This is a genomic window from Buchnera aphidicola (Acyrthosiphon lactucae) (assembly GCF_005083565.1).
Taxonomy (GTDB): Bacteria; Pseudomonadota; Gammaproteobacteria; order Enterobacterales; family Enterobacteriaceae; genus Buchnera; species Buchnera aphidicola_AH.
The window spans coordinates 461,372-576,714 of the sequence record NZ_CP034891.1 but is presented as its reverse complement, the minus strand read 5'-3'; the positions used below and the strand labels follow the sequence as shown (position 1 = coordinate 576,714).

Here is a 115,343-nt window from a genome sequence, read left to right as displayed (position 1 = left end):
ATTCGAAAGTAAATCGAATAAGATTTAATAATCATGATTTTTCTGCTATTGCAGATTTTGATATGATTTATAAAACAGTTTTAATTGCAAAAAAAATGAAAATTAAAGTATCTGTCGGTAATTTTTTTACGACAGATTCTTTTTATAATGATGATAAAAAAATGATAAATATTTTGAAAAGATATAATATTATTGGAGTTGATATGGAGACTGCAGGAATATATGGTGTAGCTTCTGAATTAAAAGCTCAAGCATTATCAGTATGTACAGTATCTGATCATATTATAAAAAAAGAGTCTCTTTCATCAATAGAAAGAGAGGCAAGTTTTAACGATATGATTGAACTAGCTTTAGAGTCTATTTTATAAGAAATATTTTATTTTTTAAGTATAATATATAATTTTTTTTTGGTGAGAAAGGGATTCGAACCCTTGATACGTTTCCATATACACGCTTTCCAGGCGTGCTCCTTAAGCCTCTCGGACACCTCACCATTTATTAAGAAAATACTGAAAAGTTATTTTTTTATTTTAATATAAAAAAATAAATTACGTCAAGTTTTTACTTATTTAGATTTTATTTTAATTAAATTAAATTTAATATTTTATTTTATAAATAGAAAAGATTGTTTTTTAAAAATAAAAATAGAAAAAATTATGCTGATTCTGATAGAATATATTTATATTTTTTTAAAAAAATAGTTATTTTATGTTTTTTTATATTAATTAAAAGGATGCAATTGATTAATGAACAAATAATACAAATATTTTTAAAATATTTATTGATCCTGAATGTAGAATAATTTCATTAAGATTTTTATAAATATCATTTTATAGAAATTTATAAAATATTTCTACATTTAAAAAATATTCATAATTTATTTTAAAATAATTAATTTTTATTCTATTTTCAATGTTTGTTTATGTCCTGCCAGCAAAATATGCTGAGCATTGGTATTATTAACTAATTATCTTAGTAATAAAAACATGGCAGAAAAACGAAATATTTTTCTAATTGGACCTATGGGTGCTGGAAAAAGTACTATTGGTCGTCAATTGTCTCAACAACTTAACATGGAATTTTTTGATTCTGATCAAGAAATTGAAAAACGTACTGGTGCTGATATAAGTTGGGTTTTTGATGTAGAGGGTGAAAGTGGTTTTCGTTTGAGAGAACGAAAAATCATTGAAGAATTAACTATTAAACAAGGTATTATTCTTGCTACAGGTGGAGGTTCAGTTAAGTTTAAAGAAACTCGCAATTTTCTATCATCTCGAGGTATTGTTATTTATTTAGAAACAACAATTGAAAAACAATTAGCACGTACCAAAAGAGATAAAAAAAGACCATTATTACAATCCGTCACTTCAAATCGTATTATATTAGAAAATCTAGCTTATGAAAGAAATCCTTTATATGAAGAAATTGCAGATATAAAAGTTCAAACTGATGATAAAAGTGCTAAATCTGTAGCTTTTAATATAATTAGTTTATTAGAAGAAATATAATAAAGATTGATAATAAATAATTTATGGAGTGTGAAAAATTGTGGAACGATTAAAAGTTGTTCTAGGAAAACGCAGTTATCCTATCACTATAGGATCTAATATTATTCAAGAAGATAATATTTTTTGGCCTTTACAACCAGGTGATCAAGCAATGCTTGTAACCAATAAAACATTAGCTAATCTTTTAAAAGATAAAATTTTTTATCATTTAAGGAAATCTGGAATTAAAATAGATCAAGTAATTTTATCAGATGGTGAACAGTATAAAACATTAAATGAAATGGAATTAATTATTTCTGCTTTATTAGAAAAAAAACATGGTCGGGATACAACTTTAATTGCATTAGGTGGAGGTGTAATAGGTGATTTAGCCGGTTTTGCTGCTTCTGTTTATCAGAGAGGTGTACGTTTTATTCAAATCCCAACCACGCTTTTATCTCAAGTTGATGCTTCTGTAGGTGGAAAAACAGCCGTTAATCATTTACTTGGTAAAAATATGATTGGTTCTTTTTGGCAACCGTCCTCTGTAATTATTGATATTAATTGTTTAAAGACACTTCCGTATACTGAATTAGTATCTGGTATGGCAGAAGTAATTAAATATGCTATTATTTTTGATGAAACATTTTTTTCTTGGTTAGAAGAAAACATTGAAGCTATTTTATCTCTTAATAATACAGCAATGTCTTATTGTATAAAAAAATGTTGTGAACTAAAATCACAATTAATTTCCTTAGATGAAAGAGAAAATAATTTTAGAGCACTATTAAATCTAGGCCATACATATGGTCATGCTATTGAAGTTCATGCAGGTTATGGAAATTGGCTTCATGGTGAAGCAATATCAGTAGGTATGGTAATGGCTGCACGTACTGCTGAATTACTAGGATATTTAAAAACAACAGATTTTAAAAGAATTATTTTATTGTTAAAAAGAACTGGTTTACCTATAAAAGGACCAAAAAATATGTCTGCTGCTTCATATATTCCGTATATGATGAGAGATAAAAAAGTAATTTCAGGAGAGATTAGATTAGTTTTACCACTATCTATTGGAAAAGCAGAAATTTATAGTAATATAGATAAAAATATTATTTTAACTGCTATTAAAAATTCTCAATAAATTTTTTATTATCTAAAATATTAAAATTATTTATATTATAATATAGTTTTTACTATTTTTTGCTCTTATAGTTTTATTCTTTAAAAAGAAACTATATTCTATATTTTTAATGTAAAAGTTATATTGATCATTAAAAAATATTTTTTTAAAATCTATGTATTCTAATAAAAATTTTAAAAAATATTCCATAATTAATATATTTTAAATTATAAAAATAAAACTATAGAGAGTAAAAATGATATTTTAAAAAAATATTATCGCATCAAAATAATTAATTAAAAGTACAGATTTTTTTGAAAAATTCTGTTTTTTAAAGTTATTAAGATCAATGTATTAAATATCAAATTATTTTCTTAAGATTTTCTGAGAAAATGTTTAATTAAATTTTTTCAGGTAACAGATCAGTTTCTTAATACTAACCATTATAATTATATTTTAGTAGATATCAATTGTGATTTTATTAATTTATTAATTTTTTGAAAAAAAATTATTTTTTAAATTTTATTGATTATACATAATTTTTTTAATCCTTGTACTAATAAATTACATTTTTATTCTATATATTTTATTATATATAATAAAATTTCTAATCACTATTAAAAATTAATAATTTTCTATATTTTAATAGACATTTCTACAATAAATTATGTTGATATGATTTCAAAGATAAATTTAATTTTATTTTATTTTTTATAAAAAATTATTTTTTTCTATAAGATAAATTTATCAATTTTTTAACATACTTAAAAAGAATTTTTTTATCTGTTTTTCTTATAATATTATATGATTTACTTTATTTTTTTAAAAATGCGAATTTTACCAAAAATTACATTAATGATTTTGATTTATATTAAAATAGAAAATTAGTATATCTTATATAATATGTTTTAAAAAATTTATTCCTTTTCCAGTATCAAATTAAGATCATTTTTAACATACTTATTGTATAAAAAATATTTTTTTATATTTCATGAGATCTAAATGTTCTGTTATTTATACTATAAAAGTTGTAAAAATTTAAAAAATTATTAGCATAATATAATTAATGTTATAATAATCTAATTTAATTAAAGATAGGGAAATTAAGATGAAAAAGTTTTTTTTAGCTCCATCAATTTTATCTGCTGATTTTGCACGTTTAGGAGAAGATACAAAAAAAGTAATAGATGCAGGAAGTGATTTAATACATTTTGATGTTATGGATAATCATTATGTTCCTAATTTAAGTATGGGACCTATGATATTAGAATCATTGCGTAATTATAATATTAAAGCGCCAATTGATGTTCATTTGATGGTAAAACCAGTAGATAATTTAATTCCTCAGTTTGCTAAAGCAGGCGCAACTTTTATTACTTTTCATCCAGAAGCAACGCTTCATATTGAACGAACATTAAATTTAATTAAAGAACATGGATGTAAAGTAGGACTAGCTTTTAATCCTGCAACACCACTTAATTTTCTTGATTATATATTAGAAAAATTAGATTTAATCTTATTAATGTCAGTAAATCCAGGATTTGGAAATCAGTCTTTTTTACCATCTACATTAAATAAATTACGTGCAGTAAGAAAAATTATTGATAGTAATTTTCCTGATATTCTTTTAGAAGTTGATGGGGGAGTAAAATTAGATAATATTGCTGAGATTGCATTTTCTGGAGCCAATGTTTTTGTAATTGGATCAGGATTATTTAAATATTCTAATTATGAATTTATCATCGAAAAGATTCGAAAAGAATTACAACATGCTTATTCTAGATCTATTCATTAATATTTCATTTGGAATTTAAAATGATTTCTTCTAAACCTATTTTATTTAGTGCAATACAGCCTTCTGGAAATTTAACTCTTGGTAATTATATAGGAACAATGCGTCATTGGTCAGACATGCAAAATAATTATGATTGTCTCTATTGTATTGCTGATTTACATGCGTTAACTATACAAGAAAAAAAAATTAATTTAAAAAAATCTATATTAGATACACTGTCTTTTTATTTAGCTTGTGGTGTGGATCCTAATAAAAGTACTATTTTTATTCAATCTCATGTTTATCAACATGGCCAATTAAATTGGATCTTGAATTGTTTTAGTCAATTTTCAGAATTACTTCGTATGACTCAATTTAAGATTAAAAGAAAAATAGAAAAAAAATGCGCAAAAAAAACAAACGTAGCTTTATTTAATTATCCAATTTTAATGGCAGCAGATATTTTATTATATCAAACTAATTTTGTTCCAGTAGGACGAGATCAAAAGCAGCATGTAGAATTAACACGAAATATAGCTAATCGTTTTAACTCTTTATATGGAAATATTTTTACATTACCTGAACCATTAATTACTCAATATGGTTCTAAAATTATGTCATTATTAGAGCCAAATAAAAAAATGTCTAAATCTGATTTTAATAAAAATAATGTAATTTTTTTATTAGATGACATCCCAACTGCTATATTAAAAATAAAACATGCCATTACTGATTCAGAAATGCCATCTAAAATATATTACAATATAGAAAAAAAACCAGGAATTTCAAATTTGTTGGAAATTCTTTCTGCTATTACTAATAAAAATATTAATGTTTTAATAAAAGAACTAGAAGGTATAATGTATTCAGAATTTAAAAACATTGTTGCAGATTATTTGTCTAAATTTTTATCTAAACTACAAAAATCTTATCATAATTATCGTTATGATGAATCTTATTTAAAGAAAATAGTTTATGAAGGAGCAATTCAATCTCAATTAAAATCTGAAAAAACCTTAAAAAATATATATGATAAATTAGGATTAATTCCACTATTTTAAATAAACCAGAATTATTTTTTCTAGTTTATTTTAAAAAAAAATTTTTATTATAAAATTTTATTTAATTCTTATTTTTTTTGTATTTAAATAAATTAAAATAGATAGAAAAAATACTATAGCATATAATATATTTGAACTAATTAAAGTCATATATAATCCCTTTCTTTCTACTATAGGACTAGTTACAATAAATGTAAGTAAAGTTCCAATTGTGCCAGATAGTAAAATTAAATTAATTAATTTTGGAGAAGGTTTTTTTGTTTGTAACGATGCTAATGTTATAATTATAGTATAAATAGCACTAGAGAAAAAACCTAGACCAATAATTATATACTGTTGATTTAGAAAATTTTCACTATGAATAAAAAAATACATAAGTATTGTAGAAATGCTTGTAAGAAACATAAATATACGATATAAATTAAAAAATTTAATTATAAAACTAAAAAACCACATTCCAAGCATATAAGACATCCAGAAACCACTTATTAAACTACCAGTTTTTTTTATATTAATATTCATGATTTCAGTAGCGTATTGTGGCACCCAGGAAATAAATCCTAATTGTCCCAGGATATATAGTAATGCTGCAATTGATAATAAAAATACATTAAAATTCCATTTTTCTTTTATTTCTTTAATATTTTTAATATCAGTTTTAAATTTGATAAAATTTAAATTAATTGTTAGTAAAAAAATGAATAAATAGATTACTCCTATGCATACATAAGTCCAATACCAAATAATTTTTTTTTCTAAAAGATAAGCTGTAATAATTGGAAATATCATACCAGACATACTAAAAAAAGAGTCAGTTAATAATAACTGAGAGCCTCTTTTTGATCCTGAATATAGATGAGTAATAATAAATGTACCGATTGACATAGTAATCCCGCTCACTAATCCAAGTATAAATATGTTTATTGAAAATAAAAATATACTATTACTAAGAACTATACCGATAGTAGCCATAATAGTAAGTATAAATCCAAATACCAGTTGCTTTTTTAATGATATAATTTCTATTAACCAAGAATTTATAAAAATTGATATTAATATTCCTGCATTTAAAAAAGTAAATATATTACTCATCTGAGATATGGATAAATGAAAATAGTCGGAAATATTCCCCATAATCATACCAGTAACTACAACTAGCGCACCGGTAAATGCATATGATAAAAAACTAATCCATGTAAGTCCTACTCGATTAATATTTTTCATTTTTTATTACCTTTTCATCGATTTTTTACAAAAATATAATTAAATACATTTTATTTTTTAATTTTTAATAAAAAAATTAATTAATTTTTTTAATATGTTATTAACAAATTAAGTTTAATTTTAATAAAATATAATGTATATTTTATTGTGAAAGTTTTACATATTTTTTTCTTTTTTTATCAAAATAATTCTCTACAATTTTTTTTTAATAAATATATTTTAGAAAATTTAATGATATCAAAAAAAATGTTAATTACACGAGATACTTTCCATAAGTTGATTTTATCTTTTTATAATCCAGTTTCTTTTATTCCTGTAAAAGGAAAAGAATATATTCATTTTTCTGGAGTATCGTAGTTACATCATTAAGATAATTAAAATATTGTCATCTTTTATTAAATAAAATATTAAAAAATAAAAGTAAAATTTTATAGGATATTAGTAATGTTTTTACTGAATCAGCTATTAGATTAGCTAAGAAATTAGTTTCTTTTAGCTTTGTATTACAAGTATTTTTTCAAATTCTGGCGTAGAAACTAATAAAGCTGCTTTTAAATTAGCACGTTATTACTCATCTAAAATATATAATATTAGAAAAAATAGAATTATTTCGTTTTATAACTTATTTTATAGATGTATATTTTTTACTTTTTCTGTTGGTAGATAATCAAAATATTCTGATAATTTTAGTCTAAAAGCCTTAGGAATAATACATTCTTCATTTAATGATATTAATACTGTAAAAAACATCATTAATAATACATGTGCAATAGTTATGGAATTAATTCAAGGTGAAGGTAGAATAATATCAGCAAGTGTTGCGTTTATGAAAGAATTAAGAGAATTATGTAATCAATATAATCTACTATTAATTTTTGATTAAATCTAAAATGGAATGGGTAGAAATGACAAATTATTTTGTTATGAATATTATAGAATAATTCCAGATATTTTAACTCTTGCAAAATCTTTAGGTAGAGGATTTCCAATAAGTACAATGTTAACGATGAATAAAGTTGCATCTGTAATAAAGCCTCTAATACATGGTATTAGATATGGTAAGAATACTCTTTCTTATTCAGTAGCCGAATCTGTTATCGATATTATTAATACTAAAAAATTTTTCTTCGGAGTTATAAAAAAGTCTAAAAAAATCATATTTAAATTAAATATTATTAATCAATATTTTAAATTATTTAAAAAAATACGAGTCAAGAACTATTAATTGATATAGTATTTCAAATATTTTTTATGAAGAGGATATTTTATTTTTATATAATATGTAATACAAAAAAACTATTTTTCTAAAAATTTTATTTATTTAAAAAATAAAATTTTTTATAAAAAATAATATTATTTTTCCATAATTAGACCGCAATATGATTACACTTCTAAAAATAATTAATATATTTTTGCATTGTTTAGTAAAATTAAATTATTTTTAATTTCTAGATTATTTTGAATATATTTTATCATTTACTTATACTTGTAATAATAGATAAAATATTTTTTTATCGTTTTAGTTAAAAAATTTTTAAAAAATTGTTTTAAATATATTTAAAAAAAATATACTGCAGAAAAAAATATATTGATAATAAAACATATAATATTTTATATGTTTTTTTGGAGTCACGAATGATTTATTTTCTTCTAAAAAGAATAATATTCTTATTTATAATATTATATGTACCAAAATCGTTTTCACTAACAAAATCTTTATCTGATGTTCATTTACAATCTTATTCAAAAAACGATCATGTATTTCAAAATCATAATGAAAAAATAGGTTATGCTTTAGGTGTTTCATTAGGTCATTATGTCAATCAATCTTTTGAAAATCAAAAAAAAATAGGAATTAAATTAGATAAGAAAAGTCTTCTAAAAGGAATAGAAGATGCAGTTTCTGGTAATTTAAAGCTTTCACATCAAGAAATTTCTTTAATTCTTGAAGAATTAGAAGAAAAATTAAAAAATGCAACTAAAATTCAAATTGAAAAAAAAGAAAAAGAAAATTTTATTCAAGGAGAATCATATATGAAAAATTTTTCTAAAGTAAATGGTGTCAAGAAAACATCTAGTGGTCTTCTATATCTTCTAGAAAGAGAAGGAGAAGGTGAAGCATTAACCAATGATACAAAAATTACTGTACATTATAAAGGTACATTTGTTAATGGTATAGAATTTGATAATTCTTACAAACGAGATAAGCCTGTATCATTGATTTTGAAAGATGTTATATTAGGTTGGCAAGAAGGTTTAAAATATATAAAAAAAGGTGGTAAAATCAAGTTAGTAATACCGCCTAATTTAGCATATGGAGAAAAAGAAGTTAATGGTATTCCAGGGAATTCTACTTTAATTTTTGATATAGAATTATTAGATGTAGTTAATAAATCATAATATACTTATCTTTATCATCAGTTTTTAAAATATGATATAATTAAAGATTATTGTAATAATATTTGGTGCAAAATTTTAAAAAATGAATTATACGATATTAGTAACTGGAGCAGCTTATGGAACACAAAATTCAAGTACTGCTTTTTTATTTTGTAAAGCGTTATTAAAAACTAAACACATATTACACAGTGTTTTTTTTTATTGTGATGGTGTTCTTAATGCTAATAGTATGACCACGCCAGCAATTGATGAATTCAACTTAATTAAAGCATGGCAAGAATTAAATAAAAAATATCAAGTTAAATTATATGTTTGCAATAGTGCGGCTTTAAGAAGAGGTATTATAGAAGATGAAAAAGAATTTAATATGAATATAAAAAAAGGTAATCTAGCATTTTTTTTTGAATTAAGTGGTTTAATAGAATTAGCTAATTCTATAAAAATATGTGATCGTATAATACAATTTTAATTTGGTATTTTTATTATAATGAAGATAGTTGCTTTTGTTTTTTCTCATTCTCCACATGGAACTAGTTTTGGTAGAGAAGGATTAGATGCTATTTTTAGCCTTTCATCAGTTTTTAAAAAAATCAGTTTGTTTTTTATTGGTGACGGTATTTTGCAATTAATTAAAAGTCATCAAACAGAAAATATTTTAGCTCGTAATTATATATCTTCTTTTTCTATATTATCTTTTTATAATATAAAAGATTTTTATTGTTGTAAAAAATCATTAATTGAACGAGGATTTAATAGTAAAAAAAATAATTTTATATTAAATGTAGATATATTAGATTCATATATTATGCGTTTAAAATTAGATAATTATGATGCAATTATTAATTTTTAAGGTTTATAAATATGTTACATACTTTAATGAAATCTCCTTTTGAGACTAATATTTCTCTTATTATAAGTATGTTAAAAAAATCAGATGATTTTTTAGCACTTCAAGATGGTGTGCTTATTGCATTAAAAGATAATATTTTTTTAAAAAAAATAATCATGTCTTCAGTGAAATTATATCTTATAAAAGAAGATGTTTATGCACGAGGGATTCATAAAAATATCTCTAACAAGTTTATTTTGATAAGTTATATTCATTTCGTTTCATTAACACTTAAACATAAAAAACAAATGACTTGGTAAAAAATACTAAGTGATATTTAATTTAAATACCCAATCCTAAAATTCTTCATGATAATAGAAAATATTTTTTTTATTTATATTATGTTGATATTTTTCAGAAAATTAATTGAAATGATAGGAGTTTTTTTATGGCCACAGTAAATCAATTGGTCCGTAAACCTCGTGTACGAAAAGTTGTTAAGAGTAATGTTCCTGCATTAGGAAAAAGTCCTCAAAAAAGAGGTGTTTGTACTAGAGTTTATACTACTACACCTAAAAAACCAAATTCAGCATTACGTAAAGTATGTCGTGTAAGATTGACTAATGGTTTTGAAGTAACTGCCTATATTGGAGGCGAAGGTCATAATTTACAAGAACATTCTGTTATTTTAATACGAGGTGGTCGTGTTAAAGACTTGCCTGGAGTTCGGTATCATGTTGTTAGAGGTTCATTAGATTGTGCTGGTGTTAAAGAACGAAAACAGGGTCGTTCTAAATATGGTGTTAAAAAATCAAAAACATAAAAAAGGTATGATTTATATATTTTTTATTAAATGGAGTCACTTATGCCACGTCGTCGTATTATCAGTACTCGAAAAATTTTACCAGATCCAAAGTTTTCTTCAGAATTATTAGCTAAATTTATTAATATTCTTATGATAGATGGTAAAAAATCTATTGCGGAAGTTATTGTATATACTGCTTTAAAAAATTTATCTAAACGTACAGATAAAAAAGAACTAGAAGCATTTGAAATAGCTTTAGAACATGTACGTCCAACGGTCGAGGTTAAATCTCGTCGAGTTGGTGGATCAACATATCAAGTACCTGTAGAAGTTCGTCCAGTAAGACGTAATGCTTTAGCTATGCGTTGGATTGTAGAATCTGCTCGTAAACGTCCTGATAAATCTATGTCTTTACGATTATCTAATGAGCTTTATGACGCTTTAGAAAATAAAGGTACAGCGGTTAAAAAAAGAGAAGAAGTACATCGGATGGCAGAAGCTAATAAAGCTTTTGCTCATTATCGTTGGTAGTATTATTAGAGTGATATTTTTTTGTGTTACTTATAAAGTATATTGAGGCAATTATATCAATTCAACTTATGAGGTGTAACTTTTTAAAACCTAAAAAATGAGAGAAAGATAATGTCTCGTACAACACCTATTTCTCGATATCGTAATATTGGAATTAGTGCACATATAGATGCAGGTAAAACAACTACTACTGAAAGAATTTTGTTTTATACAGGAATTAATCATAAAATTGGTGAAGTTCATGATGGTGCGGCTACCATGGATTGGATGGAACAAGAACAAGAAAGAGGAATTACTATTACATCAGCAGCTACTACCACTTTTTGGAGTGGAATGGCTAAACAATTTAAACCACATAGAATTAATATTATTGATACACCTGGACATGTTGATTTTACTATTGAAGTAGAACGTTCAATGCGTGTTTTAGATGGTGCTGTTATGGTTTATTGTGCAGTGGGAGGAGTACAACCTCAATCAGAAACTGTGTGGCGTCAAGCAAATAAATATAATGTTCCTCGTATAGCATTTATAAATAAAATGGATCGTATGGGAGCTAACTTTTTAAAAGTAGTCAAACAAATTAAAACACGTTTAGGTGCTAATCCAGTTCCTTTGCAGTTAGCTATTGGATCAGAAGATACTTTTGTTGGTATTATTGATTTAATTAAAATGAAAGCTGTTCATTGGAAAGAATCTGATCAAGGTTTAACATTTATTTATCATGAAATTCCTACAGAAATGGTTGAATTAGCACGAAAATGGAATCAAAATTTAATTGAGTCTGCAGTAGAGTCTAACGAAGATCTTTTGGAAAAATATTTAAATGGAATTGAATTATCTGAACATGAAATTAAATCTGCTTTACGAAAACGTGCTTTAAATAGTGAAATTGTGCTTATTACCTGCGGATCAGCTTTTAAAAATAAAGGAGTTCAAGCTTTATTAGATGCGATAATTGAATATTTACCTGCTCCTGATGATGTTCAAGATATTAAAGGTGTCTTAAATGATAGTAAACACACTCCAGCCATTAGAAATTCAAATGATAAAGCGCCATTTTCTGCTTTAGCTTTTAAAATTGCTAACGATCCATTTGTAGGAAATTTAACGTTTTTTCGTGTTTATTCAGGAGTAGTGAAATCTGGAGATACTGTATTTAATTCTGTTAAGTCTCAACGAGAAAGATTTGGTAGAATTGTTCAAATGCATGCTAATAAAAGAGAAGAGATAAAAGAAGTACATGCAGGTGATATAGCTGCTGCTATTGGTTTAAAAGATGTTACTACTGGTGATACTTTGTGTGATTTAAATCAGCCGATTATATTAGAACGTATGGAATTTCCTGAACCAGTAATATCTATTTCTGTAGAACCTAAAACTAAAGCTGATCAAGAAAAAATGGGTTTAGCATTAGGACGATTAGCGAAAGAAGATCCTTCATTTCGAGTACAAACCGATCAAGAATCCAATCAGACTATAATTTCTGGAATGGGTGAATTGCATTTAGAAATTATCGTTGATCGTATGAAACGAGAATTTAGCGTTGATGCTAATATTGGAAAGCCTCAAGTAGCATATCGTGAAACTATTCTTAATAAAGTTGAAGATGTTGAAGGGAAGCATATCAAACAATCGGGTGGAAGAGGTCAATATGGTCATGTTGTTATAGAATTATTTCCATTGGATCCTGGAGGAAAAGGATATTTATTTATTAATGATATTAAAGGAGGCGTTATACCAAATGAATATATTTCAGCAGTTGATAAAGGAATTCAAGAACAATTAAAATGTGGTCCTTTATCTGGTTATCCTGTAGTTGATATTGGAATTCGTCTTTATTTTGGTTCTTATCATGATGTTGACTCATCTGAATTAGCTTTTAAGTTAGCTGCTTCTGCGGCTTTTAAAACTGGTTTTAAAAAAGCCAAACCAGTTTTATTAGAACCAATTATGAAAGTTGAAGTAGAAACACCAGATGATTATATGGGAGATGTTATAGGCGATTTGAATCGTCGAAGAGGTATTATTGAAGGTATGCAAGATTTATCTGTTAGTAAAATTATTAATGCATGCGTTCCTTTATCTGAAATGTTTGGTTATGCTACTGACTTACGTTCTCAAACTCAAGGAAGAGCATCTTATTCTATGGAATTCTTAAAATATGTAGAAGCTCCATATAATATTTCTAAAGATATTATTGAAAGAAGAGAAAAGTAGAATTTTTCTTTTATAATGTATACAATGTTTTATTTACATAGATATTTTATATAAGGAAAAAAAAATGTCTAAAGAAAGATTTCAACGTTTAAAACCTCATATAAATGTAGGTACAATTGGTCATGTAGACCATGGTAAAACAACTTTAACTGCAGCTATTACAACTGTCTTATCTAAAAAATTTGGTGGTTCTGCTCGTGCTTTTGATCAGATAGACAATGCACCAGAAGAAAAAGCAAGAGGTATTACAATTAATACTTCTCATGTAGAATATGATACTGAGTTTAGGCATTATGCTCATGTAGATTGTCCTGGCCATGCTGATTATATTAAAAATATGATTACTGGTGCAGCTCAAATGGACGGTGCTATATTAGTTGTTGCAGCCACTGATGGACCGATGCCTCAAACTCGAGAACACATTTTACTTGGAAGACAAGTAGGTGTTCCGTATATTATTGTTTTTCTTAATAAGTGTGATATGGTAGATGATGAAGAATTATTAGAATTAGTGGAAATGGAAGTTCGCGATTTATTAACACAATATGATTTTCCTGGAGATGACACTCCTATTATTCGTGGTTCAGCTCTTAAGGCATTAGAAGGTGATCCTGAATGGGAATCAAAAATCATTGATTTATCTAAATTTTTAGATAGCTATATTCCTGAACCGAAACGAGCAATAGATCAACCTTTTTTATTACCAATAGAAGATGTTTTTTCTATTTCAGGAAGAGGTACAGTAGTAACTGGACGAGTAGAAAAAGGTATAATTAAGGTAGGTGAAGAAGTTGAAATTGTTGGAATTAAAAAAACAACTAAAACTACTTGCACAGGCGTAGAAATGTTTAGAAAATTATTAGATGAAGGTCGTGCTGGAGAAAATGTAGGTGTTTTGCTTCGTGGTACAAAGCGTGATGAAATTGAAAGAGGACAAGTTTTAGCTAAACCAGGTAGTATTCATCCACATACAACATTTGAGTCTGAAGTTTATGTTCTATCCAAAGAAGAAGGTGGGCGTCATACTCCATTTTTTAAAGGATATCGTCCTCAGTTTTATTTTAGAACTACTGATGTAACAGGTTCTATTGAATTACCGGAAGGTGTCGAAATGGTTATGCCAGGAGATAATATAAAAATGACTGTTACTTTAATTAATCCTATTGCAATGGCTGATGGATTACGATTTGCTATACGTGAAGGTGGTCGTACTGTTGGAGCTGGTGTAGTTTCTAAAGTTTTGCTTTAATAATTTTATGTTTAAAATATTTTTATACTGATATCTAGTTGAATTTATTAAGAAAAGAGTATAAAATGCTCTTTTCTTGATTTATATATGTTAAATTAAAGTATAAATAAGTCATTTTTTTAATAGATTCATAGAATTAAAATTTAATTTTTTATATGATGAAAATCATATTAATTAAATCTTTATATACTTTAAAAAAATACTCCTGATATAGGAGTTATATAGTAATAATTAATTATATCTACTCTAAATAATATAGATCTATTCAGAGCAGATTAAATTTTCAATTTGTAAATAATTGGAGTTCTGGTCTAATGCAGAACCAAAGAATTCGTATTCGTTTAAAAGCTTTTGATCATAGATTAATTGATCAATCAACTACCGAAATTGTTGAAACAGCAAAAAGAACTGGTGCACAAGTGCGTGGACCAATTCCTCTTCCAACTCGTAAAGAACGTTTTACTATTTTAGTTTCTCCACATGTAAATAAGGATGCACGTGATCAATATGAAATTCGTACACATAAGCGTTTAATTGATATAGTAGAGCCTACTGAAAAAACTGTTGATGCACTTATGCGATTAGATCTTGCTGCAGGTGTAGATGTACAAATTAGTTTAGGTTAATCAGATAGATATGTTTAAGGTATTAAATAAATGATTGGTTTAGTTGGCAAAAAAATCGGAATGACTCGTATTTTTACTAAAGAAGGATCTTCAGTTCCTATTACAGTAATTGAATTACAAGAAAATCGAATTACGCAAATAAAAAATATAAAAACTGATCTCTATTGTGCTATTCAAGTAACAACTGGTATAAAAAAAACAAATAGATTAACTAAACCAAAAGCAGGACATTTTTTAAAGTCTGGCGTAATTCCTGGTCGTGGTTTATGGGAATTTAGAATTGATAATAATGAAACTTTTCAAGTGGGACAAAGTATTACAATTAATATTTTGAATAACATAAAAAAAGTTGATGTTACAGGTATATCTAAAGGAAAAGGTTTTTGCGGCACAGTAAAACGTTGGAATTTTCATACTCAAGATGCAACACACGGAAACTCTTTATCTCATAGAGTACCCGGTTCTATTGGTCAAAATCAAACTCCGGGTAGAGTCTTTAAAGGCAAAAAAATGGCAGGACAATTAGGAAATAATCGTGTGACTGTACAAAATTTAAATATAGTACATATCGATGAACAAAGAAATCTTCTTTTAGTAAAAGGTGCTGTTCCCGGTGCTACCGGTAGTGATCTTATCGTTAAACCAGCTATTAAGGTTTGAGCAGTGAGGAGTAAAGCATGGAATTAGTAGTTAAAGACGTACAAGATGTTCTTAGTGTTTCTGAAATTATTTTTTCTCGTGATTTTAATGAAGCTCTGATTCATCAAGTCGTTATTGCTTATTCAGCATCTACCCGTCAAGGTACGAGAGCACAAAAAAGTCGCGCTGAAGTTTCTGGTTCAGGTAGAAAACCTTGGCGTCAAAAAGGTACAGGTCGTGCACGAGCAGGATCTTTTAGAAGTCCAATTTGGCGATCAGGGGGCGTTACATTTGCTGCAAAACCACAAGAATACAATCAGAAAGTTAATAAAAAGATGTATCGTGGTGCGTTGAAAAGTATTTTTTCTGAATTAATACGTCAAAAAAGATTAATAGTTTTTAAAAATTTTTCATTAGATTTACCTAAAACAAAACTTTTAGTACAGAAATTGCAGGATATAAATTTAAAAAATGTTCTTATTATTACTAATAAAATAGATAATAATTTATTTCTTGCATCTAGAAATTTATATTCAGTTGATGTGAAAGATGTTCATTCTATAGATCCTGTTAGTTTAATTGCTTTTGAGCATGTTGTTATTACTGTTGAAGCAGTCAGAAAAATAGAGGAAATGCTTTCATGATATCTGAAGAACGTTTGTTAAAAATATTACTTTCTCCACATGTATCTGAAAAATCGTCTATATCTATAGAGAAATTTAATACTGTTGTTTTGAAAGTTTTAAATAATGCTACTAAATATGAAATAAAATGCGCAGTAAAAAAAATATTTAATATAGAAGTTGATAGTATCAATACATTAAAAATTAAAGGAAAAAAAAAGCGTCAATCTAATCGTGTTATTCAGAAAAGTAATTGGAAGAAAGCGTATATTAAAGTTAAAAAAGGGTATAATTTAGATTTCATAGGTAATACAGAGTAGTCGGAGGACAAAACAATGGCAATTGTTAAATGCAAACCGACATCTCCGGGTCGTCGCCACGTGATCAAAGTTGTGAATACACAGTTATATAAAGGAAAACCTTTTTCTTTATTGTTGAGAAAAAAAAGTAAAAGCGGAGGACGTAATAATAATGGCAGGATTACAACTCGTCATATTGGTGGTGGACACAAAAGAGCATATCGTATTATAGATTTTAAAAGAAATAAAGATGGTATAGAAGCTACTGTAGAAAGATTTGAATATGATCCTAATCGATCTTCTAATATTGCTCTAATATTATATAAAGATGGTCAAAGAAAATATATTTTAGCTCCAAAAGATTTAAAAATAGGAGATACGATAATCTCTGGAGCACATTCTCCTATAAAAATAGGAAATTCTTTACCACTAAAAAATATTCCAGTAGGTACATTTATTCATAATGTAGAAATGAAGCCTGGAAAAGGTGGTCAAATAGCTCGTTCTGCAGGAAGTTATGTACAATTAGTAGCATTTGATGCAGAATATGCAACTTTAAGATTGCGTTCTGGTGAAATGAGAAAAACTCAATCTAATTGTAGAGCAACTATTGGAGAAGTAGGTAATTCTGAACATATGTTAAAAGTTTTAGGAAAAGCAGGAGCATCTCGTTGGATAGGTGTGCGTCCTACTGTTCGTGGTACAGCTATGAATCCTGTTGATCATCCTCATGGTGGTGGTGAAGGAAGAAATTTTGGTAAGCATCCAGTTACTCCATGGGGAATTCAAACAAAAGGTAAAAAAACTCGTAAGAATAAACGTACTGAGAAATTTATTTTACGTCATCGTAGAAAATAATTATTGTGAGGGAATCACCTTTATGCCACGTTCTCTTAAGAAAGGTCCTTTTATTGATGTAAGTTTATTAAAAAAAGTGGAAAAATCAGTAAAAATAAATGATAAAAAACCTATTAAAACCTGGTCAAGACGTTCAACAATTTTTCCAAATATGGTAGGTTTAACAATATCTATTCATAATGGTCGTAATCATATTCCTGTTTTTATTACTGAAGAAATGGTAGGACATAAATTAGGTGAATTTTCCTTGACTCGTACTTATAGAGGACATAGTGCTGATAAAAAGGTAAAAAAACGTTGATTAAAATAGAAAGATAAAAGAGGAGTCAATGGAAACTTTAGCTCAACATCGTCAAGCACGTTCTTCAGCTCAAAAAGTTCGTTTAATTGTAGATTTAATTCGTGGGAAAAAAGTTCCAGAAGCATTAAATATTTTAACTTATACTAATAAAAAAGCAGCTATTTTAGTAAAAAAAGTTTTGGAATCAGCTGTAGCAAATGCAGAACATAATGATGGTGCTGATATAGATAAATTAAGAATAAAAAAAATATTTGTTAATGAAGGTTCAACAATGAAAAGAATGATGCCACGTGCTAAAGGACGTGCAGATCGTATTTTAAAACGTACTAGTCATATTACTGTAATTGTGTCTGATCGTTAACATTGAGGAGAATCAGTAATGGGTCAGAAAGTACATCCTAATGGTATGCGATTGGGTATAATAAAAAAATGGAATTCTGTTTGGTTTGCTAACACTAAAGATTTTGCTGATTATTTAGATAGTGACTATAAAGTACGTCAATTTTTAATGAAAAAATTAGAAAAAGCATCAATTTCTCGAATTATTATTGAAAGACCGGCTAAAAGTATTCGAGTTACAATTTATACTGCTAGACCTGGTATTGTTATTGGAAAAAAAGGTGAAGATGTCGAAAAATTAAGAACTGCTATTGCTAAAATCACTGGAGTACCAGTTCAAATTAATATTTCTGAAGTACGTAAACCTGAATTGGATGCTAAACTTGTTTCTGATAGTATAACTTCTCAGTTAGAACGAAGAGTCATGTTTCGACGTGCTATGAAAAGATCTGTTCAAAACGCAATGAGACAAGGTGCAAAAGGTATTAAAGTTGAAGTAAGTGGACGTTTAGGAGGAGCAGAAATAGCTCGTAGAGAATGGTATCGAGAAGGAAGAGTACCTCTTCATACCCTGCGTGCAAATATTGATTATAGTATTTCAGAAGCACATACAACATATGGTGTAATTGGTGTTAAGGTGTGGATTTTTAAAGGTGAAATATTAGGTGGTATGGAAACTGTTGAAAGATTAGAAAAACCTTTTGTTCAGACCAAGAAGCAATATCGTAAAAATAGAAAGTAAGAGAGAATCTAATAATGTTACAACCCAAACGCACTAAATTTCGGAAAATGCATAAAGGTCGAAATCGTGGTTTAGCATCTGGTACTAATATTAACTTTGGTTCTTTTGGTTTACAAGCCATTGATAGAGGACGCTTAACTGCTCGTCAAATTGAATCTGCGCGAAGAGCTATAACTCGTTGTATTAAAAGACAAGGAAAAATGTGGATACGCATATTTCCTGATAAACCGATCACTCAAAAACCATTAGAAGTACGAATGGGAAAAGGTAAAGGTAATGTTGAATACTGGGTAGCTTTAGTACAACCTGGTAAAATTCTTTATGAATTAGATGGAGTTACTGAAGAAGAATCTCGTGAAGCATTTAAACTAGCAGCAGCAAAGTTACCAATTAAAACTACTTTTGTAACTAAGATGGTGATGTAATGAAAGCAATAGTAGAATTTAGAAAAAAAAATACAAAAGATCTTTATACAGAACTTTTACAATTATTACGAGAACAATTTAATCTTCGGATGCAATCTGTTTCTGGAAAATTAAAACAGCCCCATTTATTAAGAAAAGTTAGACGAAATATTGCACAAGTAAAGACTTTGTTAGATGAAAAAGAAAGGATAAAATAATGCAAAAAATTCGAACATTACAAGGTCGTGTGATAAGTAATAAGATGCAAAAATCTGCAGTAGTAGCAATCGAACGTTTTGTAAAACATGTTATTTATGGAAAATTTATTAAACGTACTACAAAACTTCATATTCATGATGAGAAAAATGAATGTACTATAGGGGATTTAATAGAGATTAAAGAATCTCGTCCAATCTCCAAAAAAAAATCGTGGGTTTTAGTTCGTATTATCGAAAAAACAGTGTTTTAAAAGATAAAAAACATGAACAAACTCAGGTCTGCTCATGTTTTATATTAATAAAATTCAAGTAGTGTTATAATTAAATTATTTTAATTAATAATTTTTTTATTGAGTCTAATTAGAATGACTGGAGTTTTAAAAATATGATTCAAGAACAAACTATTCTCCATGTAGCTGATAATTCAGGTGCACGATCTGCTATGTGTATTAAAGTTTTAGGTGGTTCACGTCGTCGTTATGCAGGCATCGGTGATGTAATTAAAATCACAATTAAGGAAGCAATACCTAGAGGAAAAGTAAAAAAAGGTGAGGTTCTTAAAGCAGTGGTAGTGAGAACTAAAAAAGGAGTTAGACGATCTGATGGTTCTGTTATTCGTTTTGACACTAATGCTTGTGTTGTGTTAAATAATAATGAACAACCTATTGGAACTCGTATTTTTGGACCTATTACTCGTGAATTAAGAACAGAAAAATTTATGAAAATTATTTCATTAGCTCCTGAAGTTCTTTAATAATATAATTTTTAAGGAATAAATAATGGCATCAAAGTTACGCCGTAATGATTCGGTTATTATAATAACTGGAAAGGATAAAGGTAAAACAGGTATTATTAAAAGTTTTTTATCTTTAAAAAAAGTGATTATTAATGGTCTAAACTTAATTAAAAAACATCAAAAACCAATCCCATCTCAAAATAAAAATGGTGGTATTGTAGAAAAAGAAGCACCTATTCACATATCAAATATTGCTATTTTGAATCCTGAATCTAATAAATCAGATCGCATTGGTTTTAGATTCGAAGAAGGGAAAAAGGTTCGTTTTTTTAAATCTAATAGTAAAACGATTCAATAGTTTGGAGTAATATAATGGGAACATTATATAATTATTATAAATCAAAAGTTATTAAACAGCTTATGCTTAAACTAAATTATAGTTCGGTTATGCAGGTTCCTAAAATTGATAAAATCACCTTAAATATGGGCGTGGGTGCTGCTGCTTCTGATAAAAAAATTTTAGATAATGCTATTTTAGATCTAACAGCAATATCTGGACAAAAACCACTGATTACTAAAGCTCGTAAATCTGTTGCTGGTTTTAAAATTCGTCAAGGCTATCCTATTGGATGTAAAGTTACATTACGTGGTCAGAAAAAATGGGACTTTTTTGAGCGTCTAATCAGTATTGCTGTTCCGCGTATTCGTGATTTTCGTGGATTATCAAGTAATTCTTTTGATGGTCAAGGAAATTATAGTTTAGGAATACGCGAACAAATTATTTTCCCTGAAATTGATTATGATAAAATTGATCGAGTTCGTGGATTAGATGTAACAATAACCACTACTGCTAAATCTGATCATGAAGCTCGTCTATTATTATCTGCTTTTAATTTCCCTTTTCGCAAGTAAAATAAGGTTATCAATGGCTAAACAATCAATGAAAGCACGTGAAGTTAAACGTGTAAAATTAGCTAATAAATTTTACACACAACGTAATGAATTAAAAAATATTATTTCTAATATGACTTTTTCAGAGGAAGAACGTTGGAATGCAGTTCTTAAATTGCAATCTTTTCCCCGTGATTCTAGTCCATCACGTCAAAGAAACAGGTGTCGTCAAACAGGTCGTCCTCATGCTTTTTTACGTAAATTTGGATTAAGTCGTATTAAATTAAGAGAAGCTGCAATGAAAGGTGAAATACCTGGTTTAAAAAAAGCAAGTTGGTAAAATATACCTTTTCAGGTTTTGGAGTTTAAAAATGAGTATGCAAGATCCAGTAGCAGATATGTTGACTCGTATTCGAAATGGTCAATCAGCTAATAAATATTCTGTTAAAATACCTTCATCTAGATTAAAAAAAGCAATTATCGAATTATTAAAACAAGAAGGTTATATTAAAGATTATAAAATTATAGGTAAAATTAAATTAGAAATAGAAGTGGTTTTAAAATATTTTAAAGGGAAACCTGTAGTAGAAACGATTCAACGTATTAGTCGTCCTAGCTTACGTATATATAAAAAAAAGAATAATTTACCGAAAGTTATGTCAGGTCTAGGAATAGCAGTAATTTCTACTTCTAAAGGAGTGATGACAGACCGTATGGCTCGTCAAGTAGGTCTTGGTGGTGAAATTATATGTTCTATAGCTTAATAATGGAGAAACAATGTCTCGCGTAGCTAAACGTCCAATTATTATTCCTTCTGGTGTTAATATTAAATTAGATTTACAAGATATATTAATTAAAGGAAAATATGGTCATCTTTCACGTACTATTCACCAATCAGTTAAAATTGAATGTTTAAATGATAAAATAATTTTTTCACCACGTTTTGGTTTTTCTGATAGTTGGGCACAAGCAGGAACTTCAAGAGCTCTTGTAAATTCTATGATTATAGGTGTTTCTAGAAAATTCAGCAAGAAATTACAATTATCTGGAGTTGGTTATCGTATTTCTATAATAAAAGACGACATAATTAATATGTCATTAGGTTATTCTCATATAATTACATATCGTCTACCTAAAGGTATTAATATAGAAAATCCATCACCAACAGAAATTGTTATTCAAGGAATAGATAAGCAATTAGTTGGACAAGTTGCAGCTAATTTGCGTTCTTATCGTGTACCGGAACCGTATAAAGGAAAAGGCATACGATACGCAGATGAAATTGTACGCATGAAAGAGGCTAAGAAGAAATAAAATGATTTTTTCCAGTAAAAATAAAATAATTTCTCGTGTTCGTCGTGCTATGAAAACACGTTGTAAAATTAAAAAATTAGGTTCTATTCGGCTAGTTATTCATCGTACACCACGTCATATGTATGCTCAAATAATTTCTTCTATAGAATCAAAAGTATTAGTATTTGCTTCGACACTAGAAAAAAAAATAAATTGTAATTTAAAATATACAGGAAATAAAGAAGCTGCAGCAAAAATAGGTAAAATTATTGCAGAACGCGCTTTGTCAAAAGGAATCGATCATGTTTCTTTTGATCGATCAGGTTTTAAATATCACGGTCGTGTACAAGTTTTAGCTGAATCTGCACGTGAAACTGGACTGAAGTTTTAAGGCGAAAATTATAGTATGGCTAATATTGAAAAAAAAAATAATATTGATTTACAAGAAAAATTAATTACAGTAAATCGTGTTTCAAAAACTGTAAAAGGTGGTCGTATATTTTCTTTTACAGCATTAACTGTCGTAGGAAATGGAGATGGACGAGTAGGATTTGGTTATGGAAAAGCACGTGAAGTTCCTGCTGCTATTCAAAAAGCTATGGAAAAAGCTAGACGTAATATGATTACTATACCATTAGTAAATAAAACTTTACAACATGCATTAAAAGGTTCTCATACTGGATCAAATATTTTTATGAAACCTGCTTCTGATGGAACTGGAATTATTGCAGGTGGAGCTATGCGTGCAGTTTTAGAAGTAGCAGGAATACATAATGTATTAGCTAAAACTTATGGTTCTACTAATCCAATCAATGTCGTACGAGCTACTATGAATGGTTTAGTGAATATGAAATCTCCAGAAATGATAGCTGCTAAAAGAAATAAACGTATTGAAGATATACTAGGATAAATTATATTTAATGAAAAATATAAAAATTACTCAAATTAAAAGTGCTATAGGAAGATTGCCTAAGCATAAAAAAACTTTAATTGGACTTGGATTGCGTCATATCGGACATACTGTAATACGTGAAGATACACCATCTATTCAAGGTATGATTAAAAAGATTTCTTATATTTTAAAAATACAAGAGGAATAGAAACATGTATTTAAATGATCTTTCTCCAGCAAATGGAGCACGTCAAAATCGAAAAAGATTAGGTCGTGGCATCGGTTCAGGTTTTGGTAAAACTTCAGGTCGTGGTCATAAGGGTCAAAAATCTAGATCAGGAAGCAGCATTCGTCGTGGTTTTGAAGGAGGACAAATGCCTTTATATAGAAGACTTCCTAAGTTTGGTTTTAATTCTAGAAAAAAAAATATTACAACAGAAGTTCGTTTATCAGATTTGTCAAATTTATCTACAAATATTATTGATCTTAATATACTGAAAAAAGAAAATATTATTAAAAAAAACATTAAATATGCAAAAATCATTCTGACAGGAAAATTAAAAGTATCTTTAACAATCCGAGGTTTGCTTGTTACTAAAGGTGCTCGTTTTGAAATTGAAAATTCTGGTGGTAAAGTTGAAGGATAAGCGGTAAATAATGGTTAAGAAACTAGGATTAAATTTTAAAAATACTAAAAAAAGTGTTAGTGAGCTGAAACAGAGAATTATTTTTCTAGTAGCAGCTATCATAGTTTTTCGTATTGGTTCCTTCATTCCAATTCCTGGAATCGATACTACAATTTTATCTAGAATATTAAATGAACAAAAAGGCACTATTGTAGACATGTTCAATATGTTTTCTGGTGGCGCTTTAAGTCGTGCTTCTATTTTTGCTTTAGGAATTATGCCTTATATATCAGCTTCTATTATTATTCAATTACTTACATTAGTATATCCAACTTTATCTGAAATTAAAAAAGAAGGAGAATCTGGACGACATAAAATTAATCAGTATACTAGATATGCTACTTTAATATTAGCTCTCATACAGTCTATTGGAATTGCTACTACTCTTCCTAATATAATAGGAATGCGTACAATTATAATAAATACTGATATTTATTTTTATTTGATTGCTATCATAAGTTTAGTAACTGGTACTATGTTTTTAATGTGGTTAGGAGAAATGATTACAGAATATGGTATTGGTAATGGTATTTCAATTATTATTTTTGTTGGAATAATAGCTGGTCTACCATCAGCTATTGGAAATACTATTGAAAAAACAAGGCTGGGAGATTTAAATCTTTTATCATTTTTATTTGTTTTACTATTAATTTTTTTAGTAATTTTTTTTGTTGTTTTTATGGAAAGAGGACAAAGAAGAATTACTGTACATTATGCACAACGTCAACAAGGTCGTCGTATTTACTCTGCTCAAAGTACTCATTTACCTTTAAAAATTAATATGTCTGGTGTTATACCTGCTATTTTTGCTTCCAGTATTGTTTTATTTCCTGCAACTATTATATCTTGGTGTAAAGTAAATAATCAATGGTTAAAAACTATATCTTTTTATTTACAACCTAATCAACCTTTATATCTAATTTTTTATATATCTGCAATAATATTTTTTTGTTTTTTTTATACAGGATTAGTATTTAATCCTCGTGAAACAGCAGATAATTTAAAAAAATCAGGTGCTTTTGTTTCAGGAATTAGACCTGGTGAACAAACAGCAAAATATATTAATAAAATTATGTTAAGATTGACACTATTTGGTTCTTTATATATTACATTTATTTGTTTAATCCCAGAATTTATGCGAAGTGCTATGAATGTTCCCTTTTATTTTGGTGGAACGTCTTTATTAATTGTTGTTGTAGTTATTATGGATTTCATTACTCAAATCCAAACACTGATAATGTCTAATCAATATGAGTCTATGCTAAAAAAAGCTAATCTGAATTAAATATTTTATATTTTAAAATTAAAGGAAATATAATGAAGGTACAGGCTTCTGTAAAAATACTGTGTCGAAACTGCAAAATAATAAGAAGAAATAATGTTGTAAGAGTTATTTGTAGTAATGATCCAAAACATAAACAGCGTCAGGGTTAATAATTTTTATTAATTAAATTTTTTTAATATTAATTATTATCTTCAGTTTTATAGATTTATCTAAAATACATTTATAGGATTTGATAATATGGCACGTATTGCAGGTATTAATATTCCTGAAAATAAACATACTTTAATTGCATTAACTGCAATATATGGAATTGGTAAAAAACGTTCTAAATTAATTTGTTCTATTGCAAATATTTCTGAATATTCTAAGATTATAGATTTAAATGAAGAGCAAATTGATCTTTTAAGAATACATGTTGCAAAATATGTTGTTGAAGGTGATTTAAGAAGAGAAAAAACTTTAAACATTAAACGTTTAATCGATTTAAGTTGTTATCGTGGTTTACGTCATCGTAGAAGTCTTCCAGTACATGGACAAAGAACTAAAACTAATGCAAGAACTTGTAAAGGTCCTCGAAAACCAATAAAAAAATAATTTAGGTAAGATTAATTATGGTAAAGAATTCAGCATCTGTTCGTACACGTAGACGTGCAAAAAAACAAATTTTAGATGGTATAGCTCATATTCATGCTTCTTTTAATAATACTATTGTCACTATTACTGATAGACAAGGGAATGCTTTAGGTTGGGCAACTTCAGGAGGTTCTGGTTTTCGGGGTTCTAGAAAATCTACTCCTTTTGCAGCACAAGTTGCTGCTGAACGTTGTGCAGAAATCGTAAAAGATTATGGTATAAAAAATTTAGAAGTTATGGTTAAAGGGCCCGGTCCCGGTAGAGAATCTACAATTCGAGCTTTAAATGCAGCTGGATTTCGTATTACAAATATTACTGATGTGACTCCAATTCCTCATAATGGTTGTCGTCCTCCTAAAAAACGTCGTGTATAATTTTTAGGAATTTTTTTTGGAGAATAAAATGGCAAAATATTTAGGCCCAAAATTAAAATTAAGTCGACGTGAAGGTACTGATCTATTTCTTAAATCAGGTCTTCGTCCAATAGAATCAAAATGTAAATTAGAACAGCCTCCTGGACAACATGGTATTCGTAAACCTAGATTATCTGATTATGCTGTCCAATTACGTGAAAAGCAAAAAGTACGTCGTTTATACGGTGTTTTAGAACGACAATTTAAAATATATTATAAAATAGCTGCTAGTTTAAAAGGTAATACCGGAGCAAATTTATTACAGTTATTAGAATCTAGATTAGATAATGTGGTTTATCGTATGGGTTTTGGTTGTACGCGTGCTGAATCAAGACAATTAATTAATCATAAATGTATCATGGTTAATAATAAAATTGTTAATATTGCTTCATATCAAATTGTTCCTAATGATCTAATTTCTATTAGAAATAAATCTCAAAATCAATCACGAATAAAAGCTGCTTTAGAACTTGTTGAACAAAGAGAAAAACCAATCTGGTTAGAAGTTAATCCAATTAAAATGACAGGTATTTTTAAAAGATTTCCTGAACGTTCTGATTTATCTGCAGAAATTAATGAATACTTAATTGTTGAACTTTATTCTAAATAATAAATTTAGTTATTAATAAGAGGACAACATGCAGAATTCTATCATGAATTTTTTAAAACCCCGTTTAGTGGATATTGAACAAATTAGTGCAACTCATACTAAAGTGACTTTAGAACCATTAGAAAGAGGATTTGGTCATACGCTTGGAAATGCACTTCGTAGAATTCTCCTTTCTTCCATGCCAGGATGTGCTGTAACTGAAGTTGAAATTGATGGAGTACTTCATGAGTACAGCACTAAAGAAGGTATACAAGAAGATATTCTAGAAATATTATTAAATTTAAAAGAATTAGCTGTAAAATTATATGGTAAAGATGAAGCTTTTCTTACATTGAATAAATCTGGTATTGGTTCAGTTACTGCTGCAGACATCATACATGATGGCGATGTTGAAATTATTAAACCAGAACACGTTATTTGTCACTTAACTTATGAAAATGCTTCTATTAAGATGAGAATAAAAGTGCAACGTGGAAGAGGTTATATTCCTGCTTCTTCGAGAATTCATTTAGAAGAAGATTCTCGACCAATAGGTTGTTTATTAGTTGATGCTTGTTATAGTCCCATAGACAGAATTTCTTATAATGTAGAAGCTGCACGTGTAGAACAAAGAACTGATTTAGATAAATTAGTAATTGAAATGGAAACAAATGGAACGATTGATCCAGAAGAAGCAATTCGACGAGCAGCTACTATTTTAGCAGAACAATTAGAAGCTTTTGTTGATTTAAGAGATGTTCGTGAACCTGAAATTAAAGAAGAAAAACCTGAATTTGAACCTATTTTATTACGTCCAGTAGATGATTTAGAACTGACAGTACGTTCTGCAAATTGTCTTAAAGCAGAATCTATACATTATATTGGTGATTTGGTACAAAGAACTGAAGTAGAACTTTTAAAAACTCCTAATTTGGGAAAAAAATCTTTAACTGAAATTAAAGATATATTAGCTTCTCGAAGTTTATCTCTTGGTATGAGATTAGAAAATTGGCCACCATCAAGTATTTTAGATGAATAATTTATATTTTATTTTATATTAATATCTTAATAGAAGGAATAAATTTATGCGTCATCGGAAAAGTGGTCGTAAATTAAATCGTAATAGTGCTCATCTTAATTCTATGTTAAAAAATATGGCATGTTCGTTATTTACGCATGAAGTTATAAAAACTACTTTAGCAAAAGCAAAAGAACTGCGTCGTATTGTCGAGCCTATTATTACTTTATCTAAAACAGACACTGTTGCACACAGACGATTAGTATTTTCTCGTATTCGTGACAATACAATTGTAGCAAAATTATTTAAAAATTTAGGGCCTTTTTTTTTTAGTAGATTAGGAGGTTATACTCGTATTTTAAAATGTGGATTTCGATCTGGAGATAAAGCTCCAATGGCCTATATTGAATTAGTTGATCGTGTTAAAAAAAATAAAAAAGAAGAAATTATAGAAGAATAAAATGTATGTTGTTTTTATAAAAAATTATTAAAAATAATTTTAAAGCAAACGGAAATATACCGTTTGCTTATTTTTTATAATATAGATTTTTTTAAGAAACAATATTTTTAAAATATATAAATATTTTTTTATATGATTGTACCAATTTTAAATAGATTTTTTTTAGAAATAATTATATTTTTAACATCCATAATTTTTTTTCCAGGTAATTGTAGTTTCTCGATATTTAATATTTGATAAGATGTATTTATTTGAATTCCATCTTTATTAGAGGATATAATCTCTCCTGCAGAGAAATGTGATCGTACAATAGGAATCACTTTTGATTGCCATACCTTTATAGTCTTATTTTCTAATAAAAAATAACATACGGGCCATGGATTAAATGCTCGTATTAAACGTTCTAATCTTTCAGCTGCTAAATTCCAGTTTAATAAACCATCTTTTTTACATATTTTTTTTGATAAAATTACATTTTTTTCATTTTGTTTTTTTTTAATAATTGTATTTGATATGATTTTTTCCAGGACTTCTAACAGTGCTTGTATTCCAATTTTTATTAGTTTTAAAGATAAGCTTTGAGTAGTATCGTTTGAAGATATATTACATATTATTGAATGTATTATAGTACCAGAATCAATTTTATCATTCATGTTAATAATACTGATACCTGTTTTTTTATCACCATGTAAAATTGATGACTGAATTGGAGTGGCTCCTCGCCATCTAGGTAATAGTGAAGGGTGAACATTAATACAACCTTTTGGAAACATGGTAAGAATTTTTTTTGGTATTATTTTCCCATAAGATACAACTATCATTATATCTGCATTAAGTTTTAATAATTTATCTTGAAAGTTCTTATCGTTTAGGTTTAAAGGTTGTAAAATAGAAATTTTATTATTTATAGATAGTTTTTTTACAGGAGAAAAAGTGATTTTTTGTCCTCTTCCAGAAGAACTATCTGGCTGAGTAATTACTGAAATTACATCATGTGAAGAACTAATTAGTGCATTTAAATGTTCAGCAGAAAAATATTCTGTCCCAGCGAAAATAATTTTTAATTTTTTCAAATTTATTTTATTCCTTGATTAAGCATTTTTTTTTATTATTTTTTTAAATTTTTTCATTTTTTTATGAATTCTTTCTCTTTTGAATTTTGATAAATAATCAATAAATAATTTACCTTTAAGATGATCTATTTCATGCTGTATGCAAATCGATAATATAGATTCTGCTTCTATTTCTATTTTTTTTCCATAAATATTAATTGCTTGAACTTTTATATAATTATATCTTGGTATAGAAGCTCGGTATTCTGGTATAGATAAACATCCTTCTTCAATACTAATATCACCTTCTTGTTGAATAATTTTAGGATTAATAAGTATTAAATTATTTTTTTCTTTTTCCATTGTATTAATGACTATGATTTGTAACTGAATATTGACTTGAGTTGCTGCTAATCCAATTCCTTCTTCTTGATACATTGTATCTATCATATTATTTGCAATTTTTTGTATTTTTTTATTAATTATATTTACCGGTTTAGCAATAAGTCTTAAACGTGTATCAGGGTAATAGAGTATTTTTAACAAAGACATATATATTTTAGATGCGAAATAGTTGAATTTTATATATTAGTATAAACTTTTTTATTATAATTAAAAGTTTACTATTCTTATTTTTGATATTTTTTTAGTAAGAATTTTATTTATATTAATATTAATAATATTAATAATAACTTATATAGAATGTATTACTAAATATTTAAATTTTTTAATATGTGATTGAGGACGTAATGTTTGATATATTAATATATTTGTTTGAAAATTATGTAAATAGTGAATCAAGAATTTCTATTGATTACGATAGTTTGACTAATGATTTATTTGATATAGGTTTTCAAAAACGAGATATTTATAATGCTTTACGTTGGTTAAAAAATCTTTCTTGTTATAAGAAAAATATTATTTCATCTATTAATGTATTATCAAATCAGATTTCTACTCGCATTTATACTCCAGAAGAGTCTCTTAAATTAAATGTTGATTGTCGTGGGTTTATACTGTTTTTAGAACAATTAGAGATATTAACATTAGATACACGAGAAATGATTATTGAAAGAATTATGGAATTAGATATTAATGAATTAAATCTTGAAGATTTGAAATGGATTATATTAATTGTATTGTTTAATGTACCTGGATGTGAACTAGTATATCGTAAACTTGAAAATTTATTATTTAATTTTAAAGAAGAAGTTATTCATTAAATAATATCATTTTAAATCAAAAAAATAGTAATTTTATATGAGAAAATGTTAATGGATAAACATTGTTTTTCAAACTCATTACTTTATTGTATAAAAATGTTACATAATGATAATGTTATTGCATATCCTACAGAATCAATGTTTGGACTAGGATGTGATCCTACTAGTAAAAAAGCTGTGAAAAAATTATTAAATTTAAAAAAAAGAAGTGTAGAAAAAGGATTTATATTAGTTGCTGCAGATTTTAATCAGATAAAAATGTATATTAATGAGAAATATTTATCAAAAAGACAAAAAAAGAAACTTTTTTTTTATTGGCCTGGACCATTTACTTTTTTACTTCCAGCTCATCCTAAAGCACCTTATTGGTTAACTGGTAAATTTAACACTGTAGCTGTACGTGTAAGTGCTCATATTGAAATAATAAAACTATGTAATGCTTTTGGAAAAGCTTTAATATCTACCAGCGCTAACGTTTCAAATATGACTCCATGTTTTACTTCTGAAGAAGTTTTTAAATGTTTTGGTAAAGATTTTCCATTATTAAATGGAAATATAGGTAATGAAAAAAATCCCTCTAAGATCATTGATATTATTAATGGAAAGTTAATTCGCTATGTTTAAAAATCAAAAATTTAATTATGCTGTGTTTGGAAATCCTGTTAATCATAGTAAATCTCCTGAAATTCATGATTTATTTTCAAAACAGACAGGTATTTTGCATATTTACAAATCTGTGAATGTTCCATTAGATAGTTTTGATACTATTTTACATGATTTTTTTAATAAATATGGTCAAGGTGCAAATATTACTGCACCATTTAAACAAGAAGCATATTTTTTTTGTGATAAATTAACTGAAAGAGCTAAAATTTCTAAATCTGTTAACACATTTAAAAAAGTAGATAATAAGTATATTCTAGGAGACAATACAGATGGAATTGGCTTGTTGTCTGATTTAATAAGACTAAATTTCATCAAAAAGAATTATTCAATATTAATAATTGGTGCAGGTGGTGCAGTTAAAGGGGTTCTTTTCCCTCTTCTATCATTTGGATGTTCAATATTTATTTTAAATAGAACTTTTTTAAATGCTAAAAAATTAGTTTCACAATTTAATAAATATGGAAATATAGAGATCTTTAATAAACGTTCATTAAAAATAAAATTTTTTGATTTGATTATTAATGCAACATCAACATTAATTGGAGAAAAAGATGACTTTATTCCTTTATCTGTAGTTTCTTCAAAAACATGTTTTTATGATATGAATTATCGAAAAGATAATACATTTTTTATTGATTGGTGTCTTAAAATAGGAACAAATTTTTTTTCTAATGGGATAGGAATGTTAGTTTTTCAAGCGGCTCATTCTTTTTTTTTATGGCACAATATTCTTCCAAAAACAGATTATATTATTGATATTTTAAAAAAATAATCTTTTTAAAAAATATATAATATAAAATTTTATTTATAAATTTTTTTTTATATATTTTATCTAATAATAAAGAAATTACTTGACTCTTTTTTTTTGATCTGTTATTTATTATATTAATAAATAAAAAGTTATTTTCTATATTAAAGTCCCCTTCGTCTAGAGGTCTAGGACACCGCCCTTTCACGGCGGCAACAGGGGTTCAAATCCCCTAGGGGACGATAAATAAAAATATTTTTAAAATATTATATACTAATTCAAATTATTATGTTATTCTCAAAATAACTTTTAAATTAAAGTTAAAATTTTAAAAAACAAGCTCTTTAAAAATTCGGAAAACAAGCATATAACTTATTTTTTAAAACACCTGTGGGTTGTAAGGTTAAGCAAATAAGCGTACATGGTGAATGCCTTGGCAGTCAGAGGCGAAGAAGGACGTGCTAATCTGCGAAAAGCGTCGGTAAGCTGATATGAAGCGCAATAACCGTCGATATCCGAATGGGGAAACCCGATGCAATTTTATGCATCATTATTAACTGAATTAAATAAGTTAATAAAGCAAACCAAGGGAACTGAAACATCTAAGTACCTTGAGGAAAAGAAATCAACCGAGATTCCCCTAGTAGTGGCGAGCGAAAAGGGAACAGCCCAGAACTATAATCAATATAAATTATAGTAGAATGATTTGGAAATTTCAGCGAAACAAGGTGATAGCCCTGTATACGAAATAATTTATATTGTGAGTTCGAAAAGTAGAACGGGACACGAGAAATCCTGTTTGAATATGGGGGGACCATCCTCCAAGGCTAAATACTCCTGACTGACCGATAGTGAACTAGTACCGTAAGGGAAAGGCGAAAAGAACCCCGGCGAGGGGAGTGAAATAGAACCTGAAACCGTGTACGTACAAGCAGTGGAAGTATATTTTTAAAATGTATGACTGCGTACCTTTTGTATAATGGGTCAGCGACTTGTACTCTGTAGCAAGGTTAACCGAATAGGGGAGCCGAAGGGAAACCGAGTCCTAAATAGGCGTTAAGTTTCAGGGTACAGACCCGAAACCCGGTGATCTAGCCACGGGCAGGTTGAAGGTTGGGTAAAACCAACTGGAGGACCGAACCGACTGATGTTGAAAAATCAGCGGATGACCTATGGCTAGGGGTGAAAGGCCAATCAAACCGGGAGATAGCTGGTTCTCCCCGAAAGCTATTTAGGTAGCGCCTCGTGAACTCATCTACGGGGGTAGAGCACTGTTTCGGCTAGGGGGCCATCCCGGCTTACCAAACCAATGCAAACTCCGAATACCGTAGAATGTTATCACGGGAGACACACAGCGGGTGCTAACGTTCGTTGTGGAAAGGGAAACAACCCAGACCGCCAGCTAAGGTCCCAAAGTCATAGTTAAGTGGGAAACGATGTGGGAAGGCATAAACAGCCAGGATGTTGGCTTAGAAGCAGCCATCATTTAAAGAAAGCGTAATAGCTCACTGGTCAAGTCGGCCTGCGCGGAAGATATAACGGGGCTCAAACTATGCACCGAAGCTGCGGCAGTAAAAATATATTTTTTTACTGGGTAGGGGAGCGTTCTGTAAGCCATAGAAGATATATTGTAAAATATGTTGGAGGTATCAGAAGTGCGAATGCTGACATGAGTAACGATAAAGCAGGTGAAAAACCTGCTCGCCGAAAAACCAAGGTTTCCTGTCCAACGTTAATCGGGGCAGGGTAAGCCGACACCTAAGGCGAGGCTGAAAAGCGTAGTCGATGGACAACAGGTTAATATTCCTGTGCTTAATATTACTGCGAAGTGGGGACGAAGAAGGTTAAGTTATCCAGGTGACGGTTATCCTGGTTTAAATGTGTAGGTATGATAATTAGGCAAATCCGGTTATCTTTAATCTGAGGCATGATGACGAATCACTAAGGTGATGAAGTAACTGATACCACGCTTCCAAGAAAAGCCTCTAAGCATCAGGTAAAATTAAATCGTACCCTAAACCGACACAGGTGGTTAGGTAGAGAATACTAAGGCGCTTGAGAGAACCCAGGTGAAGGAACTAGGCAAAATAGTGCCGTAACTTCGGGAGAAGGCACGCTAGAATTAAGTGAAAGGATTTACTCCTATAGCTGAATCTAGTCGAAGATACCAGCTGGCTGCAACTGTTTATTAAAAACACAGCACTGTGCAAACACGAAAGTGGAAGTATACGGTGTGACGCCTGCCCGGTGCCGGAAGGTTAATCGAAGGGGTCAAAGGAAACTTAAAGCTCTGGACTGAAGCCCCGGTAAACGGCGGCCGTAACTATAACGGTCCTAAGGTAGCGAAATTCCTTGTCGGGTAAGTTCCGACCTGCACGAATGGCGTAATGATGGCCAGGCTGTCTCCACCTGGGACTCAGTGAAATTGAATTTGCTGTGAAGATGCAGTATATCCGCGGCAAGACGGAAAGACCCCGTGAACCTTTACTATAGCTTGACACTGAATTCTGAATTTTAATGTGTAGGATAGGTGGGAGGCTGTGAAGTTAAAACGCCAGTTTTAATGGAGCCAAACTTGAAATACCACCCTTTAAAATGCGGTGTTCTAACCTAGTGCCGTAATCCGGCACAGAGACAGTGTCTGGTGGGTAGTTTGACTGGGGCGGTCTCCTCCTAAAGAGTAACGGAGGAGTACGAAGATTGGCTAATCACGGTCGGACATCGTGAGGTTAGTGCAAAGGCATAAGCCAGTTTAACTGTGAGCGTGATAACGCGAGCAGGTGCGAAAGCAGGTCTTAGTGATCCGGTGGTTCTGAATGGAAGGGCCATCGCTCAACGGATAAAAGGTACTCCGGGGATAACAGGCTGATACCGCCCAAGAGTTCATATCGACGGCGGTGTTTGGCACCTCGATGTCGGCTCATCACATCCTGGGGCTGAAGCAGGTCCCAAGGGTATGGCTGTTCGCCATTTAAAGTGGTACGCGAGCTGGGTTTAGAACGTCGTGAGACAGTTCGGTCCCTATCTGCCGTGGGCGTTGGAAGATTGAGGGGATCTGCTTCTAGTACGAGAGGACCGAAGTGGACGCATCACTGGTGTTCGGGTTGTCATGCCAATGGCATTGCCCGGTAGCTAAATGCGGAAAAGATAAGCGCTGAACGCATATAAGCACGAAACTTACCCCAAGATTAATCTTCCCTGAAACAGAAATGTTTACTGAAGGGACGTTGAAGACTACGACGTTGATAGGCTAGGTGTGTAAGCATAGTGATATGTTAAGCTAACTAGTACTAATGACCCGAGAGGCTTAACCTTACAACACCAGAGGTGTTTTTAAAATAAATTTAATAAAAAGCTTGTTTTACTGAATTTATTACTCTATTAATTTGCTTTAAAAAAAATAAAATTTATAAAAATGCCTGGTAAAAATAGTGTAGTGGTACCACCTGAATCCATTCCGAACTCAGAAGTGAAATGCTATAACGCCAATGGTAGTACGGGGTCTCCCCGTGCGAGAGTAGGTCAAATCCAGGCAAAAAAAACCCGAAATTTTTTCGGGTTTTTTTATATTTAAAATAAATTATTCTAAAAAATATTACTATTTTATTTTATCAATAGTATAGTATCCATAAAATATAAAAAATATTTTTATTAAATTTTATATAAATTTTTTTAAAATTAAATTACTTTCTAGCTAACAATAGATTTACATGTTAATCTATTGAGAATTTAAATTTTTTATATTATGATTTAAAAAAATCATAATATAGTAAACAATTTTTGATTAATCTTTTTTTCAATTTAGTATATTTTTTCATGTAAGGTAATATAGATGTCCAAGATCAAAGGTAATGTGAAGTGGTTTAATGAATCAAAAGGTTTTGGTTTTATTACTCCAGAAGATGGAAGTAAAGATGTTTTTGTACATTTTTCAGCTATACAAAGTAATGGATTTAAAACTTTAGCAGAAGGTCAAAGTGTTGAATTCGAAATCACTGAAGGAGCAAAAGGACCATCTGCTGCTAATGTTGTTAGTTTGTAAAATGATTTGTTTTTTTTGACATAAATACAAATTGTTTTTTATAGTACGGCTCTTTTAATAGGGCTGTACTATATTATTATAGACATTTTTACATGTATTTTATTTTTTATAAAACCATTCTAACTATATTAATTTTACTAATTTCATGATATAAAATTTCAATTTGTTCAAAATTTTTAGCACATATTGTAATTGAAACAGAAAGATAATTTCCTCTGTTACTCGATTTTACTTGAGGCGTATAATCTCCCGGAATCTGAATTTGAATGACTTTTATTATTTGGTCAATAAGTTCAGGCTGCGCTAAACCAATAATCTTGTAAGTAAAAAAACAAGGGAATTTTAACATTTCTCGTAACTTTGTTTTCATTATTAATCCCCTATTTTTTCAATAAAATATTTTATTTTTTAATATATATAACGTTTCTAAAATATTAATTTTTTATTATTTATTACAAATTAATTTTTAAAATATTCTAAATGACTTTAGAATTGATTTTTAAATATTATTTTATAAATGTTTTTAGTAAATAAATAATCTAATCAGTTTAGCACATTGATAATATGGAAAATAACATATTTTATATTATTTTCCTTAATATATTTTTATAGGATATAAATTATGTTAAAAATTTTTAATACACTAACTAAAAAGAAAGAAATTTTTAAACCTATTAAAAAAGATAAAATTAATTTATATGTATGTGGTGTTACTGTATATGATTTTTGTCATATTGGACATGGACGTACTTTTGTAGCTTTTGACATGATAGTACGTTATTTGCGTTTTTCTGGTTTTCAAGTAAAATATATTAGAAATATTACTGATGTTGATGATAAAATTATTTTAAAATCAATAAAAGAAAAAACTAAAATTAATGATTTTACCAATTCTATGATAAAAGAAATGCATAAAGATTTTAATTTATTAGGAATATCTCCTCCTGATGAAGAACCTTGTGTAACAGATTATATTAATAAAATTATTGAAATGATTATAAAGTTAATACAAAAAGGACATGCATATATAAATAAAAATGGTGATGTTATTTTTTCTATAAATAGTGATCCTAATTATGGAGTTTTATCTCGTCAATCTTTAAAGTTATTAAAATCCGGATCTCGTATTCCTGAAAATAAAATGAAAGAAAATCCGTTAGATTTTACACTTTGGAAAGTTTCTAAAAAAAAAGATTTTTCTTGGAATTCGCCATGGGGGAGAGGACGTCCTGGTTGGCATATTGAATGTAGTGCTATAACTAATGTTTTTTTTAATAATTCTGTAGATATTCATGGAGGTGGCTCCGATCTGCTTTTTCCCCATCATGAAAATGAAAGATCTCAATCTGTATGCTTTAATAATAAATCGAAAATAAATTTTTGGATGCATACTGGTATGGTGATTATAAATAATAAAAAAATGTCTAAGTCTTTAGGCAATGCTCATTTTTTAAGAAATGTTTTAAAAGAGTGCAATCCTGAAGTTTTACGTTATTTTTTTCTTTCAACGCATTACCGTCATCCTATTCATTATTGTGAAAAAAATTTAAATCAAGCATACATTTCATTAAAATATTTATATACGGCATTATATAATACTCATCCTTTTTTAAATAATGAAGAAGGTGTTAATTTTGAACTTGAATTTTATGATGCAATGAATGACGATTTTAATACTCCTAAGGTATTTTCTATTTTTTTTAAAATAGCACGCAAAATTAATTTTTTTAAAAATAAAGATGTATTAAAAACTAATAATTTTGCTTTTCGATTAAAATATTTAGCTAATAATTTAGGATTTTTATTACAAAATCCAGAAGATTTTTTACAAAAAAAAACTACATTAAATTCATATACATTAAAAAAGATTCAGTTTTTAATAGAAAAAAGAAATATTGCAAGACAGTCAAAATTATGGAAAGAAGCGGATAAAATACGCGAAAAATTAATATCTCTAAATATTATTTTAGAAGATTTACCTAATAAAACAATATGGCGTAAAAATAAAAAATTTTAAATATCGTGATAATTCTCACAAGCTTCTAATGTGTTTTGTAATAATGTTGCAACAGTCATAGGACCAACTCCTCCTGGTACAGGAGTGATATAAGATGCTCTTAAATATGCATTTTTAAAATCTACATCACCTACTATTGTTCCATTTTTTAATCTATTAATTCCAACATCTATAACGATAGATCCATCTTTAATCCAATGTCCTTTTAAAAAATTTGCTTTTCCAACTGCAACGATTAATAAATCAGCATTTTTTACATGATCTTTTAAATTTTTAGTAAATCGATGTGTAACAGTAGTTGTGCATCCTGCTAATAACAGTTCTAAACTCATAGGTCTTCCAACTATATTAGATGCCCCAACCATTACTGCATGTAATCCATGAGTCTTAATTTTATTATATTTCAACATCGTAATAATACCCTTAGGTGTACATGCTCTTAATTTTGGTGTTCTTTGACATAAAGATCCAGTATTATATGGATGAAATCCATCTACATCTTTATCAGGTATAATACTACTTAAAATTTTTATATGATTTATTTGTTGAGGAAGTGGTAATTGTATTAAAATTCCATCTATATTGTTATTTTTATTTAATTTTGAAATAAGATTTAATATCTCTATTTCACTAACATTATCAGGAAAATTCCAACATTCTGAAAAAAAACCAACATTTTTGCATGCTATTTTTTTTTTATTTACATAAATTTTTGAAGGAATATGATTTCCCACTAAAATCATAGCTAATCCCGGTATTTTTTTTCCAGTTTTTTTTCTTTTATTAACTTTTTTTAAAATATTTAATTGTAATTTTTTTGCTATTTTATTACCGTCTATAATTATTGCTGGCATTAGTAAGTAACTCAATTATTTTTTATTGTATACAAAAATATTACTATAATATATGTTAGAATTATTAAAATTTAATAATATTAATATTAATTTAGTTGCATATATATTATATTAATGTTAGATTTTAATTTAATTATTTTATGCGTTCTTAGCTCAGTTGGATAGAGCAACGGCCTTCTAAGCCGTAGGTCACAGGTTCGAATCCTGTAGAACGCAAAATTATGTTTTTAAAATTAATTCTACTTTTTTTTTGATCAATAATAATTCGTGCATAGCATTAATTTGAAAAAATTTTATATTACCTATTTTATTTTGATTAATATAATAATTAACTAATGGATAATGTGTTTTTTTGTATTCTTCTAATCTCTTTTCAACACTCTTTTTCTTATCATCTTCTCTTATAATTAGTGGTTCTCCAGTTAAATCATCTTTATTTTTATTTTTTGGAGGATTGAACTTTATATGATAGATACGACCTGATTGAGCATGTATTCGTCTACCTGAAATACGTTCTAATATAGTTTTATGTGGCATCATAAATTCTAATACATAATCTATTTTTATTTTATTTTTCGTTAAGTAAAAAGCTTGTTCAATAGTTCTTGGAAAACCGTCTAATAAAAAACCATTGATACAGTCTTTTTTTTTAATTCTTTTTTTAATTAAATTACATACAATTTTATCAGAAACTAGTTTGCCTTCTTCTATAATATTTTTAATAATTATTCCTATTTGATTGTTTGAATTAATACTTTTTCTTAGCATATCACCTGTAGATATTTGAGGAATATTGTATTTTTCTGTAATAAATTTTCCCTGTGTTCCTTTACCTGTACCAGGTGCACCTAGTAAAATAATACGCATAATTAATTTCTTACTCATAATATAAGTTAATCTGAAGATTACTACTATCATATATAGTAGTAATCATATTTTTTTATTATTTAAGAAGCAGTGTATTCATTCTAGTAATAAATTTATGTGGATTTTCTAGATTACCTTTTTCAGCTAATAATGCTTGATCTAATAATAATTTAATCCACTGATTAAATTCATTTTCATCTTTAATTAAAGATATTTTTTTTATTAGAATATGCTCTGGATTAATTTCAAAAATATATTTTAATTCTGGCACAGATTGACCTGCTGCAGAAAAAAGTTTAGCCATTTGTGTAGTCATTTCAGCAGAATCACTAAGTAAAACACAAGGAGTTTCTGTTAATCGGTGTGTTAATCTTACATCTTTCACTTTATTGCCAAGTATTTTTTTTACTTTTTTTAAAAATTCAATCATCTCCATTGAAACTTCGTTATTTTTTATTTTTTTTTCGTTTGTTATTTTATTAAGTGATGAATCTTCTTTACTAATAGATTGAAATTTTTTTCCTTGAAATTCAGTAAGATAATTCATCATCCATTCATCAATTCGATCTGATAATAATAAAACATCAATATTATTTTTTTTAAATAATTCTAAATGAGGACTATTTTTTGCTGCTGAATAACTATCTGCAGTAATATAATATATTTTTTCTTGTTTTTCATTCATATTAGATACATATTCTTTTAAAGATATGTTTTGTTCAGAATTATTGCTTTTTATAGATGAAAAACGTAATAAATTAGCAATTTTATCTAAATTCTCATGATCTTCTGCAGGCCCTTCTTTTAAGACAAGTCCAAATTGATTCCAAAAAATTTGATATTTTTCATTAAAATCTTCTGCTAATTTATTTAACATATTTAAAGATCTTTTAATTAGCGCTTTTCTTAATTTTTCAGTAATAGAATTATCTTGTAATATTTCACGGGAAATATTTAATGGTAAATCACTTGAATCTATTAAACCTCTTATAAAACGCAAGTAATTAGGAAGAAAAGCTTGAGAATTATCCATAATATAAACACGTTTTACATATAGTTTTAAACCATGTTTGTTATCTCTATTCCATATATCCCAAGCTGCTTTTTCAGGAACATATAACAAACTAATATATTCTTGATTTCCCTCTACATGATTATGACTCCAAATCAGTGGATTATTTTGATCGTTAGTAAGATGTTTATAAAAATCTTTATAATCATCATCAGTAATAGAAGATTTATTTAATGTCCATAATGCTTTAGCTTTATTAATTTGTTCCCAAAAATATGTTTTATTTTTTTCGTCATAATTTTGTATATATATTGGAATTGTAATATGATCAGAGTATTTACTAATTATACTCTTAATACGCCATATTTCTAAAAATTCTTCTTCTTCTTTTTTTAAAAATAAAGTGATTTCAGTTCCTCTACTTTTTTTTGTAATTTGTGTAATATTGTATTCCCCCTCTCCTGAAGATTCCCACAATATTCCTTCATTAGATTGTAAACCAGCAAATCTAGTTCTAACTGATACTTTTTCCGATACAATAAAAGAAGAATAAAAACCAACTCCAAATTCTCCAATTAATTCATTTTTTTTATTTTGTTTATTTTCTAGAGATTCAAGAAATGATTTTGTTCCTGATTTAGCAATAGTACCAAGATTTTCAATAGTATCTTTTTTAGTCATTCCAATACCATTATCATTAATGGTCACTGTTCTTTGTGCTTTATTAATAGATATTTGAATTTTAACATCACTATTATTTTCATATAATTCTGGTGATGATATAGATTGAAATCGTAATTTATCTATTGCATCTGATGAATTAGATATTAATTCTCTCAAGAAAATTTCTTTATTGGAATATAGTGAGTGGATCATTAAATGTAATAATTGTTTAACTTCTGATTGAAAATTATAGACTTCTTTTTTTTGTGTTTTCATACAAATATCTCTTTTTAAATTAATAATAAAAGTGATTTTTTAAAGAATAAAAAGTAGTTTGTAATAGAATTACTTTTATAGAAAAATAAGTATTTTATATAAACTTACAAAGATTTACTGGTATAGTTTTTTTCTATTTTTTATATTAATTTTAAACAGGTAGATTAAATCCTGTCGGTAACTGCATTCCTGTCGATATAGCAGACATTTTCTTTTTTTGTACTTCAGATATTCTTCTAGTTGCATCATTAAATGCAGCAGCTGCTAAATCTTCTAGCATATCTTTGTCATCTTGAAGTAAACTAGGATCTACTTCGACACGTCTGCAATTATGTGCTCCATTAATCGTTACTTTTACTAATCCAGCTCCTGCCTCTCCAGTAACTTCCATTTGAGCTATTTCTTCCTGTATTTTCGCCATTTTTTCTTGCATTTGTTGTGCTTGTTTCATTAAATTACCTAAACCACCTTTACTAAACATATGTATTAATCTCTCTTTTGATAATATGAAAATAATATTTTTTATTTTTAGTCTATTGCAAATAAATTAATATTGTTTTTTTGAAATGTTAAATTAAAAAATTTCTTTAATATTTTAATATTAGTATCCTTTTTTAATGATGAATACTCTTCTGATATTTTTTCTTTATATATTTTATGAAACCATTCATAAGGAGTTAATATATGTTCTTTTTTTTCTTCTACAATTAATTGGATTTTTTTTGTAGTTATTGTATGAAGTTCTTTTTTTAAAAATATCCATGTATTGTACTGCATTAGATGTTTTTTTTTATCAGTTAAATATATATACCAATAGTTTAAGGTATTTTTGTATGAAGTATGCATTGCTAATTGTTTTACATGTATTGGTAGTTTTTTTAATTTACATATTTCTGCATACCAAGGATCTATTTTTTTGATTTTTTCTTTTAATCTGATTATTATTTTGTTATTTTTTAAAAATTGTAATTGATAATTATTTTTATTAGATAATAAATTTATTTTTTTTATATAATGATTTTTTTTATTTATCTTGTTGTTAAGAGATATTATTTTTTTTTTATTTTCAAATAACTCATTTCTATTTTTTAAAACTAAATTTGTTATATGATTCATTTTTTATTGATACTAGAATAATTTGTTAAAATTTATTTTTATTTTTTATATTGTATTAATTGCACGTAATAAAGTCATTTCCACTCCTATTTTTTGACTTGGAGCAAATTTTAGTTCTTTTCTTCCATTTAATAATACTTGATAACATAATTGAACATTTTTTTTATTAATATTTAAAGCTATTTTTTGAATTTTATGTTTATATGTTTCAGTAAAAAATTTCTCCCATACCAATGGAAAAGTTTGTGATATGGAAACATGATATAAAAAACGTAATATTTCTGTTAAAACTTCATCCCATTCTACTCCTATACTACTTATTTTATGTAACAATAACATTGTTTTTTTTGAATCTTTTTTTAAAACGGAATCAGTTAATAAAAAAGAATATTTTTCAGGTAGAATACCTAACATTTCTATTATATTTTTTTTATAAATATGACCGTTACCAAGATTAATAGCATGTTCTAATAAATTCAGTGCATCTCGTATACTTCCTTTAGCATAATGAGAGATTTTTTTTAAAGAATATTCATCAGTATTAATAGATTCTTTAATTAAAATATATTTCAAAAAGCTAAATATTTTTTCGTCAGGTATTATCTGTAATTTAAAATACATACAACGAGAGATGATAGTTCTAGGAATTCGGTCTATATCTGTAGTTGCCAAAATAAATTTAACATGTGTAGGAGGTTCCTCAAGTGTTTTAAGCAGTGCATTAAAACTATGACGAGAAAGCATATGAACTTCATCAATTAAATATATTTTAAAACGACTTTTAGTAGGAGCATAATATATATTATCTAAGATTTCTCTCATGTCTTCTATTTTAGTACGAGAAGCTGCATCTATTTCAAGTACATCTAAAGACAATCCTTTTTCTATTTCTTGACAAATAACACATTTTCTACAAGGGTTAGATGTAATACCATTTTGACAATTTAAACTTTTAGCAAGTAATCGAGCAATTGTTGTTTTTCCAATTCCTCTAGTACCAGATAATAACCATGCATGATGAATGCGTCCAAGCGATAATCCATTAGATATAGCAGTTACAATATTTTTTTGACCAATTACATCTTTGAAAGATTGTGGACGCCACTTTCGTGCTAATATTTGATAGCTCATATAAATTTTATAATATTTTATTAAAAGACTATTATGCTATCAATATTTATTGTATTATGAAAGTATTCTTCTTTATTTTATAAATATATTTTATAATAGACAATTAACTATAAATATTAGTTGTAAATTTTAAATTTGATCTATACAATATAAAATATAATTTTATTTTATTATAAGAAATATATAATAGAGTTTTCTGTTAGCTCCAAACACTGTAATATTGAATACCTGGTCAGATTCGGAAGGAAGCAGCCATATCAGTTAATACAGGTGTTTGATAAAGCTAACAGAAACTCCTAATATTTAGATAATTGAAATTTATACATTTTCCAATAACAATTTTTTTTATTTAATAATTGTTGATGTGTACCAATCTCAATAACTTTTCCTTGTTTTAAAACTACAATTAAATCTGCTTCAACAATTGTTGAAAGTCTATGCGCAATTACTATTAACGTACAGTTTTTTCGTATTGATAATAATGTTTTTTGAATTAATTGTTCTGTACCAGAATCAATGTTAGCTGTAGCTTCGTCTAATATAAGTACTTTAGGGTATGAAACTAGTATTCTAGCAATAGCTAGTAATTGTTTTTGACCAACAGATAAATTATTACCTTCTTCTCCTAAGACGGAATAAATACCCTTTGGCATAGATTTCACTAAATATGAAAGATGAACTGTGTCTAATATGTTCCAAACTTTTTCTTCAGATATTTTTCTTCCTAGTGTAATATTATAAAAAACAGTATCTGAGAGGATTATTGGATCCTGTTGTACCATCAATACATTTTTTCTTAAAACACAATGACTTATTGAATCAATAGACTTATTATCTAAAAATATTCTTCCATTTTTTATCGGATAATATCCCATAAGTAAATTTGCTAAAGTACTTTTTCCACTACCAGTATGTCCTACAAATGCAATAAAACTTTTAGAAGAAATTTTAATATTAATATTTTCTAATATATTTTTTTTACAGTTTTTATAGTTAAAACTAACGTTGTCAATATTTATTTTTCCACTTTTTAATAGATCTTTATTTTTTCCATATTTTTGTCGTGGTGAATCTATAAGTAAAAATATTCTTTCTCCTGCAACAATAGATTGTTGTAATACTGATTGTTGAATAGTGATAGCAATCAAAGGTTCATTAAGTCTTCCAAGATAAGTAATAAAAGCATATAGTATACCTACCTCAAATGCTCCAATTGGGAAAAAACTAAATAAGAACATAAAATTACATAATATTATAGCTGATAATAAACTAAGTAGTGGTCTTAATAAAAAACCATCTAATCTTAATATTTTCATGCGTGACATATAATGTAAATGACTACTTCTTTTTATTTTTTTTTCAAATCTATATTGTTGACGGAATTGTTGAATTACATTCATTCCATTAATAGTTTCATTAAAATTGTTATTAATGTCAGCTAAGTAGTGTCTTACTTTTCTTAAAAGTGGAGTACTATAATATTGATAAACTAACATAAGAATAATAACTAATGGCAAAATAAATAAAGCTATAATTGCCATATGCCATTCAAGAGTAAACATTGCAAATAATATAATAAAAATTAATATTATACTACGAAATAATGTAGGTCCAACTGTATCATATAGTTCTTTTACTGCTTCGGTATCATTAGTTACTTTTGAAATCATTTGTCCAATAGGTTGAGAATCAAATTCACTAATAGGTTGTCGTAATGCAGCATACATGACATCTTGACGTAATTTATTAATGCTTTTTACTGCTATCTTATTAAATAAAATACTTTGAAAATAATTTAAAAAAACTGACAATATTTGTAGTACTATAAACGATATAATTATAGTTAATATTACTGATAAATTTAACTCATGTTTAGATAAAATATTATTAATAAAATAACTTATTAAAATTGGTCCTAAAACTTCTGATATTGATCCGCTTAAAAGTAAAATAAATGCTAAAATTAATTGCTTTTTATAAGGTTTCACATAAATTAGCAAACGTTTTAAAATTGGCCAAAACTCAATTAAATGATCCATATTATAAATTTTTCACCTGTTTTTTAATGATCCTCAAGTTCTACTTCTAATTTTTGATAACAAGACATAGATTTATACCAATTTTCTTCTTGGATTAGTTTTAAATGATTTCCTCTTTGTATAATTGAACCATTTTTTATTACTATAATTTCGTCTGAATTAATTAATGCAGATAAACGATGTGCTGTAATAATTAATGAGTGTCCTTTTTCTTTCCATTTATTAATATTTTTTAAGATATTGTTTTCAGTTTGAGCATCAACAGCAGATAGTGCATCGTCTAATATTAATATTTCTGCATTTAATAATAACGCACGCGCTATACAAATACGCTGTTTTTGACCACCAGACAACATTACACCGCGTTCTCCTACTTGAGTTTCATATTTTTCTGGTAAATAGAGAATATCTTTATGTACATCAGCTAATTTTGCTACTTGTTCAATTTCTTGTTGAGATGCATTATTTTTGCCTAAAGATATATTGTTAGCTATACTTTCTGAAAACAAAAAAGAATTTTGATTTACAACTGCAATTCGACTTCTCCAATCATCAATTTTTAATTCTAATAATGATAAAGAATGATAAGTTATTTCTTCTTTATTAAAATTAAATTGTCGTTGAATAAGTTTTAGCAGAGTACTTTTACCAGATCCTGTAGGGCCACAAATACCTAGAGTTTTTCCTGGTTTAAGAAGAATATTTATATTTTTTAAAGTTGGAATATGATTATTTGGATAATAGAATTTATTGATATTAATGCTTAATACACCAGGCGATAATGGGATGGTTCTATTTCCGTCTTTAATATATAATTTTTTATTTATAATTGAATGAATTCTATCCCAAGCTGCACTTCCTCTTTCAACTATATTAAACATCCATGCAAGAGCTAACATAGGCCAAATCATTAATCCAAGATACATTATAAAGCTAGTTAATTGTCCTATAGTAATCTGATTATTCCATACTAGCCATCCTCCACCGATAATAGCTAATAAATTAGAAAAAGCTACTGACAAATAAATTACTGGATCAAAACGAGCATCTATTTTAGCTACTTCCATATTTTTTTTTCCTGTATTATTTACAATAATATCAAATTTATGTGATTGATTTTTTTCTAATCCAAAAGCTCTAATCATTCGAATACTTGTTAGTATTTCTTGTGTTTGATTATTTAATAAGGAAAAAGCAATTTGAGCATGACGAAAAGTTTCATGTAATTCTTTTCCGTATTTTTTAATTAATATAGCCATAATTGGCATAGGTATTAAAGAAATGATAGTTAATAAAAAACTAATTTGAGTACTCATTACTATTAGGACAGAAAAACCCATAACTAAAGAATCTACGAGTGTTAAAACACCTTCTCCTGCAGCAAAAACTATACGATCGACATCATTTGTCGCTCTAGCTATTAAATCTCCAGTTCTATTTTTTAAAAAAAATATTTGACTTTGTTGACTGAGATAGGAATAAAATTTTACTCGAAGTTCTGTAGCCAATTGATAAGAAGCACCAAATAGTAATATTCTCCATAAATAACGTAATATATATACAATTATAGCTATTAATAAAATAATTGAAATCCATGGTAATATTTGTAAGCCATGCATATTTTTTTTTATAATCAAATCTATTAAAACACCAACTATTTTAGGGGGTAATAATTGTAATGTGGCAATAATTATTAATAATAAAATTGCTCCTAAATATCTCTTCCATTCTCGTACGAAAAACCATCTTAATTGATTAAACAATTTCACAAAAAATCCTAATTTTGAATATTATAAAGGTTTTTTAACATTAAAGTATTTGTTATCAGTTAAAATATGAAAATATTTTATTGACGTATAGTAAATATTATATTTTATTTATTCTATTAAATAATAAAATTTTTAAAAATTGTAACTTATAAAAAATAAAAATACTTATTATATTTAAATGCTGAATAAGATTTAAGAAATTTTTTTATTTGATTATGTACTTAGAGATATAAAAAAATTTTTTTTTATATAAATTTGTATCATATTAATTATATAAATTTAAAATAAATTCTTATTTTTTATCTAAAAAAATGAAATTAAATAATTTATAGCTTTATAAATTAACTTTTCATAATTTATGTTTATTTTGATTTCAATAAAAAGTAATTTTTTATTTGATAGTATTTATTTTTTTTAAATACTTCTTTTCTAATCATATTTCTTATTTATAATATTGTATTTTTTTAACTTTATTTTCTATATTTAATTATAGAAAAAATAAATTCAGTTATTTTGATATAAATTAAAATTGATTTTTTCATTATCCGAATTATAGAAATAAATTTTAAAAATAATAAAAAATATTATCAAATGCGATATTAATAGTAATATTAATTTTAAAATACTTTTAGTTAATTTAAATAAGTCAGAAAAATGGATTGTATCAGACTAATAGAATATAATATTGATATTTTTTAAAATAACACAGCTATTTTTTATGTTAGAATTTAACAAAAAACATTACTTTTAACATTAAACTGTATTTTTTCGAAAGAAAGATTTGATGAATAATAATTAAATTATTATTCTAATGTGTAAATAACATTAAAAAATGAAAAATATTATAATTAATTTTAAAAATTTTTTCAATTAAGTTATAATTTTTTCATACATAGATTTTTTGAATAATTTTTATTAAGTCTAAGTTATATTTTTTCTATTTTTTCATATGTAATTATTGATTTTTCATGAAGATCTTTAAGAATAGAATTAAAAATTATTTCAGTATTATTTTTTTCTAAATATTCAATAACAAAATTTCTTTCTTTTTTAGAAAAGTTTGTATTATAAATTTTTTCAAGTGATATAATTATAAAATCTTTATTTGTATCTTGATATAAAGTATATATTTTCTTTTGTTTTTTTGGATGCGGTAAAGAAAATACTATTGGTGCGATAGAATTTTGATCATAACGAGATATAATTTCAGAATTAGAAAAATCAAGATTTAATTCTTTAAATAAATTTGTTTTTCCTTTTTTTAATTCATAAATAATTTTTTCTGCTTTTTGTTTTGTTTCTTTAATTGCTTTTTTAAATTTTAATTTTTTTATAATGTTTTTTTTAACGTTTTCAAATTCTTGTATTTTTTTGCTTCTAAAATCTTTGATCTCAATTAAAAAAGATTGATTTTTTTTAAAATTAATAAAATGTAAATGTGGCTCTATTTTTTGATCTTTTTTAAATGATTTTTTATCAAAAATTATTTTTTTTAAAATAGGAATATTTAGTACTTTAGGAATCGAATTTTTATCAAACCAATCAGTTTCTTGCGTAGTTATATTGTTTTCTTTTAAAATTAATTTAATTTGATCTGGATTTTTTTTAATACTATTAGATATTTTATTTTTTAATATATTATATAAATATAATGATTTTTGTTTTTTTATTTCTTTTTTAATTATATCGAATACTTCGTACATTTTTTTTTGTTTTCCAATTAAAATGTCATTTAATTTAATAATTAAAAATTCATTATGAAATGGAATAACATTAGATATTTGATTTTTTTTATTTAAATTTGCATTTTTAATTTCATTTGGGATGATATCAATTCCTATCCATCCAATATCTCCACCTTTTTTTGATGAAATCGGATCTATTGATTTTTCTTTAGCTATTTTTGAAAAATCTTCTGGTGTATTATGTAATCTAGATAATATTTTTAATGCTTCATTTTTAGTTTTAGTTTGTATAATACTATATTTTCTTTGTTCTTTTGTTGAATATTTTTCAATATTTTTAAAATACCATTCATAAACTTCTTTGTTTTTACAAGTTGATTTAAACTGATCTGGTTTTAACTTAACAAAATTAATTTTAAATTTTTCTGGAACATAAAAATGATTTTTATTTTTATAAAAATAATTTTGTGCTTCTGAAATAGTTACATTTTGTTTTTCCAGTACAGAATTTGTTTTAAGAATTGATTTTTTAATTACTCGTTTTTGAGATAATAATTTTATAATATTTTTTGCTTCATTTTCTAAAATAAAATTACTATTAGCAATAGCATGTATTAAATTTTTTGTATTTATTTTTCTTTTAATGATATTTATATATTCATCATTAGTTAAATTTACAGATGTAAGATAATTGAAATATTTTTCTTTATTGAATTTCGAATTTTTCTGAAACATAGGAGAATTTAATATTATTTCTTTTATTTCACGATCATCTGCTTGCAATTGTATTTTTTTTGTATATTGTTCTAAAAGAAGGTTATTAACTAATTGAGATAAAACATAATTATAAGTTTCTTTTATAAATTTTTTATTATGACTAAATTTAAAAAAATTTTTTCCTAGTATTTTTTTTTGTTTTTCTCTTTCAATAAAATACATTTTTTGAAAAGTATTCAAGCTAATTTTTTCACCATTTACGGTTGCTATATATTTTTCAAAATCTTTATTAATATAGCTATTTATACTAGTGAATATTAATGATAGAATAATTATTCCTAAAATGCACTTAACAATAATACGATTTGATCGTGATTGTAAATATTTTGTCATAATATGACGATCCTAGATATTTTTAATATTACGTAAAATAAAAAAATATTTTTATATTTATATTTAAATATAAAGGCTGACGATTTTTTGTCAGCCAAATTTCATTTTATCTATATAAAATTATTTTTCTGCATTAAAATATAAGGTATGTTTTCTAATGCTAAGTTTAAAACTTCTTCAATATTTTTTACTGGATGTATTTTTAATCCTTCAATAATATTTTTCGGTATTTCTTCTAAATCACGTTTATTTTCATATGGTATTAATACTGTTTTAATTCCTCCACGATGTGCTGCTAATAGTTTTTCCTTTAATCCTCCAATAGGTAGTACTTGTCCACGTAGAGTTATTTCGCCTGTCATTGCAATATTAGATTTAACAGGATTTTTTGTTAACGATGAAACTATAGCTGTACACATTGCTATACCAGCACTTGGTCCGTCTTTTGGTGTTGCTCCTTCAGGAACATGAACGTGGATATCATGTTTTTCATGAAAATCTTTTTTAATTCCTAATTTATTAGCTTGAGATCGAACGACAGTTAATGCTGCCTGAATAGATTCTTGCATGACTTCGCCTAGAGAACCTGTATATGTTAGTTTCCCTTTTCCTGATACACATGCTGTTTCAATTGTAAGTAACTCTCCACCAACTTCAGTCCATGCTAATCCAATTACCTGACCAATCTTATTTTTACTGTTGACTCTTCCATAATCAAAACGTTTAATTCCTAAAAATTTTTTTATATTTCTTTTATTTATTTCTATATGTTTTAAAGATTTATCTAATAGTAAATTTTTTACTACTTTTCGACATATTTTAGAAATTTCACGTTCTAAACTACGTACACCTGCTTCGCGAGTATAATAATGAATAATACTAATTATAGCGCAATCAGTAATTGTGATTTCATCTTCTTTTAACGCATTTCTTTCTATTTGTTTTGGGTATAGATATCGTTTTGCTATATTTAATTTTTCATCCTCAGTATAACCAGAAAGACGAATAATTTCCATACGATCAAGTAATGGTGCAGGTATATTCATAGAATTTGATGTAGCAACAAACATAACATCTGAAAGATCATAGTCTACTTCTAGATAATGGTCATTAAAAGTTACATTTTGTTCTGGATCTAATACTTCTAATAAAGCCGATGCTGGATCTACTCGTATATCACGAGACATTTTATCGATTTCATCTAATAAAAATAGAGGATTTTTGACTTTTGCTTTTGCCATTTTTTGAATTAATTTTCCAGGCATAGAACCTATATATGTACGTCTATGGCCTCTGATTTCTGCTTCATCTCTTATTCCTCCTAAAGCCATTCTTACATATTTTCTACCTGTCGATCTCGCAATAGATTTTCCTAATGATGTTTTTCCTACACCAGGAGGTCCAATTAAACATAAAATAGGACCTTTTATCTTATTTTTTCGGCTTTGTACTGCTAAATATTCTAATATTCTATCTTTTACTTTTTCAAGACCAAAATGGTCAATATCAAGAATTTTTTTAGCCTGTTGAATATCTTTTTTTATTTTTGTTCTAATATACCAAGGAACTTGTATCATCCAATCAATATAACTACGTACTACAGTTGCTTCTGCTGACATAGGTGACATCATTTTTAACTTCTGAAGTTCTGATTCTGTTTTTTCTCTTGCTTCTTTTGGCATTTTTGATGCTTTAATTTTTCGTGTTAATATTTTATTTTCATCTGGAATTTCATCCATATCGCCAAGTTCTTTTTGAATAGCTTTTATTTGTTCATTTAAATAATATTCTCTTTGACTTTTTTCCATTTGTTTTTTAACACGATTTCTAATTCTTTTTTCAACTTGTAGCAAATCTATTTCAGATTCCATTATAGCCATTAAAAACTCTAATCTTTCATTTATATTATGTATTTCTAAAACTGATTGTTTATCGTTTAATTTTAATGGCATATGTGCAGCAATAGTATCTGCTAATTTTTCTGAACTTTTAATATTATTAAGAGTATTTAATATTTCTGATGGAATTTTTTTATTAAGTTTAATATAAGACTCAAATTGATTAATTGTCGTACGAATTAATACTTCTTGATCTTTATCTAAAATTGTAGGAGAAACAATTAACTCTATTTCTGCAATAAAATGTTGTCCATTATTTGTTAAATTTTTAATACAAGCACGTTGTAAACCTTCTATTAAAACCTTTACAGTTCCATCAGGTAATTTTAACATTTGCAAAATTGAACTAATAGTTCCTATATTAAATAAATCATTTTTAGTAGGTTCATCTTTAGATGCTTCTTTTTGTGCAATCAACATAATTTTTTTATCATTATTCATAGATGTTTCAATGCATTTAATTGATTTTTGACGCCCTACAAATAATGGAATTACCATATGAGGATATATAACTACATCTCTTAATGGTAAGACAGGGATTGTAATGCGTTCAGAACGCTCAGAATTCATAGAGCTCTCTCTTAGTTGAATTTCCCGATATTTATAATATTTAAAAACTGCAATATATTAAAAAATGCAGTTACACCTATATATCAGCCAAGTATATCGGAATTGTCGCTTGACGTTTAATGCTAAGCGTTTGACAAAATAAAAGTAATTACTCTTATTTTTTAGATCATCGGATGTCTTTTTTTTTTATTCACCTGATGCTTTTTTTGATTTGTTTTTTCCATATATTATTTTTGGTGACGAATTATCATTTACAACAGACTCGTTAATTAAAACCTTTTCTATGTTTATCATAGATGGTAATTCGTACATTGTACTAAGTAGTATACCTTCAATAATAGATCGTAATCCTCTAGCCCCTGTTTTTTTGTTCATTGCTTTTCTTGCAATAGCGATAATAGATTCTGTATTAAATTCTAAATGTACTTTTTCTAATTCAAATAATTTTTTATATTGTTTAATTAAAGCATTTTTAGGTTTGCATAATATATCAATTAATGCTTCTTCAGTTAATTGATTTAATATAGTTATTATTGGTAAACGACCAATGAATTCTGGAATTAAACCAAATTTTATCAAATCTTCGGGTTCTACTTGTTTTAGTAGAAAATCTTCTGATATTTTTTGTTTTTTTTTCTTAATATTAGCGTTAAAACCTATTTCTGTTCCTGTATCAAGTCTTTTAGAAATAATTCTAGATAATTCTGAAAATGCACCAGCACATATAAATAAAATATTTGAAGTATTTACTTGTAAAAATTCTTGTTGTGGATGTTTTCGTCCTCCTTGAGGAGGAATAGAAGCTAATGTTCCTTCAATTAACTTCAATAGTGCTTGTTGTACTCCCTCTCCAGATACATCTCTAGTAATAGAAGGATTATCAGATTTTCTTGCTATTTTATCTATTTCATCTATATAAACAATGCCTAATTCTGCTTTTTTTACATTATATTTGCATTTTTGTAATAATTTTTGTATTACATTTTCAACATCTTCTCCTACATATCCAGCTTCAGTGAGAGTAGTCGCATCTGCAATAGTAAATGGTACATCTAATAGTTTAGCTAATGTTTGTGCTAATAGTGTTTTTCCACTACCTGTTGGTCCTATTAATAAAATGTTACTTTTACCTAATTCAACTGAATCTGTTTCTTTATTAAAATTATAAAGACGTTTGTAATGATTATAAACTGCAACAGATAGAACTTTTTTTGTATGATCTTGTCCAATCACATAATTATCAAGATGTTTTTTTATTTCATTTGGTGTAGGTAAATAATTTATTGTATTTTCAGTGTTATTTATTTTTTTTTTAACTGTTTCTTCAGTAATAATATCATTACATAATCTTACACATTCATCACATATATATACTGTTGGACCAGCTATTAACTTTTGTACTTCTTTTTGGTTTTTTCCACAAAAAGAACAACAAAGTAGCTTTTTAGAATTGTCTTTACTCTTATCTGTCATGCTTAACCTCTTTTTTTACATATTTTATATTCTGAGTAAATAGATTCTATATATTTTTATCGAATATTTTACAGAAAAGTTATTAATTTGTTTTTTTATTGACGCTGAGTTAAAATAAAATCAATTAGTCCATATTTAATAGATTCTTCTGCTGATAAAAAACAATCACGTTCTGTATCTTTGTTTATTTTTTTAATAGATTGACCAGTATGATATGACATTAATTTGTTTAATCTTTTTTTCATTTCCATTATTTCTCGAGCATGAATAGCAATATCTGAAGCTTGTCCTTGATATCCGCCTAATGGTTGATGAATCATAACTTTTGAATTAGGTAAACAAAATCTTTTTCCTTTAGTTCCAGATGTAAGTAATAAAGCAGCCATAGAACAAGCTTGACCCATACAAATAGTACTGATTTCTGGTTTAACGAATTGCATAGTGTCATAAATAGACATGCCTGATGTAATAATACCTCCTGGAGAATTAATATATAAAAATATATCTTTTTCTGGATTTTCAGCTTCTAAAAATAATATTTGAGCTACAATATTATTAGCCATATTATCTTCAATAGTTCCTATCATAAAAATTATTCGTTCTTTTAATAATCTTGAATATATATCATATGAACGTTCGCCTCTCGAATGTTGCTCTATAACCATCGGAATTAATGTTGCATATAAGTTTTTTTTATTATTGTATAACATATTTTATTCCTAAAAATATTCAATATTATTTTAAATAATGAATATTATATTTTTTATGATTTAATTTTGAAATTATACAATATTAATAATTATATTAAAGTTTAATACTTTAAAAAAATTTTTTTGTATTGCAATAAAATATAATTATAGATTATAAAATTATTTCTTCATGGTTTTTCCAGTTATAATTTATAAATTGATCAAAAGTCCAATATTTTTTTTTAATTTGAATACTTTTTTTTAATAACAACATTGCTTGATTTTCTAAGTCTATATTTTTTATCGTGTTTTTAAAATTGTTATTTTTATTATATAAATTAATAATTTCTTTTGGATTTTTATAATTCAAAGATATCTTTTCAATTATTTTTTGTATATTATTTTTATCTGAACATAATTGGTTATCAGAAATAATTTTTTGTATTATTATTTGAATATATAGTTTCTTTTTAACTTGTGAATTAAGATCAAAATGATATTTTTTTTCTAAAATACTAGAATTTTCTTCTTTATATTTTTTCTTGTTATTTCTGTATAAATTTTTTATTTCTTGTTGAAATAAAAGTGGAGGTATTAATATAATATTTTTTTCGATTATTTTTTTTATAAATTGATCTTCTAAATACTGTTCAGTTATGACATTAATTTGAGAACAAAGATTATTTTTTATATTTTGATAGTTTAATTGAGTTAATTTATCTTTTTTATTATCTTTTTTATTTTCTTCTATTTCTTCTTTTTTCTCAATTTTAAGAATTTTTATTTTAAATGTTATATCTTTATTTTGAAGTTCTTTTTCTGGATAAAACTGATGAAATTTAATTTTAAAAAAAAATATATCATTAATAAAATGATTAATGATTTTATAATTTAATTGAGGTATCAATGTATTTTCAGATACAATAAAACTAATATTTTCTGTATTAAATTTTTTTATGTTTATATTTTTTTCATAAACATAATAATTAATTGTTACACGATCATGAGATTTGATAGCTTGATTAACTGTATTCCAAACATTTTTTTTTATTTTATATTTTTCTATATTTTTATTAATATCTTGATCTGTTATTTTAACATTTATTTTATTAACTTTTATTTTTTTTATATCTTCTATTTTAAATTTTGGATATAGTTCGTAAATTACATGATACTCAAAATATTCTTTTTCTTTTTCTTTATTCTGATGCATATAAAATTTTGGAGAACCAATAATTTTTATTTTTTCTTTATTTATAAATTCGTAAAAAAAATTTTGCATTAATTTTTTGAATGTATCATAATAAATGGAATAACCATATTTTTCTTGTATAACTTTAATAGGAGTTTTCCCTTTTCTAAATCCATTAATTTTAGTTGTTTTACCAATTCTTATACATTCTTTAATAATAGAACTATTAACGGTTGTTTTTGGAATTTTAATTGTAACACGATGACCTGCATCTTTATTTTTTTCCATAAAAAATTTCATCTTATTACCTCAAACGATTACTTTTATCAGCGTATTTTATATTTTCTACTAATTTTAAAAATTTTATTTATATCGTAATAATTTTCTTATTAAGGAAGAATGATTCTTGTTTTTTATAAAAATTTATTTTTTAAAATTACATGATGATTTTAATCAAATTTTTTTAATGAACTGATAAATATTATTTTCTTTTTAAACATTTAATATTATTATTTTTTTTAAATTTTTTACTTTCCCATTCATTTAAAGTATAAGTATTTAATGTTAATGAATATATATTTTTTTTTAGTGTTTTTGATAATACTGAAAAAATTAAACGGTGCCTATCGATTAATTTTTTATTAATAAAATTATTGCTAATAATAAGTATTCTTAAATGTGTAAAACCTTTTTCTGGGTGATTATGAAATAGGCTGTCATCATAAATTTTAATAAAACTTATATTTATTTTAGATGTTAAACATTTTTTTATTTTTTCTAGAGTCATTAATTGATATGATGTCCTAATTATTAATAATAAAAAAATCATAAAAATATTTTTATACTGCGTAAACAGTATTATATTGTATTTTTTAAAAAATAAATTTTAAAAATTATTTTTAATTTTAAATTTTATCAATTTTTAAAAAATAATTCAATTATTTCACAAAATATTACTTTTTTTATAAAATAAAAATTTTCAAATAAAATAGTACTTTTAAAAATATTTTTAATAAATAATCATATTATTTTTGAGGTTTTGAATGACATTTTTAAATTATAATAATTTTTTAAAAATATTATCATTATTGTTAATATTTTTTTTTCTGAATGGGTGTAATAGTTTATTTTTAAATCCTCATGGATTAGTTGCTATAGAAGAATGTTCATTAATATTAATATCTTTTATAATGATGTTGTTTATTATTATTCCTGTGATTTTTATGACTGTATATTTTTCTTTTAAGTATCGTTCAACTCATATAAATCAGATATATAAGCCTAATTGGTCTGATTCAAAAAAAATAGAAATAATAGTATGGACTATTCCAATTTTGATAGTTTCTTTTTTAGCATTTTTATCTTGGAATTATAGTCATAAATTAGAACCTAAAAAACCTATAGTTTCTTTTAATGATCCTATTAAAATAGATGTAGTTGCATTAGATTGGAAATGGTTATTTATTTATCCAGATTATGATATTGCGACTATTAATGAAATAATGTTTCCTGTAAATAGACCTGTAGTTTTTAGAATTACTTCAAATTCTGTTATGAATGCTTTTTTTATTCCGTCATTGGGAAGTCAAATATATGCTATGCCTGGAATGACAACAAAATTAAATTTAATTGCTAATAATCCAGGTAAATATAAAGGCATATCATCTAATTATAGTGGCAAAGGTTTTTCTAATATGAAATTTACTGCTATATCTGTTTCAAAAAATTCCACTTTTATAAATTGGGTAAAAAAAATAAAAGACTCATCAATAAAATTAAATACAATGAAAATTTTCAATAGAATATCTATTCCAAATGAGAATTATTCTATAGAATATTTCTCTGATGTGAAAAAAAAATTATTTAATGAAATTATAAATCAATATTCTATGAAAGATTTTAAAATATTAAATAAAAATATTGTTCATGAAATTAAAAACAAAAATACTTATATGGAGAAATAGAATAATGTTTGGAAAATTGACATTTGATGCTATACCATATCATGAACCAATTATAATGTTTACTTATACTGCTATTATTTTAATTGGATTGTGTGTTACATCAGCTATTACTTATTATAAAAAATGGCAATATCTATGGTCTGAATGGTTTACTACAGTTGATCATAAAAAAATATCTATTATGTATGGAATACTTGCATTTATCATGTTATTTCGTGGTTTTGTTGATGCTATATTGATGCGTACTCAACAAGTTATTTCATCAGCAGGTTTGAAAGGATTTTTACCTCCACATCATTATGATCAAATATTTACAGCTCATGGTGTAATAATGATTTTTTTTGTAGCGATGCCTCTTGTTATTGGTTTAATGAATTTAGTAATACCATTACAAATTGGAGCTCGTGATGTAGCTTTTCCGTTTCTTAATAATTTAAGTTTTTGGTTAAATGTCAGCAGTGCTGTATTACTTACTTTATCTTTAGGAATAGGAGAATTTGCTCAAACAGGTTGGTTGGCTTATCCTCCATTATCTGGAATAAAATATAGTTCAGGTGTAGGAGTAGACTATTGGATCTGGAGTTTACAAATTGCTGGTGTTGGAACCACGTTAACTGGAGTTAATTTTTTAGTTACAATTCTAAAAATGAGAGCGCCAGGCATGTCTTTTTTTAAAATGCCAGTTTTCACGTGGGCTTCTTTATGTACTAATATTCTTATAGTTATTTCTTTTCCAGTTTTAACTGTTACTCTTGTATTACTTACTTTAGATCGTTATTGTAATTTTCATTTTTTTACTAATGATTTAGGTGGAAATGCAATGATGTATGTTAATTTAATATGGATTTGGGGTCATCCAGAAGTTTATATTTTAGTGCTTCCAGTATTTGGTATTTTTTCAGAAATAGTAGCTACTTTTTCTAAAAAACGTTTATTTGGATACGTATCTTTAGTATGGGCTACATTATCTATTACAATTTTATCTTTTATTGTGTGGTTACATCATTTTTTTACTATGGGGGCAGGAGCAAATATAAATGCTTTTTTTGGAATTACTACTATGATTATAGCAATTCCTACTGGTGTAAAAATTTTTAATTGGTTATTTACAATGTATCAAGGTCGTGTGCGTATGCATTCTTCCATGTTATGGACTTTAGGTTTTTTAGTAACATTTTCTATTGGTGGCATGACTGGTGTATTATTATCAGTTCCTCCAGCTGATTTTATTTTACATAATAGTTTGTTTCTAGTTGCACATTTTCACAATGTAATTATTGGTGGAGTAGTTTTTGGTTGTTTTGCTGGAATTAATTATTGGTTTCCTAAATTATTTGGATTTATCTTAAATGAAAAATGGGGAAAACGTGCTTTTTGGTTTTGGATTATAGGTTTTTTTCTTGCTTTTATACCATTGTATTTCTTGGGATTAATGGGTATGACTCGTCGTTTAAGTCAAAATATTGATTCTGAATTTCATGTACTATTATGTATTGCTGCTATTGGAGCATTTTTTATTGGAATTGGAATCATATGTCAAATAATTCAATTTCTTGTTTCAGTGAGAGATCGTCGATATAATTTAGATTTAACCGGTGATCCTTGGGATGGTAGAACTTTAGAATGGTCTACTTCTTCACCTGCTCCAATATATAATTTTGCTATTATTCCTATAGTTAAAGATAGAGATGATTTTTGGGAAAATAAAAATAAAGAAGACTATAGAAAAAAATTGAATCATATTAACAACTACAATGACATTCATATGCCTAAAAATACAGGATTAGGTTTTTTAATTAGCATGTTTTCATTATTTTTTGGTTTTGCAGCAGTCTGGCATATTACTTGGTTGTGTATTTTTTCTTTTTTTGCGATTATTATCAGTTTAGTTATAAAAAGTCTTAATGAAGATAATGAATATATTATATTAGCAGAAGATATAAATAAAATTGAAAATCAATATTGGAAAAATATTCGAAAAGCAGGTTCAAAATGATAGAAAATAAAATAAATAATATGACATTAAATATTAATGAAAAAGTCTATGATACGAAATTAGAAGATAGGAAATTATTTGGTTTATGGATATATTTAATGAGTGATTGTATAATGTTTGCAGTTTTTTTTGCTGTTTATGCAATAGTTTCTTCAAATATATCAATTAGTTTAATTAGTAAAGAAATTTTTAATTTACCTTCTATTTTATTAGAAACACTTTTATTATTATTAAGCTCTTTATCTTGTGGTTGTATTATTATTGCAATGAATCAAAAAAATATAAAAATGATTTATTCATATTTAATTATAACTTTCTGTTTAGGTTGTGCTTTTTTATTTATGGAAATAAATGAGTTTCATGAACTTATAATAAAAAATTTAGGTCCTGATAAAAATGCGTTTTTTTCTATTTTTTTTACTCTTGTTGCAGCTCATGGAATTCATATTTTTTTCGGTTTGATTTTAATATTATCAATTATTTATCAAATTAAAAGGTTAGGTTTAACTAATTCTATTTGTACTAGAATTTTATGTCTTAGTGTTTTTTGGCATTTTTTAGATATTATTTGGATTTGTGTTTTTACTTTTATTTATTTAAATGGAGCTATTTAATGCAAAATTTTATTAAATTAAATATAAATAAAGAAATGCAATCTTATTTTTTAGGTTTTTTATTTTCTATAGTATTAACTGTAGTTCCATTTATATTAGCGATACAAAAAATTTTTTGTAATGAAATTAATTATATTATTTTTTTATCATGTGCTATTAGTCAAATTATTATTCATTTTATATATTTCTTACATTTAAATTTTTCTGTAGAAAAAAGATGGAATCTTATAACTTTATTATTTGTAGTTGTAATAATATTTATTGTTGTCTTTGGTTCTATCTGGATTATGTATAATTTGAATCATCATATAATGTAAAATTTTAATTAAAATGTGTTATTTATATGTTTAAAAATTATTTAGAAATAATTAAACCTGGTATTATTATTGGAAACATTACCTTAATTTTAGGTGGTTTTTTATTTGCATCTAGGCATGTTAGTTTTGATTTTTTTTTATTGATATATACTATTTTAGGTGCATCTTTAGTAATTGCTTCCGCTTGTGTTTTTAATAATTTAATTGATTTTGATATAGATTCAAAAATGCAACGTACTAGTAGTAGAGTTTTATCAAAAAAATTACTTTCTTTCCGATCTGCATTAATTTTTGCTATTTTTTTAGGCGTTTTAGGTATATCTACATTATTTTTTTTAGTAAATTTTTTATCAATGATTTTATCAATTTTTGGTTTTTTTATTTATGTGATTTTATATTCTTTATTGTATAAAAGAAGTTCTATTTATTCAACATTGATTGGTAGTTTTTCAGGTTCGACACCATCTATTATTGGTTATACAGCAGTTTCCAATTCTATTGATATATGTTCTATTTTATTATTTATAATTTTAATATTTTGGCAAATGTCTCATTTTTATGCTATTTCTATAGTAAGATTAAAAGACTATAAAAAAGCTAAAATTCCTATTTTTTCTGTAATAAAAGGTGTTTCTAAAACAAAAAAACATATTTTCTTTTATATTTTTAGTTTTATTTTTTTTAGTTCTTTATTAACTTTTTTAGGTTATTTAAGTTATATTTTTTTATTTTTATCTTCTATTGTAAATTTTTACTGGTTATTTTTATCTTATTCTAATATTAAAAACAATAATAATACAGAAAATGCAAGACAATTATTTTATTATTCGATAATAGTGATTATTGTATTTAATTTCTTAATATCAATAGATGTTTTATTTTAAAAAAATTTTAATCCATAGTTTTTATAAGCATTTTACTGGTTTAGGTATTCCAGCAATTTTACTAGCTTGTTTAGCTGGTCCTTTCGGAAACAGTTTAAATAAATAAATACTGTTGCTTTTCGATATTCCTATTTCGTTTTTAATACTTTTAATTAACATTCTCATTGATGGTGTTATATTGAATTGGAAATAAAATTTCCGTACAAACATGATTACTATCCAATGATCAGAATTTAGCTTAATATTTTCTTTTTTTGCAATTTCTACTGCTAGTATTATATTCCAATCTTTAGTTTTCTTTAAATATCCTTCTGAATCTTTTTCAATTTTGTCATATGTATGTAATGTTCTATTATTAGTGTTCATTTTTTTTGATCAATATAGTTTAACTTATATGAATTTTAAAAAATATTAAATAAAGTATGGAGGATTATAAAATGAACTTTTTAGAATTACAAGTTACATTAAGTTTTTGTTCAGTTTTTTTGTTACGTATGTTGGGAATGTTTATGATTCTTCCTATTTTGAGTAAATATGGAATGCTTTTAGATGGAGCAAATAAATTTTTAATTGGTTTAGCAATAGGAATATATGGTATTGCTCAAGTAATATTTCAAATACCATTTGGAATATTATCTGATAAATTTGGTCGAAAAAAAATAATTTTGCTAGGTCTTTTTGTTTTTTTTATTGGAAATATTATATCAGCTAATATTCATTCGATTTGGGGATTCATAATTGGTAGATTTTTACAAGGTTCAGGGGCTATATCTGGTGTATGCATGGCTTTTTTATCTGATTTAATTCGAGAAGAACATCGTGTTAAATCTATTGCTGCTATAGGTGCAAGTTTTGCTATTTCTTTTTTAATATCTATAATTTCTGGACCTTTAATTGTTCAATTTTTTGGATTTTTTTCAATTTTTTGGATTTCGGTATTACTATCTATTATTTGTATGTTAATTGTTTATTTTTTTATTCCTTATTCAAAAAAAAATATATCACAAAAAAAAAATGTATGTTATTCATGTAATGAAGGATTAACATTTATTTTAAATAAAGTTTTTTTTAGATCTTATTTAGGTATATTTTTTTTACATTTTTTATTAATGATTAATTTTATGATTATTCCTAATCAACTTGAAATATCTGGATTTTCTTTGAATAATCATTGGAAAATATATTTAGGTACTATATCAATTTCTTTTATAATTTTATTTTTTTTTATATTTTATTGTAAATATAAATATATTTTAGAAAATATTATTGAAATTTGTATTTTATTTATTTTATCTTCAGAAGTTATTTTTCTAACAGCACAAAATAATTTATTATTTTTAATTATTTCTTTACAGATTTTTTTTATATCCTTTAATTTTCTCGAAGTTTTCCTCCCTTCAAATCTGAGTAAACATTCATTAAATAACTATAAAGGTAGAATAATGAGCATTTATTCTACTAGTCAATTTTTAGGTATTTTTTTTGGAGGTATTTTTAGTGGATGGTTGTATAGTTTTTTAAATATTTCTCAAATTTTTTTATTTGAAATATTTATTATATTATTATGGTTGAATTTTAGTTTTTTTTGTAAGAAGTAGATTTAATTTATAGTATAATTAAATTTAATAAACAATATATATATTATGTTTTTTTATAAATAATTAAATATTCGCTTTTTTTAGGTGTTTAACTATGCATTTTTTAAATTTATACAAGATGTATAAAAATCGTATAAATAAAAAGTTATTTTATACATTAAATCAGTTACCTTTTCAAAAATCAAATCTTTTAAAAGCTATGAAATATAGTGTTTGTTCAGAAAGTAAAAGATTACGTTCATCTTTAGTATATTTAACTGGAGAAGTTTTTCAAATAAACATAGTTACGTTAGATGTTATATCTACTGCTATTGAATGTATTCACTCATATTCTTTAATACATGATGATTTACCTTGTATGGATAATGATAATTTTAGAAGAGGTAAAATTTCTTGTCATATAAAATATGGTGAAAGCACTTCTTTGCTTGCTGGTGATGCTTTACAGAGTCTTGCATTTAATATTTTATCAAAAAGTTTTATGCCAAATGTATCTAATTTCAAACGTATAAAAATGATTTCTGAATTATCTAGTTCTATTGGTTCTTCTGGAATGTGTATAGGTCAAAACTTAGATTTAGAATCAGAAAAAAAAGAATTAAGTCTATCTGAATTACAAAGTATTAATTTTTATAAAACTGCTTTTTTAATGCGTGCTTCTGTACGTTTAGTATACTTATCTTCTAGCAATTTTTCTCAATCTGTATTATCAATATTAGATTTATTTTCCAGTTCTATTGGTTTAGCATTTCAAATTCAAGATGATATTTTAGATTTTAAAAAAGATAGTATAAAAGTACAGGATAATAAAATAATTAAAAAAAACACCTATCCATTAATAATAGGTTTAGATAAATCTAGGAAGAAAATAAAAAATCTATATGAAAAATCATTTTTAGCATTAGAGAGTTTAAAAAAAAAAATTTTAATACTAATATGTTAAAAAAATTAACAAAATTTATAATTAAACGTATTAAATAAATTTAATGATGGGCACCTAATGAATTCTAATTCTAAAAAATATCCAATGTTATCTTTTGCTAATTCAGTAGAAAATTTACGACTTTTAACGGTTGAACAGTTACCAAAACTGTGCTTTGAGTTGCGTGAATATTTATTAGATATGGTTACTATTTCTAAAGGACACTTTGCTTCTGGATTAGGTGTAGTAGAAATTACTGTAGCACTTCATTATGTTTATAATACTCCTTTTGATAATTTATTGTGGGATACAGGACATCAAACATATCCTCATAAAATACTAACTGGAAGAAGTAGCAAAATTAGTACTATTAGGAAAAAAAATGGATTACATTCATTTCCTTGTCGAGAAGAGAGTAAATATGATGCTTTAAGTGTTGGTCATTCTTCTACTTCAATTTCTGCAGGTTTAGGAATGTCTATTGCAGCTGGGAAAGAAGGTAAAAATAGACAAACTATTTGTATTATTGGTGATGGAGCAATTACTGGAGGTTTAGCATTTGAAGCTATGAATCATGCCGGAGAAATACAATCCGATTTATTAGTTATATTAAATGATAATAAAATGTCTATTTCAAAAAATGTAGGATTTTTGAATAATCATTTAAAGATGTTAAGAAGTATTAAAAATACTAAAAAAAATAGAAAAAAAACACATTTACTTTATCAACAACTTTTTAATAAAAATAAAAAAATTAAAAATAATTGTATCACTTTTAACTCAATATTTTCTAATTTAGGATTTAAATATTTAGGACCATTCGATGGTCATAATATTTTTTCTATTATTAACATATTAAAAGAAATAAAAAATAAAAAAGGTACTTATTTATTACATCTTGTAACTAAAAAGGGAAAAGGTTATCTTCCTGCTGAGTTAGATCCTATTAAATGGCATGCAATATCTTCTAACAATTCATCAACTTCAAAATTCCTTAGTTATTCAGATGTTTTTGGTTCTTGGTTATGTGAAATAGCTGAATTTGATAAAAAATTAATAGCGATTACACCTGCAATGTGTGAAGGTTCTGGAATGTTGAAATTTTCTCGTCTTTTCCCAAATCAATATTTCGATGTTGCTATTGCTGAACAACATGCAGTTACTTTTGCTGCAGGTCTCGCCATCAGTGGTTATAAGCCAGTTGTTTCTATTTATTCTACTTTTTTGCAAAGAGCTTATGATCAACTTATACATGATATAGCATTACAAAAACTATCTGTTTTATTTGCTGTTGATAGAGGAGGTATTGTTGGGAATGATGGGCAGACTCATCAAGGAATTTTTGATCTAGCTTATTTAAGATGTATTCCTGGGATAGTTATTATGACGCCTAGTGATGAAAATGAATGTCGTCAAATGCTTTATACTGGTTACATGTATAATAAAGGTCCTAGTGTAGTAAGATATCCTAAAGGATATGGTATTGGAGCATTATTAATGCCTATGAATACTATTCAATTAGGAAAATCTTTAATAAAAAGAAAAGGTAAAAAAATAGCTATTTTAAGCTTTGGTACTTTATTACAAAATGCTTTTTTTGCAGCAGATAATTTAGATGCAACATTAGTAGATATGCGTTTTGTTAAACCTTTAGACAAAAAAATGATTTTAAAATTATCTTCTAAACACAAATTTTTTATTACTCTTGAAGAAGGCGTAATTTCTGGTGGTGCAGGCAGTGCTGTAAATGAATTGATTATGATAAATAAGATTTTCCTGCCAGTGTTAAATATTGGCTTACCAGATATATTTGTACCACAAGGTACTCAAGAAGAAATTAGACATGATTATCAATTAGATGCAGAAGGAATTTATAAACAAATATTTCATTGGTTAAAAAAATAATATAGATAAAACTATTATGTAAAAATAATTTTTTTATTATATCCCATTTTAAATACAGCTTTATCTAAAACACCATTTATAAATTTATGACTGTCTTCAGAACCAAATAATTTAGCTAATTCAATACCTTCATTAATAGATACTTTATAAGGTATATCATTTCTTTTATGTAATTCATAGAATGAAATTCTAAGAATTGCTTTTTCAATATGTCCTAATTCTTTTAAAGATCTAAATAAAAAAGGTTTTATTAAATTATCTATATTTTTACAATCGTATGTAATTCCAGTAATTAACTCATAAAAGTACACAATATCAATATTTTTTTTATTTTTTTCTTTTAAAAATTGGATAGCACTTTCTTTAATGTTATTATGAGATATTTCCCAAGAATATAACATTTGTAAGGCACATACTCGTGCTTCTCTTCGAGAAGATGGCTTCATAAATAAAATTTCTCTTTTTTTATATATTATTATTATATTTTTTAGGAGATAATATTAATCTTATATCAGGACCTATATTACATATATCTTGAAATTTGAATTGAAGAGCATTCGATATTTTTAATTTTTCATAAATCATACATAATGGTTTAGCTTCATGTCCTAATATTTTAGGTGCCATATATAAAATTAATTCATCGATTAAACATGAATTTAATAAAAATCCTGATAAACTACTTCCTGCTTCTATCCAGACATTATTGATTTCTGATTTTCCTAGAAATTTCAAAAGAGAAAAGATATCAATTTTTTTATTATATGCTTGTTCTATAATTTGTTTGGTATTTTCAGGCCATATTTTTTTATCATATTTTAATCTTATCAACCAAACTTTTCCTTTTGTTTTAATAATTTTATGTGATGGTTGAACACGATTTTTACTGTCTATAATTACTCTTATTGGATGTTGAAATATTTTATGAGGAAAAATAGATAGCGTTTCCTTATCAAATTCCTGATAACGAACGTTTAGTAAAGGATTGTCACTTAAAATAGTAGCACTGCTGCTTAGAATTGCTGAGCTTTTTGCTCGAAATTTTTGCACATCTTGACGTGCATATTTTGAAGTAATCCATTGGCTATCACCATTTTTCATAGCAATTCTTCCATCTACTGAAATAGCTAATTTAAGTTGTGTTCATGGTAAACCGGTTTGCATTCTTTTAAAAAACCCTTTATTATATTTTTTTGACTCTTTTGATAATAAACCTATTTTTACAGAAAGACCATGTTGTTTTAAATATAAAATTCCATTACCAGAAACTTTAGGATTAGGATCTATATTAGAAATTATAACACGATTAATACCCGCTTTAATAAGAGCATCACAGCAAGGAGGAGTTTTTCCAAAATAATTACATGGTTCTAATGTTATATAAGCTGTTCCTCCTTGTGCTTGTTCTCCAGCCATAATTAATGCATTAATTTCCGCATGATTAGTTCCTGTCTTTTTATGCCATCCTTCTCCAACAATAATATTATTTTTTACGATTACACATCCTACATTAGGATTAGGTGCTGTAGTAAATTGGCCTAACTTACTTAGTTCTATTGCTCTTTTCATGTAAAATGTATCATTCATTTTTAACCAGCATATTTTTTTGTATGTTTTATAAAAAATTTTTTTTAATTAAAATGATCAAAGCCTTTTTTTTTAAAGAAAATTTTCTTTTTATTGTAAAATAAATTAAAACCTTGTTCTATAGGTGTAATACGTCCAATACATGTAAAATTAACTGAAAAATTTTTTTTGATTAAGTTGAGTTTTTCAATATTTTTTTTTGCTATAGTAAAACATAACTCATAATCTTCTCCTATATTTAATGCCCAATCTAAATAATTTTGATGTGTGAAATTATCAATTAAAATTTTTGAAATAGGAATTTTATTTAAATTGATATTTGCTCCACATTGACTACTACTCAATATATGACCTAAATCTGAAAGTAATCCATCTGATATATCAATAGCTGCACTAGCAATTTTTCTAAGAGCTATTCCTTCAAAAACTCTAGGTGTAGGATTTAGATGTTTTTTAATTAGATAATTTTGTATGTTTAAATTTTTTATAAAAAATTTATTTTTAATTAAAAATAAACCAGCAGCACTTTCTCCAAGATTTCCAGTTACATAAATTAAATCTCCTGTATTAGCATTACTTCTTAGCAATGCTGTATTTTCTTCTAGTAATCCATAAATACTCAAGGTAATACTTAATGGACCACGGTTTGTATCACCACCAATTAATCGTACATTATATTTGTTTAATATATTAAAAAAACTATTGCTAAATTTTTCTAACCATATAATATCAGAGTTGGGCATTGTAATAGATAGGGTTGTCCATTTTGGATCAGCACCCATTGCAGCAAGATCGCTAAGATTCACTGCTACTGTTTTATATGCTAAATCTTTAGGAGATATATTCTTGAAAAAATGAGTGTTTTCGACTAGTGTATCAGTACTAATTGCAAGAATATTGTGTTTTGGTATTTTAATTAAAGCACTATCGTCTCCAATTCCTTTTATTTCATTAAAATCTTTTTTTTGATTTCGTTGAAAATATCGTAAGATAATTTCAAATTCATTACATTTCATTTTTATCGTTAAATTTTAAAATATATATTTAATATAACATATTTAATATTATAGTATTTTTTTTAATTTTTTCATAATATTAATCATTTCCAATGCAGCTAGAGCAGCTTCAGAACCTTTATTACCCATTTTTGTTCCAGATCTTTCAATTGATTGTTCAATATTTTTTGTTGTTAATATTCCTAATGTAATAGGTAAAAAATTTTGAGTACTAATTCTTGAAAGACTGTTACTAGTATCATTAGCAATATGTTTAAAATGATCAGTATCTCCTTTTATAATTGTTCCTATAGCAATAATAGCATCATATTTACCAGAACTTGCGATATAACTTGCCACAGTTGGTATTTCATATGTTCCAGGAACATATACTATTAAAATATTCTCTTCATTCACTTGTCCTATTCTTTTTAAAGTATCTAATGCTCCTGATAATAAGTTATGATTAATAAATTCATTAAATCTCGAAATTATTATAGCAATAGATGCATTTTTAGCTGTGATTCCTGATTGAACTTTATTCATATTTTTTATACTTATTTATTTTAAGAATTAAGATTATTAATTACTGATTATTTAATATCCAAGCATATCCATAATGATTATAAAAACCTGCTGATACAGCAGCTTTTTTACCAATTCCTTCATACATATCAAAATGTTGACCTTTTATTGCACCTCCCACATCTAATGCAATTACTAAACGCATTTCATATTTCTTAATAAATATTCCATTTTTATCAAGTAGTGGTGTTTGTAATAATATTACACTACCTTTTTTTATTATAGAAGTATCTGATGCTACTGATGTTTGATTTATTAATGGAACAGCACTTGCACCATATACTTGTTTTTTTTTTGTTTTTTTAAAAAACACAAAAGATGGATTTTCTTCAAGTAAATTTTGTATTTCTTTTTTTGTATGTTTTTTAAACCAATTTTTAATAGATTGCATAGACATATTTTTTTTTTGTATATCACCTCGATTAATTAAAATTTGTCCAATTGCTTTATAGGGCCAACCGTTTTTACCAGCATAGCTAAAAAAAGTTAATTTTTTATTATTTCCATAATCTATAAACGCACTTCCTTGAATCTCCATAATGAAGTTATCTATTAACGAATTACTATAAGCTAAAATATATTTTTTATCTAAAGCTCCATTATATATGTCTTTTCTATTTGGTAAAAGTGCATTTTTTTTTAAATGATAAGGCATTGAATATATCGGGTATTTAAATTCATCTTTTTGAATTTTTCTCGCTTGTACTATTGGTGTATAATATCCAGTTATTTTAACATTACCATAGTTATCTATTCCTTTCATTTGAAATAAATTAATTCCGAATTGGTTGAATTTATTAATATTTGAGTTATTTTTCAACCAATTTAAAATTGCTTTATAAAGTGATTCATTTTTTGAGTATAAAGATGGAGAATATTTTTTGATTTTTTCTATTTGAATGAGAAATGATTTTGAATTAACTATTTTTTTTTCAATATTTATTTTTTTTATTTTTGTAAAATCTTGTATTAGTTTTTTTTTATATTGTTGTCCTTGATTGATAGCTATATGTGCGTATGATTGTACAAATGAAAGAATTAAACTGAAAAATATTATTATAATTATTATTTTCTTCATTTTTGTTAAATTAACAGTGTTAAGTTATAAAATATTTTTAACTAAATATTTAATTGATAAAAATTATTGCAATTTTTTTTATAACAGTGTAATATACAATTCAATAAAGACGCGGGGTGGAGCAGTTTGGTAGCTCGTCGGGCTCATAACCCGAAGGTCGTTGGTTCAAATCCAGCCCCCGCAACCAGTTAAAAAATATTTATATTTAAAATATTTAATTTAATCCCACCTTTTTAAAAAAAACCTTCCAATATTTTAATCTTTTTTAGATAATTAAAATTATATTAATAAAAAATAATATATAGATTGCAGTAAAAATGCAAGGGGATTGTTATGAAATAACGTGATACTGAATTAGTTCAAGATTTTCGTCACAGCGTTCCTTATATTAATGCTCATTGCGGTAAAATATTTATAATAATATTGTTATTTGACGAAACCATTAAGCATGAAAATTATTCTCGTATCATTAATGATATAGGATTATTACATCGTTTAAGTATTTGTTTAATATTAGTCTAAAGCGCTTGTCTTTAAATTAATTCTAGTTTAAAAGAAAAAATATTGAAATTAATTATCATAAATATATACGAATCACTGATTCAGACTCTTTAGAATAAATTAAGAAAGAAGCAGGAAGATTGAAATTTGATATTACAGCTTGTTTATCTATAACGTTAACTAATACTTCACTATAAGCAGAAAATATTAATGTAGTCAGTCGCAATTTTATTATTGTGCAACCACTAGAAATTGATGATGGTATAGATTATTATCATAGTTGTCGAATTAGAAGAATTAATGAAAATGCAATTAATTATCAATTAAAAAATGGATTTATAGTTTCAATTAGTCCAGTTTGTATTTCTATAACAGGAGAAAGTTTTAATTTAATTTCTGAAGAGATAGCAACTAAAATTAGTATTGAATTAAAAGCAGAAAAAATGATAGGTTTTTTAGTAATCAAGTATTTATAAATGATAAAGACAAAATTATTTCTGAATTACTACCTACTAATATAAATAATACAATTAAAAAATTGGAAAATAGGTCATTATATTTCTCCAATTTTTTGTTTTTTAAGGAATACGATAAAAGCTTATAAAAGTAGAGCACTATTGCAAAAATTATTTTCTTATCATGGAATTAGTACTCAGATGGTTTTGAAATTAGCAGAAAAAAATAAGATGAGCTAGTATCAATGATATTAGAGAAATATTAGAAATGATTCATCCTTTAGAAAAAAAGAAATTTTACTTTGTAGATCACGAAAACAATTAGAAATAAAAGTAGATAAATTTACTATTATTGAATATGATAATTTCACTATTGTTTATACAGCATTATATCCTTTTTTAAAAGAAAAAGTAGGGAAAATGGTTTACTTAGTTGTTTATCTGATTGTAAAAATTCTTTTTATGAAAATTAATTATTAAAAAAAATCAAAATTCAGTATAAGACAATGTGTCTAGAAAAGATTTTTTTGTATTAATAACTAAAAGTATTTATTAGTTTTAAGAAAGAGATTTGATTTTAGTTGATATTGAAGTTTTTCTGGAAAGTAAGAAGAAAACGTATAATTATTAGCGTATTGCAAAAATTTTACGATTGACTTAATTTAAAATATTCGTAGATATCTTAAAAAAATATTATTATTTAAATATTATTTTTTCTGTATTTTTAAGAGCAGTTTTTATAAAAATTTCTTTTTCTGAAAAAATACTTAATATTTTTCGAGATCTTGTTATACCAGTATACAAAATATCTTTATTTAAAATATTTGAATTAAAATTTGGTAATATTAAAGCTGTATTCATAAATTCTGAACCTTGTGCTTTATGTACTGTGATAGCCCAAGCAGTTTTGTAATTTCTTAAAATTTTTACAGGAATATTAGTAATTTTATTATTTTCTTTTAAAAAGGATACTTGTAAAGTACCATTTTTATTAATATTAGTAATACCTATATTTCCATTAAATATATCTAAAAATTTATTGTTATTATTAATAATAATAGGTTTTCCTATATACCACTCTTGTCCATTGATATAAAAATATTTTATTATATTTCTTTGATACATATTTTCTTCTAATTTTTTATTTATGGTATTTACACCAAACAAACCATCATGTAATACACATAATACCTGATAATCTTGAAAAGATTTTATTATTTCTTTCATATTTTCATTTTTGTATATTTTTTCCCAAAAATTTTGATAGTTTAAAGCAATATTTTCAATCATTTTTATATATTTTTGAGTGGAATTAGTTTCATAAAAAAAAACATTTTTTATTGAATTCTTAAATAAATTTTTAATAATTTTTATTTTTTTATTACAAATTGCATTTGATAATGTATAAATTCCTGAACTTTTATCAAATCTATAGTTTTTTTTCAAGAGACATATACTATTACTGATAAACGCTGTTGTTGTTTTATTTATTATTTTTGACAATTTATATTGTGTAAGTTTTTCGATGTTGATTATAGTTTTAAAACTGTATCCATTATCAGCATAACAACAAATTTTTCTTAAAATAGAACATGATTCAACTGGACATAATTGATTATGATCTCCTATAAAAATCAACTTAGTATTGCTTGAAACTGAAAATAATATTTTTTCCATCATTAAAATGTCTACCATTGAAATTTCATCAATAATTAAAACATCTAAATCTAATAAATTATTTTTATTAAAAAAACTATTTTGCGATATTTTTTGGATTCCTAATAATTGATGTATAGTTTTAGCTCTAGATGGAAGAGAACATTTTTCTTTTTCGGAGAAATATAGATTAAAGATATTATTTTTTATTATTTCTGTTAAACGTGTTGTTGCTTTTCCTGTTGGTGCAGATAACTGAATTTTAATTGTTTTTTTTGCATTTTTAATTAATGCAATTATGATTTTTAATATAGTAGTAGTTTTTCCAGTTCCAGGACCACCTACAATAAATGTTATCTGATTTATTAAAGTTAGTGCTACTGCTATTTTTTGAAAATTTTTTCTTTTACCAGGAAATAAATTGTCTAATATTTTGGAACATTTTTTCTGATTAATTTTATTTTGATTTTTTTTTGTATATAAATAGTTTAAAATATTATTTTCAGATTTCCACATTTTATAAAGATATATTTTTTTTTTATATAACACTAAAGGTGTAGGAATATAACCATTACCCACAGATGGATGGTTTAATAACTCTAAGGACCAATTTATTTTTTTTTCTAAAATTATTAATATTTTTTTTATTAATTTCTTATTTGAACTAGAAAAAAAATAATTTTTTTCAAAATATTTAATAGGTAGAAAGATATGTCCTTGACTATTTTCATAACTTATGCAAGCTGCAACTAACATTACAACAATATTTTTTTCTGCGATAAATTGAGAAAAATAAAAATCAATTGGACGTATAATTTTTAATTTTACAGCTTTTTTTAATAATATAATCATATTTTTATGAAATTAAAGTAGTTATTTTTTCTATTAGTGAATAATCTGGAATAGAATAAAAAATTCCATTATTTTTTTGTTCAGGTTCTACTGCTCGCAAAAAAATATAAAAAACACCACCAAAATCATCTTTATAATTATAGTTTTTTATTTTTTTTTGCAAGTATTTATGTATTGCTATGGTGTATATTTGATATTGTAAATCATATCTTTTTTTAATCATTTCTTTTTTTATATGCACATTAGAATAAAAACTATTATTTTTTCCTAACCAATTAGACTTATAATCTAATATATAATATTTTTTCTTCCAAAAAAAAACTAAATCAATAAATCCTTTTAATATTCCCTTAACTGGATTAAAAAATAATTTTGGAGAAAGAATAGATATAGGATCAATACATTGTATAATTTTATTTAATTCTGTACTGTATAATTTATTTTTTATAGGTAAAAAAAATTCTAATTCTCTTATACATGATTTTTTTTCTATTTTTGATAAAATAATTTTTTTATTACCGATAGGTGTATTAATAATATTTTTTATCCAAGATATTAATATTTCAGTCCATTTTAAAGAAATATTATATTTGTTTAAAATATCAGAAAACCAATTATAATTTTTTTCATTTAAAAAAGGTAAATTTTTTAATATTTCATGAATCATCAATCCAGTATTTTCTCCCTTTGGAAAGTTATGTATTGTTGGAAATTTATTATTTTTTTTCTTATTTTGTATTAAAGATTTTTCTGAAATAGTTTCTTTTTTGTTGATTGTTAATAATTTATTTTCTTTATTTAATTGTGTAAAACTTGTTATTTTCCAAAGATTTCTGATTTTTTCATTTAAAAAATTTGTTTTTCGTATTAAATAAATTATTTTTTTTTCTATAGGTAATTCAAAATTTTCTGTATTATGTCTTATTTCTATAAAATTATTCATGCTTATTTTTTTTAATTGATTAAATAAGTTTTTGTAATTCATAGATTTACCATCTTGTATAGTGTATCCTAAACCACTTTTGTGAATATCACTATTATTTCTATTTTTTTTATGTTTTTTTATTACACATGCTATCCCAATACTACAATGCACAATTGCTCTTGTAAGTGCAACATATAAAAATCTTATATCTTCTGCTAATCTTTCTTCATCTGCTATAGATAAACTTTCATTAGTTTGTTTTATATCAAAATATGTTTTAAAATTTTTTTTATCATGATAAATAGGTAATAGTGATTTTTTAAAATCTATGCTAAAAGGTATCCAAACAATAGGATATTCCAATCCCTTCGATTTATGTATAGTAACAATTTTAACAGATATATTTTGATTAAAAGATCTAATATATTCATTATGTAATGGTTTTGTTTTTTGTAATATCTTTTTTTGAAACCAACTAATTAGAGATGTTTTTTTCTGAAAATATTGAAATTGTTCTTGTAATAATTCTGCTATATGTAAAAAATTTAAATTTTTTATATAATGTTCATTTATTTCTATAGAATTAGAGTTTATTTGATATTCTAATATTATAGTTTTAATCATATAGAAAATTCCTATTTTTTCCCATATGTCTTGGTATTCGTATAATTTTTCTATTAAAAAATATGAATTTTCATTTATTGATTTTTTTTTCATTATAGATGATAATTTTTTGAAAATATGTGTGGAATTTGATTGTCTTAATAATGTTTCATTTTCAGGTTCTAAAATAGATTCTAATATCCATAGTAATTCTTGAGCATCAAAAGTTTGGAAAATGCTCGTTTTTTCAGATGAGTATATTGAAATGATATTAAGTTTTTTTAGCTCGTTTTGAATTAGATTAGATTCTTTTTTATTTCTTACTAATATAGCAATATCGTTAGCCTTGAGAATTCTTTCTCCATTTTTAGTTGTAATCTTAGCTTTTCCTTTTTTTGCGGAAGTTAACCAAAAACTAATTTCATTTGCACACTGTTTTGAAATCCAAACTTGATAATCATCAATATGCACTTCTTCCTTTTCTTGTAAAAAAAATCTCATTGGAACTTGAATAATTTCATTGATCGTAAAGTTCATACTTGAGTTTTTATGAGAAGGCAATATAGGTGTAAATGAAATATTATTAAAAATAAATGGATTTTTATGTTGAGAAAATAAAAAATTAATACTTTTACACATATTTATTGAAGAACGCCAATTAGTATCAAGATAATAGTATGTTTTAATTTTAGATTTGGCATATAAATATGAAAAAATATCCGCACCTCTAAAACTATATATTGCTTGTTTGGGATCTCCAATAAGAAATAATACTGTTTTTTTGTTTTTTTTATATAAACGATCAAATATTTTATATTGTTTAATATCAGTATCTTGAAACTCATCAATAAATACTGCAGGGTATTTTCTTCTTATTAAATTTCTAAGATATTTTTCTTTTTTTACAGATTTTAAGAGTATATTTAATAAATCATTAAATCCTATTAATGATTTTTTTTTCTTTTCTTTTAGTAAAAATTCATTAATTTTTTTTATAGCGTATATAATAATAATATTTTTTAACGAAAATTTCTTTGTTAATATTTTTTCAGTTTCTTCAAAAATAATATATTTTGAGCAGATATTATTAGTTGTATTTTTTTTTATATTTTCTTTTGTAAAATATTTTAATGAAAGTGGAATTGCATAATCTTTAGTTTCAGATTTTGCCCATATTGTAATATCATTAATCCATCTAGAAAGATTAAAATTACTATATATTTTTTTATTTATTTTTAGATTATCAATTTCTTTGGGTATAAATTGATAATAAATTAACCATATTTTTTTAAAAAAATTTATTTTTTTTATGTTTTTTTTATGAGAAATAATTATTTTTTTATTGTTTAAAATTTTTTCAGGAAAATTAACTAACTGTACATGAAAAAATGGTTTTATCTTTTTTAAAAGATCGTTTGGATTTTTATAATCTTGATGAATAATATTAATAATATCTTCTGGTAAATTATAAAAAGAACGTCTCCAAAAATCTTGTGTAGCTTGTAAATATAAATTATCTTCATCATCAATTATTTTATCTTCAAAAATAGAATTTAAATGAAAAGTATGCAATTCTAATATATGTTGACAAAAACCATGTATTGTATAGATGCAAGATTCGTTTATGTTATTTTTTGCTTTTTTTAAAATATAAATAGCTTCATCTATATTATTAATTTCTTTTAAAAAAAAATCAAAAGGAGGATTTTTATTCTTTTTATTTATACAAGTTAAATATAGATTTTGAATACCATCTTTAATACGTATATATAATTCTTCTTTTGCTGTATTAGTAAAGGTAACTACTAGTATTTCATGCACTAAAAGCTTTTTTTTATATATATTTTTTTTTCCTATACCTAATAATAAACGTAAATATAACAATACAATTGTAAAAGTTTTTCCCGTTCCTGCTGAAGCTTCTATTAAATTTACTCCATTAAGAAATATTTTAAATATATCGAGTTTTTTTTTTATATTAGTAATATTCATCTTATTATATTTTTATTTTTTTTTATTTTTTAATATTGGAATTAGCCATTTTTGAGCTATTTCACAAATTTTTTTTATATTTTTTTGGTTCAATTGTGTAATTGTTTTTTGAATATAAAAATCTTTTTTTTCTCCTTCAATATAATCATTTCCTATCCAAGTTTCTAATAATTTTTTATATCCTTTTCTTTGTGTATAACAGTCGTTTTTAATAAAATTATTTTTTAAATCATAAACTTGATCAAGCCAAGATGCACCTGATTTTGTTAATAATAAAGGTTTTTTTATACCTTTTATATATCCTTTTATATATCGTAAAAGATAAGTATATGCTGTAATAGAATTTAAAGAAGAAAAAGACCAGATTTGATTTTTATAGCCTATTATTTTACTTTCTCCACGACCGTCTAATACAGAGTAAATTAAATGTTCTAACCATAAGCTAACACGATCACTATAATTAATAGTATTTGGTTTCCAACGTAGTAAACCTGTATTTTGTATTTCAGATAAAATACCATTTATTTGGTATTTTTCTATTTTTAAATTAATTTTTTTTTCTTCTGTTAAAACTCTATATTTCATAACTTCTTTTGCTATAAGGGTCATTTCTTGAATATTCTTATTCCAAAATATCTTGCCAAAAAAATTATAAGGTAAATTTCCAGAAAGAAGATAATGTTGAAATAATTCCATTGTATCTTGATTATTTATTATTTTATTTAATATAATAGTTTTTATTTTAAAAGAATCTAATTGATTTACTAGAAAAGGTTCTGTTGTATGAATTTGTTGTTTTTTTTTATTAAATTTTATTTTTAAATTAAAATTAAAAAAATAGCATATCGGATTTTTCCAAAAATTTATTAAATCTTTTAAATTGATTTTATTACAACTCTTTTCTTCTAATAAATTTTTATAATGTATTTTTTCATCTGGATGTTGAAAAAAATTTTGTAAATTTCTTTTTTTAAAGAAATCTATATTTTGTTTTTTATAAAAATGTTCTTTTTTATATTTTTTGCATAGATGTTTAATTATTTTTTTAGTATTATCTTCTAAACTTAAATTTTTATCTCCTATAAAACAGAAATTAAATGCTATATAATTTAACAATTGGTCAATTAAAACTGACGGGTATCTTTTACTTTCATCTTTAATAGAATATCCAATATAACTGATATAAAAATATTTTTCAGCACAGGATATACTTTGGGCAAATAAGTAACAATATTTTTGATAAATATCAATATCTCCAATTAATGGATAATTTTTTAATAAATTTAAATTATCTAAATAATTTGTTTTTGGAATACTTAAATGATCGGCTCCAATAATACATATTACTTTAAATGGAAGATAACATACAGCTGTAGGATGACAAAAATTTATTACACCAGGTAAAAATTTTTTTTTATTAGTATTAAAACATTTATAAAAAAAAATTTTTCTCAGTATGTTAATTGAAATTTTTTTTGAATAATTTGATAATAAACTCTCGTTTATCATTTCTATCCAATTTTTTTGAATTATCCGAATGGATTTTTCTATTTTTTTACTAGGGTAAAAAAAGTCACTAATTAATTTTCCAGATAATGAATGCCAATCTTTAAGATGTTGTGATTTTGATAATTTTCTTTGCCATTTTTTTAGAATTTTTATAAATATAATTAATTTTGATATAAGCTCTGCTCTAGAACCATTAATTAAACTACATGATAAAATATCATTCCAAATTACTTTCGTATCATTCATTGCATAGCTAAGAAGTAATTTTTCTATACCATAAAACCATGTATTTTGTTTATTTCTAGGAAAAGATAAATAATCTTTATGTTTATCATCAATAGCCCATCGAATATTTGTTTCTTCTATCCAATTATATAAAACTTTTATCTCTTCTTCTAAAAAATTAAATTTTTTTGCTATTTCAGGAATATCGAGTAATTCTAATATTTCTTCGTTTTCGAAACGACTATTTGATAAATTTAATATTTTTTTAAAACAAGATAGTATTATTTCAGTTTTTTTTGAAAAATTTTTAGATATAAAAAAAGGAATTTGTTTTTTATCATCTGCTGATGTAAATATTGATTGAATATATGAAGTATATTCATCAATGGAAAAAGAAGTAACAACGATATCACCAGGATTTATAGATGGATTTTCATTTAAAAATATTAATAATTTCTCATATAGTACTTCTATTTCATTTTTTTTATTAAAACAAATATTAATAGAAATTGAATTATCTGTTAATTTTAAAAATCTTTTTTTTTTATTAATTTATTACCGTGAAAAAAATCATTTTTAATAATATTTAGTAAATTGTTATTTTTATTTTTTTGAAAACAATTAATTATTTTAGTTTTTCTAGATTTAATAATATATAAAGCATAAATTTTTTCGTATTGCCCCCATAATGTTATGAGTGAATCACTAAATACATCTTTTTCTTGGATTTTTTTATTTAAACAAATTTTGTTATTTTCAATCAAATGAAATATATTGTTTTTATATGGTGTAATACATAAAAAGTAAATATTAATATATGCGCTTATTTTTTTAAATATTTTTATATAAGAAGGATGTAATGAAAAAGAAGAAATAATAAAAAAACGATCAGGTAAATATTTTTTTTTTATTTTTTTTTCTTTAATTAATTGTTTAAAATTATAAAACAAATTTGAAAAATGATGAATAGATTGATTTGTTTTTTTTATATTATATATTATTTTCATCCATAATTTTATTTGCCATTTTTTATTTTGATCAATTATTGATATATTTTTTCCTATTTCCCATTCGTTAATCCAATTAGGACGATAAAAAATATATTGCTCAAATATATTCGCCATTAAAAATGAAAATTTAAATTTTTGAATTTTATCGTCTTTTTTATTAGAATTTTTTAAAAAATCCTCATTATCTAAAACTTTCATGATTTTCCATATCATCATAGAATGCGTGAATGTATTTTTTAGATCTTTTTTAGATAAAATGATTTGAAATAATTTCCATATAAAATCATTAGGATGATATAATTTAAAATTAGCAGAAATTCCTATTTTTTCAGCAAAAAATACATTTAAGTATTGAAATAGTATTTTATTATCATAAATAAAAATATCTTTTTCTAAAATATTAGAAAGAGGTTTTTTTTGAATAATATTATATGCTTTTAATAATAGTATATTTAGTGAATTTGATTTATAAACCGTAAACATAACTACCTATTATTTAAATAAATTAGTAATTTTTTAAAATTTTATTTATTTTTTTATATTATCTTATTTTTTTTTATAAACATGTATATCTAGTTGAGGATAAGGAATATTAATATTATTTTTATCTAATTCTTTTTTAAATTTAGCCATTAAATCCCAATATACTGAATTTAAATCGTTATTTTTACTCCAACAACGAACTATAAAATTTAAAGAAGATGGAGCTAATTCACTAAGACCGACAATAATATCTCTATCTTTAATAACTCGATCTTCTTTTTCTATTACTGTTCGTAAAATTTTTATGACCAAGTCAATATCACTATTATAAGAGACACTTATAATAAATTCATTACGACGTGCTGGTTCTCTTGAATAATTAATTATATTACCAGAAATAATTTTATTATTAGGAACTACTACAATTTTCCCATCTAAAGTACGAAGTGTCGTATAAAAAATGTGAATATTTAATACAGTTCCTGAAACATTTCCTAAATTGACATATTCTCCAGTTTTTAATGGTCTAAGTGTTACTAATAACACACCGGCTGCAAAATTAGATAAAGATCCTTGTAAAGCTAAACCTATTGCCATACCAGCTGCTCCTAATATAGCAATTACTGATGTTGTTTGTACTCCAATTCGACCTAATGCAGCAATGAGTGTAAAAGTAATAACAATATATCGCATTAATGCAGAAAGAAAACCAGCAATAGTAGCATCAATATTACGAGTAATTAATACTTGGTTAACTCCATTTGATATGATTTTAGATATAAACATTCCAGAAACTAAAATAATAATAGCAGATGTCAGATTCACTATGTATCCAAGTAATAATTCTTGATTACGTATCAACCAATTTCCTGCATGATTGATATCATTTACTACATTTAATTCGTCCATTATGATCTCTGTATATTTTTTTATTAATTAAAAAAAATTATAGTTATTTATTTTAATACATAGTATATATTTCAATAAAGTGATTTTTCGGAGAATATTTTATTTATTCCCCGGAATATAGTTAAAATTTTTGATAAAAATTTTTATAAAATATTACAAGAATTTAATTCTTTAAATGATTTCTCTAATCTAACTGACATTGATTCTTGTGATTTTCTTATCCATGATCTTGGGTCGTAGTATTTTTTATTAGGTTTATTTTTATCAATTTTATTTCCTAATTGATTTTGTAAAAATTCTTTATTTTTTTTATAAAAGTTTAATACACCTTTCCATGCTGCCCATTGTATATCAGTATCAATATTCATTTTAACAATGCCATATTTAATTGATTCCTTAATTTCTTTTAAATTTGAACCTGAACCTCCATGAAATACTAAATTTAATGGATTTTTTTTCAAATTATGTTTAGTACTTACTAATTCTTGTGAATTTTTTAAAATAATAGGTCTAAGATCAATATTTCCCGGTTGATAAACACCATGTATATTACCAAATGAAGCAGCAATGCTAAAATTTTTACTAATTTTACTTAATTCTTCATAAGCATAATTTACATCTTGAGGTTGTGTATAAAGTAATTTTTTATCTATTGTAGTATTATCAATACCATCTTCTTCTCCTCCTGTACATCCTAATTCTATTTCTAACATCATATTAATATTTTTCATTTTTTTAAAATATTTTTTACAAATAGAAATATTTTCTTGTAAAATTTCTTTTGATAAATCAATCATATGAGAAGTAAAAAGAGGTCTGTTATTATTATAATAATATTTTTCGCCTACTTCTAGTAGTCCGTCAATCCATGACAGCGTTTCTTTCGGACAATGATCAGTATGAAGTATTACCGGGATTTTATAATATTTTGCCATTAAATGTACATGTTGAGCACCAGATATAGATCCTTTTATTGCTTGTTCATGATTTATTGATAACCTATTTTTATAACCTGCAATAAAAGCAGCTCCTCCATAAGAAAATTGTATGATAACTGGGGATTTTACTCTAGCTGCAGTTTCTAAAACACTATTAATAGAATCAGTTCCTATACAATTTATAGCTGGTATTGCAAATTGTTTTTTTTTGGCTAATTCAAATATTTTGCGAGCTTCATTACCATTCATAACACCTGGTTTAATAATATTTAAAATATTCAATTTTTTTCCTATTAATTATTTATTTGTTTTTTAAAATGTTCTTCTAACATGTGTATTGCAGGTAGTTTTTTCCCTTCTATAAATTCTAAAAAAGCTCCTCCTCCAGTTGAAATATAAGAGATATTATTTTTTATATTAAACATATCAATCACAGATAATGTATCTCCTCCTCCTGCTATTGAAAAAGCATGGCTATCTGCAATTGTTTTTGCAATCATTTCAGTGCCTTTTCTAAAATTTGGAAATTCAAATACTCCAACTGGTCCATTCCAAATAATTGTTTGAGATTGTTTAAGAATATGAATAATTTTTTCAATACTTTTATCACCAAAATCCATAATTTCTTCATTTTCTGTAATATTATTAGGTAATTTAATTATAGATTTTTCATTTTTACAAAAATTTTCCCCCACACGTGAATCGATTGGTACAATAATATTGTACTTATCACGTAATTTTTTAGCTTCAAATATAAAATCTGGTTCATGTAGTGATTTTCCTATTTTATAATCAATAGCTAAAAAAGTATTTGCTATTCCTCCTCCAACTATTATTGTATCTGCAATTGTAGCTAATTTGTTTAATACATTAAATTTAGTTGATACTTTTGAGCCTCCAATTATAGCTACCATTGGACGTTTTGGTTTTTTTAACGCTTTTTTTAAAGCATTTATTTCATTTATTAGAAGAAGTCCAGCACATGCAACTTTAACAAATTTTCCTACGCCGTAAGTAGATGATTGCATTCTGTGTGCACTTCCAAATGCATCCATTACAAATATATCGCAAATATTAGAATATTTTTTAGATAGTTTGTCATGGTTATCTAATTCTCCTTTATTAAAACGAGTATTTTCTAAAATTGCAATTTCTCCTGAATTAAGTTGAACATCTTCTAAAAAATTATCGGAAAAATATATTTTTGTATAATTAAATTTTTTTTTAAAATATTCAAATATAGGGAATAAAGAATATTCTTTTGTATAACATTCTTCTTTTGGTCGTCCTAAATGAGACATAATAATTACTTTCGCGTTTTTTTTAATGGCAAATTCAATAGTAGGAAGAGAAGCTAAAATTCTTGCATCAGATTGAATAACTCCTTTTTCTATAGGAACATTTAAATCACTTCTTATTAAAACTCTTTTTCCAGTTATATTTATTTCAGTTATTTTTTTTATAGTCATAATCATACCTTTTTACAGTAATTTGTATGTAATTTTTCTTAATTTTTTTATATTTTTAAAAAAAATTTATTTTAACCTGTTATTCTACTGATAACAGGTTCTTAAAGAAATAATATATTCTAATTTTTAAACCATGCTCTAATTCCATCTAAAAACATTTGAGTAGAAAGCATAATTAAAACTAAACCCATAAGACGTTCTAAAGCATTAACACCTTTTGCACCAAATAATTTTAAAAATAAACCAGATAATAATAATATTATAACAGTAAAGCACCATGCAATTAGTAATGATCCAACTAAATAAAACATATGATATAAATATTGATGCGATAGAAGCATTAATGTTGCTAATAAAGATGGTCCAGCAACTAATGGAATAGCTAAAGGAACTAAAAAAGGTTCTTCATATGAAGAAACATCATTACTATTGTTTTCTTCAGAAGGGAAAATCATTTTAATAGCAATTAAAAATAAAATAATACCTCCAGATATTGAAACGGTTTCAGTTTTTAAATTTAGAATAATAAGTATCTTTTCTCCAACAAATAAGAATAATAGCATAACAATTAATGCTATAATCATTTCACGTATAACTACAATTCTTCGTCTTTTTGCTTCTAGGTGTTTTAATATTGTCATGAATATTGGAAGATTTCCTAAAGGATCCATAATTAGAACTAATAATATAGTTGTAGAGATTATTTCAGTCATTTTAATTCTTTCTATCCTTTTAAAGTTATGCTCTTTCTTATATAAAATATTTTTTCTAATATAAAATTATGATTTTATAGTATATTTAAAATTAAAATAGAATTTTATATTTTAATATTTTTATTAAAAATCTCTTATATCTTTAGAGAGTATATATTTTTCTTATATAAAATTTTTAATTATTAATTAATGTTCTTTTACTGATTATTCTTAGGAGCCGGAAAAAAGTTTACTTTAAATATGTTTATTAATAGTTTTAATAAATATTATTATTAATGTAAATTATCCGTGTATTTATTGATTATGAAAATTGTAGGTTTAGTTGGTTGGCGTGGAATGGTTGGATCAGTTTTATTAAAAAGAATGCAAGAAGAAAATGATTTTTTAAAAATCAAACCTGTTTTTTTTTCAACATCTCAATCTGGTCAAAATAGTCCTATTATAAATAATTCAGCTTCTAATATTCTAGAAGATGCTTATAACATTGATGCTTTAAAAGACATGGATATTATAATTACATGTCAAGGAGGTATTTATACTAAAGAAATTTATCCAAAATTGCGAAAAAATGCTTGGAAGGGTTATTGGATAGATGCTGCCTCTAATTTACGAATGAACAGTGATTCTGTGATTATTTTAGATCCTATTAATTATCATTTTATACAAAGTTCTATAAAAAAAGGGATTAAAACTTTTATAGGAGGTAACTGTACTATTAGTTTAATGCTTATGTCTTTAGGAGGTTTATTTGAAAAAGAACTAATTGAATGGATTTCTATATCTACTTATCAAGCGGCATCTGGTGCAGGTGCACGTCATATGATAGAGTTATTAAATCAAATGGGAATGCTATATAACATTGTATCAAAAGATTTATTAGAAGATTCTCTTTCAATTTTAAATATTGAACATAAAGTAACTCAAATGTCTCGAAGTTTGAATTTTCCTGTCGAAAATTTTTCTGTTCCATTAGCTGGTAGCTTAATACCCTGGATCGATATAGAAATGAGTAATGGTCAAAGTCGAGAAGAATGGAAAGGTCAAGCTGAAACTAATAAAATTTTAGGAACTAAAAATAATATTTTAATTGACGGTATATGTGTACGAATAGCTTCGCTTCGTTGTCATAGTCAATCATTTGTTGTTAAATTAAAAAAAGATCTTTCTTTAGAAAATATTGAAGAAATTATTGAAAATCATAATCAGTGGGTTAATGTTGTTCCAAATAATATAAGAGATACATTATTAAAATTAACTCCATCTGCTGTAACTAATACATTAGATATCCCAATAGGTCGTTTAAGAAAATTAAACATGGGTAAAAAATATTTATCTGCTTTTACTGTCGGAGACCAACTTTTATGGGGTGCTGCAGAACCTTTAAGAAGAATGTTAAATATATTAATTAATCTTTAATATATTTTATATTATTAGAAAATAGATTTTTTAAAATATATACACTATATTTAATATATAATAATTATATATTAAATTTTAAAGTGTATATATTAAATATTTAATTATTATTAGAAATGTTTTTCAAAATTTACAATCCTTTTTTTAACAAAAAACGATAAGGTTTGATTGTTATTTCATGTTTTAATAATTGATGTTCCATAAAATAACAAAAGTTTGGAATATCTCTTTTAGTTGCCGGATCATCTGATAAAACTAATATTTTTTCATTTTTTTTTATATTACGAATTGTTTTTCTTATGACCATAATCGGTTCTGGACATCGTAGTCCAATTAGATTCAATATAATATTTTTTTTTTTTTCATTTTTTTATTAAATATATTTCACATTATTTGTTTAAGTTTTATAAAAACATCCAATAAAGAAGTAAAAATATTATTAATTATAACAGTATAATTTTTTTGATAAAATATAATTATTTACAATAGATGGCAAGAGTGCACAAGAACTTACGCCCGTAGAATAATTTTTTCTTATTTTACTTGAAGAAATATTAATAAGAGATGTTTTTGAAAAAAAAATTAAACCAAATGATTTCTGATGTAGTAAGTTAAAATCGTATACTGTATTAGAATAGATCCAATTTTTAAATTCATTATTATTTTTAATAATATCATTTTTTTTATGTTTTCTAGGACAAATTAACAGGTGACAATATAATAATATTTTTTTCCAATCTTTCCAGAGATAGAATTTTTTTAAGTTATCTTCTCCTATTATAAAGCACAAAGGTCTTGAATAACTTATTGTTTTTCTAATTTTTTTTAATGTATCTATAGTATAAAAAAAATTATTTTTTTTTGTTTCTAAATAACTTATTTGGAATAAAGGATTATTCTGAATAGCAAGTTTAATCATTTTTATTTTATCTATTATCGATGTTTTAGTCTTATCTCTATGAGGGGGGCAGTTATTTGGTAAAAATATTATTTTTTCTATAGATATTTCTTTGGCTAATTTTTCAGCAGAATAAATATGTCCATAATGAATAGGATCGAAATTTCCACCAAATATTGCATGTAATTTTTCCATTTTTTATTAATATATAGGGTCTTAGTTACATAATGTTAAAGTTAATTCTTGTAGTTGATTCCAAACGTTAGTATTATATTTTTTTTTAATGTTTATTTCTATTTTTACAAGTATTTTAATAGCTTTTAACAAACTATTATTATTAATTTTTTTACAAGCATTTTTAAAAAATTTATATCTAGTATGCCAAATATTATTTTTATCTAATAGTGAATTAGTAATTATTGTTTTTTCACGTCTAATATAAATTAATTTAAATAAATCCTTTTGTAAAGAACGTACTAGAATAAGCGGGTTGTATTTTTTTTTACAAAAATGATTTAGTATATAAATAGCTTTTTCTATTTGACCTTGAAATATAGAGTTAATCCAATGTAATGGAGACAAATCAAAAAAATCAATAATAATTTTTTTTATTTTTTCTACTGTGATGCAACTATTGGGCCATGTTATTAATAGTATATCTAAAATTTTATATATAAATAAAGTATTACCTTCATAGTATTTACATAATAAAAGAAATGCTTTTTCTTCTATATTTATATTTTTTTCTTGAATTTCATATTTGATCCAATTAATAAAATGTAAATTATACGGTGTAAAACAAGAAACTATATTAAATTTTTTAAATTTGTTTAAAAATTTATTCTTTTCAATAAAACGAGATAAATGATTAAATTTTAATATGATTAATATATCTAGATTTAAAACAGAAAATATTTCATGAATATGTTTAACTAAAACAATATTTAATTTTTTTATAAGAAAATTAACGACTAAAGTAGTTTTTTTAAAAAATAAATTTTTATTTTTATAAAATAAAATCACTTTTTCCCAATCTTTATCCTTTTCTATATCAATTATCACTTTTTCTGAAAATCCCTTTTTATATGCAAAATTTAATATTAAATCTTGATTTCTTTCTAATAAGAAAAGATCTTCTCCTAAAAAAATATAAAAGGAGTTTAATTTATGCATTATTTTTTTTTTAATTCATCTGGATTTATACTTTTCATATAAGAAATTGTGCTATTTTTATAAGTATTATTTAGTGTATAGTACAAAATTTATTATTTTTTTAGGAATGTATATTATGTTTTTTATATTAACATTGTCTAAATATTTTTTTATTGTAGGTTCATTTTTTATATGTAAAAAAATTTCTTCTTTATTTAAATTATTAGATATTTTTATAGTATGTCGTGTTTTTCCATTAATTTGAACGATAATTATATCATATTTTTTAAGAAGTATATCTTCTTTAACCATAGGCCATTTTTCATTATCAATAGGTGTTTTTTCATAAAAGTAATTCCAAACAAAAAAACAAAAATGAGGTGTAAATGGATATAGCATTTTGATAATACAAATCAAAGATTCCCTCATAATAGATTTATCTTGTTCTTCTTGTATGGGAGCTTTTACTAGTTTGTTTACTAATTCCATAATTGCCGAAATAGCAGTATTAAATGTTTTTCGACGACTTATATCATCAGAAACTTTAGAAATAGTTTTATGTAATTGGTAACGTAATTCACTCTGTTGATAGTTTAAAGAATTAAAATTCATTTTTTGATGTGTGTTTTGTATTTCAATATAATTTAATATTAGTTTCCAAAGTTTATTTAAAAAACGATATACTCCTTTGACACCAGATTCTTTCCATTCTAATGAAGATTCTACAGGGGCAGAAAACATTATAAATAAACGGATTGTATCAGCTCCATAGCGTTGAATCATTAGTTCTGGTTCGATGCCATTATTTTTTGATTTAGACATTTTAATCATGCCTGCATAGATTAATTCTTTTCCTTCTTTATTATATGATTTAATAATTTCTCCTTTTAAATTACGTTTTATCAATACTGATGAGGAATGCAACCAATTTCGTTGCGATTTTTTATCAATTTCATAAAAAGCTTCAGCAAGAACCATACCTTGACATAATAAACTTTTAACTGGTTCATCAGAATCTACTAATTTAAAATCACGTAATAATTTATGATAAAATCTAAAATACATTAAATGCATAATTGCATGTTCTATTCCACCAACATATTGATCGACAGGCAGCCAATATTTTGATGCTATTGAATCAATCATACCTATATTAAAATTTGGACAGGTATATCTTGCATAGTACCAAGATGACTCCATAAACGTATCAAAAGTATCTGTCTCTCTAATAGCTTTTTTATTATTTATACAAATTTTAGCCCAATTAGAATTACGGTCAATCGGATTTTGTAATAAATTAATATTTTTTTTAATTTTTGGTAAGATTACAGGTAATTTATTTTCTGGTATTGGTATTATTTTCCCGTTTTTAAATTTTGCCATTGGAATAGGAGTTCCCCAATAACGTTGTCTTGATACGCACCAGTCTTGTAATCTATAATTAATTTTTTCTTCTAATATTTTTTTTTGATATAATATTATTTTTATTTTTTCACTACTATCTTGAAAGTTTAACCCATCAAATTCTTGAGAATTAAATAATATTCCTTTTATATTTATAAAAGAACTATCTGAATTTAATTTTTTATTTTTAGGATTAAAAACAACATATTTAATTTTTAAATTATTTTTGACTGCGAAATTCCAATCGTTTTCATTATGTCCAGGAGTACATAATATTGCATTTGTACCATATTCTTTTATAGTAAAATTTGAAATCCAAATTGGTATTTTTTCTTCTGTAATCGGATGAACAATAAATAGATTTGTATTGATTCCTATATATTTGACTTTTTTAAATTCTTCTGGTGAGATATATTTATATTTCTTTATAAATTTTTTAATTATTTTATTTTTTTTAGATAAATTTACAGATAATTCATGACAAATAGATATTGAAACATATGTAATACCCATTATAAGATCTAATCTATTAGTAAACGCTTTTAATTTTTTAGGAGTATTAAAAATATTTAAGGTGATTTGAAATCCCTTTATCCGTCCAATCCAATTCCTTTGCATATTTTTTACATTTTCAGGCCAGTCAGTTAATTTTTTTAAATCTTGATATAAAGATTCAGCATAATTTCTTATCTTTATAAACCACTGTGGAATTTTTTTTATTATTATTTTATTATTACATCTCCAACAGCAGCCATCAATAACTTGTTCGTTTGCTAAAACTGTGTTATCGTGGGAACACCAGTTAACTAAACTATTTTTTTTATAGACAAGTTTTTTCTCATATAATTTAGTAAAAAACCATTGTTCCCAACGGTAATATTCTGGATTACATGTAGTTATTTCACGACTCCAATCATAACTAAAACCTAATGATTGAAGTTGTTTTTTCATATATTTTATATTTTTTTCAGTCCAGGAAAAAGGAGTTGTATTGTTTTTTATTGCAGCTTCTTCGGCAGGTAAACCAAAAGCATCCCAACCCATTGGTTGTAAGACATTTTTCCCTAGCATTCTTTGATATCGAGCAATAACATCGCTAATAGTATAATTTCTAACATGACCCATATGTAGTTTTCCAGAAGGGTATGGGAGCATAGGAAGACAATAATATTTTTCTTTTTTAAAATCTTCTTTTACTTTAAAAGTTTTATTTTTTTTCCAATATTCCTGTACGTAAAGTTCTATTTTTTTTGGTGAATATTCTTTTTCCATATTTTTCTCTGAAAGAAATATTTAATAAATATAATACTTTTTAATATCAATTAAAAAATAATTTTATTTCTTTATTTGTTTAAATACAAAACATTATTTTTGTTCTGATTCTATTAGTACTGGTACTTTGTTGTCTGGAATAGTTACATGTAGTTGTATAACTTTTGTACTGTCTGCTATAGAAATTTTAAAAGAATAACCATCAATATTAATACTTTCACCACGACTTGGCAAATGACCAAATTCTTTCATAACTAATCCTCCTATAGTATCTACTTCTTTATCACTAAAATTAGTATTGAAAGTTTCATTGAATTCTTTTATTTCTGTAAGTGCTCTAATAGAAAATGTGCATTTTTGAATTTTTCTAATATTTAATGTTTCTTCGTCATCATATTCATCTTCAATTTCTCCAACGATTAATTCAAGTATATCTTCTATAGTTACTAAACCTGAAACAGCTCCAAATTCGTCTATTACTATAGCCATATGGTTTCTTTGTGAACGAAATTCTTTTAACATTCTATCTACATATTTACTTTCTGGAACTACAACGGCTGGTCGCAATATATTTTTTATAAAAAAAACGTTATTTGAATTCTTCATAAATGGTAATAAATCTTTAGCAATTAAAAATCCTTCAACATAATTATTATCACTACTCATTACTGGAAAACGCGAATGAGCAGATTCGATGATAATATCAAGACATTCATTTAAATTATAGTTTAATTTCAATGTTATCATTTGTGTTCTTGGGATCATAATTTCTTTTATTCTTTTTTTGACAATATGCATAACTCCTTCTAACATATCGCAAGTATCTTGATCAATTAGTTCATTTTGTTCTGAATCACGAATTAATACTAATAATTCTTCTCTATTTTTAGGCTCATCATGAAAAATATGATTTAATAAAATGGAAAAAAAACCTTTTCTATTAATTTTATCACAGTTTTGAGAATACTTATCACTCATGGTATTAGATTATCTATTTTAAAATATATTTTACTATTCTATTGTAGAAATGCTTGAGTTAAAATATTTTTTATAAAAGATTAATAATTTTTTAAAATATGTGGTTTTTTATAATTTAAAGATACCATTATTTTATTTTCCATTTTTTCCATAATATCTGTTTCTTTATCGTTTTGATGATCATATCCTAATAAATGTAATATTCCATGTATTGTTATATGAGCCCAATGTGATTCCAGTGATTTATTATATTTTAGAGATTCTTTTTCTATTATGTTTTTACATAATACTAGATCTCCTAATAATTTATGATTAACTTTGATAAAATTATTAAAAGGAAATGATAAAATATTTGTTGGTTTGTTTTTTTTTCTATAAGTAAAATTTAACTTTTTAATTTCTAATTCGTCTACAATTCTTATTGTTATTATATTAATATTTTTTTTTTATATAAAATTTTTTGGATCCATTTTTTAAAATGTATTTTTTTTGGTATATTTTTGTTTTTTTTACAACAAAGTTGAAGATTTATAATAATATTTTTCATATATTTTAATTGAATTAATTTTCAAATAATTCACCTTTTAATGAATGTGTATGTACTTTTTTAATTTTTATATTAACAAATTGTCCAATCATTTTAGATGAACCTTTAAAAGTAACAATTCTATTGTTTTCTGTTCGTCCATATAAATACATAATATTTTCATTAGACACACCTTCTACTAAAATAGATTGTATGCTTCCAAACATTTTTCTGCTCCATGACATAGTTTGTTTATTTATACGATCTTGTAAAATATACAAACGTCTTTTTTTCTCCTTGATATCAATATTATCTTCCATTTTAGAAGCAGGTGTTCCAGGTCGGTTAGAGTATATAAAACTAAAGCTCATATCAAAATTTATATTTTTTATAAATATCATAGTTTGTTGAAAGTCTATTTCAGATTCCCCAGGAAAACCTACAATAAAATCAGAACTAATTTGAATATTAGGTCTAGCAATAATGAGTTTTTTAACAATAGACTCATAATCTTCTATTGTATATGAACGTTTCATTAAATTTAGAATTTTATTAGAACCACTTTGAACAGGAAGATGTAAAAAGCTAACTAGTTTTGGTGTATCTTCATATACTTCGATAATATCATCAGTAAATTCGAGTGGATTGCTAGTAATAAAACGAATTCTATCAATACCATCTATTTCTGCAACTAATCTGATTAATTCTGAAAAATAACAAATTTTTCCGTTAAAAGTCGGACCTTGATATGCATTAACATTTTGTCCTAATAAATTTATTTCTCTTACTCCTTGTTTTGCTAAAATTGATATTTCAAATAAAATATCATCACATGGACGACTAATTTCATTTCCTCTAGTATACGGTACTATACAAAATGAACAGTATTTATTACATCCTTCCATAATAGAAACATTTGCTGTATATCCTGTTATTTTAGATTCTAAAACATGTTTAAATTTTTCTAATTTAGGAAAACTAATATCAATAGATAATTTTTTTGTTTTTTCTACTTCAGAAATCATTTTAGGTAATTTATGTAAAGTTTGAGTTCCAAATATAATATCTACGTAATTTGCTCTTTTAAAAATTTCTTTACCTTCTTGAGTTGCTACACAACCTCCTACAGCAATAATAACTTTTGGATTTTTATTTTTTATTTTTTTCCATCTTCCAAGTTGATGAAAAACTTTTTCTTGAGCTTTTTCTCTTATAGAACAAGTATTTAATATTAATATATCAGCGTTTTCTACTGATTCAGTAATTAAATATTTGTTTTTTTTTTGTAATAAGGTGATTATCATAGATGAATCATATTCATTCATTTGACAACCCCAAGTTTTTATGTATATATATTTCATATGTATAAAAATTAATCCAAGTGAATTTATAAAGATATTCTTTTGAATATAAATTTTTTATATAGATATTTTCCCTTTAATAGAAGGATAAGGATGGTATCCAACAATTTTAAAATCTTCAAAAGAATATTGGAATAATGATTTAGGTTTTTTAAGAATTATTAATTCTGGAAGTTTACGAGGTGTTCTAAGTATTTGTTTTTTTGCTAATTCAATATGATTATTATATAAGTGAACATCGCCTCCTGTCCATAAAAATTCTCCAACTTTAAAATTACACTGTTGTGCTACCATATGTATAAGTATTGCATAACTAGCTATATTAAAAGGTAGTCCGAGAAATACATCACAAGAACGTTGATATAGTTGACAACTTAATATATTTTTAAAAACATAAAATTGAAAAAGAACATGGCAAGGAGGCAATCGCATTTTATTTATATCTCCTACATTCCAACTAGAAACTATCATTCTACGGGAATCAGGATTTTGTTTTAATTCTATTAATATATTCTTTATTTGATCGATGTTACTTCCTTCTAATGTACTCCAACTTCTCCATTGTTTTCCATATATTGGACCAACATCTCCAAATTTATTTGCCCAATTATTCCAAATTGATATTTTGTTTTTATTAAGATAGTTTACATTAGTATCTCCTTTTAAAAACCATAAAAGTTCATAAATAATAGATGGAATATGACATTTTTTTGTTGTAAGAAGTGGGAAACCTTTCTTTAAATTAAATTTCATGTTATAACCAAAAATAGATAAAGTACCTGTACCTGTACGATCTTTCTTTTGATTTCCAACTTTTATTATTTTTTTAATTAATTTAATATATTGTTTCATAATTCCTCATGATTGATTTTTATAGAAAGATTTATACATGATAATTAATCCAGAAATAATCATTGGTAATGATAATATTTGTCCCATAGTAATCATATTTTTAAATAGTCCTATTTGAGGATCTGGTTCTCTAAAAAATTCTATAAATATTCTAAATACTCCATAACAAATTAAAAATAAACCGCTAATACTACCTGTTGGTCTATTTTTTTTTGAAAAAAAATAAATTATAAAAAACAATAGAATTCCTTCTAAAAAAAATTCATATAATTGTGAAGGATGACGTGGTAATGCACCATATTTTTCTAATAATGGTGTTAATTGAGGATATTTTTTTATTATTTCTGTATCTTGATATTGAGAATTAGGAAAAATCATTGCATATGAAAAATTTGTTGATACACGACCCCATAGTTCACTGTTAATAAAATTTCCTAATCTTCCAGCACCTAAACCAAAAGGTATCAATGGAGTTATAAAATCAGATATTTCTAGTATTTTTTTTTTATATTTAAATGAAAAATATACTATTATAAATATGGCACCTATTAATCCTCCATGAAATGACATTCCTCCTTCCCATATATAAAAAATGTGAAATATATTTTTAGAAAAATATGTAAAATTATAAAAAATAATATATCCTATTCTCCCTCCAATACAGGATCCTAAAAAAATAGCATATACTAGTGTCTCGACTTTTTTTTCATGCCATTTTTTTTTATTTTTAATATTGAGTTTTTTTCCATACCACATTGCAAATAAAAAACTAATTATATACATCAAACCATACCAACGAGCAGATATAGGACCAATAGTAAAAATTACAGGATTTAAGTCAGGAAAAAAAATGTACATTTTTTTTGGAAATACCTCTTCATAAAAAAATATTTTTATATTTTCAAATTATTTTTAAAAGCATTATTTTTCTAAACTTAATATTTCTTCGATTGTCTGACGTCTTCGAATAATAATCGAATCATTATTTTTTAATAATATTTCTGGAATAAGTGGTCTTGTATTATAATTAGATGACATTGTAGCTCCATAAGCTCCTGTATCATGAAAAATTAAATAGTCACCTAATTTTATAATAGGTAATTTTCTAGTTTGGACTGTTCCTCCTTCCTTTTGTGTAAAAATATCTCCTGATTCACATAAAGGACCTGCGACAACAGTATCAATTGTTTCTTTTTCGTTAATATATCTATTATCTCCAGAAACAACAGATATATGATGGTAACTACCATACAGAGTTGGTCTCATTAAATCATTAAATCCTACATCTACTAAAACAAAATTTTTATTACCCATTTTTTTTATAGCCCATACTCTAGAAATTAAAATACCTGATTCTGCAACTAAAAATCTTCCAGGTTCAATTTCTAATTGAATTTTTTTTCCTAAAAATTTAGATATTTTTTTTCTTGCTATATCCCATAACATAAAATATTTTTTTATATCAATAGTTTTATCATCGAATTTATAAGGTATGGGTAATCCTCCGCCAACAGAAATATATGATATTTTTTGATTTAATTCAAAAGCATATTTAATCATAGATTGACAAACTTTTTTTAAATGTAAATAATTTACTCCTGAACCTATATGCATATGCAAGCCTATTAATTTTAATTTATATTCTTTTATAATTGGAATTGCTAGTTTAGGTTCCCAAATTCCATGTTTACTATTTTCCCCTCCAGTGTTAGTTTTTTTACTATGTCCATATCCAAATCTGGGATTAATTCTAAGCCAGACATGATGACCTGGTGAAACTTTTCCTAATTGTGTTAACATATCTAAAGAACCAGCATTTACTGGTATTTTACAATCCACTACTTTAAATAACGTTTCTGCATCTAAAATATCTGCAGTAAAGATAATTTCATTTGTATTTGGTTTAAATCCAGATGATAAAGCTCTTTCAATTTCACCTAATGAAACAGCGTCTATTTTTACATTTTTATTTTTTATTAACTTTAATATATTAATGTTTGAACAAGATTTTTGAGCAAATCTAATAACATCAAATTGTTTTAACAATTTAATTTTTTTATAGATAATATTAGAGTCATAAACCCAAAATGGAGGTTGATATTTTTTTATTAGTTTTTTAACGTTTTTTATATTGAGATTACTTTCAGTATTGTTTAGAAGTTGTGGCATGATGTTATATCTCATTGAATTTATGAAATTTTTCATATTTAAAAAGATAAACTTTTAATATATGAAAATTATTTTTTAAAAGAACGAAGTGTTGGAAATAAAATTACATCACGAATACTAATTTGATCAGTTAATATCATAATTAAACGATCTATTCCAATTCCTAATCCTGATGTTGGTGGTAAACCATATTTTAATGCTTCTATATAATCTTCATCATAAAACATATTTTTATTTTCTTCCTTATTTGCTTTTTTAATTTGATTTAAAAATCGTGTTTTTTGATCTTCTACATCATTTAGTTCTGAAAATCCATTTCCTATTTCATATCCAGCAATAAAAAGTTCAAATCTATCAGTTGTGTCTGGATTAATGTCATTACGTCTTGCTAATGGAGAAACTTCTACTGGATACTGAGTAATAAAAGTTGGTTGTATTAATTTTTTTTCTACTGTTTTTTCAAAAATTTCATTTTCTATTTGACCGTTTCCCCATTGTTTTTTTACTTTTATACCTATAGATTTTGCAATTTTTTTTATCTTTTTAAAATCATTTAAATCAGATAAGGTAATTTTGGGATTAAATTGAAGAATAGCATTTTTCATAGTTAATCTATGAAATGGTTGACTAAAATCAAAATTATTTTTATTAAATATAATTTTATTATCGTTAAAAAGAAATTTAGTAATACTTTTAAAAAGATTTTCGATTAATATCATCATGTCTTCATAGTTAGAATATGCAATGTATGCTTCCATCATAGTAAATTCTGGATTGTGACGAGCTGATACTCCCTCATTTCGAAAATTTCTATTAAGTTCAAAAATACGTTCAAAACCACCAATAATTAATTTTTTTAAATATAATTCAGGAGCTATTCTTAAATACATTTTAGCATTTATTTCATTATGATAAGTAATAAAAGGACGAGCATTTGCTCCTCCAGGAATACTTTGTAACATTGGAGTTTCTACTTCTAAAAAATCATTTTTTATCATGAAATTACGAATTGCCATAATAATATTAGAACGTTTTTTAAAAATATCATGTAATTTATTATTACTAATTAAATCGAGATATCTTTGTCGATAACGTATTTCTTGATTAGATAAACCATGAAATTTATCTGGTAAAGATTTTAAAGACTTATTGAGTATTTTAATATTTTGACAATGAACAGATAATTCTCCTGTTTTAGTTTTAAATAATATTCCAATTACACCTAAAATATCTCCAATGTCCCATTTTTTGAAATGAGTATTATAAAATTCAGATGATATGTTTTTTTCATTTATATAAATTTGTATTTTCCCTTCCATATCTTGTAGTGTAAAAAAAGAAGCTTTTCCCATAATACGTCTTTGTATCATACGACCAGCAATAGAAACTTCAATATTTGATATTTTAAGTTCGTTTCTATCTTTTTTTTGATGTTTTTTATAAATTTTTTTTGAAGTTGTATTTCTTCTGAAATTATTTGGAAAAGAAAATCCTTTTTTTTTCATATTAATAAGTTTTTTTTCTCTACTTGTCATTTCATTATTAGAAATATTACCATTATCATTATTCTTTTTTTTTATTTCTAACATTTTGATCCCTTATAATCCAATTATTAAGCTTTGTTCAATAAAATCATCTAGATCACCATCTAAAACAGATTGAACATGATTTTTTTCAATTCCAGTACGAAGATCTTTAATTTTTGAATGATCTAATATATATGAGCGTATTTGATTTCCCCAGGTTATATCTGATTTATTTTTTTCGAGTTGTTGTTTTTCTTTTTGTTTTTTTCTGATTTGCATTTCGTATAATTTTGACTTCATTTGTTTTATTGCTTGTTCCTTATTCTTATGTTGAGAACGATTATTCTGACATTGAGTAACAAGATTTGTAGGCAAATGAGTAATACGAACAGCTGATTCTGTTCTATTTACATGTTGACCTCCGGCTCCAGATGCTCTATAAACGTCAATTCTTAGATCAGAAGAATTAATATTTACACAAATTTTATCATCTATATCTGGATATATAAAAACCGAACTAAAAGAAGTATGACGTCGATTCCCAGAATCAAAAGGACTTTTTCTAATTAATCGATGTATTCCTGTTTCTGTTCGTAACCATCCAAAAGCATATTCTCCAATTACTTTAATAGTAGAAGATTTAATACCAACTATTTCTCCCATAGATTCGTGAATTATTTCTATCTGAAACCCTTTTTTTTCAGCCCATCTTAAATACATTCTAAGTAACATTTTAGACCAATCTTGTGCTTCTGTTCCTCCTGAACCAGATTGTATATCAATATAACAATTACAACTGTCATTTTTTTTAGAAAACATGCGATAAAATTCAAGTTTTTTTATTCTTTTTTCTATTTTTTGTATTTCTGTAAAAGAGTCTTTTAATACTATATTATCTCCTGTTTCTACTGCTAATTCTAAAAAAATAATCGTTTCTTTTATAATTTCTTCTATTTCATCAATATTTTTAATTATAGAACTTAACAAATATTTTTCTTTATTAAGTTTTTTTATAGATATCTGATTTTCCCATGTTTCAGGTAATAATAGTTCTAAATTAATTTCTGAAAGACGTATTGTTTTTTTATTATAGTCAAAGATACCTCTTAAGATCTTGTATTCTTTTTTTAATATTTTTAATTTGATTAGTTAGCATATTTTTTTCTAGCATAGTTTTATAGTTCTTCTTTTAATTAAATTAAATTAAAAAATTTTTAACTTTTATTGATATATTCTTTTACAATATGTAAAAATTATATTTTTTATTATATCTTTTTAATTGAATAGGTACATTTATTTTAATTTTATATGCTTTATATTAAATGTATTTTAGGAAATAAAAATAATGTCATCATTTATATCGTTACAAAACCTAGTTTATCCTTCACATGAATTATCATTAACAATGATATTACTAGAAGAGTGGTCTTTAACTTATGTAGAAGGTATTGATAGTAAAAAATATCTTCAAAGTCAATTAACTATTGATATGAATTTATTGTCTAAAACTCATCATACACTTTGTGCATACTGTAATTTTAATGGAAAAGTATCAAGCACTATGCATTTATTTCATTATCAAAAAGGTTATGGTTATATTCAACGAAAAAGTATTTCTAAAATTCAAATTGAAGAAATCCATAAATATTCTATTTTTTCAAAAATAAAAATAAATGAATTAAATAATATGTTTTTAGTTGGATTTGCAGGATTAAATGCTAGATCATTTTTATTGAATTTTTTTATTAAAATACCAGATAAAAATTGTTCAGTAATTCATGAAAATAATACAACAATATTATGGTATAGAGAACCGTCTGAACGATTTTTATTAGTTTTATCTTTTTCAGATTTTTTAATTTTAAAAAGAAAAATTAATGAAAATATATTTTTTAACAACAGCAAACAGTGGTTATTATTAGATATGGAAGCAGGATTTCCTATTATTGATAAAATATGTTCTAAAAGATTTACACCACAGGCAATTAATTTAGATAAGCTTAATGCTATAAGTTTTAAAAAAGGATGTTATTATGGACAAGAAACAATAGCTCGAATATTTTTTAAAAAAATAAATAAATATTTTTTATGTTATTTAACAAGTACAGGGAATATTTTTCCTGAAATAGGTGTATTTATTGAAACACAGATAAACAATAAATGGTGTAAAATTGGTGTATTATTATCTATAGTTTATGTTAAATCTCAAGAAATTCATATACAGGTAGTTTTACGTAAATCTATAGATGTAAATAATTCATTCAGAATATATGGATTTAAAAACATTTTTTTAATAAGAAATTAGATAGTGATATAGAAGTTGTTTTTTATTTATATATTATAAAAATATAACGTTTTTTAAAAAACATATTTATTTTTTTTAAAATTTTAGCCGAAAATCTTTTTTAAAAAATTATGTCTCAAGGTATTCTTTTTATTATTTCAGCTCCAAGTGGAACAGGAAAATCAAGTTTAATTCAAGGATTATTAAAGTCAAAAAATTTATATAATGTACAAGTATCTATTTCTCATACCACTCGAATTATACGACCCGGTGAATTACATGGAAAACATTATTATTTTATATCTAAAAAAGAATTTCAAATTATGATTAAACAAGAATCTTTTTTAGAATATGCTAAAGTTTTTAGTAATTATTATGGAACTTCTCGTCAATCTATTGAAGAAATGTTATTTTCTGGAATTGATGTTTTTCTCGATATTGATTGGCAAGGAGCTAAGCAAATTAAATGCAAAATGCCAAAATCAAAAAGTATCTTTTTATTACCACCATCTAAAGATACATTATATAAAAGACTAAGAGAAAGAGGTCAAGATAGTGATGTGGTAATTGCAAATAGAATGGAAAAAGCAGTAGATGAAATGAAACATTATTCAGAATATGATTATCTAATTATTAATGATGATTTTAAAAAAGCAGTAAATGATTTAACAACAATTATTACTGCTGAACATTTATGTTTATTTCATCAGAAAAATAAATATGATTTATTAATTTCTAATTTATTAAAACGTTAATTTTAGAAAAAGTTGAATATGTAAAAAAATACTTTTATATAATTCTATTGAAAAAATAGAATTATATAATTAAAAAATTAAGTATTTTATTTTTTTTACTTATAGTTTTCTTTATTTAAAATCAATCTTTTTTATTACGGTTAGCTCTTTTTCTTTCGTTTTCTTTTAAATAAAATTTACGTAATCGTATGGAATGAGGTGTAATTTCTACAAGTTCATCATCATTGATAAATCCTATAGCTTCTTCTAATGTTAAATTGATAGCTGTTGTTAAAACTATTGCTTCATCTGTTCCAGAGGCTCTCATATTAGTTAATTTTTTTCCAGTTAAACAATTAACTGTTAAATCATTAGATCGATTGTGAAGTCCTATAATTTGTCCTTCATATACTTGAGCGCCATGTCCTATAAATAACTTTCCTCTTTCCTGTAAGTTAAATAGAGAAAAACCAACAGCCATACCCATACTATTAGATATTAAAACTCCATTTTTTCTTTGTCCAATATTATTTTTTTGAAGATTACCATAGTGACTAAAAGATGAATAGAAAAGTCCTGTTCCAGAAGTTAAACTCATAAATTCTGTACGAAAACCAATTAATGCTCTACTAGATAATATATATTCAAGTCGTACTCTTCCTTTTCCATCCATAATCATATTTTTTAATTCACCTTTCCTTGTACCTATAAATTGCATAATACTGCCTTGATTTTTTTCTTCAATATCTAAAGTTACATATTCAAATGGTTCTTTTTGGACTCCATCAATTATACGAAAGATAATTTTTGGACGAGACACTTGAAACTCAAATCCTTCACGACGCATATTTTCAATTAATATAGATAAATGTAATTCACCACGTCCAGAGACGGAAAAAATATTTGCATCTTGAGTTTCTTTAATTTGTAAAGCAACATTATGCATGGTTTCTTTTTTTAATCGTGCCAAAATTTGACGTGATGTAATATATTTGCCCTCTTTTCCTGAAAAAGGTGAAGTATTTACTGAAAAAAACATATTTACTGTAGGTTCATCTATACTTAATGCTGGTAGAGATTGTAAATTATCTGGATGACAAATTGTATCAGAAATTTTTAGGTTATTAATACCTGTAACAGCAATTATATCTCCTGCATTTCCTTTACTAATTTCTATTCTTTTCAATCCAAAATAATTCAAAACTTTATTAATTTTTCCATTATAATTTTTTCCAAGATTATCAATAATAGTCACTTGATCGTTAGGCTTAATATATCCTTGTTTAATTCGACCAACGCCTACAACTCCTAGATAATTATCATAATCAAGTTGTGAGATTTGCATTTGAAATTTATAATTAGGATTAACATTAGGAGCAGGAGCATATCGAATAATAGATTCATATAATGGAATCATGTTATTTTTCATTTTTAGATAATCTATTCCTGAAGTTCCAAGAACAGCAGATGTGTAAATAATAGGAAAATCAAGTTGTTGATCATTTGCATCTAAGTTAACAAAAAGATCAAAAATTTGATCTACTACCCAGTCAGGACGAGAATTAATTCTATCAATTTTATTGATAACAACTATAGGATTTAAACCATATTTAAATGCTTTTTTAGTAACAAATCGTGTTTGTGGCATTGGTCCATCTAAAGCATCTACTACTAAAAGAACTGAATCCACCATAGACATTACGCGTTCTACTTCACCACCAAAATCAGCATGTCCCGGAGTATCTACTATATTTATTTTATAATTTTTCCATTTAATAGAAGTGTTTTTAGATAAAATTGTAATGCCTCGTTCTTTTTCTAAATCATTAGAATCCATGATTCTTTCAGTTTTTTCTTCATGTTCTTGAAATGTTCCTGATTGCTGTAATAGTTTATCAAGTAATGTAGTTTTTCCATGATCAACATGTGCTATAATTGCTATATTTCTTATATTGTGATGCATTTTTTTTCCTTTTTAAAATAGTAATAAATAGGTATATTACAGACTTTTTTCAGATAGAATCATAAGATTAGATTCGTTATTGAGGAAATATTACTTGTATGCTACTTTTTATAAGTATCTGTAAAAAATACTTTTTTATAACTATAGAAGTTGGAAGATAAATTTCATATTAAAAGTTTTTTATATAAAAAATAAATTTTTATTTAAGAAATTTCTTATAGATTTAACAAATAGGATTAAATTTTGAATTCATTAGACTATAATAAAACAAGATTTTTAAAAAGTTATTCAAAAATAACTGATATAGAAATTCAAGATGGTATTGAAATTGCTTTTATTGGTTATTCTAATTCAGGAAAATCTAGTGCTATTAATGCATTAACTAATCAAAAAAAATTAGCTCGTTTTAGTAAAACTCCTGGAAGAACTCAATTAATTAATTTTTTTGAAGTAGTTTCAGATCTAAGAATAGTTGATCTACCGGGATATGGTTATGCTAAAGCGCCTTTATTAATAAGAGAAAAGTGGCAAAAAATAGTATATGATTATTTAAAAAAAAGAAATCAAATTAAAGGTTTTGTATTTCTAATGGATATCAGATTTCCATTAAAAAAACTCGATCAAAAAATAATTAATATAGCCTTACATAAAAAAGTTTCGATCTTAGTATTGTTAACTAAATGTGATAAATTAACAATAAATCAACAAAATATTCAAGTTAATACAGTATATAAAAAATTAAATTTTTTATTAGATTTTTTTGAAATTTTATTATTTTCGTCTCATAAAAATATTGGTATTAAAGAATTAAAATTAATTTTAAATAATTGGTATAACCAGTATATTATTTTAAATAAATAATGATGTCTACATAATAAATAAAATATTGAATAATTTTTATTTATATAAAAATTTTTTATTTTTTTTTGACTTAAAAATATAATTTTTAAAAACTTGAAATGTATTTTGAGAAGAATATTTATCTAAAATCATATCTTTAAAATTAATATTAATTGGAATATCTAATTTTATTTTTGCTAATTTATAAGAAAGAAAAGCTATTTCTTTATTTTTTTTTAGTTCAATAGCAATATTCTTAGCGTTTCGAAATGGTAAAAATTTTATTTTTTCAATATTATTATAAATATTTTTAATATTAGAAAAATTTTTCAATAAAGATAATGCAGTTTTAATTCCAATTTTAGGAACTCCTGGAATATTATCAGAAACATCTCCCATTAAAGCTAAAAAATCAATAAATTCTTTAGGCTTAATACCATATTTTTCTTTTATTATTTCTGGTGTAATAATACGATTATCTTTTTTATTAAAGATATTAATATCATTTGTTACAAGTTGAAGCATGTCTTTATCATGACTTATAATTAATATTTTTTCTCCTTTTTTTTCTAATTTATAGGATAAACTGCCGATAATATCATCTGCTTCAATTCCTGGAATAGTTAATACTTTAATACCAATTTTTTTAAGTATTTCAAAAAGAGGTTGAATTTGAATATATAGTGAATTCGGCATAGGTGGTCTATTGTTTTTATATTCTTTAAATATTTTTTTCCTAAATGTTTTTTTAGATGAATCAAAAATAATAATAAATTTTTTTGAATTTTTATATTTTTTTAAAATATTATCTATCATTTTTAACATTCCATATATTGCTCCAAATGGTTCTCCTGAAGTATTTTGAAAATCACGGAATGCATAATAAGATGAATATAAATATAAACTTCCATCTATTATGATAACAGGGTTATTTTTTATTTTATTCATATTGACTCTTTTACATAGATATTTTTTATCTAAAGATGTTTTTGAGAAAAATTAAAATTGATAAATATTATAAGTTATACTAATTAAGTATTTTGATTTAACTTGAATAAAATACATTTAAAAAAAATTTTATTTTTTATTTATCAAAAATTGTATTAAATTAATATATTTTTGAGAAAAATTATCTTTAAAAATATTTTCTATTTTTGAATAATCGATTAGATATTTTCCATTGATAAGCATTGTTGGAATGTTTTCTAAATGAGATTTTTTAATATCTTTTTTTTGTTTTTGAACTAATATTTTAAGTGTTAAACTATTCCAAAAACTATTGAATGTACTTTCGTTAACTCCTGCTTCTTTTTTAAATATTTTTTTTATATTATTAAGATTATTAATTGAATGTGTTTCTTGAATTCCTTTAAAAATAGGTAGAGCAATTTTTTTTTCAATTCCAATTTGTTGTGCTATTATCCAAGATTTCGTTAAAATAGAGCTTAATTTTCCTCCTAAAAAATTAACGTGATATATTTGAAAACTTATATTTTTTTTAATATTGTTTTTTATTAAATATCTTGTGTTATGTGTTTTTTCAAATTCATAACAATAGGGACAAAAAAAGGAAAAAAATTCTGTTATATTAGGGATACCAGATATGATTTTATTTTTTGTAGTATATTCTTTTCCATTTTTAAATTCATAAGCAAAAACGTTACAAGATAAGATCAGAGTCCATAATATAATTAATATTTTTTTCATTTTAATCACCTAATTTATTTTTTATTTTTTTATATAATTTTAAAAGAATAAAAGTGATTTTAAAAATAATATAATATATGAATGTAAAATACTATATATATTATAAATTTTAACATTGTTGTTTTTATATAAATAGAGAATATATACTTTATATTATGAAAAAAAAAATAAATATTGATAGTGATATTCATAACCACACTCCAATGATAAAACAGTATTTATCTTTAAAATCGAAATATCCTGATATGCTGCTATTTTATCAAATGGGTGATTTTTATGAGCTCTTTTATAAAGATGCTGAACGTATTTCTGAATTATTAAAAATTACTTTAACTAGTAAAGGATATTCAAATAATAAGATTGTACCTATGGCTGGAATTCCATGCCATAAGTCAGAATATTATTTGTCAAAACTTGTAAAATTAGGAGAATCTATTGCAATATGTAATCAAGAAAAAGAAACTGATTATAAAAATAAATTAATTTCTCGTAAAGTAGTTCGTGTAATTACGCCAGGAACTATTACCGATGAAGCATTTCTTGAGGAAAACGAAGATAATTTTATAGCTGCTATTTGGAAAGAAAATAATCAATTTGGATATTCTATTTTAGATATTTCTCTAGGTTTTTTTGGTGTCTCTAAAATTTTTTATTCTGGTGATTTACTTTCAGAAATTGAACGTACAAACCCTAAAGAAATACTTTATCCAGAAAATTTTTCAGATGTTTTTTTAATTGAAAACAGAAAATGTATTCGAAAACGTCCATTATTAGAATTTGATTTAGATACATCATATAAGTTGCTTAACTTACAATTTAAAACTTGTAGTTTAAATGGATTTGGTATAGAAAAAGATGATTTTATAATACGTGCTGCCGGTTGTTTATTACAATATGCTAAATTAATGCATATGTCTGTTCTCCCTAATATTCGTCATTTAAAATACAATTATATAGAAGATAGTATTTTTATGAATTTTAGTACGCGTAAAAATTTAGAAATTACTCAAAATATTTTAGGAGAAAAAAAAAATACTCTATCTGCGATATTAAATAAAACGGTGACATCTATGGGTAGTAGAATGTTAAATCGTTGGTTAAACTCACCATTGAAAGATTTTAACATAGTTAAAAATCGTCATGAAAGTGTTAAAACTTTACGGTTTTTTTATAAACAATTACAACCCATTCTTCGTCAAGTGAATGATTTAGAAAGAATTTATTCTCGTTTATATTTACATACTGCTTCACCTCATGATTTTGTACGTATGCGTTCTACATTAGAAATCTTGCCTGATTTACATTTAATATTAAAAAAAATTAAATTAAAACATATAAAAAAAATACGTTTATCTATTGGATATTTTAAAGAAATTTTGTTTTTATTAAAAAAAGCAATTAGTTTAAATCCATCTCCATCTATTCGAGATGGAGGTGTAATAGCTTCATTCTATAATGTTCAACTTGATGATTTACGATCTATTAAAAATAATTCTAAAGAATATATTAAAATTTTTGAACAGAAAGAAAAAAAAAAATTAATGATTGAATCATTTAAAATTAGATTTAATAAGATTATTGGTTATTATATTCAAGTGAGTAAACGTCATGCTCATTTAATTCCAGAACATTATATAAGAATACAAACATTAAAAAATACAGAACGTTATAGTATTCCTTTATTAAAAAAATATGAAGAAAAAGTTTCAACTTCAGAAGTTCAATGTTTATTTTTAGAAAAAAAATTGTATTTAGAAATCTTTAATATCATAGAACCTTTTTTAGAAAAATTACAAAATAGTGCATTAGCATTATCAGAATTAGATGTATTAGTAAATTTATCTGAACGTGCGATATCTTTAAATTATGTATGTCCTATTATGAGTAAAAAATATGGTGTTTCTTTATTAGATAGTCGACATCCTGTAGTGGAATGTTTTTTAAATACACCATTTATAAGCAATTCTGTTGTTTTATCAAAAAAGCAAAGAATGCTTATTATAACAGGTCCAAATATGGGCGGAAAAAGTACTTATATGCGTCAAATTGCTCTTATTGTAATTATGTCTTGGATAGGTAGTTTTGTTCCTGCGAGATATGCTCTAATTGGTCCAATTGATAAAATTTTTACGAGAATTGGTTCTGCAGATGATTTGAGTAATGGATATTCGACATTTATGATGGAAATGACAGAAATATCTAATATTCTGCATAATGCAACACCTAATAGTTTAGTTTTAATTGATGAATTAGGAAGAGGAACTTCAACTAATGAAGGATTGTCTTTAGCTTGGTCATGTTCAAGATATTTAATGAATCATAATAAATCTATGACACTATTATCTACACATTTTTTTGAGTTAACAAAATTAGAATTAATAGAAAAATTTGTAAAAAATTTTCATTTTACTGCTATTGAAAATAATTCAAATATAGCCTTTTTATATAAAATTAAAAATGGTGTATCAAAAAAAAGTTACGGTATATCAGTTGCTTCATTATCTGGATTGCCTAATAGCGTGATAGAAAACGCAAAAATGAAATTAATAGAACTGGAGAATATGTAATATTTTTTAATAGTATATTTTAAATATGTTATATCAATAATTTACTTAAAATTTTAAAAATAAACAATTTTATATAAAATTTTAATTTTATCATTAGAAATTAGTGCAGAACTAAGATTTTCTGCAAATTATATTCTATAGATAATATTAAGTTTTTAATGTAACAAAATTTGGATCTTTAGTACAATGAAAAATCAAAATATGTCTGATATTTTACTTCCATTGAGTTCAGAACAATTAAATAATTTAAAACAACTTGAAAGTACTTGTACTAATATTCAAAGTGCTTGGTTATCAGGTTATTTCTGGAAAATTGCCAATCAAAGATCTGATACAAAATCTCTGACAATAAATCAATCAAATAAAAGTAATCAAGTTATTACTATTATTTCTGCATCTCAAACTGGTAATGCAAAGTCATTATCTGAACGTCTTCATGAATATTTTAATAAAAATAATAAAATAAGTCGTTTAATTAATGCAAGTGATTATAAATTTAAAAAAATAAAAGATGAAAAAATATTAATTTTAATTATTTCAACTCAAGGTGAAGGTGAACCTCCAGAGGAAGCATTATCTTTATATAAGTTTATAATGTCAAAAAATGCTCCTAATTTGAGTAATTTATATTATAGTATTTTTGGGTTAGGAGATACTTCTTATAATTTATTTTGTCAAGCAGGAAAAGATTTTGATAAAAGATTCAAAGAATTAGGTGGAAATTCTTTATTAGATCGATTTGATTCTGATATTGAATATGAAGATAATTATAATAAATGGTCTCAAGACTTGTTGAATTCTATTGATAATAAAGAAATAAATTCTAAAAATTCTTTATTATCTTCAGGAAAAGAAGATAGAACTAAATTTTCAAAATCTTATTATACAAAAAAAAATCCTGCTAAAGCTATTATTTTAACGAATCAAAAAATTACTGGTCGTAATTCTGAAAAAGATATTCGTCATATTGAAATTGATATTACAAATTTGAATATTAATTATATACCTGGTGATGCAGTTGGTGTGTGGTATAAAAATAATATTGATTTAGTAAAAAATATGTTAGAATTACTCTCTATTAACATGTTTGATACAATTAAAATTAAAAATGATTTGATTACAATTGTTGATGCTTTACAAAATAATTTTGAATTAACAACTAATACTAAAAATATTGTTAAAAATTATGCAATTATCACAAATAATAAATTTTTAAAAAATATCATATCTAATGATGCAAATTTACAAAATTATACAATTCAAACTCCTTTAATTAAAATGATAAATGATTATCCATCAAAGTTATCTTCTGAACAATTAATCAGTTTACTTCGTCCATTAACACCTAGATTATATTCTATTTCTTCTTCGCAAGCAGAAACTCAGGATGAAATTCACATTACTGTCGGAGTTGTAAAAAATTTAATTTCTGGTCGATTATATTTAGGAGGAGCTTCAGGTTATCTTGCAGAATCTTTAAAACCTGATGATACAATAAAAATTTTTATTGAAACTAACAATAATTTTAGATTACCTGTCGATCAAAATACTCCAATAATAATGATTGGTTCAGGAACAGGAATTGCTCCGTTTCGTTCTTTTATGCAGCAAAGAGACAATGATGGATCTAACGGAAAAAATTGGATTTTTTTTGGAAATCCTAATTTTACTGAAGATTTTTTATATCAAACAGAGTGGCAACAATATGTCAAAAAAGGACTTATTACGAATATGCATCTAGCTTGGTCGCGGGATCAGGAACATAAAGTATATGTACAAGATAGAATAAGAGAAAATGGAAAAGAAATATGGTCCTGGATAGAAGAAGGAGCTGAAATATATGTGTGTGGAAACGCTTCTAAAATGGCAAAAGATGTTGAAAAAGCATTATTAGATATTATTACTAAAAATAGTGGTTTAAATATTGAAGATTCTCATGAATTTTTAAATAATCTTCGTGTAAATAAACGTTATAAAAGAGATGTATATTAATGGAAAAAAACTATAATAAAATAGTTACAGAAAAAGAATTAACTGATGCAGAACGTATTAAAAAAAATAGTAATTATCTTCGAGGCACGATTGTTAATGATTTAAAAAATGAGATTACCAATGGTTTTAGTGGAGATAATTTTTCACTTATTCGATTTCATGGTATGTATCAGCAAGATGATCGTGATTTGCGTATAGAACGTAATGAACAGAAACTAGAACCTCGTCATGCAATGATGCTTCGTTGTCGATTACCTGGTGGAGTGATTAAAGCAAAAAAATGGTTAAAAATTGATGATTTTGCTAGTAAAAATACATTATATGGAACTATTCGATTAACTAATCGTCAAACTTTTCAATTCCATGGAATTTTAAAAAAAAAATTAAAAAACGTGCATAAAATGTTGCACAATATAGGATTAGATTCATTGGCTACTGCTAATGATGTAAATAGAAATGTACTTTGTACATCAAATCCTATGGAATCTTCAATCCATCAACAAGCCTATGAATGGGCACAGAAAATTTCAAATTTTTTATTACCACATACTAAAGCATATGCAGAAATTTGGTTAGATCAAAAAAAAATTATTACAACAGATAAAGAACCTATATTAGGAAGAACATATTTACCTAGAAAATTTAAAACAACATTAGTAATTCCACCATATAATGATGTAGATTTATATGCTAATGATATGAACTTTGTTGTTATTTCGGAAAATAAAAAAATTATTGGTTTTAATGTATTAGTTGGGGGAGGATTATCTTTTATTCATGGAAATAAAAATACATGGCCATTTCTTGCAGTAGAAATAGGTTATATTTCCATAGAAAATACTCTCTCTATTGCTAAAGCTATAGTAACAGTTCAAAGAGATTGGGGAAATCGTACTGATCGAACAAACGCTAAAACTAGGTATACTATAAAAAACTTTGGTTTAGATGCTTTTAAAAAAGAAATTGAGATACGAGCAAATATTACTTTTGAACCAATTCGTGATTATAATTTTATCAGTAGAGGAGATAGATTTGGTTGGATTAAAGATATTAATAATAATTGGAGTTTAACATTATTTATTCAAAATGGCCGTATATATGATCATGATGATAAATTATATAAAACTGGATTAGCAAAAATAGCAAGTATTCATGATGGTAATTTTAGAATTACATCTAATCAAAATATAATAGTTTCTGAAGTATCTGAAAAAAATAAAAACCAAATAGAAAAAATAGCTTTATCATATGGATTAATGAATAAAATCAGTAATTTACGTCAAAATTCTATGGCATGTGTTTCATTTCCTACTTGTCCTTTAGCAATGGCTGAAGCAGAACGTATGTTATCTTGTTTTGTTACTCAACTAGAAAATATCATGTTAAAATATGGTGTAGAAAAAGAGACAATAATTTTACGTGTTTCTGGATGTCCTAACGGTTGTGGAAGATCTTTATTAGCTGAAATTGGTTTAATAGGAAAATCTCTTAGTCGATATAATTTATATATAGGAGGAAATCGAATCGGAAATCGAATTTCAAAAATTTATAAAGAAAATATTACTGAAAAAGAAATATTAATTCATTTAAAACATCTAATTAAAACTTGGTCTAATGAACGAAGAAAAAATGAAGATTTTGGAGATTTTGTTATCAGAAAAAAAATTATTAAAGAAATCATTAATCCTATTAATGATTTTTGGAGTTAGTATGGAGAAAATATAATGTCTATTTTTCGTATGAAAAAAATTTATCTATTAGATGTTGAAAATAGAAATAAAATATTATCTGAATCTAATTTACTTCTATCAAAATATTCTGCAGAAGAACGTATTTCTTGGGCATTAAAAAATTTACCTCATATACATATCATGTCATCTAGTTTTGGGATTCAATCAATAGTTTTGATACATCTGATTACTAAACAAAAATCTGATATTCCGATAATATTAATTGATACGGGTTATTTATTTCCTGAAACATATAATTTTATTGATATATTAACTAATAAATTTAATTTAAATTTAAAAGTTTTTAGATCAAAAATATCTCCAGCATGGCAGGAAGCACGATATGGAAAATTATGGGAAAAGGGACTAAATGGAATTAATTTTTATAATAATATTAATAAAGTACAGCCGATGAATTTTGCTTTAAATGAATTATCAGCTGAAACATGGTTTGCTGGATTACGTCATGATCAATCAAAAAGTCGAAATTTATTACCATATCTTTCTATTCAAAAAGGAATATTTAAAATTTTACCCATATTAGATTGGTCTAATAATAAAATACAGAGTTATATGAAAAAAAATAATTTAGATGTTCATCCTTTATATAAGAATGGATATTCATCCGTAGGAGATGTACATACTACTACAAAACACATGCCTGGTATGCTAGAGGAAGAAACTCGTTTTTTTGGATTAAAACGAGAATGTGGTTTGCATGAGAATTAAATTTAAAATTTTTCATATTAACTTTCTTCTAATATATTACAATAATAAAAATTTTCAAAAATTAAAATATTAAGTTATTGAAAATATTTTTTAATAGCAGATTTCTTATATATTTATATAACATATATACTGTTTTTTAAAATTTCATTAATATAAAAAAAAATATTCTACGTAATATGTCATGTAAATTTCGGAATTATATTATGAAATTCTTTTTTAATATTTTGAATATTGTTTTCTTATTAATAAATTTTGTATTTTTTTAAATAAGGCTACTGTGAATTATCTTCCTCTTTTTATAAATTTAAAATCTAAAAACGTTTTAGTTATTGGTGCTGGAGAAGTAGCTTTTAATAAAATTAAATTACTGCTTCGTTCTAAAGCTAAAGTAAATGTTATTGCTAAAGAATTATGTTTAGAAATGAAATCTCTTTTGCGTCATAAGAAAATAAATTGGTTATCTAAAAAATTTGATTTAATTTATTTAAAGAAAATGTTTTTAGTAATTTCAGCTACAAACGATATAAAATTAAATGAATATATATTTAAAAAGTGTAATGAGCGTTGTTTATTAGTAAATGTAGTTGATGATACATTGAAATGTTCTTTTATTTTTCCTTCTATTATCGATCGTTCTCCTATAGTTGTAGCTATTTCTTCTGGAGGCACTGCTCCTGTATTATTACGTTTATTACGTGAAAAAATTGAAGCAATTTTACCGATGAAACTAGGTAACGTTGCTAAAATCGCAGGTAAATGGAGATCAGTAATTCAAAAACATTTTTCGAATCTTTTAGAAAGACGTCGATTTTGGGAAAAATTATTTAAGAGTATTTTTGTTAATCATATTCTTAATGGGAAAAAAGAACAAGCAATTAAAATTTTAAAAGAAAATATGCATAAAAATAATTTATTACCAGGTGAAATTATTTTAGTAGGTGCTGGACCAGGAGATAGTGGTTTATTAACTTTAAAAGGATTGCAAATATTACAGGAAGCAGATGTTGTTTTATATGATTTTTTAGTTTCTAAAGATATTTTAGATCTTATTCGTCGTGATGCAAAAACTATATGTGTTGGAAAACGTGCTGGTTTTCAAAATATGAATCAGGATGAAATTATTAAATTATTAATTTTTTTAGCACAAAAAGGTAAAAAAGTAGTACGTTTAAAAGGTGGAGATCCTTTTATTTTTGGACGAGGTAGTGAAGAAATAGAAGCTGCAAAAAATGCAGGCATTAATTTTCAAGTTGTACCCGGTATTACTTCAGCAATTGGTATTTCCGCTTATACTGGAATACCATTGACACATCGAAAATATGCACAAGGTGTTATATTTATTACAGGACATAAGTGTATTAATGGTTTTGTAAATAATTGGTCAATTTTATCTGATTCATCTTATACCTTAGTTGTATATATGGGTACTTTTCAGGCCGTATATATTGCTAAAAAACTAATTACATTAGGTCGATCAAAATCAACACCAATAGCAATTATTTCTCATGGAACTACTATTCATCAAAAAGTTATTATAGGATGTTTAAGTGAAATTGAAAAAATAATTCAATTTACTACAACTCCATCTTTATTAATTATTGGAGATGTTGTTTTTTTACATAAAAAATTAGCATGGTTTCAAAATGAAAATATATTGAATAACATAAAAAAAAACTTTTCTATAGTAAAATTGCTTTAAGGAGAAAAAATGTTTAAAAAAAACACTACTCATTTATGTCAATTAGAATCAGAAAGTATTTATATAATGAGAGAAGTAATTGCAGATTTTCAAAATCCTGTAATGTTGTATTCTATTGG

At 25.0% G+C, this 115,343-nt stretch carries 111 protein-coding genes, 4 tRNA genes, 2 rRNA genes, 1 other RNA gene and 3 pseudogenes (2 of these 121 running past the window's edge); 73 read left to right on the top strand and 48 right to left on the bottom strand.

Annotated elements, in window-relative coordinates; all coding sequences use genetic code 11:
• Positions 1 to 368: the 3' portion of a purine-nucleoside phosphorylase gene (gene deoD, locus D9V61_RS02750; RefSeq protein WP_158339697.1), read on the top strand. It extends 337 nt beyond the left edge of the window; the window shows 368 of its 705 coding nt (coding positions 338–705); its start codon lies beyond the left edge, outside the window; it ends in the stop codon at positions 366 to 368.
• A 40-nt stretch (positions 369 to 408) separates the two neighbouring features.
• Here deoD and D9V61_RS02745 read toward each other — a convergent pair.
• A tRNA-Ser gene (locus tag D9V61_RS02745) sits at positions 409 to 493 on the bottom strand.
• Between the two features lie 493 nt (positions 494 to 986).
• On the opposite strand from D9V61_RS02745, the gene aroK reads away from it, so the two are divergent.
• The 4 genes from aroK (at position 987) to trpS (ending at position 5,445) form a co-directional block, all read left to right on the top strand.
• Entirely contained in the window at positions 987 to 1,508 is a 522-nt protein-coding gene (gene aroK / locus D9V61_RS02740) for a shikimate kinase AroK (RefSeq protein WP_158339696.1), read from the top strand.
• 40 nt (positions 1,509 to 1,548) lie between these two features.
• Positions 1,549 to 2,631, top strand: coding sequence for a 3-dehydroquinate synthase (gene aroB / locus D9V61_RS02735; RefSeq protein WP_187308778.1), 1,083 nt, complete (start codon positions 1,549 to 1,551; stop codon positions 2,629 to 2,631).
• 1,087 nt (positions 2,632 to 3,718) lie between these two features.
• On the top strand, positions 3,719 to 4,405 hold the full coding sequence (gene rpe, locus D9V61_RS02730) for a ribulose-phosphate 3-epimerase (RefSeq protein WP_158339694.1): 687 nt from the start codon (positions 3,719 to 3,721) through the stop codon (positions 4,403 to 4,405).
• A gap of 20 nt (positions 4,406 to 4,425) precedes the next feature.
• A complete protein-coding gene (gene trpS, locus D9V61_RS02725; protein ID WP_158339693.1) occupies positions 4,426 to 5,445 on the top strand; it encodes a tryptophan--tRNA ligase in 1,020 nt (339 codons plus the stop codon).
• Between the two features lie 57 nt (positions 5,446 to 5,502).
• Here the strand turns inward: trpS and tsgA are convergent, their stop codons facing one another.
• Positions 5,503 to 6,669 carry an MFS transporter TsgA gene (gene tsgA, locus D9V61_RS02720; RefSeq protein ID WP_158339692.1) on the bottom strand — a complete coding sequence of 389 codons (1,167 nt, stop codon included), beginning with the start codon at positions 6,667 to 6,669 and terminating at the stop codon, positions 5,503 to 5,505.
• Between the two features lie 231 nt (positions 6,670 to 6,900).
• Between tsgA and D9V61_RS03200 the strand changes: the two genes are divergently transcribed.
• The 38 genes and pseudogenes from D9V61_RS03200 to rplQ all read left to right on the top strand — a co-directional run bounded on the left by D9V61_RS03200 (position 6,901) and on the right by rplQ (position 28,648).
• Positions 6,901 to 7,026, top strand: coding sequence for a hypothetical protein (locus tag D9V61_RS03200; RefSeq protein ID WP_261979459.1), 126 nt, complete (start codon positions 6,901 to 6,903; stop codon positions 7,024 to 7,026).
• A 349-nt stretch (positions 7,027 to 7,375) separates the two neighbouring features.
• Positions 7,376 to 7,894: pseudogene (locus D9V61_RS03195) on the top strand (aminotransferase class III-fold pyridoxal phosphate-dependent enzyme).
• A 410-nt stretch (positions 7,895 to 8,304) separates the two neighbouring features.
• On the top strand, positions 8,305 to 9,069 hold the full coding sequence (fkpA, locus tag D9V61_RS02710) for an FKBP-type peptidyl-prolyl cis-trans isomerase (protein ID WP_187308777.1): 765 nt from the start codon (positions 8,305 to 8,307) through the stop codon (positions 9,067 to 9,069).
• Between the two features lie 82 nt (positions 9,070 to 9,151).
• Positions 9,152 to 9,538 carry a sulfurtransferase complex subunit TusD gene (gene tusD, locus D9V61_RS02705; RefSeq protein WP_158339691.1) on the top strand — a complete coding sequence of 129 codons (387 nt, stop codon included), beginning with the start codon at positions 9,152 to 9,154 and terminating at the stop codon, positions 9,536 to 9,538.
• An 18-nt stretch (positions 9,539 to 9,556) separates the two neighbouring features.
• Positions 9,557 to 9,919: a sulfurtransferase complex subunit TusC gene (gene tusC / locus D9V61_RS02700; RefSeq protein WP_158339690.1), complete on the top strand. Its 363-nt coding sequence runs from the start codon at positions 9,557 to 9,559 to the stop codon at positions 9,917 to 9,919.
• An 11-nt stretch (positions 9,920 to 9,930) separates the two neighbouring features.
• Positions 9,931 to 10,218 (top strand): sulfurtransferase complex subunit TusB, encoded by a 288-nt coding sequence (gene tusB, locus D9V61_RS02695; protein ID WP_158339689.1) that lies wholly within the window; start codon positions 9,931 to 9,933, stop codon positions 10,216 to 10,218.
• 128 nt (positions 10,219 to 10,346) lie between these two features.
• Positions 10,347 to 10,721 (top strand): 30S ribosomal protein S12, encoded by a 375-nt coding sequence (gene rpsL, locus D9V61_RS02690; protein WP_158339688.1) that lies wholly within the window; start codon positions 10,347 to 10,349, stop codon positions 10,719 to 10,721.
• A gap of 42 nt (positions 10,722 to 10,763) precedes the next feature.
• Complete coding sequence (rpsG, locus tag D9V61_RS02685) at positions 10,764 to 11,234, top strand: 30S ribosomal protein S7 (RefSeq protein ID WP_158339687.1); 471 nt, start codon at positions 10,764 to 10,766, stop codon at positions 11,232 to 11,234.
• Between the two features lie 111 nt (positions 11,235 to 11,345).
• Positions 11,346 to 13,454: an elongation factor G gene (gene fusA, locus D9V61_RS02680; RefSeq protein WP_158339686.1), complete on the top strand. Its 2,109-nt coding sequence runs from the start codon at positions 11,346 to 11,348 to the stop codon at positions 13,452 to 13,454.
• Between the two features lie 64 nt (positions 13,455 to 13,518).
• Complete coding sequence (gene tuf, locus D9V61_RS02675) at positions 13,519 to 14,703, top strand: elongation factor Tu (RefSeq protein ID WP_158339685.1); 1,185 nt, start codon at positions 13,519 to 13,521, stop codon at positions 14,701 to 14,703.
• A 314-nt stretch (positions 14,704 to 15,017) separates the two neighbouring features.
• On the top strand, positions 15,018 to 15,329 hold the full coding sequence (rpsJ, locus tag D9V61_RS02670) for a 30S ribosomal protein S10 (RefSeq protein ID WP_009874476.1): 312 nt from the start codon (positions 15,018 to 15,020) through the stop codon (positions 15,327 to 15,329).
• A gap of 30 nt (positions 15,330 to 15,359) precedes the next feature.
• The gene (gene rplC, locus D9V61_RS02665) at positions 15,360 to 15,989 is read left to right on the top strand and encodes a 50S ribosomal protein L3 (protein ID WP_158339684.1); all 630 of its coding nucleotides are present in this window, start codon (positions 15,360 to 15,362) and stop codon (positions 15,987 to 15,989) included.
• A gap of 17 nt (positions 15,990 to 16,006) precedes the next feature.
• On the top strand, positions 16,007 to 16,612 hold the full coding sequence (gene rplD / locus D9V61_RS02660; RefSeq protein ID WP_158339683.1) for a 50S ribosomal protein L4: 606 nt from the start codon (positions 16,007 to 16,009) through the stop codon (positions 16,610 to 16,612).
• Positions 16,609 to 16,911 (top strand): 50S ribosomal protein L23, encoded by a 303-nt coding sequence (gene rplW / locus D9V61_RS02655; protein ID WP_158339682.1) that lies wholly within the window; start codon positions 16,609 to 16,611, stop codon positions 16,909 to 16,911. Before rplD ends, rplW begins: the two co-directional genes overlap by 4 nt.
• Before the next feature lie 15 nt (positions 16,912 to 16,926).
• Positions 16,927 to 17,748, top strand: a complete 822-nt coding sequence (gene rplB / locus D9V61_RS02650) for a 50S ribosomal protein L2 (RefSeq protein WP_158339681.1) — start codon at positions 16,927 to 16,929, stop codon at positions 17,746 to 17,748.
• A gap of 22 nt (positions 17,749 to 17,770) precedes the next feature.
• Positions 17,771 to 18,049, top strand: coding sequence for a 30S ribosomal protein S19 (gene rpsS / locus D9V61_RS02645; RefSeq protein WP_158339680.1), 279 nt, complete (start codon positions 17,771 to 17,773; stop codon positions 18,047 to 18,049).
• A gap of 28 nt (positions 18,050 to 18,077) precedes the next feature.
• Complete coding sequence (gene rplV / locus D9V61_RS02640) at positions 18,078 to 18,410, top strand: 50S ribosomal protein L22 (protein ID WP_158339679.1); 333 nt, start codon at positions 18,078 to 18,080, stop codon at positions 18,408 to 18,410.
• Positions 18,411 to 18,428: 18 nt separating this feature from the next.
• Complete coding sequence (gene rpsC / locus D9V61_RS02635; protein ID WP_158339678.1) at positions 18,429 to 19,130, top strand: 30S ribosomal protein S3; 702 nt, start codon at positions 18,429 to 18,431, stop codon at positions 19,128 to 19,130.
• A 14-nt stretch (positions 19,131 to 19,144) separates the two neighbouring features.
• Positions 19,145 to 19,555 carry a 50S ribosomal protein L16 gene (gene rplP / locus D9V61_RS02630; RefSeq protein WP_158339677.1) on the top strand — a complete coding sequence of 137 codons (411 nt, stop codon included), beginning with the start codon at positions 19,145 to 19,147 and terminating at the stop codon, positions 19,553 to 19,555.
• Positions 19,555 to 19,752 carry a 50S ribosomal protein L29 gene (gene rpmC / locus D9V61_RS02625; RefSeq protein WP_158339676.1) on the top strand — a complete coding sequence of 66 codons (198 nt, stop codon included), beginning with the start codon at positions 19,555 to 19,557 and terminating at the stop codon, positions 19,750 to 19,752. The genes rplP and rpmC overlap by 1 nt, the downstream gene beginning before the upstream one ends.
• Positions 19,749 to 20,003, top strand: a complete 255-nt coding sequence (gene rpsQ / locus D9V61_RS02620; RefSeq protein WP_187308788.1) for a 30S ribosomal protein S17 — start codon at positions 19,749 to 19,751, stop codon at positions 20,001 to 20,003. The genes rpmC and rpsQ overlap by 4 nt, the downstream gene beginning before the upstream one ends.
• Positions 20,004 to 20,137: 134 nt before the next feature.
• Positions 20,138 to 20,506: a 50S ribosomal protein L14 gene (rplN, locus tag D9V61_RS02615; protein ID WP_158339674.1), complete on the top strand. Its 369-nt coding sequence runs from the start codon at positions 20,138 to 20,140 to the stop codon at positions 20,504 to 20,506.
• Between the two features lie 25 nt (positions 20,507 to 20,531).
• The gene (gene rplX, locus D9V61_RS02610) at positions 20,532 to 20,846 is read left to right on the top strand and encodes a 50S ribosomal protein L24 (RefSeq protein ID WP_158339673.1); all 315 of its coding nucleotides are present in this window, start codon (positions 20,532 to 20,534) and stop codon (positions 20,844 to 20,846) included.
• Positions 20,847 to 20,860: 14 nt separating this feature from the next.
• Positions 20,861 to 21,400 (top strand): 50S ribosomal protein L5, encoded by a 540-nt coding sequence (gene rplE / locus D9V61_RS02605; protein WP_158339672.1) that lies wholly within the window; start codon positions 20,861 to 20,863, stop codon positions 21,398 to 21,400.
• A 13-nt stretch (positions 21,401 to 21,413) separates the two neighbouring features.
• Positions 21,414 to 21,719, top strand: coding sequence for a 30S ribosomal protein S14 (gene rpsN / locus D9V61_RS02600; RefSeq protein WP_158339671.1), 306 nt, complete (start codon positions 21,414 to 21,416; stop codon positions 21,717 to 21,719).
• A 31-nt stretch (positions 21,720 to 21,750) separates the two neighbouring features.
• A complete protein-coding gene (rpsH, locus tag D9V61_RS02595; RefSeq protein WP_158339670.1) occupies positions 21,751 to 22,143 on the top strand; it encodes a 30S ribosomal protein S8 in 393 nt (130 codons plus the stop codon).
• A 13-nt stretch (positions 22,144 to 22,156) separates the two neighbouring features.
• Positions 22,157 to 22,693: a 50S ribosomal protein L6 gene (gene rplF / locus D9V61_RS02590; RefSeq protein WP_158339669.1), complete on the top strand. Its 537-nt coding sequence runs from the start codon at positions 22,157 to 22,159 to the stop codon at positions 22,691 to 22,693.
• A 1-nt stretch (position 22,694) separates the two neighbouring features.
• Positions 22,695 to 23,063: a 50S ribosomal protein L18 gene (gene rplR / locus D9V61_RS02585; RefSeq protein ID WP_158339668.1), complete on the top strand. Its 369-nt coding sequence runs from the start codon at positions 22,695 to 22,697 to the stop codon at positions 23,061 to 23,063.
• Between the two features lie 15 nt (positions 23,064 to 23,078).
• Positions 23,079 to 23,582 (top strand): 30S ribosomal protein S5, encoded by a 504-nt coding sequence (gene rpsE, locus D9V61_RS02580; protein ID WP_158339667.1) that lies wholly within the window; start codon positions 23,079 to 23,081, stop codon positions 23,580 to 23,582.
• 10 nt (positions 23,583 to 23,592) lie between these two features.
• On the top strand, positions 23,593 to 23,772 hold the full coding sequence (gene rpmD / locus D9V61_RS02575) for a 50S ribosomal protein L30 (protein WP_158339666.1): 180 nt from the start codon (positions 23,593 to 23,595) through the stop codon (positions 23,770 to 23,772).
• Between the two features lie 4 nt (positions 23,773 to 23,776).
• The gene (gene rplO / locus D9V61_RS02570; RefSeq protein WP_158339665.1) at positions 23,777 to 24,211 is read left to right on the top strand and encodes a 50S ribosomal protein L15; all 435 of its coding nucleotides are present in this window, start codon (positions 23,777 to 23,779) and stop codon (positions 24,209 to 24,211) included.
• A 10-nt stretch (positions 24,212 to 24,221) separates the two neighbouring features.
• Complete coding sequence (gene secY / locus D9V61_RS02565) at positions 24,222 to 25,535, top strand: preprotein translocase subunit SecY (protein WP_158339664.1); 1,314 nt, start codon at positions 24,222 to 24,224, stop codon at positions 25,533 to 25,535.
• 32 nt (positions 25,536 to 25,567) lie between these two features.
• Positions 25,568 to 25,684: a 50S ribosomal protein L36 gene (gene rpmJ, locus D9V61_RS02560; RefSeq protein WP_014499634.1), complete on the top strand. Its 117-nt coding sequence runs from the start codon at positions 25,568 to 25,570 to the stop codon at positions 25,682 to 25,684.
• Positions 25,685 to 25,772: 88 nt separating this feature from the next.
• Positions 25,773 to 26,129, top strand: coding sequence for a 30S ribosomal protein S13 (rpsM, locus tag D9V61_RS02555; RefSeq protein ID WP_158339663.1), 357 nt, complete (start codon positions 25,773 to 25,775; stop codon positions 26,127 to 26,129).
• Between the two features lie 17 nt (positions 26,130 to 26,146).
• Complete coding sequence (gene rpsK, locus D9V61_RS02550; protein WP_158339662.1) at positions 26,147 to 26,542, top strand: 30S ribosomal protein S11; 396 nt, start codon at positions 26,147 to 26,149, stop codon at positions 26,540 to 26,542.
• A gap of 28 nt (positions 26,543 to 26,570) precedes the next feature.
• Entirely contained in the window at positions 26,571 to 27,191 is a 621-nt protein-coding gene (gene rpsD / locus D9V61_RS02545; protein ID WP_158339661.1) for a 30S ribosomal protein S4, read from the top strand.
• 28 nt (positions 27,192 to 27,219) lie between these two features.
• Positions 27,220 to 28,209 carry a DNA-directed RNA polymerase subunit alpha gene (locus D9V61_RS02540; protein ID WP_158339660.1) on the top strand — a complete coding sequence of 330 codons (990 nt, stop codon included), beginning with the start codon at positions 27,220 to 27,222 and terminating at the stop codon, positions 28,207 to 28,209.
• 46 nt (positions 28,210 to 28,255) lie between these two features.
• Entirely contained in the window at positions 28,256 to 28,648 is a 393-nt protein-coding gene (rplQ, locus tag D9V61_RS02535; protein WP_158339659.1) for a 50S ribosomal protein L17, read from the top strand.
• A 128-nt stretch (positions 28,649 to 28,776) separates the two neighbouring features.
• Here rplQ and fmt read toward each other — a convergent pair whose 3' ends face one another.
• Together fmt and def are read right to left on the bottom strand one after the other, a co-directional pair.
• Positions 28,777 to 29,721 carry a methionyl-tRNA formyltransferase gene (gene fmt, locus D9V61_RS02530; protein ID WP_158339658.1) on the bottom strand — a complete coding sequence of 315 codons (945 nt, stop codon included), beginning with the start codon at positions 29,719 to 29,721 and terminating at the stop codon, positions 28,777 to 28,779.
• An 18-nt stretch (positions 29,722 to 29,739) separates the two neighbouring features.
• Complete coding sequence (gene def, locus D9V61_RS02525; protein ID WP_158339657.1) at positions 29,740 to 30,252, bottom strand: peptide deformylase; 513 nt, start codon at positions 30,250 to 30,252, stop codon at positions 29,740 to 29,742.
• Positions 30,253 to 30,449: 197 nt separating this feature from the next.
• Between def and D9V61_RS02520 the strand changes: the two genes are divergently transcribed.
• From D9V61_RS02520 to cspE, 7 genes are all read left to right on the top strand, one after another.
• Positions 30,450 to 30,923 (top strand): DUF494 family protein, encoded by a 474-nt coding sequence (locus D9V61_RS02520; protein ID WP_158339656.1) that lies wholly within the window; start codon positions 30,450 to 30,452, stop codon positions 30,921 to 30,923.
• Positions 30,924 to 31,019: 96 nt separating this feature from the next.
• Positions 31,020 to 31,547: a Sua5/YciO/YrdC/YwlC family protein gene (locus tag D9V61_RS02515; protein WP_158339770.1), complete on the top strand. Its 528-nt coding sequence runs from the start codon at positions 31,020 to 31,022 to the stop codon at positions 31,545 to 31,547.
• On the top strand, positions 31,540 to 32,361 hold the full coding sequence (aroE, locus tag D9V61_RS02510; RefSeq protein ID WP_158339655.1) for a shikimate dehydrogenase: 822 nt from the start codon (positions 31,540 to 31,542) through the stop codon (positions 32,359 to 32,361). The genes D9V61_RS02515 and aroE overlap by 8 nt, the downstream gene beginning before the upstream one ends.
• Before the next feature lie 145 nt (positions 32,362 to 32,506).
• Positions 32,507 to 32,579, top strand: a tRNA-Glu gene (locus tag D9V61_RS02505).
• Positions 32,580 to 32,738: 159 nt separating this feature from the next.
• Positions 32,739 to 35,652: ribosomal RNA gene (locus D9V61_RS02500) — 23S ribosomal RNA — on the top strand.
• Positions 35,653 to 35,755: 103 nt separating this feature from the next.
• Positions 35,756 to 35,871: ribosomal RNA gene (gene rrf / locus D9V61_RS02495) — 5S ribosomal RNA — on the top strand.
• A gap of 298 nt (positions 35,872 to 36,169) precedes the next feature.
• A complete protein-coding gene (gene cspE, locus D9V61_RS02490) occupies positions 36,170 to 36,379 on the top strand; it encodes a transcription antiterminator/RNA stability regulator CspE (RefSeq protein ID WP_025369112.1) in 210 nt (69 codons plus the stop codon).
• Positions 36,380 to 36,485: 106 nt separating this feature from the next.
• On the opposite strand, the gene ybeD is transcribed toward cspE, so the two are convergent.
• A complete protein-coding gene (gene ybeD / locus D9V61_RS02485) occupies positions 36,486 to 36,749 on the bottom strand; it encodes a DUF493 family protein YbeD (protein ID WP_158338733.1) in 264 nt (87 codons plus the stop codon).
• A 252-nt stretch (positions 36,750 to 37,001) separates the two neighbouring features.
• On the opposite strand from ybeD, the gene cysS reads away from it, so the two are divergent.
• Entirely contained in the window at positions 37,002 to 38,396 is a 1,395-nt protein-coding gene (gene cysS, locus D9V61_RS02480; protein WP_158339654.1) for a cysteine--tRNA ligase, read from the top strand.
• On the opposite strand, the gene folD is transcribed toward cysS, so the two are convergent.
• Complete coding sequence (gene folD, locus D9V61_RS02475; RefSeq protein WP_158339653.1) at positions 38,393 to 39,250, bottom strand: bifunctional methylenetetrahydrofolate dehydrogenase/methenyltetrahydrofolate cyclohydrolase FolD; 858 nt, start codon at positions 39,248 to 39,250, stop codon at positions 38,393 to 38,395. The two genes, cysS and folD, sit on opposite strands and share 4 nt — an antisense overlap.
• Before the next feature lie 142 nt (positions 39,251 to 39,392).
• Between folD and D9V61_RS02470 the strand changes: the two genes are divergently transcribed.
• Positions 39,393 to 39,466: transfer RNA gene (locus tag D9V61_RS02470), tRNA-Arg, on the top strand.
• Positions 39,467 to 39,469: 3 nt separating this feature from the next.
• Here D9V61_RS02470 and adk read toward each other — a convergent pair.
• The 5 genes from adk to dnaX form a co-directional block, all read right to left on the bottom strand.
• The gene (adk, locus tag D9V61_RS02465) at positions 39,470 to 40,117 is read right to left on the bottom strand and encodes an adenylate kinase (RefSeq protein ID WP_158339652.1); all 648 of its coding nucleotides are present in this window, start codon (positions 40,115 to 40,117) and stop codon (positions 39,470 to 39,472) included.
• Positions 40,118 to 40,193: 76 nt separating this feature from the next.
• Entirely contained in the window at positions 40,194 to 42,068 is a 1,875-nt protein-coding gene (gene htpG / locus D9V61_RS02460; protein WP_158339651.1) for a molecular chaperone HtpG, read from the bottom strand.
• Positions 42,069 to 42,219: 151 nt separating this feature from the next.
• Positions 42,220 to 42,549 carry a YbaB/EbfC family nucleoid-associated protein gene (locus tag D9V61_RS02455; RefSeq protein ID WP_158339650.1) on the bottom strand — a complete coding sequence of 110 codons (330 nt, stop codon included), beginning with the start codon at positions 42,547 to 42,549 and terminating at the stop codon, positions 42,220 to 42,222.
• A 47-nt stretch (positions 42,550 to 42,596) separates the two neighbouring features.
• Positions 42,597 to 43,184, bottom strand: a complete 588-nt coding sequence (locus D9V61_RS02450) for a DNA polymerase III subunit gamma/tau C-terminal domain-containing protein (RefSeq protein WP_158339649.1) — start codon at positions 43,182 to 43,184, stop codon at positions 42,597 to 42,599.
• A gap of 45 nt (positions 43,185 to 43,229) precedes the next feature.
• Positions 43,230 to 44,315, bottom strand: coding sequence for a DNA polymerase III subunit gamma/tau (dnaX, locus tag D9V61_RS02445; RefSeq protein WP_158339648.1), 1,086 nt, complete (start codon positions 44,313 to 44,315; stop codon positions 43,230 to 43,232).
• 197 nt (positions 44,316 to 44,512) lie between these two features.
• Between dnaX and ffs the strand changes: the two genes are divergently transcribed.
• Positions 44,513 to 44,607: signal recognition particle sRNA small type (gene ffs, locus D9V61_RS02440), an RNA gene on the top strand.
• Positions 44,608 to 44,611: 4 nt separating this feature from the next.
• Here ffs and D9V61_RS02435 read toward each other — a convergent pair.
• The 8 genes from D9V61_RS02435 to D9V61_RS02400 form a co-directional block, all read right to left on the bottom strand.
• A complete protein-coding gene (locus D9V61_RS02435) occupies positions 44,612 to 46,354 on the bottom strand; it encodes a SmdB family multidrug efflux ABC transporter permease/ATP-binding protein (RefSeq protein ID WP_158339647.1) in 1,743 nt (580 codons plus the stop codon).
• 23 nt (positions 46,355 to 46,377) lie between these two features.
• Complete coding sequence (locus tag D9V61_RS02430; protein WP_158339646.1) at positions 46,378 to 48,123, bottom strand: SmdA family multidrug ABC transporter permease/ATP-binding protein; 1,746 nt, start codon at positions 48,121 to 48,123, stop codon at positions 46,378 to 46,380.
• Positions 48,124 to 49,049: 926 nt separating this feature from the next.
• Entirely contained in the window at positions 49,050 to 50,918 is a 1,869-nt protein-coding gene (locus D9V61_RS02425) for a SurA N-terminal domain-containing protein (RefSeq protein ID WP_158339645.1), read from the bottom strand.
• Positions 50,919 to 51,028: 110 nt separating this feature from the next.
• Positions 51,029 to 53,386, bottom strand: coding sequence for an endopeptidase La (gene lon / locus D9V61_RS02420; protein ID WP_158339644.1), 2,358 nt, complete (start codon positions 53,384 to 53,386; stop codon positions 51,029 to 51,031).
• Positions 53,387 to 53,572: 186 nt separating this feature from the next.
• Entirely contained in the window at positions 53,573 to 54,859 is a 1,287-nt protein-coding gene (clpX, locus tag D9V61_RS02415; RefSeq protein ID WP_158339643.1) for an ATP-dependent Clp protease ATP-binding subunit ClpX, read from the bottom strand.
• A gap of 95 nt (positions 54,860 to 54,954) precedes the next feature.
• Positions 54,955 to 55,569, bottom strand: a complete 615-nt coding sequence (clpP, locus tag D9V61_RS02410; RefSeq protein WP_158339642.1) for an ATP-dependent Clp endopeptidase proteolytic subunit ClpP — start codon at positions 55,567 to 55,569, stop codon at positions 54,955 to 54,957.
• A 151-nt stretch (positions 55,570 to 55,720) separates the two neighbouring features.
• Complete coding sequence (gene tig, locus D9V61_RS02405; protein WP_158339641.1) at positions 55,721 to 57,040, bottom strand: trigger factor; 1,320 nt, start codon at positions 57,038 to 57,040, stop codon at positions 55,721 to 55,723.
• Positions 57,041 to 57,221: 181 nt separating this feature from the next.
• Entirely contained in the window at positions 57,222 to 57,527 is a 306-nt protein-coding gene (locus D9V61_RS02400; protein WP_158339640.1) for a BolA family protein, read from the bottom strand.
• 256 nt (positions 57,528 to 57,783) lie between these two features.
• Between D9V61_RS02400 and cyoA the strand changes: the two genes are divergently transcribed.
• From cyoA to cyoE, 5 genes are read left to right on the top strand one after another with little or no spacing between them, the layout of a single operon-like run.
• Positions 57,784 to 58,704 (top strand): ubiquinol oxidase subunit II, encoded by a 921-nt coding sequence (gene cyoA, locus D9V61_RS02395; protein ID WP_158339639.1) that lies wholly within the window; start codon positions 57,784 to 57,786, stop codon positions 58,702 to 58,704.
• 4 nt (positions 58,705 to 58,708) lie between these two features.
• Positions 58,709 to 60,700, top strand: a complete 1,992-nt coding sequence (gene cyoB, locus D9V61_RS02390; RefSeq protein WP_158339638.1) for a cytochrome o ubiquinol oxidase subunit I — start codon at positions 58,709 to 58,711, stop codon at positions 60,698 to 60,700.
• On the top strand, positions 60,697 to 61,314 hold the full coding sequence (gene cyoC, locus D9V61_RS02385; RefSeq protein ID WP_158339637.1) for a cytochrome o ubiquinol oxidase subunit III: 618 nt from the start codon (positions 60,697 to 60,699) through the stop codon (positions 61,312 to 61,314). The genes cyoB and cyoC overlap by 4 nt, the downstream gene beginning before the upstream one ends.
• Complete coding sequence (gene cyoD / locus D9V61_RS02380) at positions 61,314 to 61,631, top strand: cytochrome o ubiquinol oxidase subunit IV (RefSeq protein WP_158339636.1); 318 nt, start codon at positions 61,314 to 61,316, stop codon at positions 61,629 to 61,631. The genes cyoC and cyoD overlap by 1 nt, the downstream gene beginning before the upstream one ends.
• Positions 61,632 to 61,657: 26 nt before the next feature.
• Positions 61,658 to 62,515, top strand: coding sequence for a heme o synthase (gene cyoE, locus D9V61_RS02375; protein WP_158339635.1), 858 nt, complete (start codon positions 61,658 to 61,660; stop codon positions 62,513 to 62,515).
• A gap of 21 nt (positions 62,516 to 62,536) precedes the next feature.
• Here cyoE and D9V61_RS02370 read toward each other — a convergent pair whose 3' ends face one another.
• Positions 62,537 to 62,881 carry a TusE/DsrC/DsvC family sulfur relay protein gene (locus tag D9V61_RS02370; protein ID WP_158339634.1) on the bottom strand — a complete coding sequence of 115 codons (345 nt, stop codon included), beginning with the start codon at positions 62,879 to 62,881 and terminating at the stop codon, positions 62,537 to 62,539.
• Between the two features lie 71 nt (positions 62,882 to 62,952).
• Here D9V61_RS02370 and D9V61_RS02365 point away from each other — a divergent pair, with 71 nt between their 5' ends.
• From D9V61_RS02365 to dxs, 3 genes are all read left to right on the top strand, one after another.
• Positions 62,953 to 64,113 carry an MFS transporter gene (locus D9V61_RS02365; RefSeq protein ID WP_158339633.1) on the top strand — a complete coding sequence of 387 codons (1,161 nt, stop codon included), beginning with the start codon at positions 62,953 to 62,955 and terminating at the stop codon, positions 64,111 to 64,113.
• A 94-nt stretch (positions 64,114 to 64,207) separates the two neighbouring features.
• The gene (locus tag D9V61_RS02360) at positions 64,208 to 65,056 is read left to right on the top strand and encodes a polyprenyl synthetase family protein (RefSeq protein ID WP_158339632.1); all 849 of its coding nucleotides are present in this window, start codon (positions 64,208 to 64,210) and stop codon (positions 65,054 to 65,056) included.
• A gap of 57 nt (positions 65,057 to 65,113) precedes the next feature.
• A complete protein-coding gene (gene dxs, locus D9V61_RS02355; protein WP_158339631.1) occupies positions 65,114 to 66,940 on the top strand; it encodes a 1-deoxy-D-xylulose-5-phosphate synthase in 1,827 nt (608 codons plus the stop codon).
• A gap of 14 nt (positions 66,941 to 66,954) precedes the next feature.
• Here dxs and nusB read toward each other — a convergent pair whose 3' ends face one another.
• From nusB to mltA, 5 genes and pseudogenes are all read right to left on the bottom strand, one after another.
• Entirely contained in the window at positions 66,955 to 67,386 is a 432-nt protein-coding gene (gene nusB, locus D9V61_RS02350) for a transcription antitermination factor NusB (protein ID WP_158339630.1), read from the bottom strand.
• A gap of 19 nt (positions 67,387 to 67,405) precedes the next feature.
• A pseudogene (ribD, locus tag D9V61_RS03190) lies at positions 67,406 to 68,527 on the bottom strand (bifunctional diaminohydroxyphosphoribosylaminopyrimidine deaminase/5-amino-6-(5-phosphoribosylamino)uracil reductase RibD).
• A gap of 44 nt (positions 68,528 to 68,571) precedes the next feature.
• Complete coding sequence (gene thiL / locus D9V61_RS02335) at positions 68,572 to 69,543, bottom strand: thiamine-phosphate kinase (protein ID WP_158339628.1); 972 nt, start codon at positions 69,541 to 69,543, stop codon at positions 68,572 to 68,574.
• Positions 69,544 to 69,591: 48 nt separating this feature from the next.
• Positions 69,592 to 70,068 (bottom strand): 6,7-dimethyl-8-ribityllumazine synthase, encoded by a 477-nt coding sequence (gene ribE, locus D9V61_RS02330; protein WP_158339627.1) that lies wholly within the window; start codon positions 70,066 to 70,068, stop codon positions 69,592 to 69,594.
• A 40-nt stretch (positions 70,069 to 70,108) separates the two neighbouring features.
• Entirely contained in the window at positions 70,109 to 71,185 is a 1,077-nt protein-coding gene (gene mltA / locus D9V61_RS02325; protein WP_158339626.1) for a murein transglycosylase A, read from the bottom strand.
• Between the two features lie 110 nt (positions 71,186 to 71,295).
• Here mltA and D9V61_RS02320 point away from each other — a divergent pair.
• Together D9V61_RS02320 and argA are read left to right on the top strand one after the other, a co-directional pair.
• Positions 71,296 to 71,372: transfer RNA gene (locus tag D9V61_RS02320), tRNA-Met, on the top strand.
• 200 nt (positions 71,373 to 71,572) lie between these two features.
• A pseudogene (gene argA / locus D9V61_RS02315) lies at positions 71,573 to 72,772 on the top strand (amino-acid N-acetyltransferase).
• A 65-nt stretch (positions 72,773 to 72,837) separates the two neighbouring features.
• Here argA and recD read toward each other — a convergent pair.
• The 8 genes from recD to D9V61_RS02280 form a co-directional block, all read right to left on the bottom strand.
• Complete coding sequence (gene recD / locus D9V61_RS02310) at positions 72,838 to 74,649, bottom strand: exodeoxyribonuclease V subunit alpha (protein WP_158339625.1); 1,812 nt, start codon at positions 74,647 to 74,649, stop codon at positions 72,838 to 72,840.
• 4 nt (positions 74,650 to 74,653) lie between these two features.
• Positions 74,654 to 78,169, bottom strand: coding sequence for an exodeoxyribonuclease V subunit beta (gene recB / locus D9V61_RS02305; protein ID WP_158339624.1), 3,516 nt, complete (start codon positions 78,167 to 78,169; stop codon positions 74,654 to 74,656).
• 12 nt (positions 78,170 to 78,181) lie between these two features.
• Positions 78,182 to 79,924, bottom strand: coding sequence for a hypothetical protein (locus D9V61_RS02300; RefSeq protein WP_315984405.1), 1,743 nt, complete (start codon positions 79,922 to 79,924; stop codon positions 78,182 to 78,184).
• Between the two features lie 506 nt (positions 79,925 to 80,430).
• Positions 80,431 to 81,396, bottom strand: a complete 966-nt coding sequence (locus D9V61_RS03185) for an exodeoxyribonuclease V subunit gamma (RefSeq protein ID WP_261979458.1) — start codon at positions 81,394 to 81,396, stop codon at positions 80,431 to 80,433.
• Positions 81,397 to 81,459: 63 nt separating this feature from the next.
• A complete protein-coding gene (gene mscS, locus D9V61_RS02295) occupies positions 81,460 to 82,305 on the bottom strand; it encodes a small-conductance mechanosensitive channel MscS (protein WP_158339623.1) in 846 nt (281 codons plus the stop codon).
• A 143-nt stretch (positions 82,306 to 82,448) separates the two neighbouring features.
• Positions 82,449 to 83,525 (bottom strand): class II fructose-bisphosphate aldolase, encoded by a 1,077-nt coding sequence (gene fbaA / locus D9V61_RS02290; RefSeq protein ID WP_158339622.1) that lies wholly within the window; start codon positions 83,523 to 83,525, stop codon positions 82,449 to 82,451.
• An 11-nt stretch (positions 83,526 to 83,536) separates the two neighbouring features.
• A complete protein-coding gene (locus D9V61_RS02285; RefSeq protein WP_158339621.1) occupies positions 83,537 to 84,712 on the bottom strand; it encodes a phosphoglycerate kinase in 1,176 nt (391 codons plus the stop codon).
• Between the two features lie 119 nt (positions 84,713 to 84,831).
• The gene (locus D9V61_RS02280; protein ID WP_158339620.1) at positions 84,832 to 85,425 is read right to left on the bottom strand and encodes a YhgN family NAAT transporter; all 594 of its coding nucleotides are present in this window, start codon (positions 85,423 to 85,425) and stop codon (positions 84,832 to 84,834) included.
• A 303-nt stretch (positions 85,426 to 85,728) separates the two neighbouring features.
• Between D9V61_RS02280 and asd the strand changes: the two genes are divergently transcribed.
• Positions 85,729 to 86,841 (top strand): aspartate-semialdehyde dehydrogenase, encoded by a 1,113-nt coding sequence (gene asd, locus D9V61_RS02275; RefSeq protein WP_187308775.1) that lies wholly within the window; start codon positions 85,729 to 85,731, stop codon positions 86,839 to 86,841.
• A 130-nt stretch (positions 86,842 to 86,971) separates the two neighbouring features.
• Here asd and tusA read toward each other — a convergent pair whose 3' ends face one another.
• From tusA to prfB, 12 genes are all read right to left on the bottom strand, one after another.
• The gene (gene tusA / locus D9V61_RS02270) at positions 86,972 to 87,190 is read right to left on the bottom strand and encodes a sulfurtransferase TusA (protein WP_158339619.1); all 219 of its coding nucleotides are present in this window, start codon (positions 87,188 to 87,190) and stop codon (positions 86,972 to 86,974) included.
• 90 nt (positions 87,191 to 87,280) lie between these two features.
• The gene (gene nadD / locus D9V61_RS02265) at positions 87,281 to 87,934 is read right to left on the bottom strand and encodes a nicotinate-nucleotide adenylyltransferase (protein WP_158339618.1); all 654 of its coding nucleotides are present in this window, start codon (positions 87,932 to 87,934) and stop codon (positions 87,281 to 87,283) included.
• A gap of 21 nt (positions 87,935 to 87,955) precedes the next feature.
• Positions 87,956 to 88,912 (bottom strand): DNA polymerase III subunit delta, encoded by a 957-nt coding sequence (holA, locus tag D9V61_RS02260; RefSeq protein ID WP_158339617.1) that lies wholly within the window; start codon positions 88,910 to 88,912, stop codon positions 87,956 to 87,958.
• Between the two features lie 66 nt (positions 88,913 to 88,978).
• Positions 88,979 to 91,567, bottom strand: coding sequence for a leucine--tRNA ligase (gene leuS / locus D9V61_RS02255; protein WP_158339616.1), 2,589 nt, complete (start codon positions 91,565 to 91,567; stop codon positions 88,979 to 88,981).
• A gap of 93 nt (positions 91,568 to 91,660) precedes the next feature.
• Positions 91,661 to 92,545 carry a CNNM family magnesium/cobalt transport protein CorC gene (corC, locus tag D9V61_RS02250; RefSeq protein WP_158339615.1) on the bottom strand — a complete coding sequence of 295 codons (885 nt, stop codon included), beginning with the start codon at positions 92,543 to 92,545 and terminating at the stop codon, positions 91,661 to 91,663.
• Between the two features lie 80 nt (positions 92,546 to 92,625).
• A complete protein-coding gene (ybeY, locus tag D9V61_RS02245; protein ID WP_261979473.1) occupies positions 92,626 to 92,943 on the bottom strand; it encodes an rRNA maturation RNase YbeY in 318 nt (105 codons plus the stop codon).
• Positions 92,944 to 93,106: 163 nt separating this feature from the next.
• Positions 93,107 to 94,432 (bottom strand): tRNA (N6-isopentenyl adenosine(37)-C2)-methylthiotransferase MiaB, encoded by a 1,326-nt coding sequence (miaB, locus tag D9V61_RS02240; protein ID WP_158339614.1) that lies wholly within the window; start codon positions 94,430 to 94,432, stop codon positions 93,107 to 93,109.
• 57 nt (positions 94,433 to 94,489) lie between these two features.
• Complete coding sequence (gene thyA / locus D9V61_RS02235; RefSeq protein WP_158339613.1) at positions 94,490 to 95,284, bottom strand: thymidylate synthase; 795 nt, start codon at positions 95,282 to 95,284, stop codon at positions 94,490 to 94,492.
• Between the two features lie 6 nt (positions 95,285 to 95,290).
• Entirely contained in the window at positions 95,291 to 96,142 is an 852-nt protein-coding gene (gene lgt, locus D9V61_RS02230; protein WP_158339612.1) for a prolipoprotein diacylglyceryl transferase, read from the bottom strand.
• Between the two features lie 63 nt (positions 96,143 to 96,205).
• Entirely contained in the window at positions 96,206 to 97,453 is a 1,248-nt protein-coding gene (gene lysA / locus D9V61_RS02225) for a diaminopimelate decarboxylase (RefSeq protein ID WP_158339611.1), read from the bottom strand.
• 68 nt (positions 97,454 to 97,521) lie between these two features.
• Positions 97,522 to 99,042: a lysine--tRNA ligase gene (gene lysS, locus D9V61_RS02220; RefSeq protein ID WP_158339610.1), complete on the bottom strand. Its 1,521-nt coding sequence runs from the start codon at positions 99,040 to 99,042 to the stop codon at positions 97,522 to 97,524.
• Positions 99,043 to 99,051: 9 nt separating this feature from the next.
• A protein-coding gene (gene prfB / locus D9V61_RS02215; RefSeq protein WP_187308774.1) for a peptide chain release factor 2 occupies positions 99,052 to 100,150 on the bottom strand; the annotation gives its coding sequence in 2 pieces (ribosomal slippage) (positions 99,052 to 100,074 and positions 100,076 to 100,150; 1,098 coding nt in all).
• A gap of 174 nt (positions 100,151 to 100,324) precedes the next feature.
• On the opposite strand from prfB, the gene ygfZ reads away from it, so the two are divergent.
• Together ygfZ and gmk are read left to right on the top strand one after the other, a co-directional pair.
• Positions 100,325 to 101,284, top strand: coding sequence for a tRNA-modifying protein YgfZ (ygfZ, locus tag D9V61_RS02210; RefSeq protein WP_158339608.1), 960 nt, complete (start codon positions 100,325 to 100,327; stop codon positions 101,282 to 101,284).
• Between the two features lie 110 nt (positions 101,285 to 101,394).
• The gene (gene gmk / locus D9V61_RS02205) at positions 101,395 to 102,018 is read left to right on the top strand and encodes a guanylate kinase (RefSeq protein ID WP_158339607.1); all 624 of its coding nucleotides are present in this window, start codon (positions 101,395 to 101,397) and stop codon (positions 102,016 to 102,018) included.
• A 121-nt stretch (positions 102,019 to 102,139) separates the two neighbouring features.
• Here gmk and typA read toward each other — a convergent pair whose 3' ends face one another.
• Positions 102,140 to 103,960: a translational GTPase TypA gene (gene typA / locus D9V61_RS02200; RefSeq protein WP_158339606.1), complete on the bottom strand. Its 1,821-nt coding sequence runs from the start codon at positions 103,958 to 103,960 to the stop codon at positions 102,140 to 102,142.
• 243 nt (positions 103,961 to 104,203) lie between these two features.
• Here typA and yihA point away from each other — a divergent pair, with 243 nt between their 5' ends.
• Complete coding sequence (gene yihA / locus D9V61_RS02195) at positions 104,204 to 104,821, top strand: ribosome biogenesis GTP-binding protein YihA/YsxC (protein WP_158339605.1); 618 nt, start codon at positions 104,204 to 104,206, stop codon at positions 104,819 to 104,821.
• Between the two features lie 36 nt (positions 104,822 to 104,857).
• Here yihA and D9V61_RS02190 read toward each other — a convergent pair whose 3' ends face one another.
• Together D9V61_RS02190 and D9V61_RS02185 are read right to left on the bottom strand one after the other, a co-directional pair.
• Complete coding sequence (locus D9V61_RS02190; protein ID WP_158339604.1) at positions 104,858 to 105,748, bottom strand: 5'-3' exonuclease; 891 nt, start codon at positions 105,746 to 105,748, stop codon at positions 104,858 to 104,860.
• A gap of 129 nt (positions 105,749 to 105,877) precedes the next feature.
• A complete protein-coding gene (locus D9V61_RS02185; protein WP_158339603.1) occupies positions 105,878 to 106,507 on the bottom strand; it encodes a DsbA family protein in 630 nt (209 codons plus the stop codon).
• Between the two features lie 155 nt (positions 106,508 to 106,662).
• Between D9V61_RS02185 and mutS the strand changes: the two genes are divergently transcribed.
• The 6 genes from mutS to cysD form a co-directional block, all read left to right on the top strand.
• Positions 106,663 to 109,074, top strand: a complete 2,412-nt coding sequence (gene mutS / locus D9V61_RS02180) for a DNA mismatch repair protein MutS (protein WP_158339602.1) — start codon at positions 106,663 to 106,665, stop codon at positions 109,072 to 109,074.
• Positions 109,075 to 109,260: 186 nt separating this feature from the next.
• On the top strand, positions 109,261 to 111,066 hold the full coding sequence (locus tag D9V61_RS02175) for an assimilatory sulfite reductase (NADPH) flavoprotein subunit (RefSeq protein WP_158339601.1): 1,806 nt from the start codon (positions 109,261 to 109,263) through the stop codon (positions 111,064 to 111,066).
• Positions 111,066 to 112,775, top strand: coding sequence for an assimilatory sulfite reductase (NADPH) hemoprotein subunit (gene cysI, locus D9V61_RS02170; RefSeq protein ID WP_158339600.1), 1,710 nt, complete (start codon positions 111,066 to 111,068; stop codon positions 112,773 to 112,775). The genes D9V61_RS02175 and cysI overlap by 1 nt, the downstream gene beginning before the upstream one ends.
• Positions 112,776 to 112,790: 15 nt before the next feature.
• Positions 112,791 to 113,525: a phosphoadenylyl-sulfate reductase gene (locus D9V61_RS02165; RefSeq protein ID WP_158339599.1), complete on the top strand. Its 735-nt coding sequence runs from the start codon at positions 112,791 to 112,793 to the stop codon at positions 113,523 to 113,525.
• 277 nt (positions 113,526 to 113,802) lie between these two features.
• The gene (gene cysG / locus D9V61_RS02160; RefSeq protein WP_158339598.1) at positions 113,803 to 115,224 is read left to right on the top strand and encodes a siroheme synthase CysG; all 1,422 of its coding nucleotides are present in this window, start codon (positions 113,803 to 113,805) and stop codon (positions 115,222 to 115,224) included.
• A gap of 9 nt (positions 115,225 to 115,233) precedes the next feature.
• A protein-coding gene (gene cysD / locus D9V61_RS02155; protein WP_158339597.1) for a sulfate adenylyltransferase subunit CysD crosses the window boundary here: on the top strand, positions 115,234 to 115,343 show its beginning. 799 nt of this gene lie beyond the right edge of the window; 110 of the gene's 909 nt are visible here — the first part of the coding sequence; the start codon lies at positions 115,234 to 115,236; its stop codon lies off the right edge, out of view.

What these genes read in the sequence shown, in the direction of transcription:
- trpS (WP_158339693.1), top strand. Translation starts at nt 4,426, where the DNA reads ATGATTTCTTCTAAACCTATTTTATTTAGTGCAATACAGCCTTCTGGA.
- rpsC (WP_158339678.1), top strand. Translation starts at nt 18,429, where the DNA reads ATGGGTCAGAAAGTACATCCTAATGGTATGCGATTGGGTATAATAAAA.
- rpe (WP_158339694.1), top strand. Translation starts at nt 3,719, where the DNA reads ATGAAAAAGTTTTTTTTAGCTCCATCAATTTTATCTGCTGATTTTGCA.
- nusB (WP_158339630.1), bottom strand. Translation starts at nt 67,386, where the DNA reads ATGAAGCCATCTTCTCGAAGAGAAGCACGAGTATGTGCCTTACAAATG.
- rplX (WP_158339673.1), top strand. Translation starts at nt 20,532, where the DNA reads ATGGCATCAAAGTTACGCCGTAATGATTCGGTTATTATAATAACTGGA.
- D9V61_RS02540 (WP_158339660.1), top strand. Translation starts at nt 27,220, where the DNA reads ATGCAGAATTCTATCATGAATTTTTTAAAACCCCGTTTAGTGGATATT.
- dxs (WP_158339631.1), top strand. Translation starts at nt 65,114, where the DNA reads ATGAATTCTAATTCTAAAAAATATCCAATGTTATCTTTTGCTAATTCA.
- rplP (WP_158339677.1), top strand. Translation starts at nt 19,145, where the DNA reads ATGTTACAACCCAAACGCACTAAATTTCGGAAAATGCATAAAGGTCGA.
- mscS (WP_158339623.1), bottom strand. Translation starts at nt 82,305, where the DNA reads ATGGACGAATTAAATGTAGTAAATGATATCAATCATGCAGGAAATTGG.
- aroK (WP_158339696.1), top strand. Translation starts at nt 987, where the DNA reads ATGGCAGAAAAACGAAATATTTTTCTAATTGGACCTATGGGTGCTGGA.
- D9V61_RS02520 (WP_158339656.1), top strand. Translation starts at nt 30,450, where the DNA reads ATGTTTGATATATTAATATATTTGTTTGAAAATTATGTAAATAGTGAA.
- D9V61_RS02450 (WP_158339649.1), bottom strand. Translation starts at nt 43,184, where the DNA reads ATGAATCATATAACAAATTTAGTTTTAAAAAATAGAAATGAGTTATTT.
- lysA (WP_158339611.1), bottom strand. Translation starts at nt 97,453, where the DNA reads ATGCCACAACTTCTAAACAATACTGAAAGTAATCTCAATATAAAAAAC.
- rplB (WP_158339681.1), top strand. Translation starts at nt 16,927, where the DNA reads ATGGCAATTGTTAAATGCAAACCGACATCTCCGGGTCGTCGCCACGTG.
- D9V61_RS02455 (WP_158339650.1), bottom strand. Translation starts at nt 42,549, where the DNA reads ATGTTTAGTAAAGGTGGTTTAGGTAATTTAATGAAACAAGCACAACAA.
- ybeD (WP_158338733.1), bottom strand. Translation starts at nt 36,749, where the DNA reads ATGAAAACAAAGTTACGAGAAATGTTAAAATTCCCTTGTTTTTTTACT.
- secY (WP_158339664.1), top strand. Translation starts at nt 24,222, where the DNA reads ATGGTTAAGAAACTAGGATTAAATTTTAAAAATACTAAAAAAAGTGTT.
- recB (WP_158339624.1), bottom strand. Translation starts at nt 78,169, where the DNA reads ATGAATATTACTAATATAAAAAAAAAACTCGATATATTTAAAATATTT.
- cspE (WP_025369112.1), top strand. Translation starts at nt 36,170, where the DNA reads ATGTCCAAGATCAAAGGTAATGTGAAGTGGTTTAATGAATCAAAAGGT.
- lgt (WP_158339612.1), bottom strand. Translation starts at nt 96,142, where the DNA reads ATGTACATTTTTTTTCCTGACTTAAATCCTGTAATTTTTACTATTGGT.
- rplO (WP_158339665.1), top strand. Translation starts at nt 23,777, where the DNA reads ATGTATTTAAATGATCTTTCTCCAGCAAATGGAGCACGTCAAAATCGA.
- rplC (WP_158339684.1), top strand. Translation starts at nt 15,360, where the DNA reads ATGATTGGTTTAGTTGGCAAAAAAATCGGAATGACTCGTATTTTTACT.
- asd (WP_187308775.1), top strand. Translation starts at nt 85,729, where the DNA reads ATGAAAATTGTAGGTTTAGTTGGTTGGCGTGGAATGGTTGGATCAGTT.
- D9V61_RS02165 (WP_158339599.1), top strand. Translation starts at nt 112,791, where the DNA reads ATGTCTATTTTTCGTATGAAAAAAATTTATCTATTAGATGTTGAAAAT.
- clpP (WP_158339642.1), bottom strand. Translation starts at nt 55,569, where the DNA reads ATGTTATACAATAATAAAAAAAACTTATATGCAACATTAATTCCGATG.
- corC (WP_158339615.1), bottom strand. Translation starts at nt 92,545, where the DNA reads ATGAGTGATAAGTATTCTCAAAACTGTGATAAAATTAATAGAAAAGGT.
- mutS (WP_158339602.1), top strand. Translation starts at nt 106,663, where the DNA reads ATGAAAAAAAAAATAAATATTGATAGTGATATTCATAACCACACTCCA.
- rplD (WP_158339683.1), top strand. Translation starts at nt 16,007, where the DNA reads ATGGAATTAGTAGTTAAAGACGTACAAGATGTTCTTAGTGTTTCTGAA.
- lysS (WP_158339610.1), bottom strand. Translation starts at nt 99,042, where the DNA reads ATGTTAGAAATAAAAAAAAAGAATAATGATAATGGTAATATTTCTAAT.
- rplW (WP_158339682.1), top strand. Translation starts at nt 16,609, where the DNA reads ATGATATCTGAAGAACGTTTGTTAAAAATATTACTTTCTCCACATGTA.
- rpsG (WP_158339687.1), top strand. Translation starts at nt 10,764, where the DNA reads ATGCCACGTCGTCGTATTATCAGTACTCGAAAAATTTTACCAGATCCA.
- cysS (WP_158339654.1), top strand. Translation starts at nt 37,002, where the DNA reads ATGTTAAAAATTTTTAATACACTAACTAAAAAGAAAGAAATTTTTAAA.
- ygfZ (WP_158339608.1), top strand. Translation starts at nt 100,325, where the DNA reads ATGTCATCATTTATATCGTTACAAAACCTAGTTTATCCTTCACATGAA.
- rplQ (WP_158339659.1), top strand. Translation starts at nt 28,256, where the DNA reads ATGCGTCATCGGAAAAGTGGTCGTAAATTAAATCGTAATAGTGCTCAT.
- rpsE (WP_158339667.1), top strand. Translation starts at nt 23,079, where the DNA reads ATGGCTAATATTGAAAAAAAAAATAATATTGATTTACAAGAAAAATTA.
- D9V61_RS02370 (WP_158339634.1), bottom strand. Translation starts at nt 62,881, where the DNA reads ATGAACACTAATAATAGAACATTACATACATATGACAAAATTGAAAAA.
- cyoE (WP_158339635.1), top strand. Translation starts at nt 61,658, where the DNA reads ATGTTTAAAAATTATTTAGAAATAATTAAACCTGGTATTATTATTGGA.
- tusC (WP_158339690.1), top strand. Translation starts at nt 9,557, where the DNA reads ATGAAGATAGTTGCTTTTGTTTTTTCTCATTCTCCACATGGAACTAGT.
- rpsD (WP_158339661.1), top strand. Translation starts at nt 26,571, where the DNA reads ATGGCAAAATATTTAGGCCCAAAATTAAAATTAAGTCGACGTGAAGGT.
- recD (WP_158339625.1), bottom strand. Translation starts at nt 74,649, where the DNA reads ATGATTATATTATTAAAAAAAGCTGTAAAATTAAAAATTATACGTCCA.
- D9V61_RS03200 (WP_261979459.1), top strand. Translation starts at nt 6,901, where the DNA reads ATGATATCAAAAAAAATGTTAATTACACGAGATACTTTCCATAAGTTG.
- htpG (WP_158339651.1), bottom strand. Translation starts at nt 42,068, where the DNA reads ATGAAAACACAAAAAAAAGAAGTCTATAATTTTCAATCAGAAGTTAAA.
- adk (WP_158339652.1), bottom strand. Translation starts at nt 40,117, where the DNA reads ATGCGTATTATTTTACTAGGTGCACCTGGTACAGGTAAAGGAACACAG.
- rplR (WP_158339668.1), top strand. Translation starts at nt 22,695, where the DNA reads ATGATTTTTTCCAGTAAAAATAAAATAATTTCTCGTGTTCGTCGTGCT.
- D9V61_RS02190 (WP_158339604.1), bottom strand. Translation starts at nt 105,748, where the DNA reads ATGAATAAAATAAAAAATAACCCTGTTATCATAATAGATGGAAGTTTA.
- rpsK (WP_158339662.1), top strand. Translation starts at nt 26,147, where the DNA reads ATGGTAAAGAATTCAGCATCTGTTCGTACACGTAGACGTGCAAAAAAA.
- aroE (WP_158339655.1), top strand. Translation starts at nt 31,540, where the DNA reads ATGTTTAAAAATCAAAAATTTAATTATGCTGTGTTTGGAAATCCTGTT.
- D9V61_RS02360 (WP_158339632.1), top strand. Translation starts at nt 64,208, where the DNA reads ATGCATTTTTTAAATTTATACAAGATGTATAAAAATCGTATAAATAAA.
- cyoB (WP_158339638.1), top strand. Translation starts at nt 58,709, where the DNA reads ATGTTTGGAAAATTGACATTTGATGCTATACCATATCATGAACCAATT.
- D9V61_RS02365 (WP_158339633.1), top strand. Translation starts at nt 62,953, where the DNA reads ATGAACTTTTTAGAATTACAAGTTACATTAAGTTTTTGTTCAGTTTTT.
- rpsN (WP_158339671.1), top strand. Translation starts at nt 21,414, where the DNA reads ATGGCTAAACAATCAATGAAAGCACGTGAAGTTAAACGTGTAAAATTA.
- tusB (WP_158339689.1), top strand. Translation starts at nt 9,931, where the DNA reads ATGTTACATACTTTAATGAAATCTCCTTTTGAGACTAATATTTCTCTT.
- D9V61_RS02185 (WP_158339603.1), bottom strand. Translation starts at nt 106,507, where the DNA reads ATGAAAAAAATATTAATTATATTATGGACTCTGATCTTATCTTGTAAC.
- tuf (WP_158339685.1), top strand. Translation starts at nt 13,519, where the DNA reads ATGTCTAAAGAAAGATTTCAACGTTTAAAACCTCATATAAATGTAGGT.
- lon (WP_158339644.1), bottom strand. Translation starts at nt 53,386, where the DNA reads ATGAATTCTGAGCGTTCTGAACGCATTACAATCCCTGTCTTACCATTA.
- cysI (WP_158339600.1), top strand. Translation starts at nt 111,066, where the DNA reads ATGGAAAAAAACTATAATAAAATAGTTACAGAAAAAGAATTAACTGAT.
- cyoA (WP_158339639.1), top strand. Translation starts at nt 57,784, where the DNA reads ATGACATTTTTAAATTATAATAATTTTTTAAAAATATTATCATTATTG.
- rpmC (WP_158339676.1), top strand. Translation starts at nt 19,555, where the DNA reads ATGAAAGCAATAGTAGAATTTAGAAAAAAAAATACAAAAGATCTTTAT.
- rpmD (WP_158339666.1), top strand. Translation starts at nt 23,593, where the DNA reads ATGAAAAATATAAAAATTACTCAAATTAAAAGTGCTATAGGAAGATTG.
- rpsS (WP_158339680.1), top strand. Translation starts at nt 17,771, where the DNA reads ATGCCACGTTCTCTTAAGAAAGGTCCTTTTATTGATGTAAGTTTATTA.
- rplF (WP_158339669.1), top strand. Translation starts at nt 22,157, where the DNA reads ATGTCTCGCGTAGCTAAACGTCCAATTATTATTCCTTCTGGTGTTAAT.
- ribE (WP_158339627.1), bottom strand. Translation starts at nt 70,068, where the DNA reads ATGAATAAAGTTCAATCAGGAATCACAGCTAAAAATGCATCTATTGCT.
- folD (WP_158339653.1), bottom strand. Translation starts at nt 39,250, where the DNA reads ATGCCAGCAATAATTATAGACGGTAATAAAATAGCAAAAAAATTACAA.
- rpsJ (WP_009874476.1), top strand. Translation starts at nt 15,018, where the DNA reads ATGCAGAACCAAAGAATTCGTATTCGTTTAAAAGCTTTTGATCATAGA.
- fusA (WP_158339686.1), top strand. Translation starts at nt 11,346, where the DNA reads ATGTCTCGTACAACACCTATTTCTCGATATCGTAATATTGGAATTAGT.
- tsgA (WP_158339692.1), bottom strand. Translation starts at nt 6,669, where the DNA reads ATGAAAAATATTAATCGAGTAGGACTTACATGGATTAGTTTTTTATCA.
- D9V61_RS02280 (WP_158339620.1), bottom strand. Translation starts at nt 85,425, where the DNA reads ATGACTGAAATAATCTCTACAACTATATTATTAGTTCTAATTATGGAT.
- thiL (WP_158339628.1), bottom strand. Translation starts at nt 69,543, where the DNA reads ATGAAATGTAATGAATTTGAAATTATCTTACGATATTTTCAACGAAAT.
- def (WP_158339657.1), bottom strand. Translation starts at nt 30,252, where the DNA reads ATGTCTTTGTTAAAAATACTCTATTACCCTGATACACGTTTAAGACTT.
- tig (WP_158339641.1), bottom strand. Translation starts at nt 57,040, where the DNA reads ATGAAATTTTTTATGGAAAAAAATAAAGATGCAGGTCATCGTGTTACA.
- gmk (WP_158339607.1), top strand. Translation starts at nt 101,395, where the DNA reads ATGTCTCAAGGTATTCTTTTTATTATTTCAGCTCCAAGTGGAACAGGA.
- thyA (WP_158339613.1), bottom strand. Translation starts at nt 95,284, where the DNA reads ATGAAACAATATATTAAATTAATTAAAAAAATAATAAAAGTTGGAAAT.
- D9V61_RS03185 (WP_261979458.1), bottom strand. Translation starts at nt 81,396, where the DNA reads ATGTTTACGGTTTATAAATCAAATTCACTAAATATACTATTATTAAAA.
- typA (WP_158339606.1), bottom strand. Translation starts at nt 103,960, where the DNA reads ATGCATCACAATATAAGAAATATAGCAATTATAGCACATGTTGATCAT.
- D9V61_RS02400 (WP_158339640.1), bottom strand. Translation starts at nt 57,527, where the DNA reads ATGACTCTAGAAAAAATAAAAAAATGTTTAACATCTAAAATAAATATA.
- holA (WP_158339617.1), bottom strand. Translation starts at nt 88,912, where the DNA reads ATGCATAAATTAAACTCCTTTTATATTTTTTTAGGAGAAGATCTTTTC.
- cyoC (WP_158339637.1), top strand. Translation starts at nt 60,697, where the DNA reads ATGATAGAAAATAAAATAAATAATATGACATTAAATATTAATGAAAAA.
- leuS (WP_158339616.1), bottom strand. Translation starts at nt 91,567, where the DNA reads ATGGAAAAAGAATATTCACCAAAAAAAATAGAACTTTACGTACAGGAA.
- rplV (WP_158339679.1), top strand. Translation starts at nt 18,078, where the DNA reads ATGGAAACTTTAGCTCAACATCGTCAAGCACGTTCTTCAGCTCAAAAA.
- rpsL (WP_158339688.1), top strand. Translation starts at nt 10,347, where the DNA reads ATGGCCACAGTAAATCAATTGGTCCGTAAACCTCGTGTACGAAAAGTT.
- rpsM (WP_158339663.1), top strand. Translation starts at nt 25,773, where the DNA reads ATGGCACGTATTGCAGGTATTAATATTCCTGAAAATAAACATACTTTA.
- mltA (WP_158339626.1), bottom strand. Translation starts at nt 71,185, where the DNA reads ATGAAGAAAATAATAATTATAATAATATTTTTCAGTTTAATTCTTTCA.
- rplE (WP_158339672.1), top strand. Translation starts at nt 20,861, where the DNA reads ATGGGAACATTATATAATTATTATAAATCAAAAGTTATTAAACAGCTT.
- clpX (WP_158339643.1), bottom strand. Translation starts at nt 54,859, where the DNA reads ATGACAGATAAGAGTAAAGACAATTCTAAAAAGCTACTTTGTTGTTCT.
- D9V61_RS02515 (WP_158339770.1), top strand. Translation starts at nt 31,020, where the DNA reads ATGTTACATAATGATAATGTTATTGCATATCCTACAGAATCAATGTTT.
- D9V61_RS02300 (WP_315984405.1), bottom strand. Translation starts at nt 79,924, where the DNA reads ATGAATGATACGAAAGTAATTTGGAATGATATTTTATCATGTAGTTTA.
- rplN (WP_158339674.1), top strand. Translation starts at nt 20,138, where the DNA reads ATGATTCAAGAACAAACTATTCTCCATGTAGCTGATAATTCAGGTGCA.
- D9V61_RS02425 (WP_158339645.1), bottom strand. Translation starts at nt 50,918, where the DNA reads ATGACAAAATATTTACAATCACGATCAAATCGTATTATTGTTAAGTGC.
- dnaX (WP_158339648.1), bottom strand. Translation starts at nt 44,315, where the DNA reads ATGAGCTATCAAATATTAGCACGAAAGTGGCGTCCACAATCTTTCAAA.
- D9V61_RS02435 (WP_158339647.1), bottom strand. Translation starts at nt 46,354, where the DNA reads ATGGATCATTTAATTGAGTTTTGGCCAATTTTAAAACGTTTGCTAATT.
- D9V61_RS02285 (WP_158339621.1), bottom strand. Translation starts at nt 84,712, where the DNA reads ATGACTATAAAAAAAATAACTGAAATAAATATAACTGGAAAAAGAGTT.
- fkpA (WP_187308777.1), top strand. Translation starts at nt 8,305, where the DNA reads ATGATTTATTTTCTTCTAAAAAGAATAATATTCTTATTTATAATATTA.
- rpsH (WP_158339670.1), top strand. Translation starts at nt 21,751, where the DNA reads ATGAGTATGCAAGATCCAGTAGCAGATATGTTGACTCGTATTCGAAAT.
- D9V61_RS02175 (WP_158339601.1), top strand. Translation starts at nt 109,261, where the DNA reads ATGAAAAATCAAAATATGTCTGATATTTTACTTCCATTGAGTTCAGAA.
- nadD (WP_158339618.1), bottom strand. Translation starts at nt 87,934, where the DNA reads ATGGAAAAATTACATGCAATATTTGGTGGAAATTTCGATCCTATTCAT.
- miaB (WP_158339614.1), bottom strand. Translation starts at nt 94,432, where the DNA reads ATGAAATATATATACATAAAAACTTGGGGTTGTCAAATGAATGAATAT.
- tusD (WP_158339691.1), top strand. Translation starts at nt 9,152, where the DNA reads ATGAATTATACGATATTAGTAACTGGAGCAGCTTATGGAACACAAAAT.
- cyoD (WP_158339636.1), top strand. Translation starts at nt 61,314, where the DNA reads ATGCAAAATTTTATTAAATTAAATATAAATAAAGAAATGCAATCTTAT.
- rpmJ (WP_014499634.1), top strand. Translation starts at nt 25,568, where the DNA reads ATGAAGGTACAGGCTTCTGTAAAAATACTGTGTCGAAACTGCAAAATA.